This is a genomic window from Polycladospora coralii, assembly GCF_014773435.2.
GTDB classification, from domain to species: domain Bacteria; phylum Bacillota; class Bacilli; order Thermoactinomycetales; family Thermoactinomycetaceae; genus Polycladospora; species Polycladospora coralii.
Window position 1 is genome coordinate 57,672 of the sequence record NZ_JACXAG020000004.1, and the last position, 115,343, is coordinate 173,014.

Sequence of the window (115,343 nt, forward strand, 5' to 3'; positions counted from 1 at the left end):
TCAAATTAAAAATTTAAAACCAAATCAAGATGTCCATTTAAAAAGTGGGGAATCTGTGAAAATTGAGCTAAATAGTGAAGCGAAGTTGAAAGCTTCTTATATTATTCGGATGCCGCTCGCTAATCCTGTGCGAAGTATGAAAGCTTCCTCGATCACAGAGTTTCCAATGATGGAAGATGGAGCAGGACATTACACAGCATACTACACGGCTACATCCAATCTGAGAGATATGAAGGGGGCAGTAATTGAAGTCATTTTACGTGATGCGTTTGGAAATGAAGTACGAGAAGAAGCAACAGGGAAGCTGTTTATCAATGTGAAAGAGTAATTTGAAAAATGAAAACAAGTGTGCCTAAAAGGTACACTTGTTTTATGTGTGTTGTGCAACCTGTTTCCAACTAAAATGTACAGACAAGGATTTATATGCATAGAGAGCTAATTGTTTCGCTTTTTGCGGATGATCTAAGATCCAGGTTAGCTGTTCTGCTAAGGAGTGGACTTCAGCAAGCAGACCATTTTTGCCGTGCGTCACAATTTAAGCTAAGCCTCCCATTCAAGAAACAACGACAGGTGTTTTAAATGACATTGTAAAAGACCGAAAGGTTCGAATAAGGATCTGCAAGTTGATAAAGGTGGTCTCGCGTTTTATCCGAAACTTGACCCAAAAAATGAATAGGGTCTGTAATTTGAAGTTTTTTCACAAGTGCTATGACCCGATCCCACGATTAAGCGTTTGACATGTGGATGTTTTTCTATATCAATAGGTATCTATATGGGTTTTATATAAATTTTTAAATTGTAATTTAATGCATATTCATGGCAAGAATCGCAACCTCATGTTTGAATAAAATCATTCAGTGTCACCGAAGATGAATATTCCACATATCAAACAATAAAATGTATAGAATCAGTAGTGTCGGAAGTGTTTTTTGAGCGATAATGCCTTCAAACAAGCGCTTGGCGGGCCTGGTGAAAATTGTTCAAGGAACGCGATATACACAACAAATCATATTCAATACTACTTGGAGGAGAGGGGAAGGTGTTTCAAAATTGAAGGTCAAATTTTATGATGTGGATCCGATGCCTAGTCGCTTGGAGCTAGCGAATCGCGACCAACTCCCTACACATTATGGCTACAATTATTTAGGATTGACAACTTTGGAACCCAATTCCATATTTGTATATTGGGAAGTGACTACAAATTGGAAAAAAATGATTGGAGGACTTCTTGAGCAGACAGAAACCGAAATGAACTTCATATTAAAGTTGTATCATGAAAAAAAACAAGAACAGCTTGAGGAGGAATGTTATGAATGGGAAATACCCAATTCAGCTAGCTCATGCATCATCACAAATGTTGTTCAGAAGCAGGGGTATATTGCAAAGATCGGTTTTTTACATCATGAACATTTTCTTCCTATTTTACGCTCTCATTCCATCTGTATGCAATCTGAAGATGGAAGCAATAAGTTCAGATTTGATGCTATATCCCAAGTGCTAAAATCGGGGCCAGATATCCCCTTCGATTTGCAGGAAGATGAACGATGGATACTACGTCATCTCCATGTGGTTGAACTTCAACTGAGGCAAATGTTAGCAAAAGTGAGTACCCAGCATATATACTTTAACCGCGCTGTCAAGCAAATGATAATGGAGCTCATAGGTATCCATCTATCAGAGAAAAAAGAAATAGATCAAAAGTATACACGCTTGGTACGAGCTCAAGAAATATTTATTCATTCTCGCTTTAATCAGTTGACAGAAGATGAGTTCATTCAACTCGAAGAAAAGAATAAAACATATATGAATGCCTATCCTGTGCAGCTTGAGCCTGCTACTGAAGTATCAATTGATAAGCAACGTCCTCCTGCCTTGCGCGTACTCGTTTTGAGTTGGGAATATCCTCCTTATCAAGTGGGTGGTGTATCAACTGCGGTAAGGCGTTTATCCGAACACCTAGTAGCGTATAATATTGAAATTCATTTGCTTACATATGGACCAGAAGGTGCAAAGTCTTATGAAGTGATAGACGGGGTACACGTATATCGGGTAAATACTTGTGATGAAAGGAGAGAGGAAGATTTTCTTACATGGATCTTTCAATTGAACCTAGCCATGATAGCCGAATTTCAATGCCAAACTGCCTTTGGTTTAAAAGTTGATTTGGTACACGCACATGAGTGGCTAACATCATATGCGGCACAAGAATTAAAGCGGTCTTATGATTTGCCGATTGTGTATACGATGCATGGAATCGAAAAATATAAGTGCGAATCGATTAATGTTAAGCATAACGAATATGTACACCTAGCAGAGTCCCAACTGACTAAGTGGGCACATCAAATCATTGTTTGTAGTAAATGTATGGTAGACGGTGTTCGTACAACCTTTGAGCATGCTGAAGAGAAGATCAAGCTTATTCATAATGGGGTATTAATTCCTGAACGATTAAATCATACAAAGATTGAACAATTACGAGAACTAAGAAGTAGAATCGCCTTACCAGAAGAGAGAATTCTATTTTTTGCAGGCAGAATGATCATTGAAAAAGGGATTGCCTTGTTAGTTGAAGCGATTCCCTATATTATTCATTGTCATCCAAACACCAAGTTTGTTTTGAGTGGCGAAGGCTATTTAAAAGAAGCTTTGCAACAACGAATCGAGGAACAGGGATTTGGATCGCAAGTTTTATTTACTGGCTTTGTTGATGAGGAAACCCTTCACTTTCTATATCGATTAGCTTATTTATATTGTTTGCCCAGTCTACATGAACCATTTGGCATTACCGTACTTGAAGCGATGTCCCATCAAACGCCCGTACTTGTATCTGATGCATGTGGTCCAGATGAGACGGTAGAAGATCATGTGACAGGTATTAAAGTATCTACTGGAAGTGTGGAATCACTTATCGTGCAAATCAATTGGGCATTAGATCATCCACAAGAAATGAATAGGTTGGCGAGAAACGCCTATTTACAATTACCCATGAAATACAATTGGAAAAGAATCGCTGCCCAAACGCTAGATGTGTACCAATCCGCACTGTACATGGATAATCCAGTAACGAAGTCATAAATAGAGGTGATGACATGGTACAAGTAAATGGTATCGAAGCGGCAGCATTAGGATTGCTCGATGCTCAAATTCATTCAGCATTCGGTGTTTTTGGGTATCCGGCAAATGATGTGGGGGATCAATTACTCCAATCTTTCGACTCATTCGAATGGAGTGTCAATGAAAAAGTGGCCTTTGAGCTCTCCTTGGGCATTTCAGCGGCTGGATTTCGTGCAGGAGTTGTGATTAAGCAAGCAGGCATGAGTATTTTATATGATCCGATGGTGAATGCTGTCATGCATGGCATCGGTGGAGGACTTGTGATCTTAGCAATGGATGATATCGGTAGTGTTAAGTCAACCGTAGAACAAGACTCCAGGTCACTAGCTAAGCTTGCCGGAGTCCCTGTATTTGACCCTAATACAGCAAGTGAAGTGAGAGGAATTATTCCCACTGCTTTTGAACTATCTGAAACTTGTTCGATTCCCGTTGTTGTACGTATCAGTTCACGATTGCGATTAAGTCATATGCAAGTGGATGATTCCATGAATCACAAAAACGTATTACATACTCCCTATCGAGTTTCAGATGAAGTGGCACGTAGATTATCGAAACTAGGCCGTATGAATCATTATCAGACCTATACTTATCCACATATATTATCTTTTTTACAATCTATAAATGTAGGTATAAATGAAAGCAGAGCTAGCCATCGTGTTGGGTTTATCTGTAGCAGTGGGTGTCATACGTTTTTAGAGGGAATGGAAATGCCTTATCTGAGACTAACTACAGTATGGCCCTTACCAGAAAAGAAAATCATTTCGTTTTTAAAATCTTATCCATACATTATGCTATTGGAAGAACCAGGGGATTTCCTAGAAACACAAGTGCGAGTCTTAGCTCAACAACATCAGCTCAAAACGGAGATATACGGAAGAGGCAATGGTACATTTGCGCATTATGGTCCGTTATCTGCATCTCGCATTCAGGCTTCATGGCGTGCACTACAAGAACAAACACCACTAGATGCCATACAATCAACACCTCAAATGAGGGAAAACAAGGCTCCCGAATCCTATTTACCACTTACACGTGTATATCAAGTGTTATCTCAGTATGTGAAAAGGCATTCTATCCCTGTTGCAGTTGACGTCGGATCATCGATCTCACTCCAATATCCACCATACGATATCGCAGAGTGGGGCTATTGCCTGGGATCGGCAATTAGTGTAGCGACTGGATTGACTAGAGCGGGAAAGTCGGCCCTAGCCGTAATAGGGGATTATGGTTTTATTCACAGTGGTATTCAGGCACTGATGGAAGCAGTTTCTCAACAACAAAGTGTAAAAGCAGTGATTATATATGATGGTGTTTCTAGAAGAACAGGAGGACAATCTCATTTGCTCCACCAAAACCAGGCCCAGCATAAAAATATATCGATTTCAGAACTTGTCTACGCATGTGGCGTGAAACAATACGAGCAGCTCAAAGTTGAATCAGATACTTCTGATCAAAAAATCATGGAATCGATTGCGCGTCTAATCAACATAGAAGGGGTCGCGGTAACGGTGTTTGAGCTGGCTTGATTGCCATCAAACATGGTTGATGGCAATCCTTTTAGTTCACCAAAGTTTTTTTGTTTCCAACTAACATGGCAATATCAATATTTTGCTCTAAAAAGGGGATTTCTTTCATATAGTCGATCTCTTTTATTTTGAACCCTCTTTCTAATTCAGTTTTTAAATCATGGATACTACCGTGGATAGCTGATTCTTCGATAAGTAGATCAAGATAATAATTATGAAGTTGTTCTGTATCTTTTATTAAATCCAAGGTAAGAAGCAAATGCTGGTCGTCTTTTAACCACTTATTCATTTTATTCCATAAATGTCTCCGGTCATGAGCAGCCATATGTTCAATCACACTTATGGAATAAATCACATCAAAATATTGATTGGGAAAATGCATATCTAATATATTTTTTTGATAGGAGAAAATATTAGCGTGTACATGCTGATAATCTACGTATCCCCATTCAAACCAGTGAGAGCGATCAGCTTCAAACCAATCATGCATTTCTGAAAAATCAACCGTATATACTTCTGCCCCTTGATAGGCGAGATAGATGGGTAAAGGTGTAATACCTGCTCCGATATCTAAAATTTTTTTTCCTCTAGGATCGCCAATTTTTTCGATTAACCACACATATTCATAAGCTCGGGGAGTGTGTTTGACAAAAAATCCGAGGTATAAGCGTGATAAATAAATGAGTGTATCAAGTAGTTGCTGATTACTTGATTTGTCTCTTAATACGGATAACACTTCTTCAGTCACATCTGCTTTAGCGTGCAAACCCATTCTCTCCTTCCTACATGATTTATTCTCTTCTTGTGCATATCACAAAATATGTGAGCAAACGAACGATAAGAACACGAGATGTGAATGGTGTAACAGGATTTCCTAACGTGTCAGCGAATAAGTAGGATAACTGATTCGTATCACGGACGAATGAATCCAATCAGACACAGAGATCGATTTAAAGATGAGCATGATGATTCATAGTGCTATAATAGAGGTTGAACGGAAATAGAGAAGGTGATCGGGATGTCTAAGAAGAATCAAAAAAAACAGGAACTAAAAAATGAATTGTTATTTGAGATTTATGGAATTGTAATTGTCGCATTATCCATTATTGCATTGGCTAGCTATGGGGCAATCGGACGTAATCTCACCGTTTTATCACGGTTTGTAGTAGGAATATGGGACTTTATTATTCCGCTTACGGGTGTAGGTGTTGGCATCTATGTCATGATCAAACGAGACTGGCCACGGAAATGGTCATCCCGTCTAACGGGATTAACTTTGATGCTAATTGCTTTACTCTGCTTTACGCATTTACTCTCTTTTGATGCGTTTACACCACAAGAACAAGCAAAGGGTATACTCGATGCCACATGGGATCGACTTTTACAAGATCGAACCTCTGATGTCCCACTGGATATTGGAAGCGGTATGGTAGGGGCAATCACCTATGCAGTGCTTTTCTTTTTATTTGATGAAATTGGAACCATTATTATCTTAGGTGCGGTTACGTTATCGGGAACGTTACTTTTGACCGGTTTTTCATACAGGCAAGTCGTGAACAAAGTGCGTACCTACTTAGAAAAACAAAATATTGATTTGAAACGGTGGGCTAAAAGCCGGGTCACCCAAACAAAATCGAAAGTGAAATCCCAGAAAAGATCAAACAAAAAAGCAATAGAAGATCCTGTAAATGATGATCCTATAAATGAGCAAATTAAGATCCCAGAAAAACCGGTTATCCATGATTTTCAAGATCAAACATACATAAACGATGAGAAAAAGAAACAATTATCCCTTCAATTTACAAAGCAACCAGAGCCGGATTTACCTGATCAAAATGAAGAGGCCATCTCAGTTAAGTTTGAGACTCAGACGGATCTTGTAGATTATCGAATACCAAGTATTGATCTGCTCAATAAAAAGGCAGGTACACGCAAGAAACGGAAAGACAATGCGGAAAGCATGCTTGAAAAATTAGAAAAAACATTAGAAAGTTTTGGTGTACAAGCCACTGTGTTAGGTGGATATCGAGGTCCTACTGTAACGAGATATGAGTTACAGCCTCACTCTGGAGTGAAAGTGAGCAAAATTGTAAACTTGGCTGACGATATTGCCTTAGCGCTAGCAGCTAGAGATATTCGTATTGAAGCCCCGATTCCTGGTAAATCCGCAATTGGTATTGAGGTTCCAAATCAAGAAGTGGAAATTGTACGATTGCGTGATGTGCTTGAAAGTTCCCCGTATGAATCATCAGATTCTAAATTAAGTATTGCACTTGGAATGGGCATATCTGGTGATCCGATTGTGGCTAATTTAGCGACAATGCCGCATCTCCTGGTAGCAGGTGCTACAGGAGCGGGTAAAAGTGTATGTATAAACGGCATCATTACTAGCCTCCTTTACAAAGCTAGACCTGATGAAGTAAAACTGATGATGATAGATCCCAAAATGGTGGAATTAAATATATACAATGGAATTCCACATCTGCTTGCCCCAGTGGTTACCGATCCACGTAAAGCCGCAATGGCATTAAAAAAAGTTGTACAAGAGATGGAAAAGCGTTATGAATTATTTGCAAAAAGTGGGGCTCGGGATATCGAAAGATATAACATGCTTGTAAAAGAGAAGATGGAACATTTACCCTATATTGTGGTGATTGTAGATGAACTTGCTGATTTGATGATGGTTGCACCAGCAGATGTAGAAGACGCCATATGTCGACTCGCACAAATGGCTCGAGCAGCTGGTATTCATTTAATTATTGCTACACAAAGACCATCAGTAGATGTGATTACAGGTGTGATTAAAGCCAATATTCCTTCCCGTATTGCGTTCGCCGTATCATCAGGTGCAGACTCTCGTACGATCTTAGACGGTGGCGGAGCTGAAAAACTATTAGGCCGTGGAGACATGTTGTATCTACCAATTGGTGCTTCTAAACCCAAGCGCGTACAAGGTGCCTTTTTATCCGATGAAGAAGTGGAAGCGGTCGTCTCTTTTGTAAAAGAGCAGCAAGAGGCCAATTATCAAGAAGAGATGATTCCCACAGCTGTAGAAAATAAAAAAACAGATGATATTCAGGATGAATTATATCCACAGGCGGTGGAACTTGTACTAGAAGCGAAAACGGCATCTGTTTCCCTTATTCAACGTCGTTTGCGTGTTGGTTATACACGCGCAGCGCGCTTAATTGATATGATGGAAGATCGTGGAATTATTGGCCCATATGAAGGAAGTAAACCACGTGAAGTATTACTTACGTTGGAAGAGTTTGAAGCGAATAAAAGAAGTGCAATCTGAAGAAAATAGGGAGTAGCCAAATCAGAAATTACATGGTATAAAAGTTATAGCTCGGCAAGTCGACTATATAAGATCTCAAATATCGGTTTAATGCTTGATCAAATGAAACTGGAATAACATGCGCTCGCAAGCGTAAATGATGTTGATTAACCAAAATGTATGACGGTTAAATGGAAAATCATACGAATCAACACGCTTGTTTTGTTATAATAAACACGGGTTATTCACATATAGGGTTTCATTGGCAAGTAGGAAATTTTGTGAGATGTTTTTGCGTCAGATGGATAAGCTGACAGTCAGATTTATCCATTTGCTTGCCTCACTATAAGCTAATGTACATAGGCGTCTTATTATGCTGAAGGGGGATTCACTTATGAAAAAGAGAACATGGCTTGCAATGATATTAGCTGCGATGCTCATTTTAGCAGTAGGTTGCGGTCAAGGAAACGATCAAGCTGCTAATGAAAGCGGTTTTAAAGTAGGTATGGTAACGGATACAGGAGGGCTAAATGATGAGTCCTTTAACCAAACCACTTGGGATGGATTAGAACGTGCAAAAGATGAGCTAGGTGCTGATATTAAGGCGCTTGAATCCAAACAAGATAGTGATTATGTACCAAACTTAACAAAATTTGCTCGTGAAGGACGTAACCTAACATGGGCTGTGGGTTTTAAACATGAAAAAGCAGTCCCAGAAGTTGCACAACAATTTCCTGATGTTCAATTTGGGATTGTAGATAGTAATTTAGGTGGAAATATTCCTGCTAATGTTACGGCAGTTACTTTTAAAGAAGAAGAGGGCTCTTTCTTAGTAGGGGCTGCAGCTGGATTAACCACAAAGACCAACAAAGTTGGATTCATCGGTGGTATTAATAGTGAGCTCATTGAGAAGTTTGAAGCAGGTTTTATTGCCGGCGTTAAAGCAGTAAATCCGAAGGCTGAAGTTATTTCAGCATATGCAGGAAGTTTTTCCGATGTAACAAAGGGCCGTACATTATCAGCAGGCATGTATAATCAAGGTGCAGATATCATCTATCATGCTGCTGGTGGTGTCGGTAAAGGTTTGTTTGATGAAGTTAAGACGCGTGAGGCAGGTAAGTTCTGGGCGATTGGTGTAGATATGGATCAATCGAGACTAGCACCAGAACATACCTTAACTTCTATGGTCAAAAAAGTGGATGTAGCAGTGTTTGACATTACGAAGTCACTTAAAGATAAAGACTTGAAATCAGGAGAGCATCATGTGTTTGGTCTTCAAGATGATGCAGTAGGGCTAGCTGAGAATACTAAAAATATTAATCCTGACGTCTTAACCAAAGTAAATGAATACAAGGAAAAAATCATTAGTGGTGACATTGTTGTACCAACGAAAGTAGCAGATGTAAAGTAAGTAAATGCATTGTCTATTATCTCCCTGCTATAGCATATCACGCTGTAGTGGGGCTTCTTTTTATAGCATGGATGAATCAAACAAGGATGGCAATGGAAACATAACACTGACTGATGTTATGGATAGAAACATACACTGTTTATCAAGTATATCGATTAACTTAAATATCATGCAAATCGATTAACCTAAGTTTTTATACCCAATCAATTAGCGACCATAACGCTGATGGTGTACTGCAAACATTTAAAACCTTTTTCCTCAAGCCGTTTACGTAGAAGAGTATGATTAGGAGGGATGATCTTGAATGTTGTTGAAATGATCGGGATCACAAAACGTTTCCCTGGGATTGTAGCCAATGACAATATTAACTTGGCGATCAAAAAGGGTGAAATCCACGCCTTATTAGGTGAAAATGGAGCCGGAAAGTCTACTTTGATGAATGTCTTATTTGGACTTTATCAACCTGAAGAAGGTGAAATCCGGATTAATGAAAAGAAAGTTATGATTACAGGACCGACTATGGCGAATGAACTTGGAATAGGTATGGTTCATCAACATTTTATGCTAGTACAACCCTTTACAGTTACTGAAAATATCATCTTAGGAGATGAGCGTAGTAAGGGTGGAATTTTAGATATAAAACAAGCGGAAAAAGAGATTCAGAAGTTATCTGATCAATATGGACTTAAGGTTGATCCAAGCGCTAAAATTTCTGACATCTCAGTCGGCATGCAACAACGTGTAGAAATCCTCAAAACGCTTTATCGGGGTGCAGAAACACTCATATTTGATGAACCGACAGCTGTATTAACCCCACAAGAAATTGATGAACTGATTAGTATCATGAAGAACTTAGTCAAAGAAGGCAAGACCATCATTTTTATTACCCATAAATTAAAAGAAATTATGCGTACTTGCGATCGTGTCACCGTAATACGTAGAGGTAAAGTGATTGATACAGTTGATGTAGCTGGAAATGATGAAAATACGCTAGCTTCTTTGATGGTGGGAAGAAAAGTCTCTTTTTCGATTGACAAAGAAGATGCTGAAACTGGCGAAACGATACTTGATATTCAGAACTTAGTTATGGAAAAAGGCAATGGTGTAAAAGTTATTAATGGCCTGAACATGGAAGTAAAAGCAGGAGAGATTGTTGGGTTGGCTGGAGTAGATGGAAATGGTCAATCCGAATTGATTGAAGCCATTACCGGGCTACAGTCTATTAAATCAGGCCATATTAAGTTAAATAAACAAGATATTGCCAATCAGCGCCCACGTAAGATTACAGAATCAGGTGTGGGTCATATTCCAGAGGATCGTCAAAAGCGTGGCTTAGTTTTAGATTTTACGGTTAGTGAAAATATGGTGTTACAAACCTATTATCAACCTCCTTTTACGAAAGGGATGTCCATTCAATTTAATGAGATAGACCAATTTGCAAAAAGGCTGATTGAAGAATATGACGTCCGTACACCAAGTATTGATACACCTATTCGCGCATTATCAGGTGGTAATCAACAAAAGGCGATTATTGCCCGTGAGGTAGATCGTGAACCAACACTGTTAATTGCAGCTCAACCCACTCGGGGTCTTGATGTTGGTGCCATCGAGTTTATTCACCGTAAGCTGGTCGAACAGCGAGACAACGGGAAAGCTGTACTACTCGTTTCGCTAGAGTTAGATGAAATCCTAAAACTAAGCGACCGAATCGCAGTCATTTATGAGGGTGTCATCGTGGGTTGGGTAGATCCTCAAAATGCAACAGAGGAAGAACTTGGTTTGCTTATGGCTGGAAGTGCTCTAGAGAAGGAGGCGAATTAACATATGCAATCCCTATTAGCGCGATTAAATAAATATAGCGGTGCCACTACAGCGATTATTTCTATCTTATTAGGTATGGTTGTAGGTGCGATTATGATGTTGGCGGCAGGCTATAATCCGGTAGCTGCCTATAACGCATTATTTGTAAGCGCACTATTTCAACCCTATGATTTAGGGGAAACGATTCGTACGATAACCCCTTTGATTTTAACCGGATTGGCAGTAGCGATTGCATTCCGTACGGGCCTTTTTAATATTGGTGTGGAAGGTCAGTTTATTGTCGGGCAGTTGGTCGCTTTTATTGTGGCAACTCAACTTGGCCTTCCACCGGTTATTCAAGTCATCGTAGCGGTTATAATGGGCGGACTGGCTGGTGCTTTGTGGGGCTTGGTTCCGGGGTTTCTAAAGGCATCACGAGGCGTACATGAAGTCATCGTATCGATTATGATGAATTTTATTGCCCTGTACTTATCTAATTATCTGATTCGTACTTGGTTGGCTAAAGGAGCCGATTCAACTCCAAAAATAGCGGATAGTCCACCCTTGAAAGTAGATGTTTTATCACAGATATTTGGCGGCTCACGTATTCATTTAGGAATCTTTATCGCATTACTTGGCGTTTTTGTAATGTACTATCTCTTATATCGAACGAAACTAGGATATGAACTGCGTGCAGTTGGCTATAATCCCCGTGCTTCAGAATATGCCGGCATGAGTGTAAAGCGTAACATTATCTTATCTATGATGATCAGTGGTTCGTTTGCTGGTTTGGCTGGTGCAAGTGAAGTTCTAGGCACTAGTGGATATCTGTCGATCGAGGCTGCTTTTACTGGAATTGGATTTGATGGGATCGCAGTTGCGTTACTTGGTGGAAATACACCACTTGGTGTAATTTTTGCAGCTTCCTTGTTTGGTGTCTTAAACTATGGCGGTGGAAATATGCAGTTTGAAGCGGACGTTCCATTTGAAGTCATACGTGTTGTAGTAGCAGCAATCATTTTATTTGTAGCTGCAAATATCTCTACTAAGATAGTCGGTCGTTTCCGTAAGCAAAAGGGGGTAAAAAAGCATGGGTGATTATATGCAAGTCGTTACAAATATTTTAATGACAACAGTCATATATGCAACCCCTCTTGTTTTAGCTGCACTAGGTGGATTGTTTTCGGAACGCTCAGGTGTAGTTAATATTGGGCTTGAGGGTTTAATGATTATAGGCGCTTTTATGGGTGCAGTGGGTACGATTGCTACAGGTAGTGCATGGATGGGACTGATACTATCTATTATTGCTGGGATCATTTTAGCACTTCCACATGCCGTTGCCACCATTACCTTCAAAGCAGACCAAGTCGTCAGCGGTGTGGCGATCAACTTTTTAGCTTTAGGTATTTCAATGTATCTTGTGAAATACTTATATAATGGGGCTGGTCAGACACCAGTCGTTCCTGAAACTTTAGATCGGGTTGCGATTCCCTTCTTAAGTGAAATCCCTGTAATCGGTCCTTCACTCTTTCAGGCACTTCCGTTCACATATATTGCGATTATAGCTGCTTTTATTACCTATTTCCTTCTTTACCGTACAGCTTTTGGTATGCGCATTCGGGCTGTAGGTGAACATCCACATGCTGCTGAAACAGCTGGAGTAAGTGTAGTGGGAATCCGTTATTTAGCAGTCATCATCAGTGGTGCTCTTGCAGCGATGGGTGGGGCATCATTATCCATCGCAATTGGTAGTGAGTTTAATCAAGCAACAGTAGCCGGTCAGGGGTTTATTGCCCTAGCCGCACTTATATTTGGTAAATGGAGACCGCTAGGTGTGCTCGGTGCAGCTACTTTCTTCGGGTTTGCGGTAGCACTAGCTCTAACGGGACAGTTGATTGGTTTATCTGCTTATGTACCGAGTGAGATCTTAAGTATGCTTCCATATATTCTCACGATCCTAGCACTTGCAGGTTTTGTAGGGAGAGCAGAAGCGCCAAATGCACTTGGTAAGCCATATGAAAAAGGAACACGTTAACCAGCAGTTTCTATTAACTCAAATACATGACAATAAAATGTAGAAATCATGCGCACGTTAACCTTGGCACTTCGCCAAGGTTTTTTTATATTTTGGATCGCGAGTGGACAAAATAACGCTAGTTACCGATTGAACAAGTGGGGTGTAAAGTAGATGGTTAGGATTCTGCTAAAGAACGTGTCTCCTTAGAAAAAGAGAAGATAAGTTGGGATTACTTTCCATATAACTTTAACTTAGTTTATAATGAGAAGAGTTCAAATAAGAAAGGATGGGAATATGACTTCTCCTAATTTTAAAACAATTGAAATGGGAAGTATTCGTGCACATGTACTTACAACGAATCAGTTTAAAAGTACAACATTTTCCTGCTTTATTCAGCAACCCTTACAATCAGAATTTGTGACGAAAACGGCGTTACTTCCAGCTATATTACAGCGAGGAACGAAACAGTATCAAACGACTACGCAATTACAACAAGCTTTAGATCACATGTATGGCGCTATCTTATTTGGAGACGTATTCAAACGTGGGGAAAGACATATTATTCAGATGGGGATGGAAGTTGCCAATGAACAATATTTAAAGGAAAGTGCATCTTTATTGGAGGAAGGTCTCCATTTCTTTTCACAGGTGCTCTTAAATCCCATTACTGAAAATGAGCATTTTCACTTGGGCTATTTAAAATCGGAGAAGAAAAATTTACAGCAGAAGATAGAAAGCTTTAAAGATGATAAAATGCGGTTGGCATCTCAACGGCTACTTGAAAGCATGTATAAAGACCAACCTTTTGCCTTGTTTAATCATGGTCGAACAAGTGATCTTGACCAAATATCAGCTGAAGGGCTTTATACATATTATCAAGATGTGATTCGGAACAGACCCATCGATTTTTATTGTATAGGAGACATTGATGTACAAGAATTTACAGAGATCATGGGGAATCACTTTTCGCAGCTGATGGACCATGAGCGTAAATTGCCCCAACGAACGACAGAGAAAGCAGAAGTAGAAAAAGTGCGAGAAGTAGTAGAGCGTTATGATGTCAAACAAGGGAAATTAAATTTGGGATTGCGCACATATACGACGTACCAAGATGATGATTATCCTGCTTTGATGCTATATAACGGTATCTTAGGTGGCTTTGCACATTCTAAGCTCTTTATGAATGTCCGTGAGAAAGAGAGTTTAGCTTATTACTGTTCTTCACGTATTGATAGTCATCAAGGATTTTTAGGTATACAATCTGGTATTGAAATTGAGAATTACAGTAAAGCATTAGGCATTATAAAAGAGCAGCTTTTTGCGATGGAAAATGGAGACATAAGTGAGCGTGAGTTGATACAAACCAAAGCGACGCTGTCGAATCAATTACGTGAGTCTCAAGACCGTGCTTATGATTTAATGAATGCGCATTATCATGGTGTATTAAGTAATAAGGAACGTTCAATCAGCCAGCTCCTAACCCATATCGAGGAAGTCACCCTAGAAGATGTTAAGCGCGTAGCACAGAAAATTAAGTTAGATACCATCTACTTTTTACGAGACAAGGGGGGCGCTAATCATGGAGAAAATTGAGTACAAGCAGCTAAAAGAAACGCTCTATCATGAACGATTAGCAAACGGCTTAGAGGTTTATATCTTACCGAAAACAGAGTTTAGTAAAACCTATGCTACATTTACGACCAAGTATGGTTCCATTGACGACCAGTTTGACGTGGAAGGCAAAGGAAAGTTTCAGGTGCCTGATGGCGTAGCCCATTTTTTAGAACATAAGATGTTCGAACAAGAATCAGGAGAAGATGTATTTCAGACATTTTCTAGACAAGGTGCTTCTGCCAATGCCTTTACTAGCTTTACAAGAACCGCTTATTTATTCTCTTGCACAGAACAAGTTGATCAGAATGTGAATACATTGCTCGATTATGTACAAAGCCCATATTTTACGACTAAAAATGTAGAGAAAGAGAAAGGGATTATTGGACAAGAAATTCGAATGTATGATGATAATCCAGACTGGCGCTCATATTTCGGATTAATAGAGGGGATGTATCAGAAGCATCCTGTTCGTATTGATATTGCAGGCACAATAGAATCGATTGGGAACATAACAGATGAGATATTGTATGATTGCTACAATACCTTTTATCATCCCAGTAACATGTTGTTTTTTATTGCGGGACCTGTAGAGCCTGAAGAAATGTTAAAATTAATTGTATCGAATCAAAAAAGCAAGTCATTTACAGAAGCACCTCAGATTAAACGTTATATCGCAAACGAACCTGGGGATGTAGCCATTAAAGATCACACCATATCGTTACCTGTAAGTGTACCCAAGTGTTTGTTTGGATTTAAAGAGTCGAATTCCTATTTAAATCAGACAGCTGATCAATACTTAAAACAGGAATTTCTTACAGAGATGATGCTAGAAGCACTAGTTGGTCGTTCTTCTACATTTTATCAAACCTTATACGATGAAGGATTGATCGATGAGAGCTTTTCTTATTCATACACATTAGAACAAAGTTTTGGTTTTTCGATGATGGGTGGGGATACACATCATCCAGACGAACTAGTTGCTCGATTTAAGTCAGAAGTTCCCACCGTGTTGGAACAAGGAATTGACTACGAGACATTTGAAAGAATCAAAAAGAAAAAAATCGGGAGTATATTACGCTACTTCAACTCCCCTGAGTGGATTGCCAATCAGTTTACAAATTATCGCTTTAATGGTGCTGATTTATTCCAAATGATTCCTGTTTTAGAGTCATTACGTATAGAAGACCTAAATGATCGCTTACATCAACATATTGCATGGGACAGATTTACTGTATCCAAAGTGTTATCTCCAGAATCATAGCATCATCGTAAGCCCCTCCTTCAAAGAAGGGGGGCTTATGGCATGCTAAATTAAAGACAGTTAAGTACCTGCAGGAGAGGTGTAGAGATCATGGAGGACAAATGCATTGCTTGGATAAGTGGAGCGAGTGGAGGAATTGGAGCCGCAATAGCGATTGAATTTGCCAAGCATGGCATTCATGTTGCAATTGGTTATCATCAAGCTAATAAAAGAGCAGAAGAAGTGATGGCTTTGTGTAGGCAGTATGGCGTATCTGCCGTCGCTGTTCAGATGAATATGAAGGCAAAAAAACAGATAGAACATACTTATTCGTATATAACTGAAAAACTAGGTCACCCCAGTATTGTGGTCCATGCTGCGGGTAATACACATTTTGGATTGGTGCAAGACATTACAGATGAAATTTTTGATGAATTAATGGCTGTTCATGTACGTGGAGGATTGTATTTGGTACAAGCTTCATTACCTTATCTGATACAAAAGAAAAGCGGTAGAATCATTATGATCTCTTCGATATGGGGAGAGATTGGAGCAGCTGGTGAAGTTTTATATTCCACAGTTAAGGGAGCGCAGATTGCGATGGTGAGATCTTTAGCGCAGGAGCTTGCACCTTCAGGAATTACTGTTAATGCTGTTACACCAGGTGCAATAAATACGGCGATGTTGTCTCAGCAACTTTCTAGCTTTGAAAAAAATGATTTATGCGATCAAATTCCGCTTGGTAGATTGGGTCATCCTGATGAGGTTGCATCATTAGTTCGGTTCTTGTGTGAAGAAAAAGCGATGTATATTACGGGACAAACGATGGCCGTTAATGGCGGCTGGCATACAGGTTAGCGTGTAAAATAAAATATGTGGTCATAACCTTTGGTTAAGCGACACGAATGTATAAAAATAGTTGGTTCGATACATATTATGCGTAGTAAACCATTAATTAATCTGAGGGGGATTTTACCATGGCAGTGCTAGATAATTTTGAGCAATGGAAAGAATTTCTTCACAATCGTGTCAATCAAGCTGAAACCTTAGGTATGGATAGAGAAAATATCAGCGAGCTAGCTTATCAACTTGGTGACTACCTCGCACAAGATATTGATCCGCAAAACAGAGAAGAACACTTATTAAAAGATCTATGGAACTGTGCGAATGAAGAAGAGCAAAAAATAATGGCAAATTTAATGGTTAAATTAGTAAATGATGGAAAATGATTTTGGTTTTAAACATCAAAACACCCTATATATAGGGTGTTTTGATGTTTAAAACCAAAATGATATTTAAAATATCTTTCGTAATTCTTTGCAAATATGCTATACTATAGAACATATGTGAGATGTTCGCAATTAATGGGTTGAAAGGTGTGGATTACGATTCATCACGAATGGTATCTAGAGTATCAAATCCATAAAAACAGGCCAGGCTTATTAGGAGATATTGCATCTTTGCTAGGGATGCTATCGATTAATATTATTACCATTAATGGTGTAGAGAATAACAGACGAGGCATGCTATTACGCACTGAAGATAAAGGTAAAATTGATGCATTAAAGCAAATCTTACTTCGAGTCGACAATATTACGATTACTGCTTTACGTCCGCCTAAATTAGTTGACCGAATGGCAGTTAGGCATGGACGATACTTAGATCGATGCTTAGAAGATAAACGAACATATCGATTTACAAGGGATGAACTGGGACTGTTAGTTGATTTCATGGCAGAGCTGTTAAAAAAAGAGGGACATCAATTGATTGGTGTTCGAGGTATGCCACGAGTAGGAAAAACCGAGTCGATTGTCGCCTCGAGTGTTTGTGCAAACAAGAGATGGACTTTTGTATCCTCTACGCTCCTTAGACAAACAGTTAGAAGCCAGTTAGCAGAGGATGAACTTTCTGAGCAAAATGTTTATATCATTGACGGTATCGTATCAACTGTACGATCAACGGAAAGACATAATATGTTAGTGCATGAAATGATGCGAATGAATGCTACTAAAGTGATTGAACATCCAGACTTTTTCGTGAAAGAAACTGAGTTTTCTTTAGAAGATTTTCATTATATTATCGAACTTCGTAATGATCCTGATGAAATCATCTCTTATGATGTGATAGAGCCAGGCTTTCATGAATTTAATTAGCCAAAAGGAGGGTAATGAATGTCAAACATTGGCGCATATTTAAAGGAAATTAGAGAGCAAAAAGGTTATTCTCTCGAAGAGATGAACCACATTACAAATATCCAAACCAATTATTTGCATGCACTAGAAAATGAAGACTTCCACTTGCTACCTTCTCCATTTTACACACGTGCGTTTTTACGTACGTATGCTAAAAGCCTTGGAATAGATGCACAGGCATTATTGGGGATATATGAAGAAAAATATTCAAGTGGAAATCAAATCAAACAACAAGAACAACCTATGCAATCACCTCCAATTCCTAGAAGGACTTCTGTGCGAAGTGTCCCTCCACAAACAACACCATCGACATCCGGTCAGAAGGAAAAAACGCAAATTACTCCGAAAGGGTTACCACCTCTACCTGGTCATGATTTGAGCCAGCATACATTAGCGCCACGGCGTGTGGCTATGGCAGCAAGGCGGTTATCAAATGCTGGTGGCCAAAAGAAAAAACCAGTTGCTTTAATAAGCTTAATCGTATCAGGGTTCATTATAGTGGGAGGAACCGGGGTTTATTTCTTCACTAAGGATGATTCTACTGCAAATCCATCTACTCTGGATTCGAGTGTGGGAATTGAAAGCCCTAACGCGACAACGCTTGAAGCAGGCGCGAATAATACCCCTGTATTAGAAGAAGGTTCACTTGACGACTATGAATATGCAAATGGACAACTTTATACCATTTCAAATGTAGATGAATTAAACATCACGATAAAAGGAATAAAAGGCCAATCAACACTTAGACATGGGGATGATGCTACTTCTAAGGCTACTGAATTGATCAATTTAGGTAAAACATTTACGCTCCCCACTTCAGGAAAAAAAGAGTATTGGTTTGTCTTAGGTCAGCCTTCTAATGTAGAAATATCTGTAAATGGCCAAGCGATTAACACAGAGGCTCAAGATGTGACTAAAAGTTATCGCATCCAAATGAGAAAGTGAAGCGATTATCGGATTATTAGGAGGTGAATCTTTTGTCCATAGAAGTAGGTCGTCGGTTAAGACAAGCTAGGTTAAAATTAGGACTTGAGATTGAAGATATAGAAGCAAAAACAAAAATTGATAAAAAACACCTGATAGCATTGGAGGATGGGCAATTTGACTCACTTCCAAGTCCTATCTATGTGCGTTCATACTTACGAAGTTTTGCCAATGCGGTCGGTGAAAATCCTCAAAACTTACTTAGAATGATACGTATGGATGTTACGGGATCATTCGATGTGAAAAAGTTGAATGAACGTGTTTCGAATACAAATCCAAAACTGTTGCCCGCAAGACAAACGATTTCCTACGAACCCCAAGTGGAAAATTTGCTTAAAAGAGATTTTCGTAAAATTGAAGGTAGTTCTATTGAGACGATCTCCAACGATACATCATCAAATGAAGCCATGACGTTCCCTAGTCGCCAAACATCCAAAACGGAAACGAAGCGTACAAAAAGCCAATCTAACAAAGATACTTTATTTGGACGTTTTTATAATTGGATACTATTGATTGGCTTTGGAACCCTTGTTGTTGCAACTACGCTGGTTGCCATGTATGTTTATGACACCGAAAAAAATGAAGTTGTCCCGCAATCAACAGAAAATATTGAAGCTGTAGAACAAGAACCACTTCTTACTTTACTAAAGTCTTCCCCTTCTTCAAGAACGGATTACTATGAGTTAGTTTTTGCGGATCAAGTTGAATTAGAGGTTGTATCAGTGGATGGGGGAGCTGCTAAAGTTGCTTTTCGCAAGCAAGAAGTGGGAGACATCTTAAAAGAAATTGAAGTGTCAGCTAATCAAACTTACTCTCAATCATTTGATCATGATGTGTGGATTCATATCGATCAGCCTGCCAATATTAAAATGACTGTAAATGGTGTAGGTACTATTCATACCAGTTATAATCACGAAAAAACGATTAAAATAACAAAACAAAATTAAAAGCTCTCCAAGGAGAGCTTTTTTGACACAGTTACCTTACAATGGTATGCTTGAACCAAATTGTGCTTTTTTGGTAAAATGTATGTTGTTTCATCTTTAGAGTGGGTTCAGCCCCCCTACTTTTATAAGCGGGGTTTTAATCAGGTGAAGTAGCGCCTTCTCCTGATTCCCAATGTTTCAACCTAGGTTGAAACGAGTTCACAAGGTATAGAATTATTTGCGTTACTGGAGTAACATATTGGTCATTCGAAAAATTAGATAAGTTAAAACAAATGGATGTGTACATGTAAATTTGTTTTGCAAGATCTTCAGGAGGTGGCTGGGTTGTCTGTCGAAATCGGATCATATCTTCGGCAAGCCCGAGAGTCGATTGGACTGACCCTCGAACAGTTACAAGAGAAAACAAAAATTCAAGAATCTTTTTTAATAGCAATAGAAGAGGGAGACTTTCATAAACTACCGAGTCCGTTTTATGTAAGGTCTTATCTTCGTTCGTATGCAAATTGTGTGAAATTGGAACCACATTATATTTTAAGGCAATATCGTAAAGAAGAGCAATCCCAACGCTTAACAGGTATGCATAAAGTAGTAACTGACGATGATATAAAGAAAGCGAATAGTAGTCGTGAACATACATTGAAGCTATCGATGTCGAATCAGAGAGAGTTAAACCAAGGACAACAAGAGGAACCCGCAGGAAAAAAATCTTTAGACACACTACAATCTCGAGACCAACAAAAAGTTAAAATTAGTGCAAATACGGCGCTTACGCTATCTGAAACGGAGAGTAAAAAAACCAAAGATCGAAGGCGGCGTGAGCTAGAACGAAGAGGATCAGGCTATCAAAGTAGGAGTCAGCAAACAGAATCTTCTCCGCTCAGTAGAAGTGCAAACCATTTAGGCGCTACTCGAGACGATGATCGAATGAATGAAGAGTCACAATTAGATCGTACGAGCCCTGACTTAAGTGATCCTTCTAACTTGTTGAATCACCAATTAGAAGAGACGACACAAAGTCTATCACGTACCATGAAAACGAAGCCAGAAGAGACGACACAAAGTCTATCACGTACCATGAAAACGAAGCCAGAAGAGACGACGCAAAGTCTATCACGTACCATGAAAACGAAGCCAGAAGAGACGACGCAAAGTCTATCGCGTACCATGAAAACGAAGCCAGAAGAGACGACGCAAAGTCTATCGCGTACCATGAAAACGAAGCCAGAAGAGACGACGCAAAGTCTATCACGTACCATGAAAACGAAGCCAGAAGAGACGACGCAAAGTCTATCACGTACCATGAAAACGAAGCCAGAAGAGACGACGCAAAGTCTATCACGTGCTGGGAAAATCAAGTCCGAAGATTTTTCGGAGTCTACAGCTCGTACAGAAGCGATATCATCTCAACCCAATGAAGACTCAAATCAACAATCCTTGGATAAATTACGTCGAATGGATAGCTTAAGTCGAAGTTCGGTAAAAAACAAGCAAAAAGAGGATACCAAACTCCCAAATATGCGTATGGTAATCATTATTATTGCTGTTTTAGGAATTTCTATCGTTATTGCTATGCTTCTCTACTTTTTCGTCCTTGGAGATGATAAACGGGAGCAAAATACGGTAGAAAATCCACCTGTAACATCTGGTTCCGAAGATTCATCAGAACCATCTGGTGCGCAAGAGCGTACAGCTGGAGCAATTAGCCTTGTTTCTGAAGAAGGTGAAGTGAGTGTATTTAACTTTCAAGGTAGTGATACCATTACGCTCGAATTCGTAGCAAATCGTGATAGTTCACGAATCGTGATAGATCAGAACAATACGGAATCTGACAATATTCTTAATGAGGCTACGATGAGAGAAGGGAATCCACCTTGGAAAGTGAATCACACTTTTGAAACTGATGATGCAGAACTCTGGATTCGTATGAATAATCCGGAAAATATTACTGTGAAAGTGAACGGTCAAGAACTAAAAGGGAATAAAGTGAATCAGATAAAAAGACAGTGAGAAATCATATGGTGACTCGTAGAGCTATAAAAGATTAAATCTCGCAAGTGCAGTTGAAAAACAGCTTGTTCTTTTCGATCTTATCATGATGTAGATCAAAAAGAACAAGCTGTTTCATGTATTTATATCTCATGATGATATCCAAGATAATTAAAACGGATTGTGTCTAAGTGATAATGAAAATGAAATATCGTTAGCTGCTTTTGACACTTATATCAAGCTTGGTTTATACTTACTGAAGAATTGTTACTAGGCTTTTTGGTGGTGGATGTATCATGAATAAAATAATATGTTGGAAACAAAGTCAAAATCAGATGAAAGGGTATCTTAAACGACAAAAATGGCTATCCGTGAAGGAGGTTGGTTGAGTTGAACTTAGCCAACAAAATTACACTTGCTCGTATTTTTTTGGTACCCGTGGTAATGATTTTTTTGCTTGTTAAGTTTGAAATTGGAACGATAGAAATGCACTCTGTTACATTGACGATTAGTGAAATCATTGCTACATCTGTATTTATTCTAGCAGCGATTACAGATGGATTAGACGGTTACATAGCACGTAAAAAAAAGATAGTAACAAATTTAGGAAAGTTTTTAGATCCGCTTGCAGATAAATTATTAATTACTGCGGCATTAGTATCTTTAGTTGAGATGCAACGTCTAGATGCGTGGATTGCTATCGTAATCATCAGTAGAGAATTTGCTGTGACAGGTTTAAGGTTAATTGCAGCTTCCGAGGGGAATGTGATTGCTGCAAGCCCACTAGGAAAACTGAAGACAGTCGTACAAATCATTGCGATTGTAGCTTTAATGTTGAATAATGTTCCTTTTTCTTATCTAACTTTTCCATTCGCTGATATTGCTGTGATTGTTGCAGTCATTATCACGATTTTCTCAGGGCTAGATTATTTCTATAAAAACAGGAAAATTGTTACCATGAATGAAATATGATCGTGATGAAAAAAACGGAAGGATAGGTGGCATGAAAGCAGAGATCATTACAGTCGGATCAGAACTTTTGCAAGGACAGACGATAGACACCCATTCCATGTTTTTATCACAAGAACTACTTAACTTAGGCGTTACAGTAAATTTTCATAGTAGTGTCCGAGATGACCAGGAGCAACTATTGGCGTTACTAGACTTAGCATCTAAGCGCTCTGACTTCATTTTTTTGTGTGGAGGATTAGGGCCTACTTTGGATGACCTAACGAAGGAAACATTAGCTACATACCTAAATGTTACATTGGTACAAGATGAAGAAACAACGAAACGATTAGAATCAATATTTGAAGGTGCATCGAATCTACTCACTCAGAATAATTATAAACAAACTTTTGTTTTTCCGGATGGTGTGATTTTTCAAAATCAAAATGGGACAGCACCAGGATTAGCAGTAACGAAGCATAGACAAACTTATATTTGTTTGCCAGGACCGCCTGCTGAGCTAAGACCTATGTTTGAAACAAGTGTAAAACCTTTTTTGTTGGAGTTAATGCCAGATGTACATGCAATTGTATCCCATCCTTTGTCTTTCTTTGGAATCGGCGAGTCTATGCTTGAAGATCGAATACAAGATGTGGTAAAGAAGAGTACGAATTCAATTGTAGCTCCATATGCAAAAGAGTATGGTGTAACACTTAGATTAACGGCAAAAGGAAAAACGGTATCAGAAGCTCAGAGGATGGTAGCACCCATTCGAAAGTTGATTTTGGAGCGGGTCGGGGAATATTGTTATAGTGAAAGAGACGAGTCGCTAGAAGAAGTAGTGTCCACTAAGTTAAGGCAACTAAATAAAAGCCTAGCTGTTGTAGAGAGTTGTACAGGTGGACTTTTAGCTCATTTAATCACGAGTGTTCCTGGAAGCAGCCAATCTTTTAAGGGTGGAAGTATCTCTTACACAAATGAGAGTAAAGCTATGCTTATCGATGAGGGTATAGTAGAGCGATACGGTGCAATTAGTATGCAGACGGCAGAGGCTTTGGCTGAGCAGACGCAACGAAAATTTAAAACACATTTTGCACTTAGTACAACCGGTGTAGCAGGTCCAAATGAGAGTGAAAATAAACCAGTAGGTCTTATATACATTGGGCTTGCTGAAAAGGGTAAGCCGACACGGGTTTATCAAATAAAGTTAAAAGGCTCAAGACGTCGTATTCAGCTTTTAACTGCAAAATATGCTTTATTTATCCTACAGCAACGATTAAAGAAAGGTGAAACTATAACATGAGTCGTTTTAGAGAATTTGATTTGAGTCCTGAAATATTACAAGGAATCCAAGATTTGGGTTTTGAAGAGCCTTCTCCTATTCAAGCTGAATGTATTCCTTATGTGATTCGAGGAGAAGATGTTATCGGTCAAGCACAGACAGGGACAGGTAAAACTGCGGCATTTGGTATTCCAGTGTTAGAACGAATTGATCCTTCTATTAATAAAGTGCAAAGCATTATATTAACGCCTACACGAGAATTAGCTATTCAAGTTTCAGAAGAGCTAAGAAAAGTGGGGAGAAGTAAGCAAGTGAAGTCACTACCGATTTACGGTGGGCAAGCGATTGGACGCCAAATTAAAGCATTGCAACAAGGTGTTCACGTTGTGATTGGAACGCCGGGACGCTTATTAGATCATCTGCGTCGTGGTACATTAAATACTGAGTATGTCGATATTATTGTACTAGATGAAGCAGATGAAATGCTTGATATGGGTTTTATTGATGACATTGAAACTGTGTTAAAATTTTTACCTAAACAAAGACAGCTACTGCTTTTCTCTGCTACGATGCCATCAGGTATTCGTCATTTGGCACAAAAATATATGCGCAGACCTAAATATATTACTGTGAATCGCGGCGAAGTAACTGTTCCTGTCATTAAACAAGTTTATTATCGAGTACTAGAAAACTTTAAGATTGAAGCACTGTGTCGAATATTAGATAGTGAAGAAGTAGATCTATCCATTATCTTTTGTCGTACTAAAAAAGGTGTAGATGATTTAACGGAGTCTTTGCAGGCACGAGGCTATTTGGCAGGTGGTTTGCATGGGGACCTAGCACAGCAACAGCGTGATCGTGTGATGAATGCCTTTCGTAAGGGAGAAATTGAACTATTAATTGCGACAGATGTAGCAGCAAGAGGAATCGACGTGGGCAATATTTCACATGTGATTAACTTTGATATTCCTCAAGATGTTGAAAGTTATGTACATCGCATTGGTCGAACAGGTCGAGCGGGTCGAACCGGAGTGGCTTTGACACTGGTTACACCACGTGAACTGAAACAATTACGTACGATAGAACAAGAAACAGGTGCAGAATTAAGAGCGAAGGAGCTTCCAACTTTAGAAGAAGTGGCTGTAAAACAACAACAAACATGGAGCGCACAAATCTCAGAAGCGATTCAATCAGGTACAGACTTCTCTCTTTTTGAAGATATGGTCACACAATTAACACAGGAATTTTCACCTGAAAAAGTAGCTACTGCCGCCTTATATTTAACTTTTTCTGAGCGATTTAACAAAAGTAAAGATGCGACTTATCACTTTGGCGAAACCGGGGCATCGCCTGGTATGGTTCGATTCTTTATTAATTTAGGTCGAAATGCAAACTTACGACCACAAGAACTGGCTAAAGCGATCGCGGATCATGCAGGTATTGGTTTAAGACAAGTGGGGCGTATTAATATATATGACCGTTTTTCATTTGTTGAAGTCCCTGAAGACGTTGCTCCGTTTGTATATGAAGCATTACGTCAATCACGCATAAATGGTGCAAGGGTAAACATGGAACCTGCTCGTCCACGTAATCGCTCATAATTTAAAATAAAAAAGAGTTAGCTAACTGCACAGTCAGCTAACTCTTTTTATATGTTTTTCAGCTTTAGTCGGTTATGCCAAGTGCAATTTTGGCATAACGGCTCATGCGACTTTTATCCCATGGTGGGTTCCATACAATATCGACATTTACGTCTTTCACATCATCCACTTTTTTGACTGCTTGGACTACCATGTCATTAATCGTACCTGCGAGCGGGCATCCCATGGCCGTCAGTGTCATCGTCACGTCTACTTGACCTTCATCGGAGATCGAAACGTCATAGACAAGCCCTAAATTTACGATATCGATATTTAATTCGGGGTCGTTTACTTCTTCCAGCTCTTCCATAATCTGATCTTTCATCTTTTCTTTGTTCATGATTTCCCTCCTCACTATGGTACTCTATCACAAAATGATCCTTTTCACACATTAAAATAAACGAATAAATGTTCGTAAAACATCTTGGCAGAAGCATAAAAAAAGGGTATGATGTTGGTATTGAGTAACTGGAAAGAGAAAGTATGAGGGGGCAGATGTATGTCAGACCGTAATCAAGCGTTAGAAATGGCACTGAGACAAATAGAAAAGCAATTTGGTAAAGGTTCTATTATGAAGTTGGGAGAAGATACAACTACACAAGTTGAGACTGTATCTAGTGGAGCATTAGCTTTAGACATTGCACTTGGAATTGGTGGATTTCCACGAGGTCGTGTGATTGAAGTGTATGGCCCAGAATCATCAGGTAAGACAACGGTTGCTTTACATGCGATTGCTGAAATTCAAAAAGCAGGTGGTCAAGCTGCCTTCATTGATGCGGAACATGCCTTAGATCCTGTGTATGCTCGTAATCTAGGAGTCAATGTATCAGAATTACTTCTATCTCAACCAGACACGGGTGAGCAGGCCCTAGAAATATCGGAAGCTCTTGTACGAAGTGGAGCAATTGATGTGGTTGTAATTGATTCGGTAGCTGCACTGGTACCGAAAGCAGAAATCGAGGGTGAAATGGGAGACTCCCATGTCGGATTACAGGCGCGCTTGATGTCCCAAGCGTTACGGAAATTATCTGGTGCCATTAATAAATCGAAAACGATTGCCATTTTTATTAACCAGATTCGTGAAAAAGTGGGCGTCATGTTTGGTAATCCTGAAACCACTCCAGGAGGAAGAGCACTTAAATTTTACTCTAGTGTTCGTTTAGAAGTGCGCCGAGCAGAAACGATTAAACAAGGAAATGATATGGTGGGAAACCGTACGCGCATAAAAGTTGTAAAAAATAAAGTAGCCCCTCCATTTAAACAGTGTGAAGTAGATATCATGTTTGGCGAAGGGATTTCCAAAGAAGGAAGTGCACTAGACATCGCGACAGATCTAGATATTGTAAACAAAAGTGGTGCATGGTATTCGTTTGATGGCGATCGGTTAGGGCAAGGACGAGAAAATGCGAAACAGTTTCTAAAAGATCATCCACATCTTTATGTAAACATTGAGAACAAAATACGTAAACATTACGACTTGCCATTAATGAGTGGTGTAGATTCAGAACTTACACCTGATGCACAATCAGATAAAAAAGGTAGAAAAGCGAAGGAAAAAGTAGGCAACGCTGAAGAGAGCTAAACGTAGTAGATGAGGTGTCAAATTGTGGAGGAGAAAATGCGAATCACCCGCATTGAAAGGGAAAGTAGACTGAAAAAACGTTATCAAATTTTTGTCAATGAACAAACTTTGATATCTGTTCATGAAGATACGTTAATTAAACATAACCTGCATAAGGGCATGGAAGTTAATCAACATACACTACGAGATGTGATGAAAGCTGATGAGCGGAATCAAGTTCGGCTTAAAGCGCTTAGATACTTGAGTTACAGACCTAGAACTTGTAATGAAGTTCGCATCTATTTGGCTAAACTAGAATTAAATCCAGATGATATTGAACATATGATTGCGGAGTTGAAAGATTGTGGCTATTTAGATGATCGCAAGTATGCCCATGCTTGGGTAAAAGAAAGAAAACGAAACAAAGGTTATGGCTGGCTCAAAGTTAAACAAGAGCTGAAAGCAAAAGGAATTTCGGATCGCTGGATTGAAGAAGTTCATTCACAATTTGCACAGGAAGAGCAGCGCCAATTGGCAATGGAAATTGCCGAGCGGCGCTATCTTCGCATTCAACATGACCCGTGGCCTAAAATTGAACGGAAACTAGGACAATACTTACAACGACGGGGATTTTCACTGAGTGAGATTTATGATGTACTTGCTCACATTCGCGCACAAAATCGTATAGAAAGGGAATAATTATGCGCATACTTTACTTTACTGACACACATATTCGCGGTACAACGCCTAGAAGTCGTACAGATGATTTTCTAGCTACATTACGCGAGAAAATAGAAGAAGTAATTGAGATTGCAGACAAGGAGCAGGTTGACTATGTATTGCATGGTGGAGATGTATTTGATCGTCCTAATTTATCACCAGCTGTCGTCAGGGAATTTGCCGCTTTATTTCGTAAGCTTAATGTACCCATATACACAATCGCGGGGAATCATGATATATATGGGCATAATCCACAAACGATCGATCGGACTATGTTAGGTTTGCTCGATGCATTTGGTACGGTTCGTCTGCTTCATGAGGGGGACAGGGTTAAGTTACATCAAAATGGGATCACAGTTCAATTAAGTGGCATGCCTTTTCACTACGATCTGGATAAACGCGATGTGGCACTTGATTATCAAGTGAAAAATGAAATGAATGCCGATTACTGTATTCATATGGTACATGGTATGTTAGTAGAGCGTGCTTTACCAGAGTCTGTTCCACACACACTCGTACATGAAACTTGGTGTGAGGATGTAGACGTTCTATTGACGGGTCATTATCATGCTGGTTTTCCTATTCAAGAACGAGCTGGAAAATATGTGGTGAACCCTGGTGCATTGGCTCGGATTAATAATCATCCTTCAGAGATGAAACGTATGCCACAAGTTGCAGTGTTGCAATTTGACAACGAAATCAATATCAATTTTATTCGCTTACAAAAAGCGAAAACGGGAGCAGATATTCTTGATCGTTCCTATTTAGAAAAAGCGGCCTATCAAGAAGAACGATTAGCTGAATTTATTCAGCAAGTACGATCGGGTACTGATTTTGAAGAGATTGATATACGTGAAATTATTTTGCAGATTTCGGGAGCGGAAAATGTGGAAGAAGAGGTTCGAATGGAGGCTATGCGACGAATAGCAGTAGAGCAAGAAAAAGAGGAGGCTAGTTCAAATTGAATCGCTTTCATAAATTAACAATCGAAAACTTTCAGTCTCATAAATTTACAGAAATCGAGTTTTCTGATGGGCTTAATGTATTCGTGGGGCCATCAGATAGTGGCAAAAGTGCAATCTTACGTGCCTTACGATGGGTATTAATGAATATTCCAAGAGGACAAGATTTTATTTATAAAGGGGCTAAACAATGTCGTGTGATCCTTACAATGTTAAATGGCACACAAATTACAAGAGTACGAGGTGGGTCTATCAACCGGTATATTTTAACTTTACCGGATGAGGAAGAGCAGATCTTTGAAGGGTTTGGTAATACAGTACCGGATGAAATCAAACAAGTTCATCAGATTGAGGCCTTAAAAATTGATCAAGAATTGTATGAGCTTCATTTTTCCAAACAATTAGAAAGTCCATTCTTATTATTTGATTCACCACAAAGTAAAGCAAAAGTAATCGGAAGAATCAGTGGCGCGCATTTAATCGACCAAGCCCGCAAAAAAACGGGACAAGATCGGCTAGCAATTCAACAAGAAACAAAACATCTATTCAATCAAATGAATGAACTCGAGCAAAAACTAGAACCCTATCAAATATTACCATCCCTCGAAAAACAGTTAGAAAAAGCGGAACAAAAATATAATCAAGTACATCATTTCAGCCAAGTAAAAGAGAGTTATCAAGCGTTGTTTCATCGTTTACAAAAAGTTGAGCAAGAAAAGCATGAAAATAGCCGGATCATGAAGCAGTTAAAGCAAATTCCTCAACTACAGTCTGACTTGAAGAAAGTTGAAAATCAATACATGATATATCGACAATTGAAACGATTAAACCTACAATATAGACGTGTTTTGTTAGATAAAGATCGATGTGATCAAACCATAACGAGAACAAAAAACCTTCCTGTAATCGAACAGGGTATAGATGAGATAATTGAAAAAAAGAATCGACTCCTTCAATTAAAACAACTTCATCAAAGGAATCAACTACTGTTAAAACAAAAAGCACATATTACACAAAAATGGATTCAACTAAAAGAGATACCTAAGGCGTTAGAAGTGGTGCCCCCTATTGAAAATACCATTTTCCGCTTGAAAAAGCTGATGTTACTACATACAAAATATGAAAATTGGATGACTGAACGTCAAGAACATTTATCAATGGTCAATCGATATCAACATGTAAAGCGAGTGACAAATGTTACACTACCCACATTAGAAGAAAAGCAGAATCAACTTCGCCGCTTAAATGAACTGAGCGCAAGATGGGCTGATATGAAGTGGCGCTTACAAAAAGGTAAGAAATATTGTAAGGAACGGAAAACAGACATTGAAAGACTAACAGCTGAGTGGGCGGATATCCTCACGAAAAGAGGTACATGTCCAACCTGTGGTACAATGATAGATGATCAAGTGATGACTCACATTATGGAAGAAATCAATGGAGGTTCGACCCATGGAACAGTTGGAAGAAAAGATTAAACGGATTAAAGAGGACTTAGACAAGGCGAAGAGCGATCTATTAAAAGCAGAAACTCGATTAGAAAGCTTAGAAAAACAAGAAGAAGAACTCGTGCGTGAATCACGTGAACTTGGTGTGGAACCGGATCAACTTCAATCTGAAATCAAACGTCTAGAACAAGAAATTGAAGAAGAATTAGAAAAAGTGATCTCTATGTTGCCACAGGAGTTGAAAGCGTAAATGGAAGAAATTGATCTCAGTTTGATTGGAAATCATTTAAAACAAGCAAGGAGCACTTTAGAAAAAAAGAAAATAGAGTGTCATATTCACCAAGAGCAACTATCAGAGTTGAGGAAACGAGTCACAAAACTAGAGATGGAAAAAGAGTTAATGGATAAAGTACATGCTATTTTTGATTTGTCAGCGCAACATGCCAGAGAACAAGCGAAACAGCAACTTGAAACGTTAGTTACGAATGCACTTCAATATGTATTTGGACCTACCTTTGGGTTTGTCATTGAATTGAAGAGTCATAGCGGGAATCCCACTGCAGAGTTTTATGTTACCACTACATATGATGAGGAGATTATTCAAAATAAACCCCAAGATGCTCGTGGTGGAGGTATTGTGGATATTATCTCCCTGGCTCTTCGCGTTGCACTCATTGAGACTGTGAGGCCAAGACCAGAAGGACCGATCATTCTGGATGAGCCTGGTAAACATATTAGTGAGGATTATATATTACCTATGATAGAATTCCTTAAATCAATTGGTGAAACCTTTAATCGTCAAATTATAATGGTTACACATAATACACATTTAACAGAATCATCAGATTATGCTTATCACGTGCGTATTCAAGATGGAAAATCTCAAGTGCAATTAAGCCGTCGCCTTGACAATGGGATTACTTAAAGAATACAATTAACCTGTATCTTTTATTTTATACAAAAAGAGATACCTCTGGATCGTAATTTCTTAAAATTGACAGTGATGTAAATGAGAATGCTGGTTATCCAGCCTTAACCTGGTATAGCAAAACGAAAAGATGAACGAGATCAGACCGAGCTCATCGGTCTTGTTTTTTAGATATATATAGAGGAGGTGAGCGTAACAGGTGTTTGAAGGGCTTAACATCATTATGCTGTTTGCCTTCCTCGGAATCGGTATCTTGATTGGATATTGGATACGAAAGACAGCAGCAGAAGCTAAAATTGGTAGTGCAGAAAAAGAAGTAGCCGTCATGCTAGAACAAGCAGAGCGAGATGCAGACGCAGTAAAAAAGGAGAAGGTTTTTGAGGCAAGGGATGAAGCCCATCTTCTTCGTGTTGAAGCTGAGAAGGAAATTCGTGAACAACGTAATGAGTTACAGCGTGTTGAAAGACGACTCAGTCAAAAAGAAGAAACATTAGAGCGAAAACAACAGTCCAATGAAAAAAGAGACGAGTCTTTAAATAAACGTGAGCGTCAGATTGAAATTCGCGAACGCCAAATCGAAGAGCTATACCAGGAGCAGACGAAAGAGATGGAACGAATTTCAGGATTGACGATCGATGAAGCAAAACAAATGATTCTTTCTAAAGTTGAAAATGAGATGCGTCATGAAACAGCACAATTGATAAAGGATATGGAACAGCAAGCACTCGATGAAGCAGATAAAAAAGCAAGAAATATTTTATCGCTTGCGATACAACGGTGTGCTGCGGATCATGTTGCCGAAACAACGGTTTCGGTAGTCACCTTGCCAAATGACGAGATGAAAGGTCGTATTATTGGTCGTGAAGGGCGTAATATACGTACTTTAGAAACCTTAACGGGTATCGATCTGATCATAGATGATACACCAGAAGCAGTTATCTTATCTGGTTTTGACCCTATTCGTCGAGAAGTGGCACGAGTAGCATTAGAAAAATTGGTCGCTGATGGACGCATTCACCCTGCACGAATTGAAGAGATGGTTGAGAAATCAAGACGGGATGTAGATGAACGAATCCGTGAATATGGGGAACAATCCACATTTGAAACGGGTGTTCATGGCTTACACCCTGATTTAATCAAGATTATTGGGCGCTTAAAATTTCGTACCAGTTATGGTCAAAATGTATTAAAGCATTCCATGGAAGTAGCTCATTTGTGTGGTTTGTTAGCAGCTGAATTAGGTGAGGATATTCATTTAGCTAAAAGAGCAGGTATTTTGCACGATATCGGAAAAGCGATTGACCACGAAATAGAAGGGTCTCATGTTGATATTGGTGTAGAACTGGCTAAAAAATATAATGAACATCCGATTGTAATTAATAGCATCGCCGCTCATCACGGTGATTGTGAAGCGACAAGTGTAATCGCGGTTCTCGTAAGGGCTGCCGATGCACTTTCAGCAGCACGACCTGGTGCGCGACGAGAAACATTGGAAGCCTATATTAAACGGCTGGAAAAGTTAGAAGAGATCTGCGAGTCGTTCGAAGGGGTAGAAAAGTCTTACGCGATTCAAGCTGGACGCGAATGCCGTATCATTGTGAAACCTGATGATGTAGATGATGCTGAATCGACTAGGTTGGCGAGAGAAATCACAAAACAGATTGAGAATCAGCTGGACTATCCAGGTCATATTAAAGTTACCGTTATACGAGAAACGCGATCAGTAGAATATGCGAAATAGAGTGGCCTTTGGCCGCTTTATTTTTATGATTGAAAGGTGTCTGAAGAGAACTATGAAAATATTGATGATAGGCGATGTTGTCGGAGAGTTAGGTCGACGGACATTGCGTGATTACTTGGCACAGTGTGTACAAATCTACACACCAGATATGGTGATTGTGAATGGAGAAAATGCAGCAAATAATGGTAGAGGGATGAATCGCTCCATTGCGCAAGAATTTTTTTCGTTAGGCGTCCATTGTATTACGCTTGGAAATCATGCTTGGGGACAGCCTGAAATCTTTGATTTTATTGATCGAGAACAGAGAATCGTACGGCCGGCTAATTATCCATCTGACTCTCCTGGAAATGGCTATACCATTCTGTCTACACCAGCTGGTAAAGTTGCAGTCGTTAATTTAATGGGGAGAGCACTGATGTCTACATTAGATTGTCCCTTTGTAAAAATTGATGCTGTTTTACAAAAAATACCTACATCTGCATTTGTGTTCGTAGATATGCATGCGGAGACCACATCAGAGAAACAAGCGATGGGGTGGTACTTAGATGGGCGTGCTTCTGCGGTTATTGGTACACATACACACGTTCAGACGGGTGACGCACGTATCCTGTCAAAAGGAACAGGTTTTTTAACGGATGTAGGAATGGTGGGACCTTATGATGGCATTTTAGGAATGAAAAGGGAGGCTGTCATTCGTAGATATGTGACACAATTACCTGTTCGTTTTGAAGTTGCGACAGGAAGAAGTCAGCTTAATGCCGTTTATTTAGAATTGGATCGGCAGACGAAAATGACTAAAAAAATAAAAACAATTCGTATTGATGATGAACATCCTCTTATGGGATAGAAAGATACAAGTGGACAAATTCTTAGGAGCAACGCTTAAGGTTTGTCTTACAGAATTTAAATTCTGAATTTGTCATTTAATAAAAATGATGATTATTTTTAGATTAAGAAGGGAATAGGAGTCTTTAGCTGGAAAGTAAATGATAAAGTATAGGGTCAGTTGTTAGAGGCAAAGCAATGAGAATGTGAATAAAATTATATATATTCAGTGATGTCGTTTATTCACATAGATTAGCGCTTTTTGATCTGATCTTTTTACGGCTTATATGTATAATTTTCTTTTTAACTTTTGCTTGAGGCATCTGAAATAGCAGGAATTTTTGTGAATTAAGCGAATAAATTAAGAGTGGATTCACTCCAACCATCGAGGAGGTACCTTAATGGAAGTATTAAAAGTTTCAGCAAAATCTAATCCGAATTCTGTCGCCGGAGCACTAGCTGGTGTGTTACGTGAACGTGGTCAAGCAGAAATGCAAGCAATTGGTGCTGGTGCCCTTAATCAAGCTGTTAAAGCGGTTGCAATTGCACGAGGGTTTGTCGCTCCCAGTGGGTTTGATCTAATCTGTATCCCGGCCTTTACCGACATCATCATCGATGGTGAAGAGCGAACCGCGATCAAATTAATCGTTGAACCGCGTTAAGTCGGAACTGATAGAAAAGGAAAAACCTGTTCACATGGCAGGTTTTCTTTTTTTGGTGAATAAGGTAATAGAGGAGATTCAATTTTCAATTCCCAAAGCTTGCCGACTGGCAAGTTTTCTTCATTTATTTATAAAAAGGAGGGGTGAAAATTGAGATGGTTTGATGGTCATTGCGATGTATTATATCGCATGTGGAAAGAGCCAAACAAACATCAGTTTTATCATGAAGAATGTGAGTTGGATGTGAGTTATCATAAGTTAATGGCGGGAAAGGTAGACATACAGGTGTTCGCAGTCTTTATCCCGCCAAAGGTTGCAGTGCGAAATAGAAGAGAGGTTGCATTAAAACAGATCGATCTTTTTTATCAAAATATATTGGCAAAATCAAATAAAATGAAATTAATTAAGGGTTCATTCATCACAGATCGTGATGATAAGCGAATCGGTGCGATGTTAGCGTTAGAGGGAGCAGATGCTTTAGAAGGAGACCTCCTAAATTTACGTATATTTTATTATTTAGGGGTTCGGCAAATTGGCTTGACTTGGAATTATGCGAATGAAGTGGCTGATGGGATTGAAGAAATGCGTGGCGCTGGATTGACTGAGTTTGGAAAAAGACTTCTTCGGGAAATGAATAAACTAGGAATGGTTGCTGATATTTCTCATTTGTCTGTGCAAAGTTTTTGGGATGTGCTAGCGATGCCACAAGTGGAAATCGTAGCATCTCACTCCAATTCATTCACCGTTTGTCCGCATAAGCGTAATCTTACGGATGAGCAGATCAAAGCAATCATTTCTCGCAAAGGGTTGATAGGCCTAACCTTTTATCCGCCATTTGTGGCTATGAAAAAGCAACATGTTACGATTTCAGACTTATTACGCCATATCGATCATGTGTGTGCATTGGGCGGAGGAGATCATCTTGTTTTTGGTTCAGACTTTGACGGGATTGATCAGAAAATCAACTTACTAGAAAATGCTTCCCAATTACTACATTTGAAGGAAGTACTGTGCAAGTATTATGAAAAGAGTTTAGTTGAAAAATGGGCTTATACAAATGCGAACCAATTTTATAGTAGAGTACTAGCGAAATTGTAAAAAAAATAGGGTCAGTGTGCGGTTACACTTCTTAAAACAGTGTAATAGGCTAAGAATAGAAGAAATTCTCTCTAAAGAAGAGATAAAACGGTTGCTTTTTATTTTTTAGAGTACTATCATTAATTGTTGATACGTTTGTGCCGACACACTCGTGAAGGCGCATTGGGCGAGAGCGGATACTTTTTATCCCTCTCGCAAGTCCAATCATTTTTTGCTAGAATGTAGCTAGTTACTCATGAACGATTCAAGCGTGGTGGCTTGTTGCGTAAATAGACCTCGTCTGGTGGCTGTCGTTCGCCTATACCTTTCAAGAGTCGCAAAGGAGCACCAATAAGACGGCGTAAAAACCGTAGTAGGAACAGGGGAGCTAACCTCCTCAATAACTGGTGATTTCACTGGTGCTCGTAGGAATCATTCGACTTTAGTCGTGTGAGGTTCAAAATGCTTTATCGACTCATAACAAAATATCGAACATTTACTTCGCATTTGTGAAGAGCCGGTATACAACGTAAATCTAATTGTGTAGTAATGAGGGAGTAAGGAGATGAGTTCATGATTAAGCAGCTTTCGTGGAAAGTTGGCGGTCAGCAAGGTGAAGGTATCGACAGTGCTGGTGAAATCCTTTCCACGGCGCTAAACCATAAAGGGTATTATCTTTATGGATATAGACATTTTTCTTCTCGTATTAAAGGTGGGCATTCTAACACCAAAATCAGAATCAGTACCAATCCGATTGGTTCTATTTCAGATGAACTAGATATTTTGGTAGCATTTGACCAAGAAACCATTGATCTGAACGCATATGAATTAATACCGACGGGTGTTATATTAGCGGATGCTAAGTTTAACCCTACGGTTCCAGAAGGTGTAAGTGCACGTTTGCTGGCGGTTCCGTTTACGAAAGTAGCGGAAGAAGTGGGTATGGCACAAATGAAAAACATGGTAGCCGTAGGCGCATCGACAGCCTTACTTGGTCTTGATGCTGAAGCTTTTCGTGAAGTGATTGAAGAGCGTTTTGCACGTAAAGGGCAGAAGGTAGTAGATAAAAACATGGAAGCGATCGCAAGAGGTCGTCAAATTGTTATCGATGAGTTAGGTGATGAAATGCCTGACTTTAAGTTGGAAGAGTCAGATGGAAAAAAACGCCTTTATATGATCGGTAACGATGCAATCGCTTTAGGCGCTTTAGCAGCAGGTGCGAGATTGATGGCGGCTTATCCAATCACACCTTCTTCTGAGATTATGGAATATCTGATTAAGAAACTGCCGGAATTTGGCGGAACTGTCGTTCAAACTGAAGATGAAATTGCAGCGATTACAATGGTGATTGGTGCTGGTTATGGAGGCGTGCGTTCTTTAACTGCATCTGCGGGTCCAGGACTATCACTCATGACAGAAGCGATTGGTTTATCAGGAATGACTGAAACACCTGCGGTGATTGTCAATACCGCTCGTGGAGGTCCCAGCACAGGGTTACCAACGAAGCAAGAGCAAGGCGATTTATTAGCGATGCTGTATAGTACGCACGGTGAAATACCTAAAATCGTCCTTGCTCCTAGTACAGCTGAAGAATGCTTTTATGACACCATACTTGCTTTTAACTTAGCAGAAAAATATCAATGTCCAGTGATTATTTTAACTGATCTGGCGCTATCTTTAGGGAAACAGACTGTTGAGCCACTTGACTACAATAAAATTCAAATTGATCGTGGAAAATTGATTGGATTTGACGAAGAGCTGCCAGAACTGGAACAATCCCAATTATTTAAGCGTTATGGGTTTGACTCTGAAGATGGTATTTCACCGCGTGTATTACCAGGAACCAAACATGGACTACATCATGTTACAGGTGTGGAGCATGATGAAACAGGTCGCCCATCGGAAAATCCTGAGAACCGCATTCGGATGATGGATAAACGTTTATCTAAAGTGGCTAATGGGATTGACTTCGAAGAGCCAGTTTATTTAGATGCGAAACATGATGAAGCAGACTTACTCGTTATTGGTTTTAATTCAACTCGTGGCACCATCCACGAAGCGCTGGAACGATTAGAGCAAGATGGTATGAAGATTAATCATGCACATATCAGACAAATTATGCCATTCCCTACCAATATGTTGGCAGATCAAATGAAAAAGGCCAAAAAAGTGCTTGTTGTAGAGAACAATTCAACGGGTCAATTAACTAATATTATTAAAATGAATGTAGGTATGGCTGACAAAATCACTCATTTTGGTAAGTATGATGGAAATCCATTCTTGCCTTCTGAAATTTATAAGCAATGTAAGGAGTTGTTGGTTCATGGCCACATTTAAAGATTTCCGCAATAAGGTGAAGCCGAACTGGTGTCCAGGGTGTGGAGACTTTTCCGTACTCGCTGCAATGCAACGTGCTTTTGCAAGTAGTGGTCTAGAGCCCGAGGATGTAGCGATTGTCTCTGGTATTGGATGCTCGGGTCGGATATCTGGATATGTAAATGCATATGGTTTTCATGGTGTGCACGGTCGATCACTACCTATTGCACAAGGGCTTAAACTAGCTAATCGTGATCTTACCGTTATTGCCTCTGGTGGAGATGGAGATGGATTTGCGATTGGAATGGGACATACTGTACATGCCATTCGTCGTAACGTAGATATCACTTATATTGTTATGGATAACCAAATCTACGGTTTGACAAAAGGACAAACTTCACCTCGTAGTGAAATGGGCTTCAAAACAAAGAGCACACCAAATGGTTCCATCGAAGCATCGATTAATCCGATGGAAATGGCGCTAACTGTGGGAGCGGGTTTTGTAGCACAATCGGTTTCTAGTGACTTAAAGGGACTTACACATGTTATCGAAGAAGGGATCAATCATAAAGGTTTCTCTTTAATTAACGTATACAGCCCTTGCGTAACTTACAATAAAATCAACACATACGACTGGTTTAAAGAGAACTTAGTTAGCGTAAATGATGATCCGAACTATGATCCATCTGATCGTTCTATGGCGATGCAAAAGCTGATGGCGCATAATGGATTAGTCACAGGTATTATCTATCAAAATAAAGAACGTCCGGCTTATGAAGAGATGATTAGTGGTTTTAAAGAAGAAGGGCTTGCCAAGCAAGATCTCAAAATTACAGAAGAACAGTTTAATAAGTTAACCACTGAATTTGCATAATATCATTTACAAAAAACACTACTTAATCATGAAAAGTAGTGTTTTTTGTTTAAACCAATTTTGATAAGCGAAGTGAACTCGTTTCAACCAAGGCTGAAACATCGGGAGTCAGATACCTACTTATAGAAGTAGGTATCTGACTCCCTGTCTTGCATACATCAATTTGTGAAATCGGTTTTAAGATACAAGTTTGAAGATTGGACCTTCTTTAATTGTGTCCGTATATAGTGGACAAATACTTGTTTATTATATGCTGAAATTCGTATATAATCGAACTGTAACTATAAAACATAATTAACATAACTAGGTGGTGTTCGTTGTGAGAGGACATATGCAAGCGCTTGTAAAACACGATAGAGCGGAAGGTGCCATTTTAAAGCATGTACCGGTTCCAGAGATTCAGACGGATGAAGTACTCATACAAGTAAAAGCAACAAGCATTTGTGGGACAGATGTTCATATTTATACTTGGGATGATTGGGCAGCAAGTCGCGTAACCCCACCCTATGTATTTGGGCATGAGTTTAGCGGTATGGTTGTAGAAGTGGGAGAAAATGTAAATTCGATTCGAGTTGGCGATCATGTTTCAGCTGAAACCCACATTGTATGTGGATATTGTGCAACTTGCCGTAGAGGGGATGCGCATATCTGCTTAAATACAGAGATTATTGGGGTTGATCGTGACGGTTGCTTTGCAGAATATGTGGCGCTTCCTGCTCGTAATGTGTGGAAAAATGATCCTGAACTACCTTTTGAAACCGCTTCCATTATGGAGCCTATGGGAAATGCAGTCCATACAGCATTAAGTGGGGACTTAGTCGGTCGAACGGTTGCGGTGATGGGGTGTGGTCCTATCGGGATTATGGCTGTACCCATTGCTAAAGCAGCTGGAGCAGCTAAAGTGATAGCGATCGACTTAAATCCATACCGCCTTCAACTGGCAGAAAAAATGGGAGCAACACATGTCATTCATGCTAAAAAAGATGATCCGATATCTCAGACTCATTCTTTTACTAAAGGCCAGGGAGTAGATGTCGTACTCGAGATGTCTGGTCATCCAGTAGCAATTGATCAAAGTCTTAAAATGCTTACACATGGGGGGCGTATATCCATGCTGGGTTTACCCACAACTCCTGTGCCGGTTGATATTACAAATGATATTGTTTTTAAAGGGATCACCATTCAAGGAATCACAGGTCGTCGCATGTTTGAAACATGGCAGCAAACTGCTGGTTTGCTTGAATCTGGTCAGGTTGATCTAAAAGAGCTCATTACGCATCGATTCCATATCACGGAGTATGAGGAAGCATTTGAATTGATGAAAAGTGGGAACTGTGGCAAAATAGTCTTTGATATAGAGAAATAATGTGAAAAGGGGTGTAAAACATGCGTGATTTTTCATTCTTAGAGTCAGAAATTAGTGATTGGAAAAAAGCGGGAACTTATCGACCGCTAACGGAAATCGAATCGGAACAAGGTACAAAAGTAGAAATTAATGGGAAGAAGGTCATTCAACTCTCCTCTAACAATTATCTAGGGTTAACTACACACCCCAAATTAAAAGAGGCAGCGATTACAGCTGTGAAAAAATATGGTGCTGGCACAGGGTCTGTCAGGACGATTGCCGGCACATTTGATATGCATGAAGCCTTCGAAAGAGATCTTGCAAAATTTAAACATACTGAAGCAGCTCTTGTTTTTCAATCTGGGTTCACGGCTAATGTAGGTGTTTTGGCGTCAATTTTAACAGAAAATGATGTTGTGATTAGTGATGAGCTAAACCATGCTAGTATTATCGATGGTATTCGTTTGACAAAGGCAAAACGACGGATTTATCGACATGTAGATATGGAAGATCTCGAAAATGCATTAAAAGAAACACAATCGGCACGTGTGCGATTTGTCGTGACCGATGGTGTCTTTAGTATGGATGGTGACATTGCGCCGTTACCCCAAATTGTAGCGTTATGTGAAAAATATAATGCCATTATAATGGTTGATGATGCCCATGCAAGTGGTGTATTAGGTAGGAATGGGCGTGGCACAGTCGATCACTTTGATTTAAATGGACGTGTACACATTCAAGTCGGAACCTTATCTAAAGCGGTGGGTGTACTTGGGGGGTATGTGGCCGGTCCGAAAGTATTGCGTGACTATTTAATTCATCGCGCACGTCCTTTTTTGTTTAGCACATCGCATCCCCCAGCTGTAACTGCTGCGTGTCAAGCAGCATTAGATGTTTTACAGTCTGAACCGGAACGAATTGAAAAATTATGGGCGAATACCCGCTTTTTTAAATCGGAGATGAAAAAAAGAGGATTTGATATTGGGGTAAGTGAAACGCCTATTACCCCCATTATAGTTGGTGATGATGAGTTAACGATGAAACTATCTGACCGCTTACTCGAAGAAGGCATATATGCACAAGGCATTGCTTTTCCAACTGTACCAACTGGAAAAGCGCGTGTTCGTACAATTGTAACGGCAGACCATTCGCGTGAAGAACTTGAATTCGCTATCAATGCTTTTGATATTTGTGCAAAAGAGCTTGGGATAAAGCGCGATTGAGTCAACTGGAACGAAAGTCTCTCAAACAGAATATAGAAAAAACATTGACAAAATACTGTTTTTAACGATATGTTGTACAGTAGAGGTTGTATAAGCGCGTTTATAATAGTATTTGAAGTAATTTATTAGATTTTGTAGACAAAGGAGAGAGATAATCGTGAAAGGTAAAACAATTATCGTAACAGGCGGAAGTAATGGAATGGGAAAAGCCATCGCAGCTAAATTATGTCAAGAAGGGGCCAATGTTGTCATTTCTGGTCGTAATGAAGAACGCTTACAAAGTGCCAAAGAAGAAATGGAAACATTTCCAGGGCAAGTCCTAGCTGTGCCAATGGATGTAAGAGAACTAGATCAGGTTGAGAATATGATGGATAAAGCATACGAAACTTTTGGTCAAGTGGACCATTTGGTGAATAATGCAGCGGGTAACTTTGTAGTAGCAGCAGAAGAGCTATCTACGAATGGTTGGCATTCTGTCATTAATATCGTATTAAATGGTACATGGTATTGCTCACAAACATTAGCTAAAAAATGGATTGAAACGAAACATAAAGGCTCCATTCTAAATATCGTAGCTACATATGCTTGGACAGGAGCAGCAGGCGTGGTTCATTCTGCATCTGCTAAGGCAGGGGTATTAGCTATGAGTCAAACACTTGCAGTTGAATGGGGAAGTAAGTATGGCATCCGTGTGAATTGTATTGCACCTGGAGCAATTGAGAATACAGGTGGAACGGATAAATTGGTAGCGAACGAAAAAGTGTATAAAATGGTTGAACAAACGATTCCTTTAAAACGTTTCGGACGCCCAGATGAAATCGCTGGATTGGCTAAATTCTTAATGTCAGATGAAGCCGCTTACATTAATGGTGAAGTTATTACAATGGATGGTGGTTATTGGCTGACAGGTACACGCTTTGCCTAATTACAATGAAGCATCCTACGGGGTGCTTTTTTTTATATAAAGCTTTTAGCCCGAGTTCATTTTCTTTATTGGGAAATTTGACGTATGATAGATGTCATAACGGGAGTATTCTAATGTGAGGGATCGCAGATGAAAAAATGGCGTTTTTTACCCTATAAAAAGTATCAAGGTGCATACAACATGGCTATCGATGAAGCGATTATGGAAGCGATGCGGGAGAAAACTGTAGAACCTACCATTCGGTTTTATGGTTGGATGCCAACTACATTATCAATTGGTTATTTTCAGCGAGTAGAAGAAGAAATTGATTTACAGCAACTAAAAAGACAACAAATCGACTTAGTGAGAAGAATGACGGGAGGGCGTGCCGTTCTTCATGATCAAGAATTGACTTATAGCATTATCATGCCAGAAAACTACCCTGGACTTCCACACACAATTAGCGAATCTTATCGCATTCTTAGTACCGGGTTACTACTTGGGTATAAAAAACTAGGAATTGATGCGGAATTAGCAAAACCGAGCCGGAAAAAGGAACCTATTTTATCGGCCGCTTGTTTTGATCAGCCGTCAGATTATGAACTCATTGTAGGAGGTAAGAAGATGGCCGGAAGTGCACAATTGCGTCAGCGCGGTGTTGTTTTACAGCATGGTTCCATATTGGTTCACTTTAACAAAGATAAGTTACGCTCATTATTAAAACATAGAAATGATCAACAATTAAAAGTGCATTTTGCCAATCATGCTAGTGCTATAAATGAACGATGTGATCATCCTCGTTCGTTTCAAGAGATACAACATGCATTTCATCAAGGGTTTTCGGAAGCCTTACAAGATGAACTAAGCCGTGAAGAGCTTACTCTAAAGGAGAAGAAAAGGGTAGAAGCACTGGCGCGAGAAAAGTATACTATGGATACATGGAATTTTAAACGTTAATATATCATTAAATGTTTATGGTTTAAATAGTTTTAATGCGCATGTGGTGGGCGAATTTAGCCCTATTCTGATTGAATTACTAGGATAAATAATACAATTATATGGTCTTATTCAAGGATCGAAAAGACTTGAAAGGGAATTTTTTCTTGCTTTTTGATAAGCATATGATAGCATAATAACTGTATCATACTATGCTTTTTTCGTATTCATTTATCTTTTATAGAGTAGGGGAACCACAGTTGAAACAAGAATCTAGTAAGAATGGACATTGCTATGAGGACTTTGAAGTTGTAGATGTAATCAAATTTTTTTCTGGTGAGCTTATTGAAGCTAGAGGACCAGATGGTAAGATCGTATACTTACAAAATATAAAAGCGTCACGTAGCTATTTCCCTAGTGAATTTCAGGATGCTTTACGTAAACTGAAAAATCCACACATTGCCCCTATTTTTGATGTATTGGTGGATAAAGATCGTTTGGTTTTGGTCCATCCACCACTGAAGGGGGAGCCGCTTTCTTTAGTTGTTAATAAAAATCATGTGATGGATCCCGAACAAGCGATGCGTGTGGTATTAAAGTTATTTAAGACAGTTCGTATTCTAGAACAGTTACCAGTAGCGATGCGTGCGCCACTTGATCCGAGAAACATTTTATTAGATGGCGAAAATCCGATGGTTTTATTCTTGCATTTAAAGACCGACACGAGTCAGTACGATAATGACTTGAAGTGGCGTGATCTCCTTTATTTCTTGCTTGTGGGGGAATCTCCCGATGCTAGTTTAAAACAAAGCAAACGAGCTTTGGAATTAAAAGGTGTTCCAGATGCAATTATTAAAATAGCCATGAGTTCGTTAGACAAAAAACAAGGTTTTCAAGAAGTTTTGCGCGATTTACAAACCTATGTAGCGGGTAATTCAATCAAGCGTAAAAAAGAAAAAAAACCATTAGAGAAAAAAAGAGTGAAAGCATTAGTTGGTATTCCCGCAGTAAGTATCCTAATCTTAACTACAATTACACTATACCAACTTAATGACGGTGAATGGACCAGTAGCATTTTACGTGCAATTACCGGCGGTGCTTATGGGAATGTAATTGAAACAAAAGAACAAGGGGAACCGATTGTTTTCGAACAAAATAAGAACAAATATAAAATGAAACAAACCTTAGAAGGTAACAACCAATTAATTGGTGATTTTGTTCTGAAAGAATTGAAGCTCTTTGAAGGCTATTTGGAGACCGTAGATGAACTAACCGCCTACGGTGTACGTGTAGATAAGAGTGGAAAGATAGGTATTTATATCAAACGTGGAGATATACTGCAGTATATTGGTGATTCCGGTGATCGTTTTGTTTTAAAACCAGGCGAAACATACAGCTTTCAAATTTTTTATTTTCCAGGAGAGCCGATCCATGTTTCGATCATTGAAAAAGGTACGAATGAGCGATGGACACTTGTCGGATCTGAAGCTGTTAATTCACCATTAAAAATGCGTTTTACAGGATCAGCCGGCGATAGGTTGTATACACCTACGATTAAAAGAACAGATCGCACTACAATTGGGCGCGAGTGGATGAAAAATCAGCCGTGGAAAATAAATATCGGACAAGCAATCTTAAACAAGAGACAGACAGAACGTTTAAGCCTAGATGTATATCCACAATCTACAGTTAGTTTGACCAATACAGATGCGAAGAACTTTACGTATCAACCCCCAGTAGGTGTTGTTGAAGAACCACAATTGTTTATGATGCTTAATTTTTTAGATGGTAGTAACTACAGTTTTATATGGAAAGATGATAATTTAATTCTTAAAGAGGGTGGGTTTAAATCGGATAAGAGACCCATCGCAAGTGATAAAATGATGGATTGGAAATATGATCCTGAGAAACCAGTAGAAATTTCGGCTTCTACACGCTCGAATGACTTGACGATTGTACTCTCGCAAGGGGATCAAAAGTATAAATTTGAATACTCTACGGAGGGCCTGCCGATTTCCTTAAAAGAAGTGACACTGGCAAATCCTAAGGGTTTCTCACTAATCGGGGATCCAGTTGGTGGCGGTGCGAATCAGGATAAAGCATATTTAAATAATAGGAAGATCGAATAGGATGATACTGTCTCAAATGTAGATTGCTACTTTTGAGACAGTATTTTTTAAATAGACAATCCCTTATTTATGAAAGAAATAATTTGCTTAATAGTTGCGATTAAATAGTTTAGATGGTATACTACATGTATGAAGAACAAAAAAGTTATTACGACAAACGATATAAGTAGCAGTCAGCATATTGGGAAGCTGATTTTTCAACTTCAACGCCTTGAACGCAATCCACGTGCTTTTGGTGAAGCTGGGACTTTAACTCCAAGTGAAATCCATGCAGTTGATGCGATTGGAGAGGATGGAAATATCTTGATGAGTCAATTAGCTGAGCGGCTCGGTGTGACGAAAGGAGCAATCACACAAGTTATTAGTAAGCTGGAAAAAAAAGGGATTACATTTCGAGCCACACATCCTGAGGATTCAAGGGCAGTATTGATTTCATTGACAGAGAAAGGAGAGATAGCATTTCGCGCACATATGGAGCTCCATGCTCAATTTAATCAAAAGCTTAGGGAAGAGTTAAGTTTAGATGAAATTGCCATTTTTGAAAAATGTATAAAAACTTTTACGAGTTTATTGAATCGAGAAAATGAGCGAAAATCAAAATAGATTAGCTACAGATGTGTTCTTGTTGGTGTTCTCTTCTTTTCATTCTTTTAACATATAGATAAATTGACTCAATCAAGTATCAATTTGGGTTCACTTATATACACATACATATGTATCATGTGCAATAGCTTGCTTAACAAATTTTTACGATTACAAGTGAATTTTTCTTATTGCATTTTTTTTAGCCATAAAGTATAGTATCTAAACTATATGAGGTGAGCTCAATGAGTTCGCCATACAAAAATATACCTATCAAAAAGTATTTTTATTTTCACCATATTTTTAATTAAGGAGTGATTAAATGGGGATTATTTTTGCAATTTTATCAGCCTGCACTTTTGCTGTTAACAATGTGATGATAAAAAAGGGTATCAAGCAAGATGCTAATGGTGATAATGGCTTATTTATAACTGTTCTTATGAATGTAATTCTTTTGGGTTTACTTTGCATAGTAAATATTTTGTTAAGAGGGTGGAATCCACAATTTTCGTGGAAAGCTTTCATCTTTTTTGCACTTGCGGGTTTGTGTACAACAGGGGTAGGAAGGCTGACGTTATTTTCAAGTATTTCATATATTGGCCCTTCAAAAGCTTCTGCCATTCGTAATACGACTCCCATTTTTACAACTATGTTTGCGCTCCTTTTTCTGGCTGAGGAAGTTACACTTATTCCAGCTATTGGAATGGCACTGTTGCTTGGAGGAATATTAAATGAGGGATTTCGACTTTCTAATTCGACGACAGCAAAACATCAGCAAACTCAATTCTCTTCTTCTATGGATTCTAAAAGATATCAGAATATAGGATTTGGCTTTGCTTTATTTGCTGCTTTTATCTTTGGTGTGGGTCAAGGCATTCGAAAACAAGGTTTAATCGAAATGGATGATGCTTTTTTCGGTGTGTGGGTTGGAGCGCTGGCTTCTTTTATTTTCGTACTCCTTTATCAAAGTGCTCGTAGGGAATTGATTACAAATATAAAGAATAATTTTACTGTGGTTAACCCTTACTTTATGATTGCGGGAGTTTTAACAAGCTTAGGTCCATTATTTTTTTTCCTTGCTGCTCAAACGATGCAAGTTACCTATGTAAGTGTTATTGCTGCAGCAGAACCGCTTATCACTGTATTCATTAGTACAGTCATCTTTAGTGGGTTAGAATCAATTAGCAAATATACTTGGCTATCAATTGCCCTCATGTTCTTCGGAACAGTTCTGATTTCAATCAATGTATAAAAATATGACAATAATAAGGGAGATACGAAAATGAAAGAGCATATTCTGGTTGTGGGTGGATATGGACATGTAGGACAGCAGATTTGCCGGAAACTTGGGAATATTTATCCTGGCAAGGTAATTGCAGCAGGAAGAAGTTCGAATAAAGCAGTAGAATTTTGTGATACAACTAACGGTACAGTTATACCCCTTGAATTAGATATTACAAAGCCACTGCCAACTGATTTGTTTGATACAATTAAATTGGTTGTAATGTGTCTGGATCAAAAGGATACAAATTTTGTACGCGCTTGTTTTAGTAATCAAGTATACTATATTGATATTTCCGCAGATTATTCATTCTTAAGAGAGATAGAATCGTTGGAAGCAGTCGTAGATAATCATGGAGCAGCTGCAGTTTTAAGTGTTGGCTTAGCACCGGGTCTTACAAATTTATTAGCTAGCCATGTAAAAAGCTATCTAGATTATACTGAGGAAATAGATATATATGTCATGCTAGGTTTGGGTGATCAGCATGGTACAGCAGCGATTGAGTGGACAATAGATAACATGAATAAAAAATTTCATATTTATTCAAATCGGGAAATGATGAAGGTAGAAGCACTTAGTGATGGGAAGAAAACCTATTTTGGAAAGGAAATTGGAAAAAGAACGGGGTACCGTTTTAATTTTTCAGATCAGCATTCCCTGTCTCGAACCTTACAGGTACCGACCGTGTCTACCCGAATTTGTTTTGATTCCTCATTTAATATGAATATCTTCTTGCTTCTTAAGCGAATAGGGATGTTTCATTTTATAAAATACCGATTTTTCCGCAAAATAATGGTGGGACTTTTCAGTAAGATAAGATTGGGAAAAGAAATATATGCATTGAAACTCGATGTATTTGGAAAGATAGGCGGAAAGAAAGTTATTGCAGAGTGTGATATTCACGGTCGAAAAGAAGCATCCATAACGGCTACCATAGCAGCACGGGTATGTGAAAAATTATATACGGCTAAAGGCTTAAAAGGGGTCTATCATTTGGAAGAGTTATTTGATATATCTTCATTCTATCCAGATATCACCGCGCCGAAAGTCCGTATAACTGAAGTGAGTAAAAGAAATTAATATCATCCTATTTAAATCCATCCATACGATTTGATTGGGTATAGTCAACATAGCCGAGGGATATGAATCAGGTGGAGTATAGGCTCCACCTGATTAGGCTCATTTACCAATCAGATGTTCAAAAGCTTCTTGTAATTGCTTCGTCATGATACCCGGCCGGCCTGTACCTACTTTTTTATCATTAATTTGTACAATCGGACATATTTCCATATTGGTGCTGGTCATAAAGCATTCTTCTGCAGATTCTAAAGCATTTTCTGAAATCGCACTTTCTTTAGTAGAAATACACAACTTATCGGCTAAGTTTAACACAATTGAACGAGTCACACCGTTTAATATTAGGTGATTAGCAGGGTGTGTGTATAGGGTTTGATTGTGTACGACGAAAATGTTGGTTGAACTTCCTTCAGTAACATAGCCATCTCTTATGAGAATGGCTTCTTGTGCTTCACGTTCGATCGCTTCTTGCTTAGCTAAGCAAGCACCTAGTAAATTTAAACTTTTAATGTCACACCGTAGCCAGCGGATATCAGGGGTTGTAATGGCACAAACACCTTCATTCAAAGCGGAAATGGGTCGGTTCGTATTTTGGGGATAAGCGATGACAACGGGTTGGATCGTACCAGGAAACGCATGACTACGTGGAGCGACCCCGCGACTGATCTGTAGATAAATATTTCCGGTCTCTAACTGGGCTTGTTCGATAAGTTGCAATAATAACTGCTTTAATTGTTGAATGGGGTAAGGAAGCTCTATTTTAATGGCTGTACTACTTCGTACAAAACGATCTAAATGTGCATCTAAATAAAAAGGCTTTTTATTATAGATACGAATGACTTCATATACGCCATCCCCAAACTGATAAGCGCGATCTTCAATATCTATATTTACCGCACTTCTTTTTTTGATTTGATCATGATAAAGAAGCATACTTCAACCTTCTTTCTATTTTACGTATACGCTAAAATAAACATGCAGGGAGTAGATCAGTGGTGTCGACTAACCAAACTACACGATGCCCGGATTAACATACATAAAAAGGCAAGTTGTGACCTCATTTTATGATGAATAGAGATCACAATTGGTTTGTTTGGTCATTCCATCCTTATTACGGTAAGTTTGCCAAACCTCCTTGGCGATTACATAGTGTCCTTTAGGATTAGGATGGATGGGGTTACTACGCAAAAAAGGAATCATCTGGTGTGTATGTCCATCCTTATAGCCATGTATATAGTCGGCTTCATGATGTGAAAACTTGGTAAAGAGATTGACAAGTGGAAAAGAAAAATGAGAAGCTGTGGTTGCAATGACTTGATTATAGGATATCACAAAGTGTGTAGCGATGGGGTCACTTGGATAGGGATTATAGAGATTGAGCAAATAGAGGGGTGTTTGGGTATAATGTTGAACCAGTCGAATAATAGCTGTATAAGATTGAAGAAATTCAGCTAAAATCTCATCTAGTGTGGATGGGTCTTTCGTAAAATATCGATATTTGAAAAAACCGAGTGCTAGATCGTTCCCTCCGATACATAGTGTGATTAAATTGGACTGGGAAAATATTTTTCTTTTATTGGGCAAATGTCGTAGCGCAAAATATAAGTTTGGTGTTTGCCAACCTTTACGGGAGACACGAAATAGGTTTACTGTGGTATTTAGATAAGTTGACATATGTGAACTTAATAATTGCGGGAAGCTTTTACCAGGGGCTGCACCGACACCTGCCGTGATAGAATCCCCCAATGCTGTATAATAAATAGGAATCCCCCCTCTCACTTTCCTTATCAGTATGTAAAAGAAAGTGATTTGGCGAGGGCGATAGGTTAAGGGCGTGAACATGAATGACTATTTTTGCACTTAGTGATCCACATTTATCATTTAATAAAGCTGTGAACCTTTATAATGTTGATCCAAGTAAAGATATTGACAAACCGATGGATATTTTTGGATGGGATAAACATTATGATCAGATCAGAGATCATTGGCTGGATGTCGTAAAAGAGGAAGATACTGTATTAATACCAGGGGATATTAGCTGGGCTATGAAAATAGAAAAAGCTATCCACGATTTTAAATGGATCAACCAATTACCGGGGCGCAAGATTATGTCACCAGGAAATCATTGTTACTATGCGCATAGTAAGAAAAAAATACGTGATGCGCTGCCACCAAACATGGAATGGATTGATGCGGACTATACAATCGTAGAAGGACGTATCATTGCGGGTACTCGCGGATGGAATCTTCCTGGCGATCGTTTTTATAAAGAAGAAGACGATCGTAAAATTTATGAAAGGCAAATAGGGAGACTTCGGATTGCGCTACAAGAGGCAACAAAAAAACATCCGGGTTCTGAAAAATGGGTGATGTTACATTATCCTCCAATAACGAAAAGGGCCACAGAGTCTGGATTCATGGATGTGATGAAGGAATTTGGTGTCACATTATGTGTTTATGGACATTTACACGGAAAAGCGATATATGATGCCATTCAGGGTAATGTAGATGGGGTTGAGTTAAAGCTTGTGGCATGTGATGCGATTGGATTCCGACCTTTACACCTGGAATAAGGCTGTATTAAGCCTCTTGATTGGCATGAAAGGCGGCTCTGCCACAACCAGGAAGGTATTTTCTTATTTTAGATATTCAATATACTGAGGATATGGTACATATTTGGAACGCTATATTTCTAGTGAGAATAAAGTGGTGGTGTAAGCTTCGTAATTGAGAGAGGAGGCCTACAATGAGGAGCGCGATTAGCAAACTAGCAAATACTGCTTTATTCGCACAGCATCCTATCCTTAAATATCACTTACCTGAAACGCGTCTTTTGACTCAGGAAACGTTTATCTATATGGTTCGTAAGTATCCATTTCTATATCTCAAGCCGGACGATTCTTGTCAAGGAAAAGGGATATTTCAATTAAATAGTTTGCAAGGACATGGTTTTCAATTGATTTCAAATGATTTTCAAAAAGCGACTGTCCATCATAAGTTAACAAAAGCTTTCGATCAATTTTTGCATCTTAAAATGAAACGTCCGTATATTATTCAACAAGGAGTTCGGAGCTATACTTTAAACCAGTCTTTATTTGATATTCGGGTGCATTTAATGCGTATCGAAGGGGACTGGAAAGCTTTAGGTTTAGTAGGGAGAATTGCTGAAAAAGAAGAGATTGTTACAAATACTTGTACACGTAAAGGTTACAAGCCTGTTCAATATTTATTTACGAAATTGCTTGGTTATACCCAAAAGCAATCAGAAATCAAAAAACAGCAGGTATCCCAAATTGCAAGACTTGCGAGTTTTGTGATGAGTAGTAAGCATCGTACGTGGCATGAACTAGGAATTGATATTGGTGTAGATCATGATAGACATATATGGATTTATGAATCTAATGTAACACCAGATACGAGAGTACTAAACTTATTAAATGAAAAATTGTTTCATAAAGTAAATCGCTTACGTGCAATTTATCACGGGAATAAACAGTATGGTTGAAACAGCCTCACGATCGTAGCGCGAGGCTGGGGAAAGGTACAACCTATCAGAGGAAACGTATGAAGTTGACAATGCTATCTGTAATATTTTGAATTTAACCCTTTAAAATTTTGTCCTAGCTGTTCAACTTGAGTACGTAATAATTGATTTTCTTCGCGTAATTGCTGCATATCAAAAGCTAACTGTTCGAGTAAATGATGAATAGTAGTAATATCGGATGTTTTAGACTTTTTTGATAATAAATCCTCATACTCACTATAATCTTGTATGATGAGATCTAGAAATTCATTGACTTCATCTATATCAAAACCTCTTACGGCCCGTTTAAAATCTTTTACATGAATATCCTGTGGTCTTAGTCTCGGCATATAGAGAACCTCCCTACTATATAAATGATTATATACAGTATAATAGTTGATATCGTTATCGTAAACCGAAAAATGAAATAAATTAAAGCCCCTTACTACGAATTGTACAAGGGGCTTACAGCGCTATAGTTTAATATTTGTGTGGGATTGAACACGATTAACTAATTCACCACTCTGAATCAGCTGTTTGGCAATTTCAATATCAAGATACCCTTCACGGTCAGATTCTAGTGGTGTAAGCTTTTCACGGAGGAGATTATAAGCTACTTGAGCTCCTTTTCCAGGCAGCTTAGACGCAAATTCAAGTGCTTGGGCAGCACAAACATATTCGATCGCAAGCACGTGTAATACATTTCCCATAATGGATAAGCATTTGCGAGCACCAATTGATCCCATGCTAACATGGTCTTCCTGATTAGCAGATGATGGAATGGAATCAACTGAAGCAGGATGTGCAAGTGTTTTATTTTCTGATACGAGTGATGCTGCCGTATACTGTAAAATCATATAGCCAGAATGAAGACCTCCCCGTTTGGTTAAAAAAGCGGGTAAACCACTTAGTTGTGGATTTACGAGTCTTTCAATACGACGTTCGGAAATATTGGCCATTTCAGCCATAGCGATCGAGAGAAAGTCAACAGCTAAAGCAATCGGTTGTCCATGAAAGTTACCTCCGGAAACAACTTGATCCTCCTCACTGAAAATCAAAGGGTTATCAGTAGCTGCATTCATTTCCCGTTCTAATATATGAGAGACATAGTGATAGGCATCCTTGGACGCGCCATGAACTTGTGGTACGCATCGGAGACTATAGGCATCTTGAACACGTTTTTCACCTTGTTCAGTAGTCAATGCACTGCCTTCTAAAAGATTCATCATGTTAGCGGCAGTGGTGATTTGACCGACTTGCCCTCTAACTTGGTGCAGTTTTGAGTAGTAGGCCTTAGGTATTCCTTCTAAAGCCTCTACGGTCATCGCAGCTAATATATCTGCTGTAAAAAGGAGGTTTCTAGCTGATAAAACAGATTGTATGCCTAAGCTGGTCATCATTTGTGTTCCATTGATTAGGGCTAATCCTTCCTTAGCATCTAGTGTGACGGTGGGAATAGCGAGTGTCTTCAGAATTTGATTTGTAGGTTGTCGTATTCCTTGATATGTCACTTCGCCTAACCCAAGTAAAGGTAAGCACATATGGGCAAGTGGAGCGAGGTCACCACTTGCTCCTAACGAGCCTTGAGCTGGGATGATGGGATGAACACCATGATTTAAAAGTGTGACCAAAGTATTTAACGTATTCGCTTTTATGCCGGAATATCCTTTTGCTAATGCATTGATACGTAGCAACATCATACCCCGTACGGTTTCTTCCGCTAACGGTTCACCAACCCCACAAGCATGACTAATGATGAGATTGGACTGTAGTTCTGCGGTTTGTTCAGATTGAATCACAATGTCGCTAAACTTACCAAATCCAGTTGTAATACCATATACTGTTTTCTCTTCTTGTACTAGTTTTTCTACATATTTACGAGATTCATTGATTTTTTTATAAGCAGATTCGCTAATCTGGACTTTCCTATAATCATATACGACGGACTGAAACTGTTCATATGTTAACTGATTTCCTGTGATTTCGATTGTATAATGATTACCCATTTAATACTTTCCCCTTTTATTTAATTAGAGAATGAAAAGAAGGGAGAGGCAACTTGTTTGCCCCTCCCTTCTTCATCATAACCATTTCAGATTTAGCTCTATACATGTTTAACGATTATATGAGATTCATTCCACAATAGTCTATCATTTTCTAGTGAACCAAATCAATGTGATATGAATATATTATAAGGATTGAGGAGATCTTGTGCATCTTTTTTTATCGGTAAGAATGGGACAAACTAGAGGCAAAAGATCAGAAGAGGATGAAAAATGGAAGGGAGAAAGCCATGGCTTGTTCTGGAATCAACTTGATAAAAAATGGGGGATTTACAACCGGTTTGAAAGGTTGGCAAGGTAAGCATATATATTTGGTTCCCAATCCGCTGAGAGCTTCTGACCAAGCTGTTCTTATGGGCTATAACAGTGTGAGGAGTTATATTCGACAAAAAGTTCGTGTTCGCAAAAAATTAGAAAGTCAGTGTAATTACTATCTTTATTTTCGTTTATTAAATATCTCCAATAAAAGTGAACCTGCGCTACTTTATGCCACTGTAGCATATTGGAGCCCGGACAACAGACCACTTCGTGCAACTCCGTTGATTTTAAAACCACCTAAAACCACTTCTTGGTTTCAGTATTTTTCCATCATTCCAGCACCACCACCACAACCAGTCAAATTAGTTACCGTTCACTTTACACTGGTGAGGGGTACACTCTTTTTAGACTATCTTCGCCTTGCATCTCACCCTATTTTATCGGTAAATCAGGTAGTTGAGGAGAAACTTTTCTCTGTTGCAGAGGGATGATCGATTTGATCTTATCAGGTGGAGGCTATACTCCACCTGAATCTTGCTGGGACAGTTGAAGTTTAAACGCGTTAATCTGTATCCAAAAGCTCTTAGCCAGAATATACAACTAGAAATGGTTCATAAAATAAGATATAATTTATTATGCGAATTTGTAACGGTATACATGAGCAGTAGTGTTGATGAGTCAACATACACGACGGTCAAATGGAACAATCAGCCAAATCTACACGTCTCATACATAAGTGTTATCAATACAGGAGGGCTATTTAGATGAAAATTTTAGCGATCGCTGGTAGTTTAAGTGAGCCATCTACCACGTCTATGGCATTAAATATTGTGGTACAGCGTGCGCGAAAAGTGGGTGCAGACGTAGAAGTATATGATTTGCGACATGCTCCTTTACCACTCTATGATGGACGAATTACTGAATCTAAATTACCCTCTGAGGTGCATCTTTTTAAGAAAAAGATGCTAGAAGCAGATGGATATATATTGGCATCGCCTGAATACCATGGCAGTGTTTCTGGCGTGCTCAAAAATGCACTTGATTTTATTGGCGCTCGTGAATTGTCAGGGAAATATGTTGCCTTACTAGGTACTTCTGGTGGTGCAATGGGTGCGACGAACACACTAAATACGCTTAATATCATATGTCGAACACTACATGCGTGGCCGCTACCCTCAATGCCTTCCGTTCCTCAGGCTTATCAAGCTTTTTATGAAAATGGTTCTTTAAAAGATAAAAATCTTCAAAAGCGTCTTGAAGTTTTGGGAGAAGAATTGGTTGCAAACTTGCGCCTGAGAGGATCAAGAAAGCGCTTCGATTCATGAAAATAGGATAAAATAAAAGCATAATGTAGAGATGCTTTAGATAGGGGGAGTCACTCATTCCAACACCAAGCATGGAGGATTATTTAGAAAATATCTATAAGTTAATTGAACAAAAAGGGTATGCACGTGTCTCGGATATTGCGCATGCATTGGAAGTCCATCCTTCTTCTGTAACCAAAATGGTGCAAAAACTAGATCAAAGTAATTATCTCATATATGAGAAATATAGAGGTTTAGTTTTGACTAGTAAAGGGGAAAGTATAGGGAAGCGTCTTGTAGATCGACATCATCTACTAGAAGATTTTCTAAGCTTAATCGGTGTAGATGAAGATCAGATCTATGAAGATGTGGAAGGCATAGAACATCATCTTAGCTGGGATTCCATTGATCGTATTGAAAAATTAGTATCTTTTCTACAAGCTAATCCAAAAATTGTTACACAACTCCAATCTATAGAAACCGAAAAAACAGACCCTGAATTGACCTAACTCTTGGACCTGCCTTCCAGGAGTTTTTTATTTTGGGTTGCATATACTCAATAAAAGAGAATCGTGACCCAATGAAAGGAGTGGTCAAAATTTGGGCTGATGCTGTTTTTGAAGGAGGAGGAATTAAGGGTATTGGCTTGGTTGGCGCTTTATGTGTGGCGGAATCGAAAGGTTATCGCTGGAAAAAAATTGCAGGTACTTCAGCCGGCTCTATGATCGCAGCTTTACTTGCTGCTGGTTTTAAGGCTGATGAGTTGTATGAATTACTCATAAAACAAAATTTTATGGATTTTGTTACACCGCATTGGTATGACAAAATACCTTATTTGGTTCCAAGCACCAGGCTTTGGTTTAAAAAAGGGATGCATTCAGGGCATGCGCTTGAAAAGTGGCTTGAAGACAAATTAGCTGAAAAAGGAGTTCGGACATTTGGTGATTTAGAAGGGAAAACTGAACTTCAAATCATTGCTTCAGACATTTCACGCAGTCGTCTACTTGTGCTACCTGAAGATCTTGTACAATATGGTATTGAACCCAAGCAATTTTCCATTGCACGTGTGGTTCGGATGAGTAGTAGTATTCCATTCTTTTATGAGCCAGTGAAATTAATGCATCAAGCTTCAAAGTCGTACTCCTATATTGTAGATGGTGCGATGTTAAGTAACTTTCCAGTATGGATTTTTGACCGCCCAGAGCCGCGATGGCCTACTTTTGGATTTCGATTGGGAGGTGGCTCGAGCGAGACCGTTCGAGCTATACGCAACCCTTTTAGTATGCTGAGATCAATTTTTTTCACCATGATGGATGCACATGATAATCGCTATATTATAGGTAATGAAGAAATTCGGACGATTCAAGTACCTCCACTCCACATTCGACTTACTGATTTTGACCTAAGTGTTGAAGACAAAGAAAAGCTGTTTCAATCTGGCGTAAAGGCAGGGGAAAAATTCTTTGATAATTGGGACTATAATATCTATTTAAAGGTGAGAGAATTGAAGCAACAAGTGCAGGTGCAAATACGCGCACAAAAAAAATAGCTCCTTAATAGGGGCTATTTTTTTCCATCTATGACACGGAAGTTTCGCTTATTGGTATCTGTGTGGCGCTTTCGCGCTTTCGTTTTGGCATTAGGTGAAGGATTCCGATAGTTAGTGGATGTATATCGTACCATCCATGAAGGTGGGTGCTTATAAAAATAAATCACAATACCAATGAGCAGAAGTGGGATTAAAATCGAAAAGGGTGAACGAAAAAGCTGTGTGATGAATCCAATGGCAATTAAAATGAGTATCACATAATGCCATGGACGAGAGAAACGCAAACCAGTCAAAACAGCCACCTCCTTTCCTATTTTTTAGTTCAAAAAGATTCAACGACCGGCTTTTGTTTGTTATTCACAGCCGAAGGGGATGTAGCTTCTAATTCGAGTAAACGGTTAAAGGAAACAATCGCCACTTCAATTTGAGCAGGAGTTGGTTCTTTTGTAGTTAGTTTTTGTAACCATAACCCAGGGTATCCTAGCCATTTCAATACTGGGATGTCACGCATCGCATTCGTTGCACGCAATACCTCATAGGAAAGACCGATTACGACAGGAATGAGTAAGATGCGGTTTGTCAAGCGTTCCCAAATATTATCAAAAGGGAAAAAGGAATAAAGCACAACACCTACGATAACCGATAAAATAATAAAGCTACTTCCACATCGATAATGTAACCGAGACTGTCTTTGTATATTTTCTACTGTTAATTCTTCCCTATTTTCGTATGCGGTAATCACTTTATGTTCTGCACCATGATATTGAAAAACGCGTTTGATTAATGGAGTGAGGGAGATTGCCCACAAATAGGTAAATAACAACAAGGTTTTAATTACACCTTCTACTAAGCTTTGAATAAAAAAACTTTGTACATTTGTTCCCAGTATCAAATGAGCAAGGGCAGCAGGGACACCTGTAAAGATTACTTTTCCAGCAATAAGGGAAAGAATACCTACTATAGCAACGCCTAGAATCATTTGTAATTTCGACTCTGCTTGGGGTTTTTCACCCTCTTCTATGTGGTCTAACTCATATTGGTCACTTGCGAATTGCATGTGCTTTGCTCCATAAGCGCTAGATTCAATTAAAGCAGTCAACCCTCGTAATAAAGGAATTTTCTTTAACATCTGAATCCAAGGATAGGAAGCTTTTTGTAGTTCATATGTTTCAATTTGGCCATCTTTTCGCCTTACAGCTGTTACTTGGGAGTGGTTTCCCCCAAACATGACTCCTTCAATAACCGCTTGACCACCAAATATTTTACTCTGATTAGACAAATTGATCGGGCACCACCTTTATCAAATACATAACATCTCTTTATTCTATCATAAATGGATTAAATTATGGTACAATGGCGAAGGAATGTAGGAGGGCTAATGGCATGAAAATTTTGGTTTTAAATGGGCCAAATTTAAATCGGTTAGGTCGGCGTGAACCAGAGGTTTATGGCAATACAACCTTAGATGCATTACATGAACACTTAATCCAATATGGAAAAACACTTGGTTATGAAGTAGATTGTCAGCAGAGTAATATCGAAGGTGAATTGATAAATACTATTCATGAGGCGGAAGATAAATTTCATTACATCGTTTTGAATCCGGGCGCATTTACCCATTACAGTTATGCGATACGTGATGCAATTGCATCTGTCACAACTCCTGTTATCGAAGTACATATTTCCCATGTTTATACTAGAGAGCGCTTTAGACATACTTCTGTAATCGCACCAGTTTGTATTGGGCAAATTACGGGATTTGGCGTCCATTCTTATGACTTAGCATTACAAGCAATCGGACATATAGGTGATAGTGAAAGGATGAAATAAATGATACACAGGCTACAACAACTACGTTCCAACATGAAAGAGCAAGCGATTGAAGCGCTACTCATTACCAATCCAACCAATCGAAAATATATATCAGGGTTTACAGGATCTTCTGGTCTTATTCTCATTACGGAAACAGAAAATATTTTAATTACGGATTTTCGTTATGTATCTCAGGTAAAAACCCAGTCTCCACATTATAAAATGATTCAGCACACAGGGCCTATTTTAGATTCAGTGGTATCGGAGTGTAGACGGATGGGCATTCAGACCGTCACATTTGAACAAGATCACATTACATTTGCTATTTATCAAGATCTACAAAAGAAATTAGGTTCTGTTAAACTGGAACCAAGTAGTGGATGCATCGAATTATTACGGATGCAAAAAGATGATGCAGAATTGGCTATTATGCAAGAAGCAGCGCGTATTGCCGATACAGCTTTTTCCAACATTCTTAACGTAATTAAACCTGGAATGAAGGAAAAAGAAATTGCACTACAATTAGAAATTGATATGCGTCGTATGGGAGCTTCTTCCTCTTCATTTGATATCATCGTCGCATCTGGTGAGCGATCAGCCCTTCCGCACGGGACAGCAAGTGATAAGGTTTTGGCCAAAGGTGAACTCGTAACGATGGATTTTGGTGCTTATTATAAGGGTTATGCATCCGATATTACACGAACGATTATGCTTGGAAAACCAAATGAGAAGCAAAAAGAAATTTATGATATTGTATTAGAGGCAGGAAATCGTACAATTGAGGCACTTCGACCTGGTATAACCGGAAAAGAAGCAGATGCAGTGGCGCGTGACTATATCTCAGCACATGGATATGGTGAATATTTTGGTCACAGTACAGGACATGGATTAGGCTTAGATGTCCACGAAGCGCCTGGATTATCTACCAAAGGCAACATTACACTGCAACCAGGTATGGTTGTAACTGTAGAACCAGGCATTTATTTACCTACTGTAGGTGGCGTTCGTATTGAAGATGACGTTGTAATCACTGCAGAGGGACATCACGTGTTAACACATAGTACAAAAGAACTTATCATGATTGATTAATCTGGAGGAACAAAACGATGATTAGTGTAAACGACTTTCGCACGGGACTTACCATTGAGCTAGATCAAGATGTATGGCAAGTGATTGAATTTCAACACGTAAAACCTGGAAAAGGAGCTGCTTTTGTTCGTTCCAAATTGCGCAATTTACGTAGCGGCAATATACAGGAACGTACTTTCCGTGCAGGAGAAAAAGTGGCACGCGCATTAGTTGAAACCCGCCAAATGCAATATTTGTATGAAAGTGGTGGAGAGTATACCTTCATGGACAACGAAACCTATGATCAAATCAACTTGCAAGGAGATCGTCTTGAATATGAACTCAACTTTTTGCAAGAGAATATGAATGTTTCTATCGTCACATTCAAAGGAGAAACATTAGGGGTTCAGTTGCCTAACACAGTTGAATTAGAGGTAGTGGAGACGGATCCTGGTATTCGCGGGGATACGGCAACCGGTGGGAATAAACCAGCTAAACTTTCTACCGGATTTGTCGTCCAAGTGCCACTCTTTATTAATGTTGGAGATCATTTGGTCGTAGATACTCGAAACGGTCAATATGTATCTCGTGCTTAGATTGTTGTTTTACAAAAACTTACCTCTGAAGAGATGACTTCAGAGGTTTTTTATCATCAATATGAAAGGAGAATGAAGATGAAAATATTATCGATTGAACCAACACCAAGTCCTAATGTCATGAAATTAAACTTAGATAGCACCTTAGCAGAAGGTGAAAGTTATAATTTCATGAAAAATGAAGCGGTAGATGCCCCGCAACATTTACAAGCTTTACTTCGGATTGAGGGTGTAAAAAGTGCTTTTCAAGTACTCGATTTTATCGCTTTAGAGCGCCATCCCAAAGCGAAATGGCAAACGGTCTTAGCAGAAGCACGTCGCGCATTAGGTGAGGAACAATCACCTATAGCGGTGGAAAAAGCAGAAGAAATGGTTCATGCCGATGAGTACAAAGAAGTGAATGTATCCATCCAAAAGATAAAAGGAATACCGATCCAAATTAAATTAATGAAAAATGATGAAGAAAAGCGAATTGGACTACCAGACCGGTTTAGACAAGCCGTTATGGACGTGCAAAACAAAGTTTCTAATTTGGTCTTCGAGCGTAAGTGGGAAGAAGAGAGCGCCCGTTATGGAGATTTAACATCGGTAGGTGACGCGGTTTTAGAAGAAATATCTGCAGCATATGATGAGGTGCGATTACAGCAGTTGGTAGATCAAGCTGACGTTTCAGCTGAACAGCAACTTTCACTTTCAATGAATGAAGTACTAACCGCATTACATGCACCAGATTGGGAAACGAGATTTGCGGCCCTTGAGCAACTGGAGCCGACGATCAGTAGTATGTCTATCATAGAAAAAGCACTAACGGATGATAAAACAGCTATTCGTCGCTTGGCAGTCGTATATCTAGGCTTTATCGGCGAAGAGCATGTAAAAGAAATTTTACCGCTCTTATACCAAGCGTTGAAAGATGCCTCAGCTATGGTACGTCGTACAGCTGGAGACACCTTATCTGACTTAGGTGACCCAGAGGCCATTGTAGCGATGTGTGAAGCGCTGTCTGACAAAAACAAATTAGTTCGGTGGCGTGCAGCTAGATTTTTATATGAGGTAGGGGATGAACAAGCGATTCCTGCATTGCAACAAGCCATTGATGATCCCGAATTTGAAGTGAGCTTACAAGCAAAAATTGCATTAGAGCGAATTGAAAAAGGTGAAGAAGCAAGTGGGACGGTCTGGCAACAAATGACCAAGCGAATGGCAGAAGATCAATAAGGTCATCTTTTTTAATTGGGATGTAGCATCGGGGGATCAGATGGAGAATCTACTCCACCTGATTAAAGGCTCCATTCTAGAAGTGAAGGTCTGAACCCATCCTAAAGTTCAAATGATATACTGGTGCGAGTCGGACTTCTGGAATGAGATCATCAAGCCAATGTTGGAGCTAATGCTGTAATCGAAATGTAAGGCAAGGTAGTTTAAGGAGAATAAGTTAGTCTCGTGTACCAATTTTAATGTTAGGCTGATTGGATTGGCTAGTGGTAACTTGATTTGATTTGTTTGTAAGAGTACTTGATAATTCTTCCAGACCTTTTCCGACATGATTAACAGCATTAAATAACGCATCAGTTTTATGGCTCTTTTCTCGCATATCAGCCAAAAGCATATTTGCTTCTCCAACAGATTCTTTTGTTTCTCCTAAAACATCATTAATCTGAGGCTTAACATCCGTTACTGTACGATCGATCTTTTCTAAAATTCCTTTCACTTGTCTTAATGTACGAATGATAACCATTACCAAGATGACAAAAGTGACTGCTGCAATTGCAATACTAATTTGTAAAACCACCATTTTACCCCCTTATCATGAAGAAATCTGTGATGACCTATCTTGTAATATGTATTCCTCTTATGAATTGAATAGTAATAAATGGAGGGCCAAACAGACAAAAAAGATGCGATGGCACTTGCCATCGCAAAAGATCACCAATTGGTGAATCATCTCAAGTTGGGATCATCGTACTCTAAAGCTACAATCTTGCATTTTTTAAAATAGCCCCATTGGATTTTTATCATAGGAGATCAACATGTTTTTGGTTTGGCGATAGTGATCCAACATCATTTTATGTGTTTCACGGCCGATTCCGGATTGCTTGTATCCACCAAATGCGGCGTGTGCAGGATAAAGATGATAGCAGTTGACCCAAATGCGTCCGGCATCAATAGAGCGAGCTATCTGGTAGGCTTGATGCATATCGCGTGTCCAAAGACCAGCTCCGAGGCCAAATTGCGTATCGTTGGCAATCGCTTTAAGCTCTTCTTCATCTTTAAATGTGGTAACGGCAACAACGGGTCCAAATATTTCTTCTTGAAAAATTTGCATATGATTTTTGCCAGCAAAAACGGTAGGTTCGATGTAGAAACCATCGGGGTGAAATTCATTTTGATAGGGTTTTCCGCCGGTAAGGCAAGTTGCTTTTTCGGCTGTGCCAATATCAAGATATCTGCAAATTTTGTCGTATTGTTCTTGTGAAGCTTGTGCACCCATCATGGTATCTAGTGCGAGTGGGTCTCCCATTTTAATTTGTTTGACACGATCGAGTGCAAGACTCATAAATTCATCATAGATTGATTCTTCAATTAAGGCACGAGATGGACAAGAACAAACTTCACCCTGATTAAGTGCGAATAACGTGAATCCTTCAATCGCTTTCTCAAGAAATGCATCATCTTTCCGAAGAACGCTGGCTGTGAAAATATTAGGTGACTTTCCACCTAGTTCAAGTGTAACGGGTTTGATATATTCTGAAGCATACTGCATGATATATCGTCCTGTACTGGTTTCACCTGTGAAGGCAATTTTATCTACTAGAGGGGAGCGAGCTAGTGGTTTTCCAACTTCAGGCCCAAAGCCATTTACAATATTTAAGATCCCAGCAGGTAATAAATCGGCAATGAGTTCAGCAAAAAGCATGACAGTTATAGGGGTTTGTTCCGCTGGTTTTAGTATGACGCAATTTCCAGCTGCGAGGGCAGGCGCAATTTTCCATGCTGTAAGGAGCAAGGGGAAGTTCCAAGGAATAATTTGAGCAATCACTCCGATAGGCTCTTTAATGTGGAGTGAGAGCGTATGTTGGTCAAGTTCACTAGCACTTCCTTCTTCACTTCGTATCACGCCTGCAAAATAGCGAAAATGATCAATGGCTAGTGGCAGATCGGCATGTAGTGTTTCTCGAATTGGTTTTCCATTGTCCCATGTTTCTGAAAGTGCAAATTTTTCCTTCTCTTTTTCTAAGCGATCGGCGATGGTTAAGAGAATTTGACTTCTCTCCGTTGCAGAAGTACAACTCCATTTTGCTTTCGCTTCTTGTGCTTTTGCTAAAGCAAGATCGATATCTTCTTTAGTAGACCGGGCTACTTTAGCAAAGGCTTGCCCCGTGACGGGTGAGATGCTGTCAAAGTATTCCCCAGATATAGGTGCTATCCAGTCACCGCCTATAAAATTATCATATTTAGCTTTGTAAGTCAGAATGCTTCCCTCTGTATTAGGAGCTTTGTAACCAGAAGTCGTTCTAGGCATACTCATAACCTCCCATAGTTATATTTCTGATTTCTGTAAAATAAAAAACTATTTTAACGGGATGTTGGTACAAATTCATTATAAAACAAGTATAAGTAAAATAATACCTTTTCACCTAATTAATTACATAATGTATAAACAACGATATTTACAAAAAACGTAGCGTGAAATTGATGCATAAGGAAAGCAAAGGTTTTTTAGCAGGAATCTTAGACAAATATGAAGAAGAGTGGTGTTATGCTGAATATAGGGAGCGAACTAAAGATGTGCTTATTACACAGTGATCCGCCAGGGAAGTAGAACGTTTTAGCGGATCAAGCATCATGCTAAACGAATAAAAGTCTTATTTAAAGAAAAAAACCGCTAGGCTGTATAACTAGGCGGTTTTTTCTTTACGATATGGTACAAGGTAGTAAATTTTTATGTTCTTGTGGGCACTAACTAAAATGCTTATTTTATTTCTTTAGGGGTACCTTAAAGGTAACTTCTTTAGAGGAATCATCTGGACTATAAGCTTTAATGGTGATCTGATCAGGTATTTCTTTCATAGGTGGGAATGAACTACGACTCGTCGTAAGCTCTTGGCCATTTCCAATATCCTTTTTACCTCCTGCAACACCTTCATCTGCACCCACTTCTAAAATACTAAATAGTAGCGTTCCAGATCCTTTTTTCATAGTCGTTTCCGTTATCAATTCGATTCCCGTAGGTGAGAAATTAACACTTTTGATGCATATTTCTCCACCGAAAGCTTCTTTTTTAAAGGAGGGTGTAAAGGTTTGGACCATGCCTTTTTCTTTAACCTTTTCCTTTGTGACTGGAATTCTCAGCTTCCAATCTCCTTTTACACCTCGAATTTCAGAAACGCTCACTTCTACATCAAACTGGTCTTCTTTCGGAAAAGCCATTGGATAGATATATAGATTCCCTTCATATTGACGCGGGCCTTTTTTCTTATACTTTTCGTCAAAACCTCCACGTACATTGGAATCATTAAAGAGAAACTCTGTCATTTTAGTGTGACTTCCTATCAGCATAGAGCGTTCGTCCCATTGGTCACTTTTTCTTTCTAAGTTTGTTGGACCGTGATTGTATAAGGTATAAGCAATTGATAGGTTACTGCCATCATAGTATGCACTAGTTAACGTAACTTCGATATCATTTGATAGAACTGTTTTTTGATATTCTTGGGTAAGCCCTAGTTGTTTTGCTTTATCTAAGCCGATATCAGACTGAAAGCCTTCATATATGAATCCAATAAAGGGTAGCTTTTGTAATACTTCGGCCATAGTGGGTGAAAAGAAACTCCCTCCAAGAAATAAGATAATAGCAGCAACGGAGCTAACGATGTACATCGCGATCCGTTTTCGCCTTTTTTCCTTATAAAAATGGGTATCATGTAAGATACGTGTTCGAACCTTCTGATGCAAAGTATCTGGTGGATGAACATTCACAGTTTCGCGGAATAGATTTTTTATATGTTTTTCTTCTTTTAGCATACGCTGATCCCACCTTTGTCGAAATCATTGAACAACTTACGTAGATGCTTCAAAGCTAGATGATGTCTAGATTTAACGGTTCCAATTGGGATGTCTAGAACACTGGCAATATCTTTCTGGGAATATTCATAGAAATAATATAGCACTAAAACTTCTTTTAGTTTATAGGACATATTTTCTAGAAGTGAGAGAAGTAGCTGTTTATTCTCATCTTTTAGAAGATCATCATCTATAGAATCGAACTGCTCTGTTTCGAGTATCATTTTTTTACGAAACAACTGCATTCGTTTCCATGCCTTGCGTTTCCAATTCTTCACTTGACGAAACACTAGTCCGTTTAGCCAGTGAGGGAAGGGTAGGGATTCATTGTAATTATGAATCGATTTCCAAACTTGATAGTAAATTTCACTTACAATATCATCTACTTCCTGCTTATTAGATGCGAGAATGTAAACGGTATGATAAACATCTTTAATTGTAGCTGAATACAACTCATCAAAAGCGCGGATATCTTGCTTTTTTAATCGTTGTATAACTTCAGTTGAAATCATTGTCTTCATAAAAGCCCCCCTCTAATTAACTCTTTATATACTATTGGAACCTTTTATAAAAAAGGTTCACTAAAATGATGATCAATCTAAAACCCGATGGATGGCAGGTAATCAAGTAGGTGGTTAATTTTTTTAAAATACTTATCGTTAAAAAATAAACCACCTACTTCGTTTGCATAAAGTGGGTGGCTAGCCGAGAAGTATATATTTAGAATCAAGCGTGTTGATTTTCATGGTTTTTCTGTACTTTACGCTACATACACTTGCGCAACTTCCTATCGGTCAAACTTTGTACCTTCGTCAAGTAGCGATAGAGGGGCAACTCCGCTCCAAATTGGATCGTTACTGCCACTGTGAGAAGCGTTTATTCTCCACCACCACCACCATCGCTACCACTATTGTCTCCACCTCCACGATCAAAACTTCCTTCATTACTGCCTTCATAGCTACCAGAAAAACCATTCATTTTTTTCGTGTCCTGTTCACAAGAACTACTAAGTGCAACAATGATGCCAATCGCGAGTGTAACCAAGATTGCTTTTTGTACATGTGTATATGTCCGGGATAAAGCTTGTATCATTTGAATCATACTCCTTTGCAATCAGTCATAGGGGTTTTAAACCAATAATATTTTAATTCTTAATATTTCTATATATTTATTTTATATCAATCATCGTGATACAATCAACAGTTTTGTCATATTTGTAGGTTCAGTAAAAGTGGATCATATTGTTCATTGCGGTACACAGTGCTGTCCATTATTCCAAGTGAGGGAATACGTTTTGAGCGAAGGGGTCTGTCGAATGTAAATGGGGAGCAAAATACAATACGATTAAACGGAAAAATAATATGAATCAACATACTTGGGATTTGATCCAGCCATTTTTCTTTTTACGCGAGCATCGTGACAAACTTTGACCACGAAGTAGTCGTCATGGATTTCGCCAACCTGTGATTCTCTCAGTAATAATAGGTAAATATTGCCAATTGTAAGCGTGTAGAACGATTCAATGAAAAATAAATCGAACTCCCCCTTCTTATATAGAGAAGGGGGAGTTCGATTATTCACTCTGATATTCGATTCGAATCGCATCTGCGATAACATATCCATTAGCTAGGTCTGATTGAACAATCTTGTTTGTGCCGCTTTTGAAATTGTAAGAGCCAATATCGACCCAAGTTTGCCCATTAACCTGTTGATTTACGGTTTTGGTAGTTGTAGAACTGTTCGCATAAACGGTATAAGGAGCATTCGTAGCGCGATCCGATGCAGCCGGATAATAGACTGAAACTTTATATCTTCCTTCTTCAGGAATGTTGAAATTCCATGTGAAAGTGTCAGCACCAGAACCCTTGGCATTTGGCTGATAATTAATACCATAGTAGCCAGCTACATTAGTCGATAATCCCCAATTTCCTTTAGTGGAATGCGTGGGATCCATGTTATCCAGTGTTATGACTTTCGGAAAATCTTTTACTTTTTCGATTCGAATCGCATCTGCGATAACATACCCATTAGCTAGATCGGACTGAACAATCTTGTTTGTTCCGTTCTTAAAATGATATGAGCCGATATCGACCCAAGTAGAACCTTTGGTCTGTTGATTGACAAATTTAGTAGTTGTAGATCCATTAGAATGTACGGTATAAGGGGCATTCGTAGCACGGTCAGGTGCAGCTGGATAATAGACTGAAACTTTGTACCTACCTTCTGCGGGGATATTGAAATTCCATGTGAAAGTGTCAGCACCAGAACCGCTAGCATTCGGTTGATAATTACTACCGTAATAACCAGCTACGTTCGTGGAAAGTGGCCACGTACCGATTTTTGAATGACTTGAATCTGTATTATCCAAGGTGATCACTTCAGGAGTCGTTTCTTTTATTTTTTCGATCTGTATGGCATCTGCGATAACATATCCATTTGCCAAGTCGGAGAGTACAATTTTGTTTGTACCGCTTTTGAAATTGTAAGAGCCAATATCGACCCAAGATTGCCCATTGATTTGTTGGTTGACCGTTTTGGTGGTAGTCGAACCATTGGCATAAATGGTGTAAGGGGCATTTGTGGCCCGGTCTGATCCTGAGGTATAGAATACTTTCACACGATATGTACCATCAGTGGGCACATTGAAGTTCCATGTAAACGTATCGGAACCAGAACCCGCAGCATTCGGCTGATAATTCACACCATAATACCCTGATACGCTATGTGAAAGGTTCCAAATACCTTGAAATTGATTGGTAGGAGCTGCATTATCCACTGTCACCACATCTGGATTTGGTTGTTCATAGGCGGGGAGGTTTAACAGTTCATCGATCGTTACCAATTCATAACCTTCATTTTCTAAATATGAAATGATTTCTGGAAGAGCTTGGACGGTCGCTTCGCGATTGCCCCCACCATCATGCTGTAAAATAATACTTCCGGATTGACTTTGATCTTTCACGCTATCCATAATGTTTTGAACGGTTCTTCCACTTCTCCAATCTTCCGTATCAACATCCCAATTTATCAACTCATAACCTTGTTGTTCAATGGTATCTTCTATACCGCTCACAGCACCATAAGGCGGGCGCAATAGTTTTGCTTTTTTTCCGATTAAAGATTCAATTTTAATATTGGTGTGGGTAAGTTGTTGTCTAATCTGGTCAGTAGTGAGGTTGGTAAGTTGAGGGTGATCCCATGTATGGCTTGCTACGGTATGCCCTTCATTATAGATTCGTTTGACGAGATCAGGATAAGATTCTGCTTTTTCACCTAATATAAAGAAAGTTGCAGGTATATCTTCAGTTTTTAAAATATCTAATATTCGGCCTGTGTATTCTGCGTGAGGACCATCATCAAAGGTGAGCGCCACTTTTTTTGCGGTGCGAGGACCATTGTAATGAACAGGTTGTACAACATCGTTTTTGGGTGCTTGTTTCACCTTGTTTTTCTGATTTTCCATCATATATTGTTCATAATGATGTTCGTCTTCTTGATGTGTACTAGGGTTTAATTGCTCTAAACGAAGGGCATCAACACTAACGGAACCATTTGCTTGGTTAGTTTGTACAATTGTATTTAGACCTTGCTTAAATTCAAAACTTCCTATATCGACCCATGAATTGCCTTTATTTTGTTGATTCACATGTTTGGTAATCATACCGTTATTGGCATAAATGTAGTATGGAGCATTCGTAGCACGATCTTTTTCGGATGAATAACGGACATATATACGATATTTACCATTTTCAGGTAGATCAAATTTCCATTTAAATTGAGCTGTCGCTTTTTGTGCATTGCCTTTGTGAATAAGGTGATCGAACCGATAAAATGACTTTTCGTTCTGAACGGTTTGCCATTTTCCAGTATACTGATGTTGTTTATCTGCATTATCCAAAGTAATATACGTTGGATATGCTGTTTTAGCTAACGATGGGGCAGGGATCATCGTGACACAAAATGTTAAAACGATCAACGCCATTAATAATATCTTTTTCATTATATTTCTCCTTTTATATATATTTACAAATCACAAATTAGAAATATGATTTGTAAATGTATTATACATCAAAATTAAAAAATATTAATGGTTTTTATAATGAGTCATTTGAATACTCCTTACGATTTCTATCGCTTCTACCCGCAATGTTTCAAATAAGGGTGTTATCAAGATTTTTTGTATTATGTAAAATACACAATTTGTCAATAAATGATTAAGCCGAACAATCCGTAACGTTAATGTGGTGAAGGAGAAATATAATTCCTCAAAACATGGGGCAAATCTATGGATGTACTAATAAATTTTTAAACTGTATTTGACAAATGTTCAGTTTTGAAATATACTGTACTTTAATAAGGTGCAGTTTAAAATCTACATATTAAGTTAACCGAGGCAACTGATTTAATTTGGAGAAATTGTGTAGCACGTGTATGGCGAATTTGTAAAACGATATTAAATCTAGTGTGAGAAGGAGATTGAAGAGATGTCAAAAACGGTTGAAATAAATAAATTTTTAGAACCAGCTAAGCTAGGTGAATGGAATTTACAAAGTCATGTTGCGATGGCTCCATTAACACGCTGTTTTGCTGATTTGGAGACAGGGATAGTTGGCGAAGATGTGGTTGAATATTATCGTAAACGTGCAGCAGATGGCGTCGGTCTTATCATTACAGAAGGGATCGTCATTAGTCAAAGGGGTAGAGGAAATCCTGGTGTTTCAGGACTATATTCGAATGAACAGATTGCGGCTTGGAAAAAAGTAACTGATGCGGTACACGCAGAGGGTGGAACGATTGTTGCTCAGATTTGGCATGTCGGACGTCTTTCTCATCATGAACTCACAGGTGGAGTGGCACCGCTTGCTCCATCAGCGATACAAGCGCAAGGAGATGTGAGTCGACTAGGAAAACCGTTTTCTATGCCTGAGGAAATGAGTCAGCAGGATATACAAGAGGTGCTTGATCAATATGCACAAGCAGCGCAAAATGCTTTAGCGGCAGGATTTGATGGTGTAGAAATACATGGAGCGAATGGTTATCTCATCGATCAATTTAATACGGATTTGACGAATCAACGCACCGACCGGTATGGAGGCGATTTGAAACAGCGTCTCACATTTATGAAAGAAGTCATCCGTACGGTAATAGATGTAGTGGGTACAAAACGCACCATTATACGTTTCTCAGCAATGAAAGTGGATAACTTGGCTTATATGTGGGAAGATCCAGAGCAAGCCATTGCTACATTTATGGATGCATTTAAAGAAGTAGGCGTAACTAATATTCACTTATCCATAGTTGATTTTACCCAAGTCGTTGCAAATGGTATGACTCTCAATCAACTTGTGCGTAAATATTGGGATAAAGTCATTATAGGTGTAGGGAGTATCACACCACAAATTGCTGAAGACGCTTTGCAAGAAGGGTTGATTGATTTAGCAGCAATTGGTAGACCGTTAATTGCGAATCCCGATTATGTGCATCGTGTGAAAAATGGTATGACACTAGAAGATTATGATGTACAGCAACTTTTTACTTTAGTCTAATAAAAAAAGCACATGTCACGCACGTGATGTGTGCTTTTTTGTTTGATAGAGGTTTTCTGCAAATTCACAGGTTGCTATTAGCTGATGTTACGTGCGCTTCATCATATTGCTTGCCATAGGACTGCTACATGGACAAGCGATTGCCGGAAAGTTAGGTCCTCGCATCACATTTATGCTAAACAAGGATATCAAATTTCTGAAATTTTATCATATAAACAAACAAATTTTTTGCGCTATCGTATGATAAAAGACCTTAACTCTCTTTCCGGAGTAGTATGAATGAATTTTTGTAAGTGAGGGATCAATAAAGGAGAAGATGCAATGTTTGGTAGGAGGTTTTTCCATGGCATTTATTCAAGTTTTTTACCAGACATTAATCGCTTTCCTTACTGTAATGATCATTACGCGTATTCTGGGGAAACAACAAATTGGTGAAATGACTTTCACGGAGTACGTAAATGGCATTACATTTGGCTCTATTGCAGCTAATCTGGCAACAGAACTGGATCAAAATATTGTGCAACATATAATATCGCTCATCATGTTTGGTGTGCTTACATACGGAGCATCTTGGCTTGCGCTCCATAATCGTAAAGCGCGAAAACTCCTTCAAGGTGAACCGATTGTAGTGATTAAAGATGGTAAATTACTGGAAAAAAACTTACAAAAAACAAGGTTTACGCTTATCGATATTACACAGTTATTGCGTGGGAAAGAAGTGTTTAACATCGATGATGTCCAGTATGCCATTCTCGAAAATGATGGGACATTATCGGTTATGCTAAAGCCTGATAAACAACCTTTAACTCCGCAAACAAACAGACGAAACAATCCAACTGAACCTCAAATTCCGACTGAACTCGTAGTTGACGGGCAAGTGATTTATGAAAATTTACGTCGTATCGGTCAATCTGGCAAATGGTTAATGGAGCAACTTAAAGCACAAAAATCGATCCAGTCTATTCAAGATGTATTTTACGCAACTTTGGATAGTGAAGGGAAACTATATATCGATTTGCGCGATGATCATATCAAGCGAGAAAAGGTAGATCGTTCCTTTTTATGATGGACTCACTGTGTGATGAAATGAAATAGTTTGTACAAAAGTGCAGTGATGCCAGCAGCCATGAGGGGACCTACTGGAATGCCTCTAAAAAACAAGATACCAATCATCGAACCAAATACAATCCCGATGATGATTTGAGGCTCCAATTTAATTAAATCAAGACCACTGCCATTCGTATAGGTAGCTAAAATACCACCTACTAAAGCAATTAAACCAATTGGGGAAGAAAGCACATCAAATATTTCCTTCGACGTAATTTGACCTGAAGCAAAAGGTACTAATATGGCTATGGTCAAAAAAAGCAAGCCAAACTCTAAACCGCGACGCTCAATTAGGGGATATATCCGTTCTAAGTCAATCAATCTTAATATGAGTAAAAAGCTGGCAGCTGTAGCTATCAAATGTGATCTGCCGACGATACCGATGCCGATCATGCAGACTAAAATAAACTCTGGCTTCATGGAGATACTCCTTGTCCAAAAGGTATTGCTTCATTCTATGTGCGAGAAATAGAAAACATGAGGAGAATCGAACATAATCGATGCTCCTCTGTTTACTAGACACGCTGTACGAGATGGTAGGTATCTGAACGTAATCCACGGCGTAAAGATTCAATGGAAAAGATATCAGCAGGAGAAATGTTTCCAAAATTAAGCAGGGGGCCTAATGATTGAATGAGAGCGATTTGTTGACTTTTTAAGGGGGCTTCCCAGAAGACGATTGCCATATCCATTTGTTGTTTACATTTTTCTATATCTCGGATCGAAATGTCGCCATACTTATCGTAAACACCTACGTCGATTCCGGATTCACGGCCTTCTATGATAACAAAACTCGCTCCACTGTGGAGATCGCGGTGATAAAGGTCGATCATCTCATCCAGTTGTAAAGCTTGGTTGTTATCTTTTTTTCCGACTTCTGTAATCACTTGTAAACCGTGATCAGTTGCATATTTTATCATTTCATTTCTTTCATAAATGGGAATTGTAATGGTGCCATCTGAAATTTCAACCCACTTTAACTTCATATTCTTTATCATATTAAAATAATCACGAATCAAATTGGATTGATATGCAATTTCAAATAACGTTCCGCCGAAGTAAAGGTTAACATTATACTGGGTACAAAGTTCGATTTTAGTTTGTAAAATTTGAGGAGGCGTAAGGACTGCTGTTCCAAATCCGAGCTTAATAAAATCAATATATGCATGTGAAATTTCTAACAAATCCCGGAAGGCATTTAGTCCTAATCCTTTATCCATCACCATTGTATTTCCTGTAGTGCGGGGTTTATGAACATGACGAATCCCGCTAGGATCTCTTAAACAACTAGCATCAAAAATTTGTCTGAGATCTTGCATCTCCATCACCACTTTTCTTTTTAAGAAATATCGTATGCGTGTTTTATGGAGAGTATAGCCGTTTCTTTCGCAAAAGGAGACGTGAATGGCCATTTTTCCCGCGTAAATGTTGCGGGTTTTCAATAAGATGGTAAGAGAAAAAAATTGCAATCAGAAGTATCGTTGCATTTCCGATAAATAATAACTTTGGAGAAGAAATCAGAGCGCCATAAATGGGAGGTCCGAGAGCTACACCAAGAAAACGAACACTACCATACAAGGAGGTTATGATGCCACGTTCTTGTAATCCAATTGCTGAGGTTATCATCGTGTTCAGGCATGGGAGTACGAGGCCGCTTCCTAGACCCATAAGGGCTGTTATGCTAAGTAGAAGATACAATTTCGTAAACCAAGGAAGTAGTAACAATGATAAAGCGATAACCCCAAGTCCTCCGATAATGAATCGTTTTGTGAGAAAGGCAGAATGACCGATTTGCTTACCTGTCCAATAAGAGACCGCTGATAAACTTAAAAGAGGGATGGATAAATAGATCCCTTTCCCTACACCCACAAGATGAAATGTTTTTTCTAGATAATCGGATATATAAAAAAGAACACCAAATAAGGAAAAAAGCACTATTGAACCCGAGGCAAAGGAGATAAATAACCACCTACCGTGAACCCGAAATATTTTTTTTATATTCTTTTTGTACTGATGCAGTGGTAATCCTTGCGTATGTATACTCTCTTCTATTTGATACCATAGCAACAAAATAATAGGGAGTGTCAGGATTGGAAAAAGAAAAAACATGGCATACCAACTGATCAGACCCAAAATAGATCCCAATATAGGACTAAGTACTTTCCCCATTGCATTTGCAGCTTCAATGATGCCTAATGCTTCACTTCGTTTTTCTTGTTGATAGAGATCACTAGTTAGAACCATAGCGATCGGAGCTGTACCAGCGGCACCAATTCCTTGTAAAATGCGTGAAAGAAGAATGGCGATATAAGATCCATCCCCCCAGATCGAAGCGAGACCTGCGAGAAGTCCACCTGCTCCATATAGGAGCAAACCTACCGCAATCACTTTTTTTCTCCCAATGCGATCAGATAATATCCCAGCAAGGGGTATCGTTATCGCTGCAGGTATAGAGAAAAGTGTGATCAATAAACTGACTTGGAAAGGTGATACTTGTAAAGTGCGACTAATAGCTGGTAATACGGGGATCAGCATGGAGTTCCCTAGTACCATGATCACCGGAACGGAACTCAGAATGGCTAATGTTCGAGCAGTAGGTGTTTGTTGTTGCGTTTTCATTTCATCTCATCTCCTATTCACCGCTTAGAAGTAGTCTTTCACAAATTGCCCAATGTTATCTCCAAAATGTCATCGTATGGAAAAACAAATTGCGGTCACACTAACAGATAAATTGAGCAGCTTTGAAAGGAGTTTTTGAAGATGTTTGAGGAGTTAAGGAGAGAGCTATCGTATGTCAGAGGGTTGCTGGAAGGACAATCTAATGATCGATCGGTCGATAGTAAAGTCGTACATCGCTTAATCGATGTATTAGACGAAGTGATTTTATCCGCAAAACAAACTACATTACGTCAAGATGAGCTCGAAGAATATGTAGAAGCAATTGATGAAGATCTAAATGATGTGGAACTTCTTATATATGATGATGAATTAGATGATGGTCTTGATTTTGTATGCCCAGAGTGTGGTGAAGATGTCTCCATTGATTTCGATGACATGGAGGATGATTCAATTGAACTGCTCTGCCCCAAATGTCACACCGTTTTAAAGATAGAAGATGTATCAAATGCTCTTGACGAAGATAACGTATTAGAGGCAGAAGATGAAGTAATCATGTAATTCAGCCCCCCTTTTCATATCGAAAGGGGGGCTTCTAAATTAGCTTGTCATATTTGATGGACTAGGTCATATAGATGAAATTAAAAAGAAGTAGGCTTTGACAGGAGGTGCTCCATGTCATTAAAGGAAATTTATCAGGTCCTACCCCCCATATTGCGTGAGCAAATTCAATCTTTACCTAGGACCATTCAGGAAAGTTTAGAAGAGATTCGTGTTCGCCAATCGCGTCCACTAGAAGTGATTACATCAGAACAAAATTGGTTTGTTAATGCGAATTGTCAATTAAGTGCACAACCGCAAAATCCAATTATTCCCACAAAGGAAGATTGTAGTCAAATGGTTAATCTCATTAGCCGACATTCTCTGTATGCCTTAGAGGAAGAACTTAGAATGGGTTTTATTACCGTAGAGGGTGGTCATCGCATTGGGATTGTGGGAAAAGTAACCATTGAAGGAGGGAAAGTAAAAATAATTCGTGATTTGACTGGATTTAATATTCGAATTGCGAAACAAATCAAAGGTGTTGGAGAAGGATTAATTCCTTTTATTTTTACATCTGCGACCATCCACAACACACTTATCGTCTCGCCACCACAATGTGGAAAAACGACTTTGTTACGTGATTTAACCCGTATTGCGAGTACGGGAAGTGATGTCCATCGTGCCGTAAAGGTAGGTTTAGTAGATGAACGCTCAGAGATTGCAGGTTCTATTCATGGTGTACCACAGTTAGATATAGGGGTTAGAACAGATGTTCTGGACGCGTGTCCCAAAGCAGAAGGAATGATGATGATGATCCGATCGATGTCTCCAGAAGTTCTGGTTTTTGATGAGATTGGACGCGTAGAAGATCGGGAAGCGATTCAAGAAGCGATTTTTGCAGGGGTGAAAATTTTTACGACTGTACATGGCCAATCAATCGAAGAAATTCAAAAGAGACCCTTACTTGCACAGCTACTAGCAGACAAAGCTTTCACACGTATTATTATCTTAAATCGGGGTAAGGGACCGGGAACGATCGTTGCAATCTATGATGAATCATTACGAAGTATACGGTTAAATGGTGCTGTGGGGATGACCCTGTTATGATCAAATGGATTGGAGCAATGCTTATTTTCGGTAGCTCTACGTGGATCGGTTTGCAACAAGCCAAACAATTGGCAAAGCGTCCATTGGAAATTCGACAACTTCGCACCTGTTTATCTTTACTCGAAACCGATATCAGTTATGGGACCAAACCATTAGCTGATGCGTGCTTAGATATCGCTTCGCGAGAGGATCACCTGATATCCACCTTATTTGCGGAAATGAGTAAGTATTTAAGTGATCTTAACGGGCAATCAACTTTTACATGTATTCAAGCAGCGGTTGATCAAGTCTGGCCTGAAACGGTGATGGGTTCCACAGAGAAAAGAATACTGCTCGATTTAGCGAAGGTATTAGGCGCATCGGATCGAGAGAACCAATTAAGCCATTTGACCATCGCGATCAAAAGTTTAGAGGCGCAAGAAGAACACGCCAAAGCAGAACAGCTAAGGTATAGCAAAATGTATCGAACCATCGGTGTGTTAGCAGGGACACTTATTATATTATTGATGATTTAGTAGGGTTGGGGGATCCGTATGCCTTATCAATTAGATTCTGTTTTTCAAATTGCTGGAATTGGCATTATTGTAGCGATGATCCATACGATTTTAAAACAAATGGGAAAAGAAGATTTTGCGCATTGGGTAACGCTATTTGGATTTGGTGTCGTGTTGTTTATGGTAGCCATGTTATTACAAGATCTCTTTAATACGATAAAAGATGTGTTCCTTTTCCGTACATGATAGGAGTTGATCCGCTTGGAAATCATCCAGGTGGTGGGATTAGGTTTGATTACAACTTTTCTTGTATTAATTTTACAAGAAGAAAAACCAGTATTTGCTTTTATGCTGGCTACATTTGTTGGCATTACAATCTTCATTTCAATTGCAACACGATTAGGTGAAGTGATTGGTGTGATCCAACACCTGGCTCAATTGGCACATGTCAATGATTTATTTATGGAAACCATTTTAAAAATCATTGGCATTTCGTATATTGCAGAGTTTGGTGCTCAAGTAACACGTGATGCAGGACAAGGTTCAATCGCTTCCAAAATCGAACTAGCTGGTAAAGTATTGATCATGGTTATGGCTATTCCGATTGTAACCATTATTGTCGAAACAATCGTAAAAATACTACCTACGTGAGGTCGGGAGTGAATGCGAAATTATGTAAGGATCCTCGCTTGTCTGCTCTTCTTATTTGCATTTCCCATGACTGTACTGGGGATTGAAGGTGGAGAGCAGCCAGGAGAAGGCGTGACAGATCAGTTAATCCGTTCACAATTAAACGAGTTACAAACGGAGGAAGTAGAGACTTTTTGGAAGCAATTACAACACGATTATGGGCGTTATTTTGAAGGGGAGACACCGCAAAGTTTATTCGAACATTTATTATCGGACTCCAATGAGTTAGATACAAGTGATGTTATGACAGCTTTTTTCAAGTATTTTGTGCATGAAGTACTATACAATGGCAAATTGCTCGGTACGATTTTAGTGTTGACCGTACTCAGTATGATTTTACAAACCTTACAAACTGCATTTGAAAATAATCAGATCAGTAAGGTAGCGTATGCGGTTGTGTTTATGGTCGTCATAATTTTAGCTGTAGATAGTTTTACAATTGCACTTGATGAAGCCAAATTAGCCATTAGTCGGATGAATAGTATCATGATGTCTCTTATTCCACTGATGCTTACTTTAATGGTGGCAATGGGGAATATCGGAAGTGTTTCCATGTTTCATCCCCTCATTGTGTTTATGATTCACATGATTACGACAGTGATTTATACATTTGTTTTTCCATTATTGTTTATTTCAACCATTCTAAGTGTTGTCAGTAGTATGTCGGACAAGTATCAGGTGAATCAGCTGGCCTCTTTATTGCGAAAAATGGGCATTACGATACTTGGTGGATTATTAACCATCTTTTTAGGTGTGGTCTCGATACAAGGTGCAACGGCTGCCGCAACAGATGGTGTAACGATTCGTACTGCAAAATATATTACTGGAAACTTTGTGCCGGTGATTGGACGAACGATATCAGATGCAGCGGATACAGTAGTGAGTGCATCGTTACTTGTGAAAAATACAATTGGACTGGCGGGATTATTGATTCTGTTATTGGCATGTGCTTTTCCAGCGATCAAAATTCTTTCACTTGCGTTCATTTACAATTTTTCGGCTGCGGTGATGCAACCGCTTGGTAATAGTCCCATTATCGAAAGCTTAAATGTGATAGGTAAAACATTTATATACATTTTTGCTGCACTGGCCATTGTTGGACTAATGTTTTTTTTAGCGATCACAATGATTATTGCTGCCGGTAATATATCCGTCATGATGAGGTAGGGGATTTAGGTGATTAGCTGGTTAAGTGATTGGGTACAACAAATTGTATTGATCGTATTGATTGCGGGTTTTGTGGATCTTATTCTGCCGAATACAGCAATGGAAAGATATGTGAAGCTGGTTATGGGGCTACTCATCATACTTGCTATTTTATCTCCGCTTCTCGGTCTCTTAGGTAAGGAATATGATTTATCTGAGCTTGCCCTGCAACAAGAAAAAGAGAGTGGAGCCTTGGGCATGGATTCACTTCGTTTCATTCAATCAAAAAGCGAGGAGTTAAAGAAAACACAAATGGAGCAAATTGATGAGCGAACCATAGAAACGATGAAAAGCATGATCCAACAACAACTTAAACAACATTTTTCCATTCAAACGAGTGAGGTCGTTATAGCATTACATCAGAATGAACAACAAACAAAAGAAATTAAAAGTATTTATGTCATGATCACAGAACTGAAAGATGATGAGACACAGGTGAACCACATTGAGCCTGTTAAACCGATACAAATTGGCAAGGATACGTCACAGAAAGTAGAAGATGAACCAAGCGATGAGGTGAAAAAACAACTTGATGAGATTCAACATTACTTGATGCGCTATTGGGGCTTAAATCCTGAACAGGTCGTTGTAAAGCAAGACGGGAGTGAAGGAGGGAACTAATATGTTTCAGCGTTTTTTTTCAAAAGATGAGAATCAAGGGCCAGGTGAAAAAAAAAAGAAAAAGCTTGGTTATCTTATCGTACTTGGATTCATAGGAATCTTAGTAATGGCTTTTCCCACTTTCATTGAAAAAAAAGATCATCTAAATGAGGGATTACAAGAGTTTCACACTGTGGAAGAAACAAAGGCAACTTCTGCAACCGGTTTAGAGCAAACGATGAAAGCTTATGAGGAAGATTATGAAAAAGAGCTATCTGACATCTTAACTAAAATTGTAGGGGTGGATGATGTTTCAGTTGTTATTAATTTAGATTCGACGGATGAAGAAGTTTATCAGATCGAGGTACAGGAATCTGAACAGGTCACAACTGAAACGGACAAAGCTGGAGGAAACCGGCAGATTACGCAACATACAAACGATAAAAAAACGGCTTACTATCGTTCGGATGATGGCGAAAAACCGGTTGTCATTAAACGATTAAAGCCTCATGTACGCGGTGTCCTTGTAGTCGCACGAGGAGTAGAGAACTTACAGGTAAAAGCAGCAGTAATCGAAGCCATTCAACGTACTTTAGAAGTCCCAATGCACCGAATTGCTGTTATGCCTAAGGGATAAGAGGAGGAATAAGCATGTCAATGAATAAACAAACAGTATGGCTTGTATCCATGTTGACACTGATGGTTGTACTATCTGCTTATTATATGGTGACAGGACCTATTGAACCTACTAACCAGTTGGTTGAAGGAGAGGATTTAGCTACAAATGGTAGTGAGGTGAAAGTAGATATAAAACCTTTAGAGCAAGCAACAGAAGCGCCCACAGCACAAGAGGCAAATTTGCCAAAACAAAGTGGAGATGATTACTTTGTCGCTTACCAGTTACAACGAAATACATTGAGACAAAAAATGACTGAAGAATATATGAATGTGTTAACCGATCCTAAAGCATCCAAGGAGCAGTTGGCAGAAGCGGAAGAAAAAATTGAACAATTGGTAAAAGTAGATAATGCAGAGTCTGTACTAGAAGAATTAATTCGTAAGGAAGGTTTTCCTGATGCAGTCGTGGTGAGTAACAACCCAAATGTCGATGTTGTGGTACAATCGAAAAAACTGAGTAATGAACAAGCTGTAAAGTTGATTACATTAGTCAAACAACAACTTAATGTTTCTTCTAACCAGATTTCCGTTACCTATCGGCAGTAGTTAAATGGTCCTTGCTAATCGCGGTTAGCAAGGACCATTTTGTTTACGACTTAACGCGTAATAAACGCAAGGAGTTGAGGGCTACAATTAAGGTTGCGCCCATATCAGCAAAGACAGCCATCCATAGTGTGAGCCATCCCGGAATAATGAGTAGTAACGCCAAGATTTTGAGAGCCAGCGAAAAGGTTATGTTTTCTTTGATAATGCGAAGCGTTTTACGGCTCAAACGTATCGCATAAGGGAGTTTTTTTAGATCATCTCCCATCAAGGTAATGTCAGCAGTCTCAAGAGCAGTATCTGTTCCGGCTCCTCCCATAGCCATTCCGATGTTAGCTGAAGCGAGGGCAGGTGCATCGTTTACACCATCACCGATCATCGCCACATGCTTGCCTTCATCGCGCATCGCTTTGATACGGTCTAATTTGTCTTTAGGCAATAAATTTGCTTCCACTTGGCTGATGCCGATTTGCTGGGCGATGGCTTGTGCAGTGGCTTGATTATCACCTGTAAGCATGACTGTCGATGAAATGCCAAGCTTGGGTAATGCTTTCAGAACGGCTTTACTCTCCTCTCGAATTTCATCTGCAATCCCGATCATACTAAGCAACTTTTGGTCTGTCCCCAGTAGAACGACAGTTTTACCGTTTTGCTGTAAGGACAAAATCTGCTCTTTAACCACTTGATTGAGGTGCTGAGGCCATTTTTCCATAAATAAGGAAGGGCTACCGAGATAATAAACTACACCTTCAATGGTTGCGTGTACGCCTTTACCTGTGAGCGATTGGAACTGTTGTAGAGGATAGAATGCTACTTGTTCGGTCTGTGCCTTTCTTACAACAGCAGCTGCTAACGGATGTTGCGCGTTTTTTTCAATTGATGCGGCGATGCTAAGATGGTGTTTCGCTTCCGTTTCCTCAAACGAGATGAAATCAGTGACAGCAGGTAATCCTTTTGTAAGTGTACCTGTTTTATCAAAGGCAATTGCATTGAGTAAACCCAACTGTTCCAGGTGTATCCCACCTTTAATGAGCACACCATTTTTGGCCGCATTACCGATTGCAGTGACGATGGCGATGGGCGTCGATATGACGAGTGCACATGGACATCCCACTACAAGCACCGCTAGTCCCCGATAGATCCAATCTTCCCAAGTGCCATTAAAAAAGAGAGGTGGGACGATCGCAATCAAAATCCCCAAAATTAAAATCGCTGGGGTGTAGTACTTTGCAAATCGATCTACAAATGCCTGTGTAGGGGCTTTTTCTGCCTGCGCTTCTTCCACTAAGTAAATGATTTTAGAAATGGTGTTATCAGAAACGTGCTTGGTTACTTCGATTTCTAGATAGCCTTCTTCGTTTAGCGTACCTGCAAAAACTTCATCCCCAATCTCTTTTGTGACGGGGATAGATTCACCTGTAATGGCAGCTTGGTTGATACTGGAGTGGCCCAGCCGAACGATGCCGTCCATGGCTATCTTTTGTCCGGGTTTCACAAGCAGAATATCCCCAATTTCAATCTCATTTACGGCGATTTGCATTTCCGCTTGTCCACGACGAATCAGCGCTTCTTTGGGGGTTATATTCATGAGAGAACGAATCGAATCACGCGCTTTATCCATAGAAAATGTTTCAAGCGCTTCACTGATCGCAAACAAAATGACGACAGTTGCCCCTTCTCCCCATTCACCGATTGCAGCGGCGCCTAGGACAGCAAGTGTCATGAGGGTGTTCATGTCAAATTCTAGCCGCACCAAATTTTTTATTCCTTTAAGAAATAGCTTTCCTCCACTTAGGAACATAGAAGTAAGGAAAAACAGAATAGAGAGTTGACTATTTTCAGAAAGCGTGATGCTTGTATAAAAACCGGTAAGTAGCAAAAGAATGGATGTAAGCAGGAACCAGTTACTTCTTTTCTTCCAGAATGGTAAGGAGGGCTTTTGTATAGGTCCTTGATCTGGTGTTAAGGTTAAATTTTCAAATTCTCCAGCTTTTTCTAGAGCGGAATGAGTAGCTGATCCATACACGGTTACTTTCGCTGCACCAAAATTTACTTTTGCGTCCGTAACACCAGGTACGGTTTTTAAGTTGTTTTCAAATTTTGTAGCACAACCAGCACAAGTAAAACCATGGACGCGAAACACTTGTTTCTGTTCAGTTTGAGACATGTTGGTGAGCCTCCTTGTGATGAATAAAAGCAATTTCTACTAATTGCTTAACGTGGTCGTCATCTAATGAATAGAAGACTTGTTTTCCTATTTTACGATATTTGGCTAGCCCTAGTTTGCGAAGAAGTCGTAAGTGATGGGACGTCGTGGCAATTGAAGATTCGATGATTTCTGCTACGTCACATACACATAATTCCTGTTCTTCTATAAGCGCAAATGCAATTTTAAGTCGGGTTGGGTCAGACAAAGCTTTAAAAAGCTGTGATGTACCTATAAAGTCTTCATTTGCAAGCGTCTTCTTGGCATTCGATATTTTTTTTGGATTTATAATAGAAACCTCGCATTGATCATTTTGCGCTTTCATCATAATCACTCCGCATATTCAAATGTACATTTGAATAAATCATAAGGGTAAAACACATATTAGTCAAATGTTCATTTGAATGTTTAGGCGGTTCCATCCAATACAAAGCCCGATTGTTTACCATCACAATCGGGCTTTGTATGAAAGCTACCTTATTTTAAAATCGGGTAGAGTTCTTCAAGATGATGAATTTCATATGTAGGATGAATGGTTGTTTCATTATGTTTGCGACTCGGGTTAAACCAACATGTATCTAATCCTGCTTGCTGACCGCCCTTAATATCAGCGGTGAGTGAATCACCTATGATCAGTCCTTTTTTATCAGAAAAATGAGGGATACGAGCAAAGACATAGTCGAAAAAAGCTTTCATTGGTTTTTGATAGCCGGTATCTTCAGATACGAAGATATCTTTAAAAAAATGATCTAATTTTGCACTGCGTAAGCGCTTATACTGTGTTGTCGATACGCCGTTCGTCACAATGTATAGATCATGGTGATGATGTAAATTGGAAATGAGTTCAAAGGCACCTTCCATCAATTCGTGACCTTTTTCTAAAAAATGACGATATTTCGTTTCCATCATACGACCATCTTCCTGCTGCCCATAAGTTTCTAATAAGAGAGAGAAGCGTGTGTTTAAAACCTGTTCACGACTCATGTGTCCATTTTCATAGGATTGCCATAGTTTTTGATTGATGGTTTTGTAATGCGTTTCATGTTCTGATGTGAATGGTAGTTGATAATTGGCAAATAACAAACGTAAAGCATCGCGCTCAGCAGCGGCGAAATTAAGTAAAGTATCATCTACATCGAAAAATAGAGTTTGATATTTTTCCAAATCGAATCCTCCGTTCGAATTAACCATGAGAAGGCTAGGGTTGTCAGTATGGAGCCATAAATACAGCTTGAGTATAACATGTTCTTTTCTGGTATTGACATAGAATCATCATCTATTTTAATATGACTGTAGTCATAAAATGACTACAGTCATATAGAGGTGAGTTCATGAAATGGAGTGAAGCAAGGAAAGCAGAATTAAAGATGTCTATATTTCAAACTTCCATCCATTTATTTGAGGAAAAAGGGTATGAAAGCGTATCCGTTGATCAAATCACCAAAGTGTGTGGAATTGCCAAAGGGACGTTTTATAATTATTTTTCAAGTAAAGAGGATATTTTATTCTATTTTGGAGAGTCACAGATGGAGCAGGTTCTTCAGTTTTTAGAAAAGGATATGCCTGATGGAGATATTAAAATGAGGTTATTACATCTGTTTGAAGCATTGTTTAATCGGATTCATGAGGAGTCTCATTTAGTCAAAAAGGCGATGCGTCAACTTTTACAATCAGCAAGTTTACGACAAAAAGAATTTAAGACAATCCATGCATTTTATATGAAACTAGTAGAATTGATTACGCAAGCACAACAACAGCAACAAATTTCGTCAAAATGGAAGGTAAAGGAAATAGCTAAATTGATTCATGGTTCGTATTTTCAATTGCTATGGTTATGGATGCATACGGAAATTGAACTGGAAGAAGTAAAAAGAACATTTAATAATCAAATGGAAATCATTTGGGAAGGGATTGCAAGGGATAGATGAGGTAAGAGAGGATCATAAAAAAGGAAGAACAGGAGGAATAAGGAAGATGGCATCTTTTATCATTATTGGAGCGGGGATTGGCGGTTTGACAGCTGCAAATGCCCTCATGAATACGGGGCATGAAGTTCATGTATATGAATCCTATCCCAAACTTAAACCAAGCGGGATGGGGATTACCTTGGCACCTAATGCTTTTAAAGCCCTTTCTTTTCTCAATTTTGTAGAGGATATTAAGAAAGTCGGAAAGCCCCTCGACTCATTTCAAATACGTTCTGAGACCGGCAATTTATTAAGTGCGATCCAATCAAATGAAAATATAACAATGGCTTTTCATCGCGCAGACTTATACGTATCCTTGTTTCAAAGGTTACCTAATGGTATCGTGTCCTTTAATAAAAAGTGTGTGGATTTTAAACAGGATCAGAATGGTGTTAAAGTGACTTTTGCTGATGGTAGTCATACAAAAGGAGATTATTTACTGGGGGTAGATGGCATTCACTCGATGATACGCCAAAAGATTGCACCCTCAATTTCACCTCAGTTTGCGGGGTATACGTGTTGGCGAGGCATTTCAAAACGAGGAGATATTTTAAAATCGCCAAATATTGCGATGGAAACATGGGGGCCTAATGGACGCTTTGGCATTGTGCCTCTGAGAGAGAATCAAATCTATTGGTTTGCAGTCACGAATGCAGCTGAAAACAGTAAGCGCATGAAAAAATATAGTAAATCAGATTTAGTGTTACATTTTGAGGGCTATCACGAACCGATTACACAAATCATTGAACAAACAGAAGAAGAAGCGATCGTACGGAATGACCTTTACGATTTACCGAAAATGAATCGCTATGCTTATGATCGTATTTTGTTGATGGGAGACGCAGCCCATGCGATGACGCCAAACTTGGGACAAGGTGCTTGTCAGGCTATGGAAGATGTCGCTGTATTATCCATGTGTATGAAACGGCAATTGCCTATAAATGAGGCGTTTGTAGCATTTGAAAAAGAGAGAATCAAGCGTGTACAAAAAATTGTAGATCGATCACGCCTAATGGGGAGAGTGGGACAAATGAATCATCCTGTTGCTCGTAAACTTCGAAATGGGATCATGACATTGATTCCCGATCGTTTGCGCGTAAAACAGATAGATGAGTTGTATCAAATTTAATATAAAGCGGTTGATAACCCTCTTTATTGGTCATAATAGATACCGATAAAGAGGCTTGCTTTGAATTCCTGAATATTCCATAATAAAGCGCTTTCACCACTAGTCAAATGCACGTAAAAACGGTATGCTAAAGTAGATTTAGTGAATGATGATGGCATACATAGAATAGGAGTGAATGGACGTTGCAATTTAAGATGCATGAAATTCGTGAACTCATTCGATTAATTGACGAATCAAGCATTACGGAACTAAAACTAAAAAATGAACATGGCAAGATCAAAATTAAAAAAGAAGACCAGAAGGTGGCGTCTATTTCTTCACCAGTCGTTGCAAGTGAAGAAGCTAAACCTTTACCAGAAACGAAGCAGGAAAAAGTAGCCTCGGCTGTACAAAAAGTAGCAGAGGAAAAAGCGGAAACCATTACCGATATACAAGAAGATAAAAATTTACATCAAATTGTATCGCCAATGGTAGGTACTTTTTATCGTGCTTCATCCCCTGATGCCGATCCCTATGTAAAAGAAGGAGATCATGTTACTGAAAAAACAGTTGTTTGTATCGTAGAAGCGATGAAATTGATGAATGAAATTGATGCTGATGTGAAAGGGGAAGTTATCAAAATCTTAGTAGAAAATGGACAATTGGTGGAATATGGGGAACCCCTATTTTTAATTAAAAAAGATTAGTCTGGGGAGGAAAGCGTATGTTTAAAAAAGTGCTGATTGCAAACCGCGGAGAGATTGCAGTGCGCATCATTCGAGCTTGTCGTGAACTAGGAATTGCAACAGTAGCTGTATATTCAGAAGCTGATCGCGACGCACTTCATGTCACTTTAGCTGATGAGGCTTATTGTATCGGCGCAGCACCATCTTCAGGAAGTTACTTAAATATGACAAACTTGTTAAGCACAGCTACGCTAACTGGAGCGGACGCTATTCACCCAGGTTATGGATTCTTAGCTGAAAATGCCGATTTTGCTGATCTGTGTAAAGCATGTAATATTACTTTTATTGGACCTCCCTCAGAAGCGATTCTGAAGATGGGAGATAAGACAACAGCCAGAGAGACCATGAAAGAAGCAGGTGTCCCGGTGGTTCCCGGAACAGAAGGCGTTATTCTAGATCATAAAAGTGCGTTAGAGACGGCAGCAACCATAGGTTATCCCGTCATTGTAAAAGCAACAGCGGGCGGTGGAGGTAAAGGAATGCGAATCGTTCACAGTGAAGATGAATTGATTCGTGCGATTACTTTAGCACAAAAAGAAGCAGAAGCGAACTTTGGTAATGCTGGTGTTTATCTGGAAAAATTTTTAGATGAGCCACGTCATATTGAAATTCAAGTTTTTGCTGACCAACATGGGAATGTGATTCATTTGGGCGAAAGAGACTGCTCCATTCAACGACGCTATCAAAAGTTAATTGAAGAGGCACCTTCCCCAGCATTAAGCATAGAATTAAGAGAACGGATGGGAAAGGCCGCAGTGCTGGCTGCACAATCTGTGACGTATACAGGCGCAGGTACAGTAGAGTTTTTATTGGATAAAGAGCAAAATTTTTACTTTATGGAAATGAATACAAGAATCCAAGTCGAGCATCCTGTAACTGAAATGGTAACGGGTCTAGATCTGGTCAAGGAGCAAATACGGGTAGCAGCGCAGTTGCCACTTTCGATATCGCAAGAGGAAGTACAGATTCAAGGTTGGTCGATTGAGTGTCGTATCAATGCAGAACGACCAGAGAAAAATTTTATGCCATCACCAGGGATAATTGAATTATATCTCCCATCAGGTGGAATCGGGGTTCGAGTTGATAGTGCCTGTTATACAGGATATAAAATTCCTCCGTACTATGATTCCATGATTGCGAAGTTAATCGTTTGGGGCAAAGATCGCTCTGAAGCACTGGCTCGTATGAGTCGCGCTCTAAAAGAGTTTGCTGTTGAAGGGGTACATACGACCATCCCTTTTCATGAAAAATTGATTCAACATCCACGCTTTGTTGAAGGTGACTTTCACATTCAGTTCCTGGAAAAAGAATACTTAAACGAGAGGAGCAGTGTTACAGATGAGTGAAATCATTAACTTTAATGAGACAAATTTGGGTACAGTAGAGATTGCACCCGAAGTGATACAACTCATTGCGGGTATCGCGACATCAGAGGTGGCTGGTGTGGTATCAATTAATGGTGGGGTAGTAAGTGATTTGAATCAGCTATTTCGGCGCAAAAATATTTATAGAGGAATTGCTGTTCACTTAAATGATGAGCTTAAAATTGAGATGTCAATTACAGTTGAATATGGAAATCGCATCCCTGATTTGGCCCGTGAGGTTCAAGAAAAAGTAAAAAATGCGGTTGAGTCGATGACCGGATTACAAGTTGAGCAAATTTTAGTTCGCGTTGAAGGCGTTCGTCTCCCTCCAGAATCGACTGAATAAAATAATGAAAAACAGAAGTACAACTTGATTTTTATAGATAACTTTGGTATTTTAACGAAATAGGATGTGACGAAGTACCGAGTCGAAAACGGCTCGGGTTTCTTTTTGGAGGATAGCTGATGAGTAGGAGAACATCTAGAGAAACTGCCTTACAAGCCTTATATCAGATGGATTTTCATGAAAACGAAGAAAATGGCATTATGAAAGAGCGTGCGAAAACATTAAGCGATGAAGATTTGGGTTTTTATACCCATTTGCTGCAAGGCATCCAAACGAACAAACAGCAAATTGACCACGAGATCGAACAATATTTAAAAAAAGGATGGTCACTTTACCGCTTAAGCTCAATTGATAGAGCGATTTTGCGATTAAGTACCTTTGAACTTTTGTTTGACAATACACCTAAAAGTGTGGTTTTAAATGAAGCTGTTGACTTGGCAAAATCTTTTTCAGGAGAAGAATCTAGCCGCTTTATTAATGGTATACTAGGTGCACTCGTGAAAAGTTTAGAATCAAAATAAGGAGCATCGTGATCCACGCTAAAAGAGTCTCTCCATGAATAAAAATGAAGAGTCTCTTTTTTGATAAATAAAACGAACATATGATCGAGTGTGCCTTTACATAAATTGGTTAAGCAGATAGAATGAGAGGGTATAATCTTCGAATCTCAATCCAATTATAGAGGTGTGGAGCCGATGTCATATCAACTCATTGATGGAAAAGGAATAGCTGCAAAAATTCGATTAGAATTAAAAGAAGAAGTCGATTATCTCATTCAGCAAGGTATTACACCGGGGTTAGTCGTCATACTGGTAGGCAATCATCCTGCTTCAGAATCTTATGTAAAAGGAAAAATCAAAGCTTCTGCAGAAGTAGGCATCGATTCACAACTTATCCGTTTACCTGCTGAGATTACTGAGACTGAATTACTAGCACGAATCGTTGCATTAAATGAAGATCCTTCTGTTGATGGCATTTTGGTACAACTGCCATTACCTGATCATATCGATGCGGATCGTGTGATTCAGACGATTGATCCTAAAAAAGATGTAGATGGCTTCACGCCTATCAATATGGGGAATCTTGTAATTGGACAAGAAGCGTTTATACCCTGTACACCCGCAGGGATTATGGAATTATTCAAACGATACGAAATTGATGTCGCCGGAAAACATGCTGTAGTGATCGGTCGTAGCAATATTGTAGGAAAACCGATTTCACTTCTACTTCAGCAAGCAAATGCGACAGTGACCATGTGTCACTCACGCACGCGTGATCTGCTAAAATTTACACAACAAGCCGATATTATTATTGCTGCAGTTGGACGTGAACATATGCTTACATCTGACTATATAAAACCTGGAGCGGTTGTAATCGATGTAGGTATTAATCGTAATGCGGAAGGGAAATTAGTAGGAGATGTTAAGTTTGACGAGGTTGCGCCTTTAACGAAAGCGATTACGCCAGTTCCAAAAGGTGTAGGACCTATGACGATTGCAATGTTAATGGCGAATACTGTACTTGCAGCAAAGCGTAGGTGAAACTACTGATGAGTAGTACCAGTGAAAAAGAAATTTGGAGTGTCCATAAGCTTAATACTTATTTGTTGAATCAAATGAACCAAGATGAGATACTGCAGAAATTGTGGATTGAGGGTGAGATTTCTAATTTCTCACAACATCGCGCGAGTAAACATATGTATTTTACCTTGAAAGATGAACATGCCAAAATCAAAGCGGCTATGTTTGCAGGTCAGAATCGACGACTGCGTTTTAAACCACAGAATGGCGATCGTGTCTTGATTCGTGGCAATGTATCTCTTTATGATCGGGAAGGTCAGCTTCAGCTATATGTTCAAGATATGCGCCAAAGTGGGATGGGAGATTTACATATTGCATTTGAGCGCCTCAAAGAACAACTTTTACAGGAGGGGCTGTTTTCTCGTAGTAAAAAGCAATTACCAGATCTTCCGCGAACGGTCGGTGTGATCACATCTGCACACGGTGCGGCTGTACGTGATATCGTGACAACGATGAAAAGACGTTATCCGCTTACTCATGTCCTGATTTATCCAGTAGCTGTACAAGGGATAAATGCCGCTACCGAAATTGCACATGCCATTGATGAAATGAATCGCCTGGATGAATGTGACGTGTTAATCATCGGTAGAGGCGGAGGCTCCATCGAAGAACTATGGGCATTTAATGAAGAGGTGGTCGCTCGTAGTATCGATCGCTCAAGTATTCCAATCATTTCTGCTGTGGGACATGAAACGGATACGACCATTAGCGATTTTGTGGCAGATTGTCGCGCTGCAACACCGACAGCTGCGGCCGAATTAGTTGTCCCTCACCAAATCGATATGCGTGAACGTTTAGATCGTATTCAAACGAGTATGCGACGCACGATACAAAACGGTTTACTTCAGCGGCAGAAGCGTTTGCAAACCAACATGGGCCGTCCTGTTTTTCAACAACCAAATGCGAGATTATACCAATATGCACAGCGATTAGATGATTTATATATGCGATTAGGACAAGCGTATAAAGGGTTGGTTAAGGATCATCGCAGTCGGCATCAGTTATATGCTTACCGTTTACAAGCGGAGCATCCGATGAAGCGCTTAAAGCTGATAAGAGAAAAACTAGAGCGATTTAAACAGACCAACTTGGGTATGATGCAACAACACATTGAAAGAGATCGTAATCATCTTACACGGTTAATATCCAACTTAGATGCACTTAGTCCATTGCGCGTGATGCAACGTGGATATGCGATCGTACATCGACATGGATCAACAAAATTAATAAAATCGTACCAGGACGTTAAACCGGGTGACCTCATTCGGGTGCGGTTAGCCGAAGGTCAGTTGAAGTGTCAAATTTGGAAAACAGAGGAGGTTCAGGATGAGTGATAAACGAGATATGAATCAACTTCCCTTTGAACAAGCACTTGAACGCTTAGAGAATGTCGTAGAACATTTAGAAAAAGGGGATACCCCCTTGGAAGAAGCAATTCAACTTTTTGATGAAGGTATGAAATTGGCTCATGCATGCAATAAAAAGTTAGAGTGGGCAGAGCAAAAAGTCGAGCTATTGGTACAAGAAAATGGCGAATGGAAAAAAGAACCATTTCTGTCAGAGGAGGACGCAGAGTAGTGCTGACAGTGAAAGATTATATGAAAGATAAAGCTGTATTAATTGACTCGGAGATGGAGCGTTACCTCAAGCAAAAGGAGCATGTTCCAGAGATTTTGATTGAGTCCATGCAATATTCATTGATAGCAGGTGGAAAGCGGCTAAGGCCGATTCTTGTACTGGCAACCGTTCATGCATTAGGTGGTGAGGAAGAGAAGGCACTGCCATTTGCCTGCGCAATTGAAATGATTCATACTTACTCGCTCATTCATGATGATTTACCTGCAATGGATAATGATGATTATCGACGGGGAAAGAAAACGAATCACAAAGTTTTTGGAGAAGCACAGGCTATTCTAGCTGGTGATGCATTGCTCACAGAAGCGTTTGGGCTGTTAGTAGCAGGAATTCGCAGTGCGGGACTTGAATTGGATACCGCGCTCTCTGTTATCGAAGAAGCTTCGAGATTTGCTGGTATGCATGGTATGATTGCCGGACAAGTGAGTGACTTACTTAGTGAAAATAAAAAAATCTCATTAGAAGAATTAGCGCACATTCACAAGCGAAAAACAGGTGATTTAATTGCGTTTGCAGTGCGCACAGGCGCACGTATTGCGGGCGCAGATGAGATGACGCTTGAGGGACTAACACGCTATGCATATGGGCTGGGTCTGGCCTTTCAAATTCAAGATGATATCCTCGATGTGATTGGCGATCAAGCGGTATTAGGTAAGCCAGTTGGTAGTGACATCGAGCAAAATAAATCGACATATCCAGCGCTTATCGGACTTGAAGAATCCAAGCAAAAATTAGCAGTGGTGACACAAACAGCGAAAGAAGAACTAGAAAAACTACCGATTGATGCCACCCAATTACTTGCACTGGCTGACTATCTTTTGGTTCGTAAAAAGTAAGTTTGGATTCCACCATACTATCACATAAATAATTATGCTATAATAAATCTGACTTGTAGGAGTGGAGCAGTATTCTAGTCGGCTCACCACCTCTGAAGGCGGGCCTAAAAATCCGCTAAAGGGCACATCGATGAAGTTCTTGGTGTTGGCTTCTAGCGCCCAGCTAGGGGTTGATGCTGAGAGTTAAGAGAGAAGGGCGATCTGCAATGGCATGCGGGCGTAGACCCTTCTCTCGCGGAGGCCCAAGTTCGTGGCGGAAGGTCCTCGTGCCTAGCTGCGACGGCTTGGGGTATGAACCTGCATGCGGGAGAAACTTGGATGCAGCGTAGCCTGCCTTGCGTGACGTTAGTGGGGATATCTAAGAAGCCATTAGATTGAAAGCTAAGTTGCAAAAGAGGCTAGGGGGATGGGTTAGAGTTGTTGAGGAAAACTCCTAGACTGTTTGTATACTACAAGACGATTCAGGGATTAAAGTGCGGACTAAGTGGTAATCCAGTCCGACGTTTGGCAACTGCGTCGAAAGAAGTTATAAAGGGAAACCACCTGATTGGCAACGATTGGGATACTTCTTTGGGAAAGCCTACTGGACCTAAGCCGTAGAATTTACTTGGATCGTTTCCACTCCTACTCTTCCTAACCATAAAACCACAGAAAACTACATATAGATCGTAGTAAGACACGTCTAATTTAGAAACCGGTTCCTAAATGAGAACCGGCATTTTTCTGAGATGTCTGCTGTGAAAAGGAGATACGAGATTAAGAATGAGGGCGTTACTCCGAAATTCTTGGCGCTGGGCCGTCGGTATATTTATTCTTACATTTGTATTAGCATTACTTTTATCATTGGCTTCTACTTCAATTTCCGATACAATGTCTTGGGAAGGTGGTCTACTTGTCTTAGTGGCCATCGTGGCGATGGGTGTAATGTTTGATATGTTGGGAATTGCAGCCACTTCTGCACAGGAGAGACCATTTCACTCGATGGCTTCCAAAAAAGTACCCGGAGCTAAAGAAGCAGTTGGAATCGTGCGTCGTGCCGATCAATTTTCTAATTTTTGTAGTGATGTAGTTGGTGATATCAGCGGTGTGATTAGTGGGGCTGCAGCATTAGCGGTCATTGCATCATTTGCCTTATCATTTCCGATCTTTGATGGAAAAGAAACGATCATTGAAGTTACATTGATCTCGGTAATCGCGGCCTTCACTGTAGGGGGAAAAGCACTAGGAAAAAGCATCTCCTTACATTATTCGAATGAGATCATATTATTTGTAGGAAAGTTCTTTCATTGGATGAACACTAAGTTTAACATGAAATTATTTTACTTGAAACCAAAGAAGAAAAGACAGGGAAAGCGAGGCGTTCTTCGTGCTCCTCGAACAGATTAATTCTCCAGAGCAACTGAAACAGAGGAATGTAGAAGAGTTACCGAAAGTAGCAGAGGAAATTCGTCAATTCTTAATTCATAGTTTGTCTGAAACAGGTGGGCACTTAGCATCTAATCTAGGTGTGGTTGAACTTACTATTGCCTTACATTACTTATTCGACAGTCCTAAAGATAAATTATTATGGGATGTTGGGCACCAAGCATATGTCCACAAATTATTGACTGGTCGTGGTCATCTCTTTCCCACGCTTAGACAACACAAAGGTTTATGTGGCTTTCCTAAAATGAGAGAAAGTGAGCATGATGTGTGGGAAACGGGGCATAGTAGTACTTCTTTATCAGGGGCCATGGGCATGGCTGCAGCACGGGATATAAAGGGAGAAAGCTACCAAGTGATTCCCATTATTGGAGATGGCGCCCTGACCGGCGGGATGGCTTTAGAAGCACTAAATCATATTGGTGAAGAGAAGAAAAATATGATCGTGATTCTTAATGATAACGAAATGTCTATAAGCCCCAACGTTGGTGCACTTCACAATCATTTAGGTAGATTACGAACGAATACGGGTTATAATAAATTAAAAGATGAAGTAGAAGCACTTCTTCGAAAAATACCTTCTGTAGGAGGACCGTTTGCAAATACATTAGAGCGAATAAAAGATAGCTTAAAATATCTCGTAGTTTCTGGCGTATTTTTTGAGCATTTAGGGTTCACTTACTTAGGTCCAGTAGATGGTCATGAGATTGATGAGCTGATGGAGATTTTAAGACAAGCAGCTCATACAAAAGGTCCTGTGCTTGTACATGTGGTCACCAAAAAAGGCTACGGTTATGAGCCAGCTGAGAACGATTCAGTTGTTTATCATGGTGTAGGCACTTATAAGATTGAATCGGGCTCACTCCATAAAAAAAGTGCGAAGGCGCCTGCATACCCTGCTGTATTTGGTGAAACCGTTATCAAGTTAGCAGAACAAAATGAAAAAGTGGTCGCCATCACACCTGCGATGATAACGGGATCGAAGTTAAATGCATTTCAAGAGCGCTTTCCAAAGAGATGCTTTGATGTCGGGATCGCAGAACAGCATGCAGTCACATTTGCTGCTGGAATGGCTACACAAGGCTTGAAGCCCATTTTGGCAATCTATTCCACTTTTTTGCAACGTGGCTATGATCAATTGATCCATGATGTTTGTAGGCAAAACTTAGATGTCGTATTTGCGGTTGACCGCGCTGGATTCGTAGGTGAAGATGGTGAAACGCATCAAGGTGTTTATGATATTAGTTTCATGCGGAATCAGCCTAATATGGTCATTATGATGCCTAAAGATGAAAATGAATTCCAACACATGCTGTATACGGCGACTGAACATATTCACGGACCAGTTGCAGTACGTTATTCCAAAGGGGCTGGGTTAGGGGTTCAGATGGACGCTGCGTTTAAGCCAATACCCGTAGGAAAAGCAGAGGTATTGCGAGAAGGTTCAGATGTCGCATTACTAGCTTTTGGAACGATGGTAAGTCCAGCCTTGCAGACAGCTGAGTACTTATTAGAACAAGGGATTCAGGCAAAAGTGATTAATGCACGTTTTGCGAAGCCGCTAGATGAAGCTTTATTAGTAGAATTAGCGCGTGAGCAAATGCCTGTGGTTACGATCGAAGAAGCTTGTATTCAAGGTGGATTTGGCAGTGCAGTATTGGAGTTTTATGCAAATGAAGGTTTGTCACTTCCTGTATTACCACTAGGGATACCTGATGTTTATGTTGAACATGGAAGTGTGAGTCAACAATTGGAAGAAGTCGGTTTGACACCTTCACAGATGGTTACAACGATTACCCAGTTTATGGCACAAAAAAAACAACAAGTATGAGGTTTTAATTGTGAAGAAAGAGCGCGTAGATGTGTTATTAGTTCAGAAGGGTCATTTTGAAACGAGACAACAAGCGCAGCGATCCATTATGGCTGGGCTAGTCTATGTTGAAAATGACCGCATAGACAAAGCAGGGACGAAAGTCCCTGTGGATGCTTCTATGCTGGTAAAAGGACAGCTGCATCCCTATGTGAGTCGTGGTGGACTAAAACTTGAAAAAGCTTTACAGGTCTTTCCCATTCAGTTACAAGATAGAGTTATGATGGACATAGGAGCTTCAACCGGTGGATTCACAGATTGTGCCTTACAGCAAGGTGTAAAAATGGTATATGCGATTGACGTAGGTTATGGTCAGCTTGCTTGGAAGCTAAGACAAGATCCACGTGTAATTGTGATGGAGCGGACAAATTTCAGGTATTTGACTGAAGATGAACTAACGAATGAGAAACCCGACTTCGCTGTGATTGATGTCTCTTTTATATCACTTTCATTAATCTTTCCCACCTTAAAAAACGTGTGTAAACCAAACACAGAAGGAATTGCGTTAGTAAAACCGCAATTTGAAGCGGGACGAGAACATGTTGGTAAAAAAGGAATCGTAAGAGATCCCACCATTCATCAGCAAGTTTTGCATCAATTTGTGAAGACGGTAACAGAAAATAACCTTACTGTAAAGGGTTTAACCGTTTCTCCCATTCAGGGGAGTGAAGGGAATATTGAATTTTTAGGTTATTTTAGTACGGAAAAACAAACGACACAAATGGATTGGTCAAGTGTGATTGATGAAGTGGTAAAAGAAGCACATCATACGGATCATGCATAAGGGTTTATGCAGGTTTTTTGCAAATGGCTGCGAATAAGTAGGTAAAGGAGGGAGGGAATGAAAGAGTCAGGAGATACCCTTATACTTTATATGCTTATCGGGGCCATCTTTTATTTTATATATAAAAGATGGATTGCGCCTCTATTTAGAGATCCAAAAGAGCCTGAGCCCATTCAAAGTGTTTATGGCACAATTATAAAAGAGAAAGGCTACGAACTCATTCGCCCCAAGGAAACCTTAGCATTTAGTATGGAAGTGGATGAACATGCATATGAAAGTCGTATATATATCGATGGGATCGCATCCAAAGAGGATCAGTATTTCTTAGTTGTGGGAGCAAAAAATCGTAAACCCATTCGATTCTCTGGTGCAGCGATACGTGATACATTTTTACATTATGTGTTGCTTTTTGATGTGGATGGTATTTTATACGTAGATAAACATAAGCGTGAAGTTCGTGTGATCACATTTGAGCTACCAGAGATTGAACGACGGAGTAAAAAGTCATCTATAAGTATATGGCCGACAGTCCTATTGATCATCTTAAGTGTTGTACTTGGATGGAATTATCTGATATGAGTACAAAGCTTAATGGAGGCGAAAAGTTGAATCGAATTGGTATTTTCGTGAATGAGACAAAACCAAAAGCGAAAGAAGTAGCGTCCGAATTACACATGTTAATCGAGAATAAGGGAGGCAAAGCCTTTCTAGAAGAGAATATGGCCAAGGTCTTGGGGTTGCATGAAAAAGGCTTATCCCTATCCCAATTTGCAGAGAAAGTAGATCTGGTTTTTGTAATTGGTGGCGATGGTACCTTACTAGGGATAGCACGGGAATTAGCGGCTTATTCTCTACCTATACTCGGATTTAATGTTGGGAATATGGGCTTTTTATCTGAAGCGGAACCTGATGATCTTTCTGGCGCTGTTGACCGTGTTTTAGCGGGGAATTATTGTATTGAGAAGCGATTTATGTTACATACCGAAGTAATACGTGCTGGGAATGTGATGAAGAGTGGCATTGCATTAAATGACGTTGGGATTGCAAAAGGATCATTTAGTCGTATGATTACATGCAATGTACAGATGGATGGTCGCTTGATTGGTACCTATTCTGGTGATGGTGTGATTGTCTCAACGCCAACGGGATCAACAGCATATTCGCTATCGTGTGGCGGACCACTCGTATTTCCAGGTATACAAGCGCTACTACTTACACCCATTTGTCCCCACACGCTAACAGCAAGACCGATGGTCTTACCTCCCGAATCCGTATTGGATATCCATGTGTCAGCTCGGCATTGTGAGTTAGAGGCGACACTGGATGGACAAGTTGGCTTTTGTTTACAATCGGGTGACCTGGTACGGGTTAAACGTGCAAATCACCATACTTTATTAGTGAAATGGAAAGAACGCTCTTTTTTTGATGTTGTACGAAAAAAATTGCAAGCAAGTGAGCAGGAGGCATCGGATGAAAGCGCAAAGACATATTAAAATCCGAGATATTATCGCGAATAAAGCAATCGAAACACAAGAAGATTTGGTTGATGAACTTAAACAGGCAGGTTACAATGTAACCCAAGCTACTGTTTCGAGAGACATCAAAGAACTCCATTTGGTTAAGGTACCAACCAATAGTGGAATATATAAGTATTCACTCCCATCAGATCGACGTTTTAATCCAGCCCAGAAGCTAAAGAGGACGCTGCAAGAGTCATTTGTAGGGATTGACAATAGTGAAAATATGATCGTACTTAAAACAATGCCGGGAAATGCACATGCTGTAGGTGTCTTATTAGATCATTTAGAATGGGATGATATTATTGGCACTTTAGCAGGTGATGACACGGTATTAATTATTTGTCGTGAGAAAAAATCAGTACCAGACGTGGTACAACGTTTCATTGACATGCTGTAGGAGTCGATGGTTATGTTGCGTGAGATAGCAATTAGAAACTTTGCCATTATTGATGAAGTTTGCTTACAATTTCAACATGGATTTCATGTTTTTACAGGTGAGACAGGCGCGGGTAAATCGATTTTAATTGATGCATTAAGCCTCATCGCGGGAGGACGGGCATCTAGCGAAATGGTACAATATGGGGCTGATAAAGCGGTGGTGGAGGCATGGTTTGAAGTCACAACTCAGCATCCGATATATGCACTGCTAAATGAGTGGGAGTTAAATGATCAAGAAGATACGGTCATCATTCAAAGAACAATTATGGCAAATGGTAAAAGTAGTTGTCGCGTAAATGGTCGTACGGTTACCGTTTCCATGCTCAAACAGATGAGTAGCAAATTAATCGATATCTCTGGACAACACGAGCATCAATCGCTTCTCTCCGTAGAGGAGCAATTGGAGTGGTTGGACCAATATGGCGGTGAAGCACTACTTTCGATAAAATCGGCCTATCAAAAGTTTTATCGCGCTTATCAAGAACAGAAGCAAAAAATCGAACAATTACAACTGAATCAAAATGAAATCGAACAACGGATTGAATTACTCCAATTTCAGGTCGAAGAGATTGCTGTGGCCAGTCTTACACCAGGTGAGGATTTGGAATTAGAGCGCGAAGAAAAAAGATTATCCGCGGCCGAAAAATTAATGAAACATGCAGAAGCCGCTTATGAAAATTTATATGGAGATTTTGCTGGACTAGAACGTATACAATCGGCTGTAAGTGAACTTGAACATATTTCAGAATACGATGAGGCGTTACATCCGATTATAGAGGAGATGCAATCTGGATATTATCAATTAGAAGAAGCGACTAGACAATTGAGTAAATATCGAGAAATGATTGAGTATGATCCGAATCGCCTTCAAGAAGTGACTGAACGCTTACACATGATTAAACAGCTTAAACGTAAATATGGAACAGAGATTGAGGAAATACTGAACTACGAAGTAAAGATTATATCGGAATTACAAACCCTTGAAAATAGAGAAGATCAGTTAGAAGAAATGACACAAAAACTGGAAGTACAAGTAGATCAGTTGATGGATTTAGCAAGTAAACTCACTGCCCTTCGAAAAAATGCGGCTTCTAGCTTGGAAGTAAAAGTTGAAAGTGAATTACATGATCTCAATATGAAATCCACCGTCTTTCATGTTGCCTTTCTACAAACAGAGAATCGAAAACAGTTGCTACCAACAGGTTGGGATCAAATTGTTTTTCAAATTTCTCCTAATCCAGGTGAGCCTTTAAAATCACTTTCTAAAATTGCATCTGGTGGAGAATTGTCACGCATATTGCTTGCTTTAAAAGTGATATTTGCTGACTTGGAACAAATTCATACTTTGGTATTTGATGAGATTGACACAGGGGTAAGTGGGCGAGCGGCACAAGCCATAGCGGAAAAAATTTCACGATTGGGTTGGAACAATCAAGTCCTTGCAGTTAGTCATCTGCCTCAAGTCGCCAGCATGGCAGATCATCATTTTTTCATTTCTAAAACGACGAGTCAAGATAAGACTCGAACCACTGTGACCGCACTCACTGAGCAGAGAGAACGTACCCGCGCTGTGGCTCGCATGTTAGGTGGCGTTGAAATAACAGAGACGACTCTTAATCATGCGAAAGAAATGATCGCGATGGCAAGTGATATGAAAATCAAAAAAATGTAGATAAATACCGCCATTTTAGCATACTGTTGCTAAGTGGCGTTTCATACACTAAGTCATTATATGAATTTTCCAACAAAATCTCCTTTTAAACAGGAAGCTTTTGTTGGACATAAAAATCGTATCTGCAGGACAACTTATGAGTACAATCGTTTTTACGATTGGCGGAGGTAGGTGGAGAGCTCAGGAGAGTGGTGATGTTGGAAAAAAGAGATAAAAAGAAGTGGTTAGGTTTTCTCCTGGTGCTTCTCTTGATTATGGGAAGTACAACTTCAGTATTTCATCAATTTACAAGCTTCCCTAAGGAAATGCGGCTTGTGAAAGGTCAGTTACAACAACTTGATTTATCGATGCCAGTATCTGCAACGGCTTCAGTTTCAAAACCTGATATTCTGCAAGTGAATGGATCTACGCAATCATTAGTTCCGATTAATTTAAAGCATCCGTTAATGATTCAACCTCAAGCTATTGGTCAGACCTTTCTTACGCTAAAGTTATTTGGCAGTCTCCCCATCAAGCGTGTAAATGTGCAAGTATTACCCGATTTACAAGTGATTCCAGGTGGACAAACCATTGGCGTCAAACTGAAATCTTCAGGTGCACTGGTAGTGGGCCATCATCAAGTACAATCAAATCAATCTGTTCGGTCTCCTGCAGAAAAGGCAGATATTCGTAGAGGAGACTATTTAACTGAAATGAATGGTATGAAGATTAAGCAAGTGAGTGATGTAGCACGAACCGTAAATGACGCTGGAAGAAAGCGTTTACCGATTCAGGTGACTTTAATGCGAGACGGAAAAGAAAAACAGGTAAACGTTCATCCAGTATATAACAGTCAAGAAGATGTGTATCAATTGGGTCTTTATATCAGAGATTCCGCAGCAGGTGTTGGAACGCTTACTTTTTATGAACCGCAGAAAAAAGCATATGGTGCTTTAGGGCATGTGATCACAGATGTAGATACCGGTCAAGCCATTTCTGTCGGTGATGGTCAAATTTTACAATCGGATGTTACTTCGATAGAAAAAGGGAAATCAGGTGATCCTGGTGAAAAAAGAGCCATCTTTTTAAATGAAGATCAGGTAATGGGGAATATATCGAATAACACCCAATTTGGTATTTTTGGTAAAATGAGCAATTTTCCGCAAGGTGGTATACAATCACAGCCGATGCCAGTGGGTCTGGCTGAACAAGTAGAAGAGGGACCAGCACAAATTTATACCGTTGTAGAAGGACAAACGGTAAAAGCGTATGATATTGAGATTGTGCATACTCAAATACAAAAATCTCCTGCAACCAAAGGGCTCATTATTAAAGTGACAGATCCAGAGTTGTTAGCGAAAACAGGTGGGATTGTGCAAGGAATGAGCGGGAGTCCAATCATCCAAAACGGTAAACTAGTTGGTGCAGTTACACATGTATTTGTTAATGATCCCACTTCTGGGTATGGGACATTTATTGAATGGATGTTACAAGATGCTGGTGTATTAAATACTTCTGAAGCCGAGGGTTCCTTTTGGGAATCTTCTGCTTCGGAAATAGTTATAACCTGTACGCTTCCATCGTATCCTATTTAAAAGAAGTTGAAATGGAGATGGGAGTTGGCTATATGAGAAAACATATTGTCGTGGCTAGCTTAATTCATGGAGAATCAGATTGTGTGCGTGAGTTTTTACTATCATTGATGGAACTTGAGCAGAACGATTTAAAGGTAACCTTTTTGTTTATTGATGTGAGTGATTGTACAGAAGTGCGGCACTTGTTACAAGAGTTTCGAAAAAAAGAAGAACACTGTCATATTTACATGTACCCAGATTTGTCCCATCCAGAACGTCAATTAGAAAAACTCATCAATCACACCTTGCAATATGATTGCGAGGGTGCTTTATTTCTCGTATCTGACATTCTTATGCACCCATTAACACTGACACATTTATTAAGTACAAATCAAGAAATCGTAGCAAGTATCGTATGGAAAGAGCGAGAAGGGATTAAACAACCCAATATTGAAGCTAGTACAGTTGGAAAAGTTCCGCCGCTCAAACGAAAAGGTATTTATGAAGTTAATACAGTAGCAGATTGTATCTTTGTTAAACGGAGCGTGCTAGATCAAGGAATTCTGTTTACAACAGAAAACCAGACGATTGTTTATTCAAGCACAGCTAATCAAGTTGATTTACCCGTATTTGTAGATACAAATTACCCTTGCTACGCCCTAAAGACAAAGCAGGATCTGCAAGGTGTTTTAGAATATAAAAATGATTGCCGTGCAGATATGGTGCAAGATCCGGAAGAAATCACAATTAGTCTCTGTATGATTGTACGAGATGAAGAAAGAACGTTGGAACGTTGCTTATCGTCTATTGAAGACATTGTAGATGAAATCATTATTGTCGATACAGGTTCTACTGATAAAACGATAGAAATTGCCAAAAAATTCACAGATCGCATTTATACATACCAATGGATTGATGACTTTGCAGATGCACGTAACTTTTCTTTCCAGTTCGCGACTAAGGAATATATTTTATGGTTAGATGCAGATGATTACTTAACAGAAGAAAATGTTGAAAAATTTAAACGACTTAAATATAGCTTGAATCGATCGTATGATGCGGTTAGTATGATATATCGTTTAGATAATGATGCATTTACTTTTCGTAAGCATCGCTTGATTCGTCGCTCGCCACATTTGAGATGGAAGGGTTTTGTACATGAGTATTTAGAAGTCCACGGCAATTATTTGCATAGTGAGATTGAAGTACAGCACAAAAAAGCAAAGGAAATTACAGATCGTAACCTACAAATTTATAATAAATATTTAAAAGAAGGGCGTCAGTTTACGGCACCCGATTATTATCATTATGCGAAGGAATTACGACAACATCAACTTTATGAAGAAGCTATCTATTACTTCCAAAAATATTTAAATACGAACCAAGGTTGGAAAGATGGAAACATTTATGCTTGTATTCGTATTTCTGAGTGTTATCAACTGATGTTTGAATTTGAGCGTGCACTTGAATTTGCCTTTCAAACGTTTGCGTATGGATTACCCGAACCAGAAGCTTGTTGTCGGATCGGCAACATCTTTATACGAGATCGTATATTCCCACGTGCAGCATTCTGGTTTGAGCGCGTAACTAAGATGGATCTAAATCACATCTTAGATAGTTATACAGAACAAAGCATCTGGAATTGGTATCCTCACTTAAAATTATTTACCTGTTATGCTAGCATGAATGAAATGGATAAAGCGCAGTACCATATTACGACTGCTTATACTAAAAATCCAACAAACCCTGTTATTTTGAAAAATTTAGAAACATTTAAACGTGTGGTTTTACAAGTGTAATGGAACAAACGAATATTTTGACCCTCTAGGTTGAGAGGGTCTTTTTATTTTGTGTGGACAAATTGAAAATTAGGCCATATATGAATAGATATAGATGGAAATCGTTTGAGCGTCATTGGGTATAGCTTTAAGAAAAAATTGTTGATTACAATCTCATGAGATGGGTTCATTAGATAAAAAAACTTAAGATTAAACATAGGTGATTCTTATGTCAAACAAAAAAATGTTTCAAAGAACTACAGCTTCTGGATTAGGAAAGCGAAGGAGAGGGCGGCGTGGCCCTATTGGCCCAGTTGGGCCAATAGGGCCAACTGGAAATACAGGAGCGACCGGCCCGAAGGGAGCAACCGGACCTAGCGGAGGCCCGCCAGGTCCTATGGGTAATACGGGCGTAATTGGCCCTACAGGGGCGACGGGTCCAAGTGGGGCAATCGGAGCGACCGGAAACACCGGCCCAACAGGTCCAAGTGGAGTGACGGGAGCAACGGGCAATACGGGTCCGACTGGTCCAAGTGGGGCAATGGGAGTAACGGGCAACACGGGTCCAACCGGTCCAAGTGGAGCAATGGGACCGACCGGAAATACCGGACCGACGGGTCCAAGTGGCGCAATGGGAGCGACCGGAAACACCGGTCCGACCGGTCCAAGTGGCGCAATGGGAGCGACCGGAAACATCGGCCCAACCGGTCCAAGTGGCGCAATGGGAGCGACCGGAAACATCGGCCCAACCGGTCCAAGTGGAGCCACCGGAGTAACGGGTAACACGGGCTCGACAGGCCCGAGTGGAGCCATTGGAGCGACCGGAAATACCGGTCCAACCGGTCCAAGCGGAGCCGTCGGAGCAACAGGAAATACCGGCCCGACCGGTCCAAGCGGAGCAATGGGAGCGAGAGGAAATACCGGCCCAACGGGTCCAAGTGGAGCCACCGGAGTGACAGGAAATACCGGTCCAACCGGTCCGAGTGGTGCAATGGGAGTAACGGGTAACACTGGCCCGACCGGCCCGAGTGGAGCCACTGGAGTGACAGGAAACACCGGTCCAACCGGTCCAAGTGGAGTGACGGGAGCGACCGGAAATACTGGCCCTACGGGTCCGAGTGGGGCAATGGGAGCAACGGGCAACACCGGCCCAACCGGTCCAAGTGGAGCCACCGGAGTGACAGGAAATACCGGTCCAACCGGTCCAAGCGGAGTCGCCGGAGCAACGGGTAACACCGGCCCTACAGGTCCAAGTGGCGCGATGGGAGCGAGAGGAAATACCGGCCCAACGGGTCCAAGCGGAGCAATGGGAGTAACGGGTAACACTGGTCCAAGTGGGGCAATGGGAGTAACGGGTAACACGGGCCCAACGGGTCCAAGTGGAGCCACCGGAGTAACGGGTAACACGGGTCCAAGCGGAGCAATGGGAGCGACCGGAAACACTGGACCAACCGGTCCAAGTGGCGCAATGGGAGCGACCGGAAACACTGGACCAACCGGTCCAAGTGGCGCAATGGGAGCGACCGGAAACACTGGACCAACCGGTCCAAGTGGCGCAATGGGAGCGACCGGAAACATCGGCCCAACCGGTCCAAGTGGAGCCACCGGAGTAACGGGTAACACTGGCCCGACCGGCCCGAGTGGAGCCACTGGAGTGACAGGAAATACCGGTCCGACGGGTCCAAGTGGAGCCACCGGAGTAACGGGTAACACGGGTCCAAGTGGAGCCACCGGAGCGACCGGAAATACCGGCCCGACCGGTCCAAGTGGAGCCACCGGAGTGACAGGAAATACCGGTCCAACCGGTCCAAGCGGAGCAATGGGAGCGACCGGAAATACCGGCCCGACCGGTCCAAGTGGCGCAATGGGAGCGACCGGAAACACCGGCCCAACGGGTCCAAGTGGCGCAATGGGAGCGACCGGAAACACCGGTCCGACGGGTCCGAGTGGGGCAATCGGAGCGACAGGAAATACGGGTCCGACCGGTCCAAGTGGAGCCACCGGAGTGACAGGAAATACCGGTCCAACCGGTTCAAGCGGGGCAATGGGAGTAACGGGTAACACTGGCCCGACCGGCTCTAGTGGAGCAACCGGAGTGACAGGCAACACGGGTCCGACTGGCCCAAGTGGAGCAACCGGAGTGACAGGCAACACGGGTCCAACAGGCCCAAGTGGAGCAATGGGAGCGACCGGTAACACGGGTCCAACTGGCCCAAGTGGAGCAACGGGAGCAACCGGTAACACTGGCCCGACCGGCCCTAGTGGAGCAATCGGAGTGACAGGCAACACGGGTCCGACTGGCCCAAGTGGAGCAACCGGAGCGACCGGTAACACGGGTCCGACTGGCCCAAGTGGAGCAATGGGAGCGACAGGTAACACGGGTCCGACTGGCCCAAGTGGAGCAATGGGAGTGACCGGTAACACGGGTCCAACTGGCCCAAGTGGAGCAACGGGAGCAACCGGTAACACTGGCCCGACCGGCCCTAGTGGAGCAACCGGCAACACGGGTCCAACCGGTCCGAGTGGAGCCACTGGAGTGACAGGAAATACCGGTCCGACGGGTCCAAGTGGAGCCGCCGGAGCAACAGGAAATACTGGCCTAACGGGCCCAAGTGGGGCAATGGGAGTAACGGGCAACACGGGTCCAACCGGTCCGAGTGGAGCCACCGGAGCGACCGGAAATACCGGTCCGACTGGTCCAAGTGGGGCAATGGGTGTAACGGGAAACACTGGCCCAACCGGTCCAAGCGGAGCAATGGGACCGACCGGAAACACGGGCCCAACCGGACCAAGTGGCGCAATCGGAGCGACCGGCAACACGGGTCCAACCGGTCCAAGTGGCGCAATCGGAGCGACCGGAAACACCGGTCCGACCGGTCCAAGTGGAGCAATGGGAGCGACAGGAAATACTGGCCCAACGGGTCCAAGTGGCGCAATCGGAGCGACCGGAAACACCGGTCCAACCGGTCCAAGTGGAGCCACCGGAGCAACGGGTAACACGGGTCCGACCGGCCCAAGTGGAGCCACCGGAGCGACCGGAAACACCGGCCCAACGGGTAACACTGGCCCGACGGGTCCGAGTGGAGCCACTGGAGTGACAGGAAATACCGGTCCGACCGGTCCGAGTGGAGCCATTGGAGCAACGGGTAACACGGGCCCAACCGGCCCGAGTGGAGCCACTGGAGTGACAGGAAATACCGGTCCGACTGGTCCAAGTGGGGCAATGGGAGTAACGGGTAACACGGGTCCAACCGGTCCAAGTGGAGCCACTGGAGTGACAGGAAATACCGGTCCGACGGGCCCAAGTGGGGCAATGGGATCAACAGGTAACACCGGCCCAACGGGCCCAAGTGGCGCAATGGGTAATACGGGTCCGACAGGCCCAAGTGGCCCAATGGGAGCAACGGGAAACACGGGTCCTATGGGTTCAATCGGAGCAACAGGAGCAACAGGTGGTAGTGTTTCAGACTTCATCTATGTTTACGATACACTTACAAGAACGATTGCACAAAATGAATCTGTTACATTTAGCACAACAGGACCATCAAATGGATTAATTACACATTCTGCAAATTCACCTACGGTTGTTATTAACCAACTGGGAACTTACCATGCGATTTGGCGATTACAACTGGATACACCATCGAATCAATTTGCATTTGCCATAAATGGATCACCTCTAGCAAATGCTCGATTTGGGCAACAACCAAATAATTCAGAATTAGTAGGATCTCATATATTTCAGATTACATCAATACCTAGTTCAATTACATTACTCAACAGTAGATCAGGTGGTGGAGCTGGAGGTAATGCAATTATTGATATTACGATTGGTGGTAATGGAGACTTTTCGGGTGTATCTGCTTCGCTTGTGATTACACGTTTGCTCTAAACAACAAAAGGTCTGAATCCGAGGATTCAGACCTTTTGTTATCTTATTCCTACGTATTTTGCAAATCAAGTTGTTTTTCAAAATACGCTTTATTGTGTAATACGCTCGGGTCTTTGGGGCGATATTGCCGTGCTTGCTCATTATGTTCATATGCTTTTTTGAAATCACGAATATGATCATAACAGACACACAGCTGAATATGTGGTAGCCAAGTATAGCAATCCATGTTGACAAAACCGGTATCAGGGGGCTCAAGTTGTGTAGCTGCTGTGAACCAGTAGATCGCACTTTCATACTGATCTTTGTTCATAAAGTAGTAACCGAGGCGACAACAAATTTCCCCACGCGGAGGTGCGTAGTGAAAGGAATGAAATAAATAAGAAACCCCTTCGTCTGCGCGATCTAATGCTTGATAACAGTCATAGATGTATCCACAGGCGGAAAGCGTATCTTCTACCCATCCTGCTCGCTCGGTAATAAAACATTGATAAATTTCGATCGCTTCTTCGAATTTTTGATGTTCTCTTAATTCATTACCGTAGTAATACTGATCGCGCGGAGAAAGTGTTTGACCATTTTGAATTTGTTTTTCATAGATGCGGAGATTGCGATCAGAGTCATGTTCTACACTAGAATGGCGTACCGCTACATCGCTTTGCAAGATATGACCGCCTACTTCGAGATATTCATGTACAACGCCGTGCCAGCGATAACCATTTAAACGCTTGACTAGACGGTGTCTTCGAACACTAAAGCTGACATTGCCGTCATCATCATAACTTAGTTCGTAAGGCATAGAGACAGCATCAACGGATAAATCGAGTTGCTTTCTTAATTGTCTAAACCGCATGCGATTTTCAGCGGTAAAATAATCATCTGCATCTAACCACAAGATGTACTCACAGCGGGCCTGATCGAAGGCATAATTGCGCGCAGCAGCAAAATCATCAATCCATTCAAAATCAAAAATACGTTCAGTGTAGTATTGTGCAATCTCTTTTGTACGATCTGTTGAACCCGTATCGATAATGTTGATTTCATCCACTAATTCATGAATACTATCTAAACACCGGCCTAGTACTTCTTCTTCATTCTTCACAATGAGACAGAGACTAATGGTGATGGGGCTAACTAACTGAAAACGGTCGTCAGCACGATTACCCCATTTTTGTTGAAATAATTGCTGATTTCGTTGTAGCGTTTGGGCTAGGGTTTCCCTACCCAGTTGGCTAAAGGTGGTATTTCCTTCATGGTGAATAAAAACATCAAGGGCTACGAATAAGGAATATCCTTTTTCTACGACTCGCCAGCAAAAATCGTCATCTTCATAGGTTCCAATACCAAACTGTTCGTCAAAAAAACCAACTTCTGAAATAACTTCTTTACGAACTAACATACAAATCCCTGTAAGTCGTTTTACTTCTCGTACTAATCCCCGATTTTGAGCGCTATGCGATCGTGCAAAATGATCTAGATCTGTTAACTCTCTATAAGAAGCTGGAATGGATTGGAAAGGACCACTTACATGATTGCTCATAGGTCCAACAATGCCAGCATGTGGATGACGCTCGAAAACGTCAAGCATATAATGTAACCACTGGGGTGTAACGACCGTATCATTGTTGAGAAAAAGTAAGTAATCCCCAGTGGCTTGTTGGATTCCTTGATTACATCCTTTGGGAAAGCCTTCGTTTTGATCATTGTAAATCACATTTAAATCCGATTGCTTGTTTAAGTAAGCACGTGTTTGATCGGTTGAACCATTATCAACGATGATGATTTCAATCGGTTCGGGCGTATGGGCACGAATACCATCTAAACACCGCTTGGTTTGTTCGTATTCATTATGCGTTAGGATGATAATACTCGTCTTTTTCACGTCATCTACCTCCCTACTTGATATATAGTGCAAGCGGGAGAAAAGAATGATTCGTTTTCCTTTTTTGTTAGAGAGGGGAGAGATGGGAAATTGCGATTGGTAAGATGGAATTGACGTTAGTAAAGGAGCAGTACGATGTAAAAATGTCCACGACCACCAGAGGGTGATTGTGGACCACGGCGGGTCATTTAATCAAATAAAGATACGGGTAGCGCTACAAGTCCGCGTAACCCCATCGAAGGACGCCACTTGATTTCCGCATTTTGATTGAACGTAAGGTTTGGAAAACGCTTCAGTAAGGCAGAAATGGCAATTTGTCCTTCTAGACGAGCGAGGGGAGCACCGAGACAAGTGTGAATCCCGTAACCAAATGCGAGATGTTTGTTTGGTGTTCGCGTAATATCTAAGCGATTGGGTTGATAAAAGATTTCAGGATCATAGTTTGCGCTTGCAATCGCTAAGACAATCAAGTCACCTTGTTTGAACTGTTTCTCTCCCCACATCATATCTTCTTTCACCCATCTTTGCTCCGTCACTTGAACTGGATTGGTATAGCGGAGAAGTTCTTCAATCGTCGATTGTATAATTTCGGGGTGTTGCTTTAAACGATCAAGTTGCTCTGGATGTTGTAAAAGGGCTAATATCCCGTTCCCAATTAAGTTTACAGTCGTTTCGTGCCCCGCAATGATGAGTAAAAAGATGGTGGAATATAGTTCTTCTTCTGAAAGTTTTTCACCTTCGGCTTCTGCCTGGACAAGTGCAGAGATTAAATCATGCGTAGGTTTTGATCTGCGCTCGGCAATTAAATCATCGATATAAGATGTAAAAGCTTGAATGCTGGCATTCATTTTTTGTAATCCATCGGGATCAGAGGGGGTGTCGATGAGTGCTTTTGACCAAGAACGGAACTGACTGCGATCTTGCTCAGGGATACCAAGCATTTCTGAAATCACGGTAATGGGTAATAAATATGCATAATCCGCAATCAGTTCACATGTTTTCTGTTGTGCCATGCGATCCAGCAGGTTTTGTGTTATCTCTTCTATGCGAAAACGTAAATTTTCAACCATGCGTGGTGTGAATGCTTGATGAACGAGTAGTCGTAGACGAGTATGGTCTGGAGGATCGTGATTGAGCATGCTGTTAGAGAAAGATTCAAACTGATCGATCTGGACAAATTTTTTCATTTCTGCTTCTGACATGACTTGGCGATAATCGGTCGTTAGCCTAGCATCTTTCAGAAGTTGGAGGCAGTCGTTATAGCGTGTAATCAGCCAGGCAGGGGCTTTTTGATCAAAAAACTCAAAGGTAAAAGCATGTACAGGGTCCGATGTTCTTAGTTTCTCATATACAGCATACGGATTTTTTTGGTACTCAGGTGATTGGAAATCAAAAGCAAGCTTTGGCATAACCATCCTCCTTGACCCATTATATCTGTCTATTTAACCGTATCATATTCGCAATTTAATGAAAAGTATAGAATGCGGTTTGTATCATACTAAGGAGAACCTTTTGACTTTGTATCAAAAATAAATGTAGTGAGTGTGAAATGATTGATTTCTGTCAAGCGATAAATTAAAGTAAACAGCTGGTGTGCTACTACAGCTAATTAAAACCCTATTTATGGAAGTAGAGATGGATATAATACATCCATAATAAATTATAAAATATAGTAGGGTTTGTCATTCATATAAATAACGTCTAATTCCACTTGCTATTATAGCGTAAATTCGATTTATGTGAATCATATATGACTATACATAATGACATATATATATACCTTACAATTTAGATGTTGATTATTTTTTTCACGACAGCAGAAGGGAAGTTCTCATCAGAGAACTTTTTAAAGATCTTACTCGTTGCCTTATTGACCTCTGGATGCAAAAGAAGCCAGTTAGCGAACTCTGTGTTAATCTCGGTCATTCGTTGATACAACTGTTGTTTCATTTGAGTGGGTTTAAGTGTTCACCCCCTTGTTTTCTGTGCTTCGACATAACTTTTAATGGTGTCACTGGATACATTTCCTGCTGTGCTAACAAAGAAAAAATGTGTCCAAAGGCTTTGCAGATGCAACAAATGTTTAAATTCTTGTCTTAAGGGTCTCGAAGTCACTCCTTTCATTCTTGCCATAATATCTGATGGAGAATCAGCGGGTAGACAGTTCAAGAACAAATGACAATGATCGGGCATTACTTCCGTGGACATGCTGCTTTTTGTCAGTCATGAGAAACCCACCATCTTGGTGGGTTTTCAAGTTTATAGATAATCAAGCGTGTTAAAAATCAAGATTAATCCAACGATGCACATGATCCAGGATAATGCAGAATCTGATCCGGTTGTTAAACGGATGCGAAGCTTATTCAGGCTACTGGTCACCCATGTTCCGAATACTTTGTAGCTGAAAAAGATCAAGATCGCAGGGAGAATCATGATGATGTTATAGATGATGAGAATGGGGAGCCATTGATAATAGGGAAGTTGATTGGTAGTCAACAATCCGACAGCGGCAAAGTAGGGAAGAGCTGTTCCAGCCTCGATAAGAAAAGTGGTCACGCCGATTAGGACAACAGAGATAATACTTTGAGTTTTAGGGATGGGGACACGATTCTTTTGATTCTTAGGCAGGAAAAAGCTTGCCACGAACAGAATGACGCCGATGCTGAAAATTCCCTGGCTGACAACCCTATTCTGGAACAGGTTCGAAAAGGCATCCATTACGTACCCTAGGCCAAGCATCAAAATAACACCGAGGGAAAAATATAGGATGACAACGGTAGAGAGGTAGGCAAACAATCGTGAGGTCATATTCTTATTATCCTTCAAAATGAGTAGAAGGGTGACGCCAATAATGGTTGGACTTAACGTGTCCAACAGGGCTAAACCGCCTAGATAGAGTAATAGCTCAGTTCCCATGTGTTCCTCCAATGCTTGAGATTAAGCATTCTTCGCCATGTAATGGATATAGGCGTTATTCATGAAATCAAGGACTTCTTGATCAATGGGGTATAAGTTGTGCTTCCTGGATTCTTCTGGAGACATTCGGATATCCCAAAGTTTGTCTAAGAAGGCATCCTCGTCACCAAAGTTCTCAGCTCTTTTTTCGTCCATACGTTTGATGATATTTTGAATTCGGGGGTCACTATATTTAAGGTGGATGTACTTCTTCAATTGTCCTACTAAGGCAATCCATTCGAGGGAGTCTGGATCGCTACTGGTCATATTCGGCAAACGATCGAGAACTTCGTAATTCTTTATATCTAATTCATTCTGTTTATACGTGAGTACTTTCTTTGAATCCCTCGTATATAGGCTCATGATTTTTTGAATTCGGAACGCTTCTCCCTCGATGGCGATGCCGTTAATCAGCTCTCTGAGGTTATCTTCGATCTTGGAAAGTCGGTCTTTCTCTGCCATTACGTAGGATAGCTGCTTCATTAAGCTAATCGACCAGTCCCATTCTTCAGATTCCAACATGATTTTAATTTCACTAAGTTGGAAGCCGATTGTTTTCAGGAATTGAATCTGCTGAAGCTTTTGAAATTCCGTATTTGAATATAACCTATGGCCCCCTTGGGTCTTCGATGCAGGTTTTAATAATTCAATCTTGTCATAATACCTTAAGGTCCTAACGGATACGCCACTCATTTTTTTAATTTCATTGATATGTAGCAAGGCAATTCCTACTTCCCTATTCCTTTTTTGCTGAGCCCGACATAGCCTATTCCCAACCCGATTCGTACACCAGGGATCGCATGATCAAATAGTAAGCCGATCCCAGCCCCTGCAATCACACAGCCGTAGATAATAACATCTTCTTTTTTCAAGTTAAATCTCCTCCTTGTGTAAGTATAAAAGATGACGTTACGTAACTTTCAACTATTTTGAATCTTCTTTTGCGTAAAGTTTGAAAGTGACCTTACGTCATCTTATATAATGGGTTCGAAGGAGGTTGGGTTATGATGAAAAAATTCATTCTTGGTCTACTGGTGGCTTTATTCAGCCTTGCTGGATGTTCTACCGGTGAAAAGGATGTACTGGTGAATAAGGAATCCGTCGACGATGTAAATGAGATTGTAGTGAACTTTGCAAGCACAGATGTTGATGTTCAGGTAAGTGATACGTCTGAATTAGAGGTGCATCTTACAGTTTATGATGATGGTCCAGGCGTGACCCTGGATAAGTCGTCAAATCGGTTGACCGTGGATCTGGATAGCAGTATTGCACGATTGGTTAAGAAGAAGCCAACTCTTGAATTGATGATTCCACAAGACTTTAATGGCAAGCTCATCCTTGATGGTTCTTCAGGGAATATATCTGGTAAAGATTTAAATCAAACCGACATTGAAGTTAAAGCGAGTAGTGGGAATGTGAAGTTGCATTTTGCCGAGTTGAATGGGGATGTAGAGGTATCCACTTCAAGCGGTAAGGCCACTATTGAATTCGATGAAGAGACACCCGATCTGAATCTGGATGTCAGTACGAACAGTGGTAGTCAATCTATCAATATGTCATTGGATGAATCAACAAAAGACAAAAGAAAAGCGAAGGGAACATCAGGAAATGGCGGAAATGAAATGAAAATTAAAACCAAATCAGGGAACATAAAGGTGAATGGATTAAATAGGGACTAGAAAAGTAGGGAAGAACATGACTGTTAAATTCAAAATATGGGGACTTTTATATAGGAAGAATTTACACGGCTATGATATCATCGCGGAATTCAATGAACTCTCTCATCATCAATGACCCCTAACCACATTAGAGAGACTGGGAAGAGATGGGTTGGTTACGTCACTAGGAGAAAATGAGAAGGGAAGGATTCATTATCAAATTACCCAAGCGGTGAGAGAAGCTCTTTTTGACTGGATATCGTCTCCCGTTAAAAGGCCCCTATCAAGGATAATGTGAAGGAGTGAGGAACATATGATCACTGTAGATAATGTGTTCAAGCATTTTGAACAGGGAGATATGAAAATCGAGGTTCTAAAGGGAGTAAACCTCTCGATTAAAAAAGGAGAGTTTGTTGCCATCATGGGTCCGAGTGGATCGGGTAAAAGTACCCTTCTTCAACTTCTTGGAGGTTTGGATACTCCTTCATCTGGTCATGTGAGAATACAAGAGAACTCCTTTTCTGATTTGAATGAAAAAAAAAGGACCATTGTGCGCCGCAAGGATATCGGTTTCATCTTTCAGAATTATCAGCTGTTGTCTACTTTGACTGTAGAGGAAAACATCGCCTTCCCGCTACATGCAGACGGGAGAAAAGACAAGGATGGAGAGGAGAAAATCCGATCGATCATCAATGAGGTGGGATTGGAAGGGCTTGAAAAGAAATCCCCCAATCTATTGAGTGGAGGGCAACAACAGCGTGTTTCCATCGCTAGAGGGTTGATCCATGAACCCAAAATCCTTTTGGCAGATGAACCTACAGGAAATTTGGATCGAAAGCGTGCTGAAGAAATACTGGAGCTACTTGCGAAGTTCAATAAAGAACGAAAGCAGTCCATCATCATGGTAACACATGATATCTTCGCAGCCGGATATGCGGATAAGATTATTTTATTCAAAGATGGAGTGATTGATAAGGAAGTTACTAGGGAGGATCAAGACTATGCTGAATATCTGGCTAGTTTCCTGGCGTAATCTAACGAAGAACAAGAGGAGGTTCTTCTTCACTCTGATTGCCGTCATACTCGGAATTCAGTTGACCACCAGCATGTTGGTGGCGAATAACACAGTGAAAGATACGTTTAGATACTATGAAGAAATCTACGCAGGTAATGCAGACTCATGGATCTTGAGTAAGGAAT

110 protein-coding genes and 2 pseudogenes (2 of these 112 cut by a window edge) are annotated in these 115,343 nt (G+C 40.1%); 84 read left to right on the forward strand and 28 right to left on the reverse strand.

Annotation, left to right across the window (positions count from 1 at the left end; genetic code table 11):
• Nucleotides 1–328, forward strand: the 3' end of a protein-coding gene (locus IC619_RS10005) for a S8 family serine peptidase (RefSeq protein ID WP_249669818.1). Its footprint begins 3,668 nt before the window's first position; the window shows 328 of its 3,996 coding nt (coding positions 3,669–3,996); the start codon falls outside the window, past its left edge; it ends in the stop codon at nt 326–328.
• Nucleotides 329–370: 42 nt separating this feature from the next.
• Here the strand turns inward: IC619_RS10005 and IC619_RS10010 are convergent, their stop codons facing one another.
• Nucleotides 371–532: a glycosyltransferase gene (locus IC619_RS10010; RefSeq protein ID WP_191139906.1), complete on the reverse strand. Its 162-nt coding sequence runs from the start codon at nt 530–532 to the stop codon at nt 371–373.
• A gap of 518 nt (nt 533–1,050) precedes the next feature.
• Here IC619_RS10010 and IC619_RS10015 point away from each other — a divergent pair.
• Both IC619_RS10015 and IC619_RS10020 read left to right on the forward strand, forming a co-directional pair.
• Nucleotides 1,051–3,075, forward strand: coding sequence for a glycosyltransferase (locus IC619_RS10015; RefSeq protein ID WP_191139905.1), 2,025 nt, complete (start codon nt 1,051–1,053; stop codon nt 3,073–3,075).
• Nucleotides 3,076–3,089: 14 nt separating this feature from the next.
• A complete protein-coding gene (locus IC619_RS10020; RefSeq protein WP_191139904.1) occupies nt 3,090–4,640 on the forward strand; it encodes a thiamine pyrophosphate-dependent enzyme in 1,551 nt (516 codons plus the stop codon).
• A gap of 31 nt (nt 4,641–4,671) precedes the next feature.
• Here the strand turns inward: IC619_RS10020 and IC619_RS10025 are convergent, their stop codons facing one another.
• A complete protein-coding gene (locus IC619_RS10025) occupies nt 4,672–5,406 on the reverse strand; it encodes a class I SAM-dependent methyltransferase (RefSeq protein WP_191139903.1) in 735 nt (244 codons plus the stop codon).
• A 252-nt stretch (nt 5,407–5,658) separates the two neighbouring features.
• On the opposite strand from IC619_RS10025, the gene IC619_RS10030 reads away from it, so the two are divergent.
• From IC619_RS10030 to IC619_RS10105, 16 genes are all read left to right on the forward strand, one after another.
• Entirely contained in the window at nt 5,659–7,938 is a 2,280-nt protein-coding gene (locus IC619_RS10030) for an FtsK/SpoIIIE family DNA translocase (protein WP_191139902.1), read from the forward strand.
• Nucleotides 7,939–8,311: 373 nt separating this feature from the next.
• The gene (locus IC619_RS10035) at nt 8,312–9,328 is read left to right on the forward strand and encodes a BMP family lipoprotein (protein WP_191139901.1); all 1,017 of its coding nucleotides are present in this window, start codon (nt 8,312–8,314) and stop codon (nt 9,326–9,328) included.
• Nucleotides 9,329–9,622: 294 nt separating this feature from the next.
• The gene (locus IC619_RS10040; RefSeq protein WP_224749792.1) at nt 9,623–11,149 is read left to right on the forward strand and encodes an ABC transporter ATP-binding protein; all 1,527 of its coding nucleotides are present in this window, start codon (nt 9,623–9,625) and stop codon (nt 11,147–11,149) included.
• A 3-nt stretch (nt 11,150–11,152) separates the two neighbouring features.
• Nucleotides 11,153–12,226, forward strand: coding sequence for an ABC transporter permease (locus tag IC619_RS10045; protein WP_191139900.1), 1,074 nt, complete (start codon nt 11,153–11,155; stop codon nt 12,224–12,226).
• Nucleotides 12,219–13,163, forward strand: coding sequence for an ABC transporter permease (locus tag IC619_RS10050; protein ID WP_224749793.1), 945 nt, complete (start codon nt 12,219–12,221; stop codon nt 13,161–13,163). Before IC619_RS10045 ends, IC619_RS10050 begins: the two co-directional genes overlap by 8 nt.
• Before the next feature lie 276 nt (nt 13,164–13,439).
• Nucleotides 13,440–14,738: an EF-P 5-aminopentanol modification-associated protein YfmF gene (yfmF, locus tag IC619_RS10055; protein ID WP_191139899.1), complete on the forward strand. Its 1,299-nt coding sequence runs from the start codon at nt 13,440–13,442 to the stop codon at nt 14,736–14,738.
• Nucleotides 14,725–16,020, forward strand: a complete 1,296-nt coding sequence (gene yfmH, locus IC619_RS10060; protein ID WP_191139898.1) for an EF-P 5-aminopentanol modification-associated protein YfmH — start codon at nt 14,725–14,727, stop codon at nt 16,018–16,020. The genes yfmF and yfmH overlap by 14 nt, the downstream gene beginning before the upstream one ends.
• 90 nt (nt 16,021–16,110) lie before the next feature.
• A complete protein-coding gene (gene ymfI / locus IC619_RS10065; protein ID WP_191139897.1) occupies nt 16,111–16,857 on the forward strand; it encodes an elongation factor P 5-aminopentanone reductase in 747 nt (248 codons plus the stop codon).
• A gap of 119 nt (nt 16,858–16,976) precedes the next feature.
• On the forward strand, nt 16,977–17,228 hold the full coding sequence (locus IC619_RS10070) for a DUF3243 domain-containing protein (RefSeq protein ID WP_191139896.1): 252 nt from the start codon (nt 16,977–16,979) through the stop codon (nt 17,226–17,228).
• 231 nt (nt 17,229–17,459) lie between these two features.
• On the forward strand, nt 17,460–18,152 hold the full coding sequence (locus IC619_RS10075) for a DUF3388 domain-containing protein (protein WP_249669819.1): 693 nt from the start codon (nt 17,460–17,462) through the stop codon (nt 18,150–18,152).
• An 18-nt stretch (nt 18,153–18,170) separates the two neighbouring features.
• Nucleotides 18,171–19,136 (forward strand): helix-turn-helix domain-containing protein, encoded by a 966-nt coding sequence (locus IC619_RS10080; protein WP_191139894.1) that lies wholly within the window; start codon nt 18,171–18,173, stop codon nt 19,134–19,136.
• Nucleotides 19,137–19,168: 32 nt separating this feature from the next.
• On the forward strand, nt 19,169–20,122 hold the full coding sequence (locus IC619_RS10085) for a helix-turn-helix domain-containing protein (RefSeq protein WP_191139893.1): 954 nt from the start codon (nt 19,169–19,171) through the stop codon (nt 20,120–20,122).
• Between the two features lie 324 nt (nt 20,123–20,446).
• A complete protein-coding gene (locus IC619_RS10090; RefSeq protein ID WP_213260879.1) occupies nt 20,447–22,129 on the forward strand; it encodes a helix-turn-helix domain-containing protein in 1,683 nt (560 codons plus the stop codon).
• A 369-nt stretch (nt 22,130–22,498) separates the two neighbouring features.
• Nucleotides 22,499–23,080, forward strand: a complete 582-nt coding sequence (pgsA, locus tag IC619_RS10095; RefSeq protein WP_191139891.1) for a CDP-diacylglycerol--glycerol-3-phosphate 3-phosphatidyltransferase — start codon at nt 22,499–22,501, stop codon at nt 23,078–23,080.
• A 31-nt stretch (nt 23,081–23,111) separates the two neighbouring features.
• On the forward strand, nt 23,112–24,359 hold the full coding sequence (locus IC619_RS10100; RefSeq protein WP_191139890.1) for a competence/damage-inducible protein A: 1,248 nt from the start codon (nt 23,112–23,114) through the stop codon (nt 24,357–24,359).
• Complete coding sequence (locus tag IC619_RS10105) at nt 24,356–25,939, forward strand: DEAD/DEAH box helicase (RefSeq protein ID WP_191139889.1); 1,584 nt, start codon at nt 24,356–24,358, stop codon at nt 25,937–25,939. Before IC619_RS10100 ends, IC619_RS10105 begins: the two co-directional genes overlap by 4 nt.
• A 64-nt stretch (nt 25,940–26,003) precedes the next feature.
• Here the strand turns inward: IC619_RS10105 and IC619_RS10110 are convergent, their stop codons facing one another.
• Nucleotides 26,004–26,318 (reverse strand): metal-sulfur cluster assembly factor, encoded by a 315-nt coding sequence (locus IC619_RS10110; RefSeq protein WP_191139888.1) that lies wholly within the window; start codon nt 26,316–26,318, stop codon nt 26,004–26,006.
• 159 nt (nt 26,319–26,477) lie between these two features.
• On the opposite strand from IC619_RS10110, the gene recA reads away from it, so the two are divergent.
• From recA to IC619_RS10210, 20 genes are all read left to right on the forward strand, one after another.
• Entirely contained in the window at nt 26,478–27,560 is a 1,083-nt protein-coding gene (gene recA / locus IC619_RS10115) for a recombinase RecA (RefSeq protein ID WP_191139887.1), read from the forward strand.
• A 36-nt stretch (nt 27,561–27,596) separates the two neighbouring features.
• Nucleotides 27,597–28,238, forward strand: a complete 642-nt coding sequence (locus IC619_RS10120; protein ID WP_191139886.1) for a RecX family transcriptional regulator — start codon at nt 27,597–27,599, stop codon at nt 28,236–28,238.
• 2 nt (nt 28,239–28,240) lie between these two features.
• Entirely contained in the window at nt 28,241–29,224 is a 984-nt protein-coding gene (locus tag IC619_RS10125; protein ID WP_191139885.1) for a metallophosphoesterase family protein, read from the forward strand.
• Nucleotides 29,221–30,699: an AAA family ATPase gene (locus IC619_RS10130; RefSeq protein WP_191139884.1), complete on the forward strand. Its 1,479-nt coding sequence runs from the start codon at nt 29,221–29,223 to the stop codon at nt 30,697–30,699. Before IC619_RS10125 ends, IC619_RS10130 begins: the two co-directional genes overlap by 4 nt.
• Nucleotides 30,674–30,919 (forward strand): hypothetical protein, encoded by a 246-nt coding sequence (locus IC619_RS10135; RefSeq protein ID WP_191139883.1) that lies wholly within the window; start codon nt 30,674–30,676, stop codon nt 30,917–30,919. The genes IC619_RS10130 and IC619_RS10135 overlap by 26 nt, the downstream gene beginning before the upstream one ends.
• Entirely contained in the window at nt 30,920–31,594 is a 675-nt protein-coding gene (locus tag IC619_RS10140) for an ATP-binding protein (protein WP_191139882.1), read from the forward strand. It begins immediately after the preceding gene.
• A gap of 226 nt (nt 31,595–31,820) precedes the next feature.
• On the forward strand, nt 31,821–33,338 hold the full coding sequence (gene rny, locus IC619_RS10145; protein ID WP_191139962.1) for a ribonuclease Y: 1,518 nt from the start codon (nt 31,821–31,823) through the stop codon (nt 33,336–33,338).
• A gap of 52 nt (nt 33,339–33,390) precedes the next feature.
• The gene (locus IC619_RS10150) at nt 33,391–34,185 is read left to right on the forward strand and encodes a TIGR00282 family metallophosphoesterase (protein ID WP_191139881.1); all 795 of its coding nucleotides are present in this window, start codon (nt 33,391–33,393) and stop codon (nt 34,183–34,185) included.
• A gap of 379 nt (nt 34,186–34,564) precedes the next feature.
• A complete protein-coding gene (locus IC619_RS10155; RefSeq protein WP_191139880.1) occupies nt 34,565–34,825 on the forward strand; it encodes a stage V sporulation protein S in 261 nt (86 codons plus the stop codon).
• Between the two features lie 150 nt (nt 34,826–34,975).
• Nucleotides 34,976–35,923 carry a dipeptidase gene (locus IC619_RS10160; protein WP_191139879.1) on the forward strand — a complete coding sequence of 316 codons (948 nt, stop codon included), beginning with the start codon at nt 34,976–34,978 and terminating at the stop codon, nt 35,921–35,923.
• Between the two features lie 552 nt (nt 35,924–36,475).
• Nucleotides 36,476–38,239 carry a 2-oxoacid:acceptor oxidoreductase subunit alpha gene (locus IC619_RS10165; RefSeq protein ID WP_191139878.1) on the forward strand — a complete coding sequence of 588 codons (1,764 nt, stop codon included), beginning with the start codon at nt 36,476–36,478 and terminating at the stop codon, nt 38,237–38,239.
• Nucleotides 38,226–39,092 carry a 2-oxoacid:ferredoxin oxidoreductase subunit beta gene (locus IC619_RS10170; RefSeq protein ID WP_191139877.1) on the forward strand — a complete coding sequence of 289 codons (867 nt, stop codon included), beginning with the start codon at nt 38,226–38,228 and terminating at the stop codon, nt 39,090–39,092. Before IC619_RS10165 ends, IC619_RS10170 begins: the two co-directional genes overlap by 14 nt.
• A 319-nt stretch (nt 39,093–39,411) precedes the next feature.
• Nucleotides 39,412–40,458, forward strand: coding sequence for an L-threonine 3-dehydrogenase (gene tdh, locus IC619_RS10175; protein WP_191139876.1), 1,047 nt, complete (start codon nt 39,412–39,414; stop codon nt 40,456–40,458).
• A 20-nt stretch (nt 40,459–40,478) separates the two neighbouring features.
• On the forward strand, nt 40,479–41,660 hold the full coding sequence (locus IC619_RS10180) for a glycine C-acetyltransferase (protein ID WP_191139875.1): 1,182 nt from the start codon (nt 40,479–40,481) through the stop codon (nt 41,658–41,660).
• Between the two features lie 157 nt (nt 41,661–41,817).
• Complete coding sequence (gene fadH, locus IC619_RS10185; RefSeq protein ID WP_191139874.1) at nt 41,818–42,585, forward strand: 2,4-dienoyl-CoA reductase; 768 nt, start codon at nt 41,818–41,820, stop codon at nt 42,583–42,585.
• A 129-nt stretch (nt 42,586–42,714) separates the two neighbouring features.
• Nucleotides 42,715–43,521 carry a lipoate--protein ligase family protein gene (locus IC619_RS10190; RefSeq protein ID WP_191139873.1) on the forward strand — a complete coding sequence of 269 codons (807 nt, stop codon included), beginning with the start codon at nt 42,715–42,717 and terminating at the stop codon, nt 43,519–43,521.
• A gap of 239 nt (nt 43,522–43,760) precedes the next feature.
• Complete coding sequence (locus tag IC619_RS10195; protein WP_191139872.1) at nt 43,761–45,629, forward strand: protein kinase family protein; 1,869 nt, start codon at nt 43,761–43,763, stop codon at nt 45,627–45,629.
• Between the two features lie 129 nt (nt 45,630–45,758).
• Nucleotides 45,759–46,232, forward strand: coding sequence for a MarR family winged helix-turn-helix transcriptional regulator (locus IC619_RS10200; RefSeq protein WP_191139871.1), 474 nt, complete (start codon nt 45,759–45,761; stop codon nt 46,230–46,232).
• 301 nt (nt 46,233–46,533) lie between these two features.
• On the forward strand, nt 46,534–47,463 hold the full coding sequence (locus tag IC619_RS10205) for a DMT family transporter (RefSeq protein WP_191139870.1): 930 nt from the start codon (nt 46,534–46,536) through the stop codon (nt 47,461–47,463).
• A gap of 30 nt (nt 47,464–47,493) precedes the next feature.
• A complete protein-coding gene (locus tag IC619_RS10210; protein ID WP_191139869.1) occupies nt 47,494–48,573 on the forward strand; it encodes a saccharopine dehydrogenase family protein in 1,080 nt (359 codons plus the stop codon).
• Nucleotides 48,574–48,672: 99 nt separating this feature from the next.
• Here the strand turns inward: IC619_RS10210 and dat are convergent, their stop codons facing one another.
• Together dat and IC619_RS10220 are read right to left on the reverse strand one after the other, a co-directional pair.
• On the reverse strand, nt 48,673–49,503 hold the full coding sequence (gene dat / locus IC619_RS10215; protein WP_191139868.1) for a D-amino-acid transaminase: 831 nt from the start codon (nt 49,501–49,503) through the stop codon (nt 48,673–48,675).
• Nucleotides 49,504–49,632: 129 nt separating this feature from the next.
• On the reverse strand, nt 49,633–50,349 hold the full coding sequence (locus IC619_RS10220) for a GDSL-type esterase/lipase family protein (protein WP_191139867.1): 717 nt from the start codon (nt 50,347–50,349) through the stop codon (nt 49,633–49,635).
• Nucleotides 50,350–50,414: 65 nt separating this feature from the next.
• Between IC619_RS10220 and IC619_RS10225 the strand changes: the two genes are divergently transcribed.
• Together IC619_RS10225 and IC619_RS10230 are read left to right on the forward strand one after the other, a co-directional pair.
• On the forward strand, nt 50,415–51,143 hold the full coding sequence (locus IC619_RS10225; protein ID WP_191139866.1) for a metallophosphoesterase: 729 nt from the start codon (nt 50,415–50,417) through the stop codon (nt 51,141–51,143).
• A 173-nt stretch (nt 51,144–51,316) separates the two neighbouring features.
• Nucleotides 51,317–52,075, forward strand: coding sequence for a YheC/YheD family protein (locus IC619_RS10230; protein WP_191139865.1), 759 nt, complete (start codon nt 51,317–51,319; stop codon nt 52,073–52,075).
• Between the two features lie 74 nt (nt 52,076–52,149).
• Here the strand turns inward: IC619_RS10230 and IC619_RS17220 are convergent, their stop codons facing one another.
• The gene (locus IC619_RS17220; RefSeq protein ID WP_191139864.1) at nt 52,150–52,443 is read right to left on the reverse strand and encodes a DivIVA domain-containing protein; all 294 of its coding nucleotides are present in this window, start codon (nt 52,441–52,443) and stop codon (nt 52,150–52,152) included.
• A 123-nt stretch (nt 52,444–52,566) separates the two neighbouring features.
• Nucleotides 52,567–54,099, reverse strand: coding sequence for a histidine ammonia-lyase (hutH, locus tag IC619_RS10240; protein WP_191139863.1), 1,533 nt, complete (start codon nt 54,097–54,099; stop codon nt 52,567–52,569).
• A 287-nt stretch (nt 54,100–54,386) separates the two neighbouring features.
• Here hutH and IC619_RS10245 point away from each other — a divergent pair, with 287 nt between their 5' ends.
• The 4 genes from IC619_RS10245 to IC619_RS10260 all read left to right on the forward strand — a co-directional run bounded on the left by IC619_RS10245 (nt 54,387) and on the right by IC619_RS10260 (nt 57,267).
• Complete coding sequence (locus IC619_RS10245; RefSeq protein ID WP_213260881.1) at nt 54,387–54,905, forward strand: hypothetical protein; 519 nt, start codon at nt 54,387–54,389, stop codon at nt 54,903–54,905.
• 273 nt (nt 54,906–55,178) lie between these two features.
• Nucleotides 55,179–55,739 (forward strand): NADPH-dependent FMN reductase, encoded by a 561-nt coding sequence (locus IC619_RS10250; RefSeq protein ID WP_191139861.1) that lies wholly within the window; start codon nt 55,179–55,181, stop codon nt 55,737–55,739.
• 56 nt (nt 55,740–55,795) lie between these two features.
• Nucleotides 55,796–56,227, forward strand: coding sequence for a transcriptional regulator MntR (gene mntR / locus IC619_RS10255; protein ID WP_191139961.1), 432 nt, complete (start codon nt 55,796–55,798; stop codon nt 56,225–56,227).
• Between the two features lie 32 nt (nt 56,228–56,259).
• Nucleotides 56,260–57,267, forward strand: a complete 1,008-nt coding sequence (locus IC619_RS10260; RefSeq protein WP_191139860.1) for a patatin-like phospholipase family protein — start codon at nt 56,260–56,262, stop codon at nt 57,265–57,267.
• 14 nt (nt 57,268–57,281) lie between these two features.
• Here IC619_RS10260 and IC619_RS10265 read toward each other — a convergent pair whose 3' ends face one another.
• Together IC619_RS10265 and IC619_RS10270 are read right to left on the reverse strand one after the other, a co-directional pair.
• The gene (locus IC619_RS10265) at nt 57,282–57,560 is read right to left on the reverse strand and encodes a hypothetical protein (protein ID WP_191139859.1); all 279 of its coding nucleotides are present in this window, start codon (nt 57,558–57,560) and stop codon (nt 57,282–57,284) included.
• Nucleotides 57,561–57,589: 29 nt separating this feature from the next.
• The gene (locus tag IC619_RS10270; RefSeq protein WP_191139858.1) at nt 57,590–58,546 is read right to left on the reverse strand and encodes a DUF1385 domain-containing protein; all 957 of its coding nucleotides are present in this window, start codon (nt 58,544–58,546) and stop codon (nt 57,590–57,592) included.
• 104 nt (nt 58,547–58,650) lie between these two features.
• Between IC619_RS10270 and aroQ the strand changes: the two genes are divergently transcribed.
• The 4 genes from aroQ to IC619_RS10290 all read left to right on the forward strand — a co-directional run bounded on the left by aroQ (nt 58,651) and on the right by IC619_RS10290 (nt 61,961).
• Complete coding sequence (gene aroQ, locus IC619_RS10275; protein ID WP_191139857.1) at nt 58,651–59,097, forward strand: type II 3-dehydroquinate dehydratase; 447 nt, start codon at nt 58,651–58,653, stop codon at nt 59,095–59,097.
• A 3-nt stretch (nt 59,098–59,100) separates the two neighbouring features.
• A complete protein-coding gene (locus IC619_RS10280) occupies nt 59,101–60,168 on the forward strand; it encodes a M24 family metallopeptidase (RefSeq protein ID WP_191139960.1) in 1,068 nt (355 codons plus the stop codon).
• A 17-nt stretch (nt 60,169–60,185) separates the two neighbouring features.
• Nucleotides 60,186–60,743 carry an elongation factor P gene (gene efp, locus IC619_RS10285; protein ID WP_191139856.1) on the forward strand — a complete coding sequence of 186 codons (558 nt, stop codon included), beginning with the start codon at nt 60,186–60,188 and terminating at the stop codon, nt 60,741–60,743.
• 78 nt (nt 60,744–60,821) lie between these two features.
• The gene (locus IC619_RS10290) at nt 60,822–61,961 is read left to right on the forward strand and encodes a conserved virulence factor C family protein (protein WP_191139855.1); all 1,140 of its coding nucleotides are present in this window, start codon (nt 60,822–60,824) and stop codon (nt 61,959–61,961) included.
• Between the two features lie 217 nt (nt 61,962–62,178).
• On the opposite strand, the gene IC619_RS10295 is transcribed toward IC619_RS10290, so the two are convergent.
• From IC619_RS10295 to IC619_RS10320, 6 genes are all read right to left on the reverse strand, one after another.
• Entirely contained in the window at nt 62,179–62,538 is a 360-nt protein-coding gene (locus IC619_RS10295; protein WP_191139854.1) for a DUF948 domain-containing protein, read from the reverse strand.
• Nucleotides 62,539–62,733: 195 nt separating this feature from the next.
• Entirely contained in the window at nt 62,734–64,266 is a 1,533-nt protein-coding gene (locus IC619_RS10300) for an aldehyde dehydrogenase family protein (protein WP_191139853.1), read from the reverse strand.
• A gap of 455 nt (nt 64,267–64,721) precedes the next feature.
• Nucleotides 64,722–65,765 (reverse strand): DUF4179 domain-containing protein, encoded by a 1,044-nt coding sequence (locus IC619_RS10305; RefSeq protein ID WP_191139852.1) that lies wholly within the window; start codon nt 65,763–65,765, stop codon nt 64,722–64,724.
• A complete protein-coding gene (locus IC619_RS10310) occupies nt 65,759–66,325 on the reverse strand; it encodes a sigma-70 family RNA polymerase sigma factor (RefSeq protein ID WP_191139851.1) in 567 nt (188 codons plus the stop codon). Before IC619_RS10310 ends, IC619_RS10305 begins: the two co-directional genes overlap by 7 nt.
• 355 nt (nt 66,326–66,680) lie before the next feature.
• Complete coding sequence (locus IC619_RS10315) at nt 66,681–66,896, reverse strand: hypothetical protein (RefSeq protein ID WP_191139850.1); 216 nt, start codon at nt 66,894–66,896, stop codon at nt 66,681–66,683.
• A 481-nt stretch (nt 66,897–67,377) separates the two neighbouring features.
• Nucleotides 67,378–69,804 (reverse strand): golvesin C-terminal-like domain-containing protein, encoded by a 2,427-nt coding sequence (locus IC619_RS10320; protein WP_191139849.1) that lies wholly within the window; start codon nt 69,802–69,804, stop codon nt 67,378–67,380.
• A 484-nt stretch (nt 69,805–70,288) separates the two neighbouring features.
• Here IC619_RS10320 and IC619_RS10325 point away from each other — a divergent pair, with 484 nt between their 5' ends.
• Together IC619_RS10325 and IC619_RS10330 are read left to right on the forward strand one after the other, a co-directional pair.
• Nucleotides 70,289–71,350, forward strand: coding sequence for an oxidoreductase (locus tag IC619_RS10325; protein WP_191139848.1), 1,062 nt, complete (start codon nt 70,289–70,291; stop codon nt 71,348–71,350).
• A 343-nt stretch (nt 71,351–71,693) separates the two neighbouring features.
• Nucleotides 71,694–72,416: a YetF domain-containing protein gene (locus tag IC619_RS10330; protein WP_191139847.1), complete on the forward strand. Its 723-nt coding sequence runs from the start codon at nt 71,694–71,696 to the stop codon at nt 72,414–72,416.
• 5 nt (nt 72,417–72,421) lie between these two features.
• Here the strand turns inward: IC619_RS10330 and IC619_RS10335 are convergent, their stop codons facing one another.
• From IC619_RS10335 to IC619_RS10345, 3 genes are all read right to left on the reverse strand, one after another.
• Entirely contained in the window at nt 72,422–72,877 is a 456-nt protein-coding gene (locus IC619_RS10335; protein ID WP_191139846.1) for a DUF441 domain-containing protein, read from the reverse strand.
• Nucleotides 72,878–72,972: 95 nt separating this feature from the next.
• A complete protein-coding gene (gene comA, locus IC619_RS10340) occupies nt 72,973–73,776 on the reverse strand; it encodes a phosphosulfolactate synthase (RefSeq protein WP_191139845.1) in 804 nt (267 codons plus the stop codon).
• Between the two features lie 43 nt (nt 73,777–73,819).
• Nucleotides 73,820–75,076, reverse strand: coding sequence for an MFS transporter (locus IC619_RS10345; RefSeq protein WP_191139844.1), 1,257 nt, complete (start codon nt 75,074–75,076; stop codon nt 73,820–73,822).
• A gap of 141 nt (nt 75,077–75,217) precedes the next feature.
• Between IC619_RS10345 and IC619_RS10350 the strand changes: the two genes are divergently transcribed.
• The 9 genes from IC619_RS10350 to IC619_RS10390 all read left to right on the forward strand — a co-directional run bounded on the left by IC619_RS10350 (nt 75,218) and on the right by IC619_RS10390 (nt 80,937).
• Nucleotides 75,218–75,634: a CD1247 N-terminal domain-containing protein gene (locus IC619_RS10350; protein WP_191139843.1), complete on the forward strand. Its 417-nt coding sequence runs from the start codon at nt 75,218–75,220 to the stop codon at nt 75,632–75,634.
• Between the two features lie 114 nt (nt 75,635–75,748).
• Entirely contained in the window at nt 75,749–76,723 is a 975-nt protein-coding gene (gene spoIIIAA / locus IC619_RS10355) for a stage III sporulation protein AA (protein WP_191139842.1), read from the forward strand.
• A complete protein-coding gene (gene spoIIIAB / locus IC619_RS10360; protein WP_191139841.1) occupies nt 76,720–77,238 on the forward strand; it encodes a stage III sporulation protein SpoIIIAB in 519 nt (172 codons plus the stop codon). Before spoIIIAA ends, spoIIIAB begins: the two co-directional genes overlap by 4 nt.
• Before the next feature lie 18 nt (nt 77,239–77,256).
• On the forward strand, nt 77,257–77,463 hold the full coding sequence (gene spoIIIAC, locus IC619_RS10365) for a stage III sporulation protein AC (RefSeq protein WP_191139840.1): 207 nt from the start codon (nt 77,257–77,259) through the stop codon (nt 77,461–77,463).
• A 15-nt stretch (nt 77,464–77,478) separates the two neighbouring features.
• Nucleotides 77,479–77,868 carry a stage III sporulation protein AD gene (gene spoIIIAD / locus IC619_RS10370; RefSeq protein WP_191139839.1) on the forward strand — a complete coding sequence of 130 codons (390 nt, stop codon included), beginning with the start codon at nt 77,479–77,481 and terminating at the stop codon, nt 77,866–77,868.
• A gap of 12 nt (nt 77,869–77,880) precedes the next feature.
• Nucleotides 77,881–79,074, forward strand: a complete 1,194-nt coding sequence (spoIIIAE, locus tag IC619_RS10375; RefSeq protein WP_191139838.1) for a stage III sporulation protein AE — start codon at nt 77,881–77,883, stop codon at nt 79,072–79,074.
• Between the two features lie 9 nt (nt 79,075–79,083).
• Nucleotides 79,084–79,734 carry a stage III sporulation protein AF gene (spoIIIAF, locus tag IC619_RS10380; protein WP_191139837.1) on the forward strand — a complete coding sequence of 217 codons (651 nt, stop codon included), beginning with the start codon at nt 79,084–79,086 and terminating at the stop codon, nt 79,732–79,734.
• Between the two features lies 1 nt (nt 79,735).
• Complete coding sequence (gene spoIIIAG, locus IC619_RS10385; protein WP_191139836.1) at nt 79,736–80,350, forward strand: stage III sporulation protein AG; 615 nt, start codon at nt 79,736–79,738, stop codon at nt 80,348–80,350.
• Nucleotides 80,351–80,364: 14 nt separating this feature from the next.
• Nucleotides 80,365–80,937 (forward strand): SpoIIIAH-like family protein, encoded by a 573-nt coding sequence (locus IC619_RS10390; RefSeq protein WP_191139835.1) that lies wholly within the window; start codon nt 80,365–80,367, stop codon nt 80,935–80,937.
• Nucleotides 80,938–80,980: 43 nt separating this feature from the next.
• On the opposite strand, the gene IC619_RS10395 is transcribed toward IC619_RS10390, so the two are convergent.
• The 3 genes from IC619_RS10395 to IC619_RS10405 all read right to left on the reverse strand — a co-directional run bounded on the left by IC619_RS10395 (nt 80,981) and on the right by IC619_RS10405 (nt 84,304).
• Entirely contained in the window at nt 80,981–83,101 is a 2,121-nt protein-coding gene (locus tag IC619_RS10395) for a heavy metal translocating P-type ATPase (protein ID WP_191139834.1), read from the reverse strand.
• Entirely contained in the window at nt 83,088–83,465 is a 378-nt protein-coding gene (locus IC619_RS10400) for an ArsR/SmtB family transcription factor (protein ID WP_191139833.1), read from the reverse strand. Before IC619_RS10400 ends, IC619_RS10395 begins: the two co-directional genes overlap by 14 nt.
• Before the next feature lie 152 nt (nt 83,466–83,617).
• A complete protein-coding gene (locus IC619_RS10405; RefSeq protein WP_191139832.1) occupies nt 83,618–84,304 on the reverse strand; it encodes a YjjG family noncanonical pyrimidine nucleotidase in 687 nt (228 codons plus the stop codon).
• A gap of 167 nt (nt 84,305–84,471) precedes the next feature.
• On the opposite strand from IC619_RS10405, the gene IC619_RS10410 reads away from it, so the two are divergent.
• The 21 genes from IC619_RS10410 to IC619_RS16825 all read left to right on the forward strand — a co-directional run bounded on the left by IC619_RS10410 (nt 84,472) and on the right by IC619_RS16825 (nt 107,651).
• Nucleotides 84,472–85,068 carry a TetR/AcrR family transcriptional regulator gene (locus IC619_RS10410; RefSeq protein ID WP_191139831.1) on the forward strand — a complete coding sequence of 199 codons (597 nt, stop codon included), beginning with the start codon at nt 84,472–84,474 and terminating at the stop codon, nt 85,066–85,068.
• Nucleotides 85,069–85,114: 46 nt separating this feature from the next.
• On the forward strand, nt 85,115–86,236 hold the full coding sequence (locus IC619_RS10415) for an FAD-dependent monooxygenase (protein WP_191139830.1): 1,122 nt from the start codon (nt 85,115–85,117) through the stop codon (nt 86,234–86,236).
• Nucleotides 86,237–86,430: 194 nt separating this feature from the next.
• Nucleotides 86,431–86,922 carry an acetyl-CoA carboxylase biotin carboxyl carrier protein gene (gene accB / locus IC619_RS10420; protein WP_191139959.1) on the forward strand — a complete coding sequence of 164 codons (492 nt, stop codon included), beginning with the start codon at nt 86,431–86,433 and terminating at the stop codon, nt 86,920–86,922.
• Between the two features lie 17 nt (nt 86,923–86,939).
• Nucleotides 86,940–88,307, forward strand: coding sequence for an acetyl-CoA carboxylase biotin carboxylase subunit (gene accC / locus IC619_RS10425; protein WP_191139829.1), 1,368 nt, complete (start codon nt 86,940–86,942; stop codon nt 88,305–88,307).
• Complete coding sequence (locus tag IC619_RS10430) at nt 88,300–88,671, forward strand: Asp23/Gls24 family envelope stress response protein (RefSeq protein WP_191139828.1); 372 nt, start codon at nt 88,300–88,302, stop codon at nt 88,669–88,671. Before accC ends, IC619_RS10430 begins: the two co-directional genes overlap by 8 nt.
• A 119-nt stretch (nt 88,672–88,790) precedes the next feature.
• Nucleotides 88,791–89,192 (forward strand): transcription antitermination factor NusB, encoded by a 402-nt coding sequence (gene nusB / locus IC619_RS10435; protein WP_191139827.1) that lies wholly within the window; start codon nt 88,791–88,793, stop codon nt 89,190–89,192.
• 174 nt (nt 89,193–89,366) lie between these two features.
• Nucleotides 89,367–90,212 (forward strand): bifunctional methylenetetrahydrofolate dehydrogenase/methenyltetrahydrofolate cyclohydrolase FolD, encoded by an 846-nt coding sequence (folD, locus tag IC619_RS10440; RefSeq protein ID WP_191139826.1) that lies wholly within the window; start codon nt 89,367–89,369, stop codon nt 90,210–90,212.
• 8 nt (nt 90,213–90,220) lie between these two features.
• Entirely contained in the window at nt 90,221–91,585 is a 1,365-nt protein-coding gene (xseA, locus tag IC619_RS10445; protein WP_191139825.1) for an exodeoxyribonuclease VII large subunit, read from the forward strand.
• Nucleotides 91,578–91,829: an exodeoxyribonuclease VII small subunit gene (xseB, locus tag IC619_RS10450; protein WP_191139824.1), complete on the forward strand. Its 252-nt coding sequence runs from the start codon at nt 91,578–91,580 to the stop codon at nt 91,827–91,829. The genes xseA and xseB overlap by 8 nt, the downstream gene beginning before the upstream one ends.
• Nucleotides 91,787–92,722 carry a polyprenyl synthetase family protein gene (locus IC619_RS10455; RefSeq protein WP_191139823.1) on the forward strand — a complete coding sequence of 312 codons (936 nt, stop codon included), beginning with the start codon at nt 91,787–91,789 and terminating at the stop codon, nt 92,720–92,722. The genes xseB and IC619_RS10455 overlap by 43 nt, the downstream gene beginning before the upstream one ends.
• A gap of 417 nt (nt 92,723–93,139) precedes the next feature.
• Nucleotides 93,140–93,322, forward strand: a complete 183-nt coding sequence (locus tag IC619_RS10460) for a hypothetical protein (protein WP_191139822.1) — start codon at nt 93,140–93,142, stop codon at nt 93,320–93,322.
• A gap of 162 nt (nt 93,323–93,484) precedes the next feature.
• The gene (locus IC619_RS10465) at nt 93,485–94,108 is read left to right on the forward strand and encodes a hypothetical protein (protein WP_191139821.1); all 624 of its coding nucleotides are present in this window, start codon (nt 93,485–93,487) and stop codon (nt 94,106–94,108) included.
• Nucleotides 94,089–95,975, forward strand: coding sequence for a 1-deoxy-D-xylulose-5-phosphate synthase (dxs, locus tag IC619_RS10470; protein WP_191139820.1), 1,887 nt, complete (start codon nt 94,089–94,091; stop codon nt 95,973–95,975). The genes IC619_RS10465 and dxs overlap by 20 nt, the downstream gene beginning before the upstream one ends.
• A gap of 7 nt (nt 95,976–95,982) precedes the next feature.
• Entirely contained in the window at nt 95,983–96,798 is an 816-nt protein-coding gene (locus IC619_RS10475; protein WP_191139958.1) for a TlyA family rRNA (cytidine-2'-O)-methyltransferase, read from the forward strand.
• 57 nt (nt 96,799–96,855) lie between these two features.
• Entirely contained in the window at nt 96,856–97,377 is a 522-nt protein-coding gene (locus IC619_RS10480; protein ID WP_191139819.1) for a hypothetical protein, read from the forward strand.
• 26 nt (nt 97,378–97,403) lie between these two features.
• Nucleotides 97,404–98,291 carry an NAD(+)/NADH kinase gene (locus tag IC619_RS10485; RefSeq protein ID WP_191139818.1) on the forward strand — a complete coding sequence of 296 codons (888 nt, stop codon included), beginning with the start codon at nt 97,404–97,406 and terminating at the stop codon, nt 98,289–98,291.
• Nucleotides 98,269–98,715, forward strand: coding sequence for a transcriptional regulator AhrC/ArgR (ahrC, locus tag IC619_RS10490; RefSeq protein ID WP_191139817.1), 447 nt, complete (start codon nt 98,269–98,271; stop codon nt 98,713–98,715). Before IC619_RS10485 ends, ahrC begins: the two co-directional genes overlap by 23 nt.
• A 12-nt stretch (nt 98,716–98,727) precedes the next feature.
• Nucleotides 98,728–100,428 (forward strand): DNA repair protein RecN, encoded by a 1,701-nt coding sequence (recN, locus tag IC619_RS10495; RefSeq protein ID WP_191139816.1) that lies wholly within the window; start codon nt 98,728–98,730, stop codon nt 100,426–100,428.
• Between the two features lie 197 nt (nt 100,429–100,625).
• Nucleotides 100,626–102,002: a SpoIVB peptidase gene (gene spoIVB, locus IC619_RS10500; RefSeq protein WP_191139957.1), complete on the forward strand. Its 1,377-nt coding sequence runs from the start codon at nt 100,626–100,628 to the stop codon at nt 102,000–102,002.
• Between the two features lie 32 nt (nt 102,003–102,034).
• Entirely contained in the window at nt 102,035–103,780 is a 1,746-nt protein-coding gene (locus tag IC619_RS10505) for a tetratricopeptide repeat-containing glycosyltransferase family 2 protein (protein WP_191139815.1), read from the forward strand.
• Nucleotides 103,781–103,988: 208 nt separating this feature from the next.
• On the forward strand, nt 103,989–107,651 hold the full coding sequence (locus IC619_RS16825) for a beta strand repeat-containing protein (protein ID WP_283770959.1): 3,663 nt from the start codon (nt 103,989–103,991) through the stop codon (nt 107,649–107,651).
• A 49-nt stretch (nt 107,652–107,700) separates the two neighbouring features.
• On the opposite strand, the gene IC619_RS17225 is transcribed toward IC619_RS16825, so the two are convergent.
• The 7 genes and pseudogenes from IC619_RS17225 to IC619_RS10540 form a co-directional block, all read right to left on the reverse strand.
• Complete coding sequence (locus IC619_RS17225) at nt 107,701–109,530, reverse strand: glycosyltransferase (protein ID WP_191139799.1); 1,830 nt, start codon at nt 109,528–109,530, stop codon at nt 107,701–107,703.
• A 188-nt stretch (nt 109,531–109,718) separates the two neighbouring features.
• Nucleotides 109,719–110,939: a cytochrome P450 family protein gene (locus tag IC619_RS10520; protein ID WP_191139798.1), complete on the reverse strand. Its 1,221-nt coding sequence runs from the start codon at nt 110,937–110,939 to the stop codon at nt 109,719–109,721.
• A 388-nt stretch (nt 110,940–111,327) separates the two neighbouring features.
• Nucleotides 111,328–111,480: pseudogene (locus IC619_RS16840) on the reverse strand (RNA-guided endonuclease TnpB family protein); the annotation flags it as partial.
• An 18-nt stretch (nt 111,481–111,498) separates the two neighbouring features.
• Nucleotides 111,499–111,723, reverse strand: a pseudogene (gene tnpA / locus IC619_RS10525) (IS200/IS605 family transposase); the annotation flags it as partial.
• A gap of 66 nt (nt 111,724–111,789) precedes the next feature.
• The gene (locus IC619_RS10530; RefSeq protein ID WP_191139797.1) at nt 111,790–112,446 is read right to left on the reverse strand and encodes a GAP family protein; all 657 of its coding nucleotides are present in this window, start codon (nt 112,444–112,446) and stop codon (nt 111,790–111,792) included.
• A gap of 21 nt (nt 112,447–112,467) precedes the next feature.
• Nucleotides 112,468–113,205, reverse strand: coding sequence for a MerR family transcriptional regulator (locus tag IC619_RS10535; protein WP_191139796.1), 738 nt, complete (start codon nt 113,203–113,205; stop codon nt 112,468–112,470).
• An 8-nt stretch (nt 113,206–113,213) separates the two neighbouring features.
• Nucleotides 113,214–113,357, reverse strand: coding sequence for a hypothetical protein (locus IC619_RS10540; protein ID WP_191139795.1), 144 nt, complete (start codon nt 113,355–113,357; stop codon nt 113,214–113,216).
• Between the two features lie 132 nt (nt 113,358–113,489).
• On the opposite strand from IC619_RS10540, the gene IC619_RS10545 reads away from it, so the two are divergent.
• The 3 genes from IC619_RS10545 to IC619_RS10555 form a co-directional block, all read left to right on the forward strand.
• Nucleotides 113,490–114,164 (forward strand): DUF4097 family beta strand repeat-containing protein, encoded by a 675-nt coding sequence (locus IC619_RS10545; protein ID WP_191139794.1) that lies wholly within the window; start codon nt 113,490–113,492, stop codon nt 114,162–114,164.
• 292 nt (nt 114,165–114,456) lie between these two features.
• Complete coding sequence (locus IC619_RS10550; protein WP_191139793.1) at nt 114,457–115,176, forward strand: ABC transporter ATP-binding protein; 720 nt, start codon at nt 114,457–114,459, stop codon at nt 115,174–115,176.
• Nucleotides 115,145–115,343 carry the beginning of an ABC transporter permease gene (locus IC619_RS10555; protein ID WP_191139792.1) on the forward strand. The gene runs 2,243 nt beyond the window's last position, so the window shows 199 of its 2,442 coding nt (coding positions 1–199); the start codon lies at nt 115,145–115,147; its stop codon lies beyond the right edge, outside the window. The genes IC619_RS10550 and IC619_RS10555 overlap by 32 nt, the downstream gene beginning before the upstream one ends.

Bases quoted from the DNA above. Each gene is read 5' to 3' on its own strand.
- IC619_RS10020 (WP_191139904.1), top strand. From the start codon at position 3,090: ATGGTACAAGTAAATGGTATCGAAGCGGCAGCATTAGGATTGCTCGAT.
- IC619_RS10030 (WP_191139902.1), top strand. From the start codon at position 5,659: ATGTCTAAGAAGAATCAAAAAAAACAGGAACTAAAAAATGAATTGTTA.
- IC619_RS10035 (WP_191139901.1), top strand. From the start codon at position 8,312: ATGAAAAAGAGAACATGGCTTGCAATGATATTAGCTGCGATGCTCATT.
- IC619_RS10040 (WP_224749792.1), top strand. From the start codon at position 9,623: ATGATCTTGAATGTTGTTGAAATGATCGGGATCACAAAACGTTTCCCT.
- IC619_RS10045 (WP_191139900.1), top strand. From the start codon at position 11,153: ATGCAATCCCTATTAGCGCGATTAAATAAATATAGCGGTGCCACTACA.
- IC619_RS10050 (WP_224749793.1), top strand. From the start codon at position 12,219: ATGGGTGATTATATGCAAGTCGTTACAAATATTTTAATGACAACAGTC.
- yfmF (WP_191139899.1), top strand. From the start codon at position 13,440: ATGACTTCTCCTAATTTTAAAACAATTGAAATGGGAAGTATTCGTGCA.
- yfmH (WP_191139898.1), top strand. From the start codon at position 14,725: ATGGAGAAAATTGAGTACAAGCAGCTAAAAGAAACGCTCTATCATGAA.
- ymfI (WP_191139897.1), top strand. From the start codon at position 16,111: ATGGAGGACAAATGCATTGCTTGGATAAGTGGAGCGAGTGGAGGAATT.
- IC619_RS10070 (WP_191139896.1), top strand. From the start codon at position 16,977: ATGGCAGTGCTAGATAATTTTGAGCAATGGAAAGAATTTCTTCACAAT.
- IC619_RS10080 (WP_191139894.1), top strand. From the start codon at position 18,171: ATGTCAAACATTGGCGCATATTTAAAGGAAATTAGAGAGCAAAAAGGT.
- IC619_RS10100 (WP_191139890.1), top strand. From the start codon at position 23,112: ATGAAAGCAGAGATCATTACAGTCGGATCAGAACTTTTGCAAGGACAG.
- IC619_RS10105 (WP_191139889.1), top strand. From the start codon at position 24,356: ATGAGTCGTTTTAGAGAATTTGATTTGAGTCCTGAAATATTACAAGGA.
- IC619_RS10110 (WP_191139888.1), bottom strand. From the start codon at position 26,318: ATGAACAAAGAAAAGATGAAAGATCAGATTATGGAAGAGCTGGAAGAA.
- recA (WP_191139887.1), top strand. From the start codon at position 26,478: ATGTCAGACCGTAATCAAGCGTTAGAAATGGCACTGAGACAAATAGAA.
- IC619_RS10120 (WP_191139886.1), top strand. From the start codon at position 27,597: ATGCGAATCACCCGCATTGAAAGGGAAAGTAGACTGAAAAAACGTTAT.
- IC619_RS10125 (WP_191139885.1), top strand. From the start codon at position 28,241: ATGCGCATACTTTACTTTACTGACACACATATTCGCGGTACAACGCCT.
- IC619_RS10135 (WP_191139883.1), top strand. From the start codon at position 30,674: ATGGAACAGTTGGAAGAAAAGATTAAACGGATTAAAGAGGACTTAGAC.
- IC619_RS10140 (WP_191139882.1), top strand. From the start codon at position 30,920: ATGGAAGAAATTGATCTCAGTTTGATTGGAAATCATTTAAAACAAGCA.
- rny (WP_191139962.1), top strand. From the start codon at position 31,821: ATGCTGTTTGCCTTCCTCGGAATCGGTATCTTGATTGGATATTGGATA.
- IC619_RS10150 (WP_191139881.1), top strand. From the start codon at position 33,391: ATGAAAATATTGATGATAGGCGATGTTGTCGGAGAGTTAGGTCGACGG.
- IC619_RS10155 (WP_191139880.1), top strand. From the start codon at position 34,565: ATGGAAGTATTAAAAGTTTCAGCAAAATCTAATCCGAATTCTGTCGCC.
- IC619_RS10165 (WP_191139878.1), top strand. From the start codon at position 36,476: ATGATTAAGCAGCTTTCGTGGAAAGTTGGCGGTCAGCAAGGTGAAGGT.
- IC619_RS10170 (WP_191139877.1), top strand. From the start codon at position 38,226: ATGGCCACATTTAAAGATTTCCGCAATAAGGTGAAGCCGAACTGGTGT.
- IC619_RS10180 (WP_191139875.1), top strand. From the start codon at position 40,479: ATGCGTGATTTTTCATTCTTAGAGTCAGAAATTAGTGATTGGAAAAAA.
- IC619_RS10190 (WP_191139873.1), top strand. From the start codon at position 42,715: ATGAAAAAATGGCGTTTTTTACCCTATAAAAAGTATCAAGGTGCATAC.
- IC619_RS10200 (WP_191139871.1), top strand. From the start codon at position 45,759: ATGAAGAACAAAAAAGTTATTACGACAAACGATATAAGTAGCAGTCAG.
- IC619_RS10205 (WP_191139870.1), top strand. From the start codon at position 46,534: ATGGGGATTATTTTTGCAATTTTATCAGCCTGCACTTTTGCTGTTAAC.
- IC619_RS10210 (WP_191139869.1), top strand. From the start codon at position 47,494: ATGAAAGAGCATATTCTGGTTGTGGGTGGATATGGACATGTAGGACAG.
- dat (WP_191139868.1), bottom strand. From the start codon at position 49,503: ATGCTTCTTTATCATGATCAAATCAAAAAAAGAAGTGCGGTAAATATA.
- IC619_RS10225 (WP_191139866.1), top strand. From the start codon at position 50,415: ATGACTATTTTTGCACTTAGTGATCCACATTTATCATTTAATAAAGCT.
- IC619_RS10230 (WP_191139865.1), top strand. From the start codon at position 51,317: ATGAGGAGCGCGATTAGCAAACTAGCAAATACTGCTTTATTCGCACAG.
- IC619_RS17220 (WP_191139864.1), bottom strand. From the start codon at position 52,443: ATGCCGAGACTAAGACCACAGGATATTCATGTAAAAGATTTTAAACGG.
- hutH (WP_191139863.1), bottom strand. From the start codon at position 54,099: ATGGGTAATCATTATACAATCGAAATCACAGGAAATCAGTTAACATAT.
- IC619_RS10245 (WP_213260881.1), top strand. From the start codon at position 54,387: ATGGCTTGTTCTGGAATCAACTTGATAAAAAATGGGGGATTTACAACC.
- IC619_RS10250 (WP_191139861.1), top strand. From the start codon at position 55,179: ATGAAAATTTTAGCGATCGCTGGTAGTTTAAGTGAGCCATCTACCACG.
- aroQ (WP_191139857.1), top strand. From the start codon at position 58,651: ATGAAAATTTTGGTTTTAAATGGGCCAAATTTAAATCGGTTAGGTCGG.
- efp (WP_191139856.1), top strand. From the start codon at position 60,186: ATGATTAGTGTAAACGACTTTCGCACGGGACTTACCATTGAGCTAGAT.
- IC619_RS10290 (WP_191139855.1), top strand. From the start codon at position 60,822: ATGAAAATATTATCGATTGAACCAACACCAAGTCCTAATGTCATGAAA.
- IC619_RS10295 (WP_191139854.1), bottom strand. From the start codon at position 62,538: ATGGTGGTTTTACAAATTAGTATTGCAATTGCAGCAGTCACTTTTGTC.
- IC619_RS10300 (WP_191139853.1), bottom strand. From the start codon at position 64,266: ATGCCTAGAACGACTTCTGGTTACAAAGCTCCTAATACAGAGGGAAGC.
- IC619_RS10305 (WP_191139852.1), bottom strand. From the start codon at position 65,765: ATGCTAAAAGAAGAAAAACATATAAAAAATCTATTCCGCGAAACTGTG.
- IC619_RS10310 (WP_191139851.1), bottom strand. From the start codon at position 66,325: ATGAAGACAATGATTTCAACTGAAGTTATACAACGATTAAAAAAGCAA.
- IC619_RS10315 (WP_191139850.1), bottom strand. From the start codon at position 66,896: ATGATACAAGCTTTATCCCGGACATATACACATGTACAAAAAGCAATC.
- IC619_RS10320 (WP_191139849.1), bottom strand. From the start codon at position 69,804: ATGAAAAAGATATTATTAATGGCGTTGATCGTTTTAACATTTTGTGTC.
- IC619_RS10325 (WP_191139848.1), top strand. From the start codon at position 70,289: ATGTCAAAAACGGTTGAAATAAATAAATTTTTAGAACCAGCTAAGCTA.
- IC619_RS10330 (WP_191139847.1), top strand. From the start codon at position 71,694: ATGGCATTTATTCAAGTTTTTTACCAGACATTAATCGCTTTCCTTACT.
- IC619_RS10335 (WP_191139846.1), bottom strand. From the start codon at position 72,877: ATGAAGCCAGAGTTTATTTTAGTCTGCATGATCGGCATCGGTATCGTC.
- comA (WP_191139845.1), bottom strand. From the start codon at position 73,776: ATGCAAGATCTCAGACAAATTTTTGATGCTAGTTGTTTAAGAGATCCT.
- IC619_RS10345 (WP_191139844.1), bottom strand. From the start codon at position 75,076: ATGAAAACGCAACAACAAACACCTACTGCTCGAACATTAGCCATTCTG.
- IC619_RS10350 (WP_191139843.1), top strand. From the start codon at position 75,218: ATGTTTGAGGAGTTAAGGAGAGAGCTATCGTATGTCAGAGGGTTGCTG.
- spoIIIAA (WP_191139842.1), top strand. From the start codon at position 75,749: ATGTCATTAAAGGAAATTTATCAGGTCCTACCCCCCATATTGCGTGAG.
- spoIIIAB (WP_191139841.1), top strand. From the start codon at position 76,720: ATGATCAAATGGATTGGAGCAATGCTTATTTTCGGTAGCTCTACGTGG.
- spoIIIAC (WP_191139840.1), top strand. From the start codon at position 77,257: ATGCCTTATCAATTAGATTCTGTTTTTCAAATTGCTGGAATTGGCATT.
- spoIIIAE (WP_191139838.1), top strand. From the start codon at position 77,881: ATGCGAAATTATGTAAGGATCCTCGCTTGTCTGCTCTTCTTATTTGCA.
- spoIIIAG (WP_191139836.1), top strand. From the start codon at position 79,736: ATGTTTCAGCGTTTTTTTTCAAAAGATGAGAATCAAGGGCCAGGTGAA.
- IC619_RS10390 (WP_191139835.1), top strand. From the start codon at position 80,365: ATGTCAATGAATAAACAAACAGTATGGCTTGTATCCATGTTGACACTG.
- IC619_RS10395 (WP_191139834.1), bottom strand. From the start codon at position 83,101: ATGTCTCAAACTGAACAGAAACAAGTGTTTCGCGTCCATGGTTTTACT.
- IC619_RS10400 (WP_191139833.1), bottom strand. From the start codon at position 83,465: ATGAAAGCGCAAAATGATCAATGCGAGGTTTCTATTATAAATCCAAAA.
- IC619_RS10410 (WP_191139831.1), top strand. From the start codon at position 84,472: ATGAAATGGAGTGAAGCAAGGAAAGCAGAATTAAAGATGTCTATATTT.
- IC619_RS10415 (WP_191139830.1), top strand. From the start codon at position 85,115: ATGGCATCTTTTATCATTATTGGAGCGGGGATTGGCGGTTTGACAGCT.
- accB (WP_191139959.1), top strand. From the start codon at position 86,431: ATGCATGAAATTCGTGAACTCATTCGATTAATTGACGAATCAAGCATT.
- accC (WP_191139829.1), top strand. From the start codon at position 86,940: ATGTTTAAAAAAGTGCTGATTGCAAACCGCGGAGAGATTGCAGTGCGC.
- IC619_RS10430 (WP_191139828.1), top strand. From the start codon at position 88,300: ATGAGTGAAATCATTAACTTTAATGAGACAAATTTGGGTACAGTAGAG.
- nusB (WP_191139827.1), top strand. From the start codon at position 88,791: ATGAGTAGGAGAACATCTAGAGAAACTGCCTTACAAGCCTTATATCAG.
- folD (WP_191139826.1), top strand. From the start codon at position 89,367: ATGTCATATCAACTCATTGATGGAAAAGGAATAGCTGCAAAAATTCGA.
- xseA (WP_191139825.1), top strand. From the start codon at position 90,221: ATGAGTAGTACCAGTGAAAAAGAAATTTGGAGTGTCCATAAGCTTAAT.
- xseB (WP_191139824.1), top strand. From the start codon at position 91,578: ATGAGTGATAAACGAGATATGAATCAACTTCCCTTTGAACAAGCACTT.
- IC619_RS10455 (WP_191139823.1), top strand. From the start codon at position 91,787: ATGGAAAAAAGAACCATTTCTGTCAGAGGAGGACGCAGAGTAGTGCTG.
- IC619_RS10465 (WP_191139821.1), top strand. From the start codon at position 93,485: ATGAGGGCGTTACTCCGAAATTCTTGGCGCTGGGCCGTCGGTATATTT.
- IC619_RS10480 (WP_191139819.1), top strand. From the start codon at position 96,856: ATGAAAGAGTCAGGAGATACCCTTATACTTTATATGCTTATCGGGGCC.
- ahrC (WP_191139817.1), top strand. From the start codon at position 98,269: ATGAAAGCGCAAAGACATATTAAAATCCGAGATATTATCGCGAATAAA.
- recN (WP_191139816.1), top strand. From the start codon at position 98,728: ATGTTGCGTGAGATAGCAATTAGAAACTTTGCCATTATTGATGAAGTT.
- IC619_RS10505 (WP_191139815.1), top strand. From the start codon at position 102,035: ATGAGAAAACATATTGTCGTGGCTAGCTTAATTCATGGAGAATCAGAT.
- IC619_RS16825 (WP_283770959.1), top strand. From the start codon at position 103,989: ATGTCAAACAAAAAAATGTTTCAAAGAACTACAGCTTCTGGATTAGGA.
- IC619_RS10520 (WP_191139798.1), bottom strand. From the start codon at position 110,939: ATGCCAAAGCTTGCTTTTGATTTCCAATCACCTGAGTACCAAAAAAAT.
- IC619_RS10530 (WP_191139797.1), bottom strand. From the start codon at position 112,446: ATGGGAACTGAGCTATTACTCTATCTAGGCGGTTTAGCCCTGTTGGAC.
- IC619_RS10545 (WP_191139794.1), top strand. From the start codon at position 113,490: ATGATGAAAAAATTCATTCTTGGTCTACTGGTGGCTTTATTCAGCCTT.
- IC619_RS10550 (WP_191139793.1), top strand. From the start codon at position 114,457: ATGATCACTGTAGATAATGTGTTCAAGCATTTTGAACAGGGAGATATG.